The following is a 113,444-nucleotide window of genomic DNA, read 5'->3' as shown; positions in this document are numbered from 1 at the left end:
GAGGCGTGCATCGTCGTCGGGCATGGCGGCCAAGTCTAAGCAGACCGAGCCGAGCGGTCCATGGACGACCGCACGACTGGACGACCGGTGCGACGCGGCGCTACGCGGTGCTTAGGCTGGTGGCGTGTCTTCCGTCACCCTCACCCTGCTCACGCGACCGGGGTGCCACCTGTGCGACACGGCGCGCGAGATCGTCACGCTCGTCGTCGACGGTGTGGCGGAGCGCGACCCCGACCGCGACATCCGCGTCGTCGAGAAGTCGATCGACGGCGACGCAGACCTCACCGCGGCCTACAGTGACCAGGTGCCCGTGATCCTCATCGACGACCGCGTGCACACCTACTGGCGGGTCGATTCCGCCCGCTTGACGACCGCCCTCTTGGAGGCCTGAATGATCCGCCACATCATCTGCTGGAAGCTCGCCGCCACCGATCCCGCCCAGCGGGCCGAAGACGCCTCGGTCATCTCGTCGGAGCTCAACGGCCTCGTATCGCTCATCCCCGAGATCTCAAGCCTCACCGTGTCGACGAACGCCATCGACATCGACGGCAACTGGGACCTCGTGCTCGTCATCGACTTCGCCGACGAGGCCGCGTTGCGCGTCTACGGACCGCACCCCGAGCACCAGCGGGTCGTCGAGATCGTCAAGCCGCGCGTGTCGGAGCGGTCGGCGATCGACATCCTCGTCTGATCGTCCGGGTGCCGATGCGCTGCTGAGTGCGCCGCCCGGCGCGTCAGTCTCCCGAGTGCCTGCGGGCTGCGGCTTCAGCCTCGGCGCGCGAGCCGTAGACGGGCTCGTCGAGCACGAACTGCAGCGACTCGTCGGGGTCGACGAGCAGCAGGTCGGTCGACTCGTCGGCATCGGAGAAGTCGTCGGATGTGAGCGGCTCACGATTGAGGTGCACCGTGATGAGGCCGCTCCCGGTCTCGAGCGACGCGACCTCGAGGGCGGGGATCGGCTTGCCCCCCGCCCGCTCGAGGAGCGCGTGCACGGCGCCGCCGAGACCGGTGCCCGCCGCGAGGAACGCCTTCTCGTCGACGACCGTGTAGTCGTAGCGCGTGCGCACGGTGAAGGTCAGGTCGTCGGGCTCGTCGTCGTCGGGCTCGTCGTCGTCATCGTCATCGCCGTAGAGAACGTCGAGTGCATCGCCGTAGGCCGCGACGGCGTCCCAGAGTGCGCTGTCGGTCTCCTCCGAGACCTCTCCGGCGTCGGAGCCGCCCGCGACCTCGTCGATGTGGGTGCGGAGTCTCGCGAGGAGGTCTTCGCCGGCATCGACGGCGGCGGAGCGGGCGAGGGAGGCGGCATCCGTGTTCATGGTCGTCACGGTACCAGCCGCAAGGGGGGCGCGACCGGCGCGGCCCCCGGTGTACGGTCCAGGGGACCGCACGACCATCCGAGGAGACATCAATGACCGGAATCGTCCATTTCGCCATCGCCACCGAAGCAGAGAAGAGCGCCGATTTCCGACGCGTGCTGTGGACGGGCGAGTACACCCAGCTCGTCATCATGACCATCCCCGTCGACGGCGAGATCGGTGCCGAGACGCACCCCGACACCGACCAGATCCTCACGATCGTGAGCGGCGTCGGCGAATCGACCGTCTCGGGCAACACGCGCAAGATCCAGGCGGGCGACCTCGTCGTCGTGCCCGCGGGCCTGCACCACAACTTCGTCAACACGGGGCCGAACCCGCTCGTGCTCTACACGGTCTACGGTCCGCCTGAGCACGCCGAGGGTGCGATCCACGCGACCAAGGAAGAAGCCGACGACCTCGAGGAGTCGGGCAAGGACGAGCCGCCGGCCTGATCAGCCGCATTGACGACAGCAGCGCCCGGGCCGAGCCCGGGCGCTGCTGTCGTGTGTGCTGCGTGCTGTGCCGTCTAGGGCAGGAGCCGCGTCGGTCCGCGGAACAGATAGGTGGCCTCGCGCAGGTTGGGCAGGCCGAGCAGCAGCATGAGCGCGCGCGAGAGGCCCATGCCGAACCCCCCGTGCGGCGGAACGCCGTAGCGGAAGAAGTCCAGGTAGAAGTCGAGCTCCTCCGGGTCCATCCCCTTGTCGCGGGCCTGTTGCTCGAGAACCTCGATGCGGTGCTCGCGCTGCGCCCCGGTCGAGATCTCGACGCCGTTGAAGATGAGGTCGTAGCTGTTCGTGAGCCCCGCGTCATCCGCGTGACGCATGTGGTAGAACGGCCGGATGCTCGAGGCGTAGTCGGTCAGGAAGACGAACTCGTGGCCGAACACCTCCTTCACGTAGGCCGAGATCTGGCGCTCGCCCTCCGGGTCCATGTCGTCGTCGGCGCGCGGCACCTCGTAGCCGCGCTCGGCGACGATGCGCTTCGCCTCGGCGAGCGGGATGCGGGGGAACGGCGTGCTCGGCACGACGACGTCGATACCGAACTGCTCGAGTATCGCGTCGCCGTGCTTCTCCTTGATCGCGGTGAGACCCGCGACGAGAAGCGACTCGTGCATGCGCATGACGTCTTCGTGGCTGTCGATCCAACTGATCTCGGCGTCGACGCTCGTGAACTCGGTCGCGTGGCGGCTCGTGAAGCTCGGGTCGGCACGGAACGCCGGGCCGATCTCGAAGATGCGGCCGAGTCCGGCCGATTGCGCCATCTGCTTGAAGAACTGGGGGCTCTGCGCGAGGTAGGCCTTGGTCTCGAAGTAGCCGACCTCGAAGAGCTCCGCTTTCGACTCGCTCGCGCTCGCCATGAGCTTGGGGGTGTGCAGCTCGACGAAGTCGTTGTCGATCCACCACGTGCGCATCGCGTGCTCGAACGTCGTCTGCACCTTGAAGATGAGGGAGTTGCGGGGCACGCGCAAGTCGAGGAAGCGCCAGTCCATGCGCTTGTCGATTCCCGAGTCGTCGGCGATGGGCGTCTCGGCGATCGCGTGAGCGGCGATCGTGAGGGAGTCGGTCGGCGCGAGCTTGATCTCGACGCCGCCGAGCTTCACGCGCTCGTCGTGCTTGAGCTCGCCCGCGGCCGTGAGGAACGTGCCCTGGCTGAGACCCGAGATGACGTCGCACAGCTCGGTGTTGTCGTCGGTGCGCGGGTTGACGAGTTGCACCGCGCCCGACTCGTCGCGCAGAACGACGAACTGCACCTTCTTCTGATCACGCACGGTTTCGACCCATCCGGACACCGAGATGGGTCCGTCGTCGGCAGCGGCAAGGTCTCTGATCAGGGTGCGTGTAGTCACGGGGTACGAGTTTAGCGCTCCGCCCTCGCGCACCCGGCTCTCGGCAAACCGGCAGGGGGGTCGACCGTAGACTGGGGGCCGTGGCAGCCTCCTTCATCCACCTCGTCCGGCACGGCGAAGTGCACAACCCCGAGGGTGTGCTCTATGGCCGTCTTCCGGGCTATCACCTGTCGGAACGGGGCACGCGCATGGCCGCGGCCGCGGCCGCGCATCTCGCCGGTCGGCCCGTCACGGCGCTCTACGCGAGCCCCCTGCACCGGGCCCAGGAGTCTGCGGCACCGTGGGTCGACGCGTTCGGCATCGGCGTCACGACCGACCATCGTCTCATCGAGCCGCACAACAAGTTCGAGGGCGAGAAGTTCGAGTTCGGCCCCGCCATCCTCACGAAGCCCCGATCGTGGCCGTGGGTCGTCAACCCGTTCCGTCCGAGCTGGGGTGAGCCCTTCACGAGCGTCGCGAGTCGGATGATCGCGGCGATCGACTCGGCCTGGCGCGCGGCCCCCTCAGGCGACGTCGTCATGGTGAGCCACCAGATGCCCATCGTCATGGTTCAGCGGGCGGTGGCCGGGGTGCACCTCTGGCACGACCCGCGCCAGCGCCGGTGCTCCCTCTCGAGCGTCACGACCCTCGAGAGGGTCGAGTCGCCCGTCGACGGCGCCCCGCGCTACCGCGAGGTCGCCTACGCGGAGCCCGCGGCAGACCTGCTCGACGGCGCCATCGACACGGGAGCGGTGTAGTGGCGATGCGGCCGCGTCGTCACGCGGCGATCGCGCTCGCCCTCGTGGGTGCGGCGATCCTCGCGGGGTGCTCGAGCGATCCCCTCGCCGAGGACTACCTCGACGGGGGCAACTCGGGCTACATCGCGGGCGACGGCATCCTCGAGGTCGCGCCGGACGACCGCGGTGAGCCCATCGACTTCGCGGGCACGACCGACACGGGCGAGGAGCTCGCCGTGAGCGACCTCGACGGCGACGTCGTCGTCGTCAACTTCTGGTACGCCGCGTGCGCGCCGTGCCGTGCCGAGGCGCCCGATCTCGAAGCCCTCTCGCAGCAGTACGACGGCGAGGGCGCCTCGTTCGTCGGCGTCAACATCTACGACGGCGCCGAGCGGTCTCTCGCCTTCGCCCGCAACTACGACATCACCTACCCCTCGCTCCTCGACGCCTCCGACGGCACCGTGCGGCTCGCCTTCGCGGGCGACATCTCGCCGCAAGCCGTGCCGACGACGTTCGTTCTCGACAGCGAGAGGCGCATCGCCGCTCGCATCCTCGGCCAGCTCCAGGAGCGGTCGATCCTCGACACGATCATCCGCGACGTGCTCGCCGAGGATGCTGCGTGATCGACTCGATCGGCGAGATCGTCGGTGGCGGCACCCTCCTCCTTGCACTTCCCATCGCCCTGCTCGCGGGCCTCGTGTCGTTCGCGTCACCGTGCGTTCTGCCCCTCGTGCCCGGGTATCTCGGGTACGTCGGGGGCTTCGCGGGGTCGGACGAGCGCGGCAGCCGGAGGCGTCTCCTGCTCGGCGTCGCACTCTTCGTGCTCGGATTCAGTGTCGTCTTCGTCGGATTCAATCTCGCGTTCTCGATCGCGGGGCTGCTCCTTCTGCAGTGGGTCGACCTCATCACGCGCATCGCGGGCGTCATCGTGATCGTCATGGGCCTCGTCTTCATCGGGCAGTTCACCTTCCTGCAGCGCACGATCAAGCCCTCGTTCACGGTCGCGACAGGGCTCGGCGGGGCGCCCCTGCTCGGCATCGTGTTCGGTCTCGGGTGGGCGCCGTGCATCGGCCCGACCTTGGCCGTGATCCTCAACCTCAGTCTCACGAGCGGGTCGGCCGGTCGCGGCGTTCTGCTCGGCATCGCCTACAGCCTCGGCCTCGGCATCCCGTTCCTGCTCGTCGCGCTCGGGTTCGGATGGGTCACGGGCTCGGTCGCCTGGCTCAAGCGCAACATCCGCACGGTCAACATCGTCGGGGGATCGATGCTCATCCTCCTCGGCATTCTCATGGTCTCGGGCGTCTGGCAGTGGATCATGTCGAACCTCACGGGGGTGATCCTCGGGTTTGAGCCGGCCATCTGATCACTACGACTCCCCGACCCCGCCCCCCGCGAGTGGCAAGGGTGACGGCGTCACGCAACCGCAGCTCGGTTTCGCGGGATACGTGCGCTTCTTCTGGCGCCAGCTCACGAGCATGCGCACGGCGCTCTTCCTCCTCCTGCTCCTCGCCATCGCGGCCGTGCCGGGGTCGCTCGTGCCGCAGCGGTCGTCGAACCCCAACGGCGTGCTGCAGTACTTTCGCGACAACCCCGACCTCGCCCCCGTGCTCGACAGCTTTCAGGCGTTCGACGTCTACAGCTCGGCGTGGTTCTCGGCCATCTACCTCCTCCTCTTCATCTCGCTCATCGGGTGTGTCATCCCGCGCACGCTCCACCACCTCAAGGCCCTCCGCACGCCGCCGCCGCGCACTCCCGCGCGACTCGAACGGCTCGAGGGGTTCACGACCTCAGAGGTCGCGGCGGGCGAGACGACCGCGGCCGAGGCCGTCGAGTCGGCTCGCGGCATCCTCAAGCGCAGCGGATACCGCGTGCGCCTGTTCGACAACGGGCGCGGGCAGCTCTCGGCGAGTGCCGAGCGCGGCTACATGCGCGAGACGGGCAACCTCGTGTTCCACAGCGCTCTTGTGGGAGTGCTCATCTCGGTCGGCATCGGGGGTGGGTTCGGATACAGCGGTCAGAAGGTCATCGTCGAGGGCGACTCGTTCGCCAACGTGCTGCTGTCGTACGAGTCGTTCCTGCCCGGTCGGTTCTTCGACGACGGCGTGCTCGAGCCCTACCGGCTCACCCTCGACGAGTTCGACGCGGTCTACGAGCAAGAGGACCTCGGCGCCTACGGCATGCCCATCGACTACACCGCGAGTGTCACGGCGCACCTGCCCTCCGACGACGGAACCGAGACCGAGGTGCCAGCCGAGATCAAGGTCAACGACCCTCTGCGCATCGGCGGAAACGACATCTTCCTGCTCGGCAACGGCTACGCCCCCATCATCACCGTGCGCGACGGCGACGGCGAGGTCGCGTTCAGCGACGCGGTGCCGTTCCTCCCGCAAGACTCCAACCTCACCTCGCTCGGGGTCATCAAGGTTCCCGATGCCGTGCCCGAACAGCTCGGCATGATCGGGTTCCTCTACCCCACGCAGACCACCCTCGACACGGGCGCCCTCACCTCGAACTACCCCGACCTGCTCAACCCCGTGATCAGCCTGCAGGTGTTCACGGGAGACCTCGGGCTCGACGCGGGGGTGCCGCGATCGGTCTACGAGCTCAACACCGACAACCTCACCGAGGTCGCGGGGCGCAACGCCGACACCGAGTCCATTCAGCTCCGGCCCGGTGAGACCGTCGACCTCCCCGATGACCTCGGCTCGGTGACGTTCGAGAACGCCGCCCCGGATGCCGCCGCCGGCGACTTGAGCGACTCGGTTCCGCGGTTCGCGAGCCTCGACATCCATCGCGACCCGAGCCAGGGCTTCGTGCTCGTGTTCGCGATCCTCGTGGTCGCAGGTCTGCTCACCTCGCTCTTCATCCCTCGCCGCCGCGTGTGGGTCAAGGCGATGGAGCGCGACGACGGTGGGGTCACCCTCGAATACGCTGGCCTCGCTCGCGGCGACGACCCGGGCCTCGAGCGTGCCGTGCACGACATCGCCGAGCGTCACGGCCAGCAGGTGAGCCCCAGCAAACCGGGCATAAACTGACCGCGTGACCGATCAGCTCGTCTCCCTCTCCCTCGTCGCCGTCTATTCGGCGATGGGCGTCTACACGATCGCCTTCATCATGTTCACGCTCGACTTCGCGAAGCGGTCGGCGAAGGCGCAAGCGCCCGTGGCGGTCGAGGCCGAGGCGGGGTCGGCGAGTGCCGCTCGCGGCGGCACCGCGGTTCTCGATCGGGTCGAGGTCGATGCGCCCCGATCGGCGGTGTCGTACCGATTCGAACGCATCGCGTTCGCCCTCACGATCCTCGGCTGGCTCATCCACGTCGCTGCGACGGTCATGCGCGGCATCGCCCAGGGCTACGTGCCGTGGTCGAACATGTTCGAGTTCTCCCTCACCGCGACAGCCATCATCGTGGGTGTCTTCATCGGCATCCAGCTGTGGCAGAACCTGCGTTTTCTCGGGGCGTACATCACCGGCTTCGTCGTCATCGCGATGGGTATCGGGGCCGTCAACTTCTACGTCGACGTCAAGCCTCTGCCCCCGGCCCTGCAGTCGGCGTGGCTCGTCATCCACGTGTTCGTCGCCGTGCTCGGCACCTCGTTCTTCGCGCTCGGAGCCGGTCTCTCGATCGCTCAGCTGCTTCAAGCGCGCCGTGCCGCCGCGGCGGGTGCGGGACTCCGCCTCCTGCGCACACTCCCCGGTGCCGCGACGCTCGAGAACCTCGCCTACCGCGTCAACGTCGTGGGCTTCGTGTTCTGGACCTTCACCCTCATCGCGGGAGCGATCTGGGCAGAGCGGGCCTGGGGTCGCTACTGGGGATGGGACACCAAGGAGGTCTGGACTTTCATCATCTGGACGATCTTCGCGGGATACATCCACGCGCGCGCGACTCGCGGTTGGCGCGGTTCGCGTTCGGCGTGGCTCGCGATCATCGGCTTCGGTGCCGTGATCTTCAACTTCACGATCGTCAACCTCTTCTTCGAGGGCCTGCACTCCTACAGCGGGCTCACACCGCAGTAGGCCTCACGCCTGCGCTCACGCGTGGCTCATCATGATCTCGAGCTGAGCGTGGCACCTCTCCACTCGGTCGAGCCACCACGCGGTGCGCTCGGCGTCGGCGGAGAACTCGTCGAGGAGTGCGGCGTCGGGTTCGACCCGCCTCACCTCGATGTGCCCGTCGACCGCGAGGAGAGGCTCGCTCGTGACATCCGCGGCGAGGAGGGCGGCCGTGCCGAGCCCGCAGTCGAAATCGAGTTCGGGCAGGGCGGCCGCCAGGTGGGCGCCCATCGAGAGACCGATCGACGTGTCGAGTGCGCTCGAGACGACGACGGGGAGCCCGGTGTTCGCCGCGATCGCGAGGGCCGCTCGCACGCCGCCGAGAGGTTGCGCCTTGACGATGAGGATGTCTACGGCACCCAGTCGCGCGACCTCCAACGGGTCGCTCGCCTTGCGCACGCTCTCGTCGGCCGCGATGGGGATGCCCATGTAGCGCACGCGTTCCCGGATCTCGCCGAGCTCGTCGACCGTCGCACACGGTTGCTCGACGTATTCGATGTCGAACCCCGCGAGGGCGTGGATCGCGTGCTCGGCCTCGTCGACGTTCCACAGACCGTTCGCGTCGATGCGGATGCGACCCTCGACGCCGAGGTGGTCGCGCACGGCGCGGACGCGGGCGACATCGTCGGCGAGGGTCTGCCCCCGTTCGGCGACCTTGACCTTGGCCGTGCGGCACCCCGCGAACGTGTCGAGCACGCCGGCCACCGCCTCGGGGGCCACCGCGGGCACCGTCGCGTTGACCCGCACGGTCGATCGCGTGAGCGCGGGGTCGGCTGCCCACGCGAAGTCGATCGCGGCGGAGAGCCACGACGCGGCCTCGACGTCGTCGTACTCGACGAACGGTGAGAACTCGGTCCACCCGCGCGGCCCCTCGAAGACGAGAGCCTCGCGGAAGGTCAGCCCGCGAAAGCGCTGGCGCAGCGGCAGGTCGACGACGCGCGCGGTGGCGACGATGTCGCTCAGGGAGGGGAGCATGACCCCAGTCTGCCGCTCGGTGGGGCGACGCGCCCGTGTTCGCGGTGACTCGCGCGATAAACTCGCGAGCGTGGCTGCGACCGAGTCTGTGCCTTCGCCCCGCTCCGAGGAGCCGGTCGGAGGTGTGCCGGTCGGTGATGCGCCCGCGACCGCGCCGCCGACCACGCCGACCCCCATCGCCTCGCCTCCTCGCCCCGCCTGGCGTGGGTGGCTCGGGTTCGCGTCGCTCGCAACCGCTGTGCTCGCGTTCGTCGGCCAGGCCGTCGCGATCTCGATCGCCTCGTCGGGTGGATACCTCGCCGGAACGATCCTCGCGATCATCCTCATCGCCGTGACCGCGGCGTCGTTCGTCGCCGGCGTCGTCGCGGCGATCACCGGCCGCGGCCGCGCCCTCGGGGTCACGGGGGCGATCGCGAGTCTCGCGGCGAACCCGCTCGTCTCGGTCGCCGTGCTCGGCGCGCTCTCGGGCTGACGCCGCACGCGCGCATCCTGGGCTCTCGTCGCCCCTCATACACTGGGCACATGAGCACGGTTTCCGAGATTTTCGACGCGGATGTCTGGAGACCCGTCGACGGGTTCGACTCCCTCACCGACATCACCTACCACCACGACGTCGCCGGCCGGGTCGCGCGCGTCGCCTTCAACAGGCCCGAGGTGCGCAACGCGTTCCGCCCGCAGACGGTCGACGAGCTCTATCGCGCGCTCGAGCACGCGCGCCAGAACCCGCGCATCGGTGTCGTGCTCCTCACGGGCAACGGGCCGAGCCCCAAAGACGGCGGCTGGGCGTTCTGTTCGGGCGGCGATCAGCGCATCCGCGGGCGCGACGGCTACCAGTACGCCGACGGCTCGAGCTCGACCGGCAGACTTCACATCCTCGAGGTGCAGCGGCTCATCCGGTTCATGCCCAAAGTCGTCATCGCGGTCGTTCCCGGCTGGGCTGCCGGCGGCGGGCACTCGCTGCACGTCGTGTGCGACCTCACGATCGCGAGCGACGAACACGCGCGCTTCAAGCAGACGGATGCCGACGTCGGTTCGTTCGACGCCGGCTACGGCAGCGCGTACTTCGCGCGCCAGGTCGGGCAGAAGTTCGCGCGCGAGGTCTTCTTTCTCGCTCGGGAGTACAGCGCCCAGCGCGCCCTCGAGGCGGGAGCAGTCAACGCGGTCGTGCCGCACGCCGAGCTCGAGGCCACGGCCTACGACTGGGCGAGAGAGATCATGACGAAGTCGCCCACGGCCATCCGCATGCTCAAGTTCGCGTTCAACGCGGTCGACGACGGGCTCGTGGGCCAGCAGGTGTTCGCGGGGGAGGCCACGCGACTCGCCTACGGCACCGACGAAGCCGTCGAGGGTCGCGACGCGTTCCTCGAGAAGCGCGAGCCCGACTGGGCGCCGTACCCGTGGCAGTTCTGACGCTCGACCCTCTCGACGAGACGCGCCGGTGACCCGCGAGCTCGCGCGCTTCGACGCCTCCCGACCGCTCGAAGTTCTCGAGGCGCTCCGCCGCGCCCTCACGGCCGACGGGCCCGCGGTGTTCGTGCGGACGCCTCGGGGTGGGGCGGCGGCGAGCGGTTCGAGTGCGGCATCCGTCGTCGCTCTTCCCGAGGCCGTGCACCAGCGCATCGCCCTCGTCGTCGAGACGAGCGGGTCGAGCGGTGCACCCAAGCGAGTCGCCCTCACGGCTGACGCCCTGCTCGCGAGCGCGGCCGCCTCGGAGGCCGCACTCGGCGGTGCCGGTCGCTGGATTCTCGCGGTGCCCGTGCACTACATCGCGGGGCTCAACGTGCTCGTGCGCTCGATCACGGCCGGGTTCGATCCGATCGTCACGTCGGGACCGTTCGACGCCGACACGTTCGTCGACGCCGTCGATCGCGCTGTCGCCCTCGGTGGGGCCGAGCGTCTGTTCACCTCGCTCGTTCCCGTGCAGCTCGCGCGCCTCGTCGACGCGGCGCGCGCCGACGGTTCGGGCCGGCTCGCAGAGACCCTCCGTCGTCTCGATCGCATCCTCGTCGGCGGACAGTCCACCCCTCCCGCGTTGCTCGACGACGCCGCCGCGCTCGGCCTCGCCGTGACGCGCACCTACGGCGCGAGCGAGACCTCGGGAGGGTGCGTCTACGACGGGGAGCCCATCGGCGCGACCGACCTCCGCATCGTCGACGGCGAGGTGCGCGTCGCCGGGCCGACGCTCGCGGAGGGCTACCTCGACGACCCCGACCGCACCGGCGCGGCCTTCGTCGTCGACGGGGGCACGCGCTGGTATCGCACGGGCGATGCCGGAACTCTCGAGGGCGACATCCTCACCGTCACCGGTCGCCTCGACCGCGTGATCGTGTCTGGCGGGGTGAAGGTGTCGCTCGACGCCGTCGAGAGGGTCGCGCGCGGCATCCGCGGAATAGCGGATGCGGTCGCGGTGCCCATCGCGAGCGAGGAGTGGGGAGACGCGTTCGTGCTCGTCGTCGAGGCGGAGCCCGGTGGAGTGGCGGAGCCCGGCGGTGGGGTCGAGGCCGGTGGTTCGTCAGGCCTCGAGGTCGTGGGTGGTGCGGTCGAGCACGCGCTCGGCCGCCCGGCCCGCCCGGTCGCCGTCGTGGTCGCAGACATCCCGCGGCTGTCGAGCGGCAAGCCCGACCTCGTCGCGGTGGCCGCCGCCGTCCACGCGTCTCCCGGGCCTCCGCAACCCTCCGAATAGCAGGAGTGCGCGGGGTCGACCCCGCAGAACCTCCCGCGAGAGGTGCTCGCGACGCAGATCCTCCTGCGACGGCGACGGCGACGGCGACGGCGACGGCGCGGGGTGGGGTCGCGGCGGGCGAGTGTCTGCGCGCGGAGCGGGGGCAGAGATCGGCGCAAGTAAGATCGGCGCGTGGCCACGCGAAACAAGCCGACCCAGCGTCGGATCGACCCCAAGAAGACCGCCGCCGCGGCGAAATCCCGCAGCGGGAAGCCGGGGGGTCGCCCCCCGAAGGCACCGCCCATCCCGCAGGCGACAGCACGCGACTGGATCGGGGGAGCGCGGTTGCGCACCCTCCCGCTCGCCATCGCGCCCGTCGCGCTCGGCACGGGTGCGGCCTACCTCTACGACAACGACGAGGGCTGGCACTGGGTCAGGGCGCTCCTGTGTCTCGTCGTCGCCGTCGCGCTGCAGATCGGCGTCAACTACGCCAACGACTACTCCGACGGGATCCGCGGCACCGACGCCCACCGTGTGGGGCCCTCGCGTCTCACCGGGTCGGGTGCCGCGAAGCCGCGCACCGTGTTGACCGTCGCGCTCGTGTTCTTCGCGATCGCCGGGGTCGCGGGCATCCTCGTGAGTGTTCTGAGCGGGCACCCGTGGCTCATCGCGGTCGGGGCGGTGTGCATCGTCGCGGCGTACTTCTACACGGGCGGCAAGCATCCGTACGGCTATTACGGTCTCGGCGAGGTCTTCGTCTTCGTGTTCTTCGGCCTCGTCGCGACCGCGGGCACGATGTTCGTGCAGGTCGGAACGGTGTCGTTCGAAGCCTGGCTCGCCGCCGTCGCGATCGGACTCCTCGCGTGCGCGGTGCTCATGGTCAACAACATCCGCGACGCCCGCCAAGACGTGCTCGCGTCGAAGCGCACCCTCGCGGTGCTGCTCGGCGACATGCCGTCGCGCATCACGTTCGCCGTGCTCACCCTCGCGCCGTTCGGCATCCTCGCCTACTTCGCGGTGTTCCTCCCACTCGCGCTCTACGTGTTCTTCGCGCTGCTCGCGGCGGTGCCCGCGGTGATCATCACCCTCACGGCCAAGACGGCGCCCGAGTTCATCCTCGCCCTCAAACTAACGAGCCTGACGGCGCTCCTCTTCGGTGTCGGACTCGGAGCGGCCTTCGCCTTCTGACGCGGACGTGTCTGTGGCAGCTGCGGGGCTCGAGGCGGGGTCCGCGGCGGCGTCCGGCGCAGTCGCGCTCGTGACGACGACATCCTCGTCGTGCTCCACGAGCTCGTCTTCGACGTCGGCGTCGGCGTCGCGAGGCCCGGCCGTGCGGTACTCGTAGAACGACGTCACGACCTGCTCCCGCTGGCGCGAGAAGAAGATGTAGGTCACGCACAGCCCGACGACGGCCGCAGCGATAGCCGACACCCACGGTTCGAGCCCGATGAGGAGGAGTGCGGTGAGCACGACAGCGAAGATGCCGAGCCTGATCACGGTGTAGAGGATCCAGGGGCGCGTCGATTTCACGCCACCCAGTTTAGGCGAGCGGCGCTGAACGCCCACCGGGCGCACGCGCGGGCGGTGTGCCGGGGGCGCGGGCAGCTTTCACACAGTCGGCGCGCCTAGAATCGACGCATGCCTAGGGTCTACATCGTCGTGGGACTCATCATCGTGGCGCTGTCTGTTTACGCGACAATCGACACGATCATGACCGACAAATCACGAACCAGGGGTCTCCCCAAGATCCTCTGGGTGCTCGTGATCCTCCTCCTCCCGGTCATCGGTGCAGCCCTGTGGTTCACCCTCGGAAAAGACCGCGGCAAGCGCGGCGGTCGGGGTCGAGCGGTTCCCCGCACGACGGCGCCCGACGACGACCCCGACTTCTTGCGGCGCATCAACACCGAGAAGGAACAAGAGGAGCGCATCCGTCGTCTCGAGCAAGAGCTCGCCGACCTCGATGACGACCCCAAGCCGAACGACGGATGACCGGGGCGCCCGCGTCGAGCGAGTTCTCCCTCGCCCTCCTCGCGAGCCTCACCACGCACGGGGTCACCGATGTCGTCGTGAGCCCGGGGTCGCGGTCGCAGGCCCTCGCGCTCGCGGCCGCCGCACTCTCTGACGCGGGCGCGCTGCGACTGCACGTGCGCATCGACGAGAGGTCGGCGGGGTTTCTCGCCCTCGGCCTCGCCGTCGAGTCGGGTGTGCCCGCGGTCGTCATCACGACCTCGGGCACCGCGGTGGCGAACCTGCACCCCGCGGTCCTCGAGGCGCACCACTCGGGGGTGCCCCTGCTCGTCGTGAGCGCAGACCGCCCTCCGGAGCTGCGCGGCATCGGCAGCAACCAGACGACCGTGCAGCCCGGGATGTTCGGCGCGATCCCCCGGTGGAGTGCCGACGTCGACGCCCCCTCGGGTGATGCGCCCGCCGAGCGCACCCGCGCGGCGGAGCTCGCCGCGCGCGCCGTGGCCGCCACCTCGGGGGTGACTCCCGGGCCGGTCCACCTCAACATCGCGTTTCGCGAGCCCCTGTCTGGAGCGATCGACAGCGACGAGCTCGATCAGGCGATGCGCGCCGCGGCGTCGGGACCGGCGGGTTCCGTCGAGGGTGAGCCCGGGCCCGCTGTCGATCCGGAGCTCGACCTCGAGCCGCGCGACGGCACCGTTGTGATCGCCGGTCACGGCGCCGGGGCGCACGCCGAGTCCTTGGCCCGTGCCCTCGGCGCTCCCCTCCTCGCCGAGGTGAGCAGCGGCGCCCGCTTCGGGCCGAACCTCGTCGTCGCCTATCGCGAGCTGCTCGACGACGCCGACTTCGGCGGCGCCGTCACGCGAGCGGTCGTGTTCGGGCATCCGACACTGTCGCGCCAGGTGCCCCGCCTGCTGCAGAGCGACGCCGTCGAAGTGATCGTCGTGCGGGGGCACGCGGGCGAGGCGTACGACCCCGGCCGCCGAGCTCGTCGTATCGTGCGCGAGGTGCGCTACGCGGGTGAGCCGGCACCGCGGTCGTGGGCGGGGTCGTGGGTGCACGCGAGCAGAGCGATTGTCGACGGCGGGCACTTGAGCGGTGCGGCATCCGCCGCCGTCCCCCTGCCGAGCGGGGACAAGGAGCCCTCGCTCGCGCGCGAGCAGCTCGCGGTGTTCCGCCAGGCGATCACCCGGCGTTCCCTCGTCGACGCGGTGTGGCACGCGACCTGGCCGCACGATCGACTCGTCTTCGGTGCCTCCCGGCTCATCCGCGACGCCGACCGCGCCGTCTCGGGCAAGAACATCACGGTGCACGCCAACCGCGGTCTCGCCGGAATCGACGGAACCGTCGCGACCGCGACCGGCATCGCCCTCGCGAGCGAGGCGGCCGGCTCGACGGGCGTCACGCGCGTCGTGGTCGGCGACGTGACGATGCTCCACGACGTCGGATCCCTTCTTCTCGCGCCGGGTGAACCGCGCCCCCGACTGCAGGTCGTCGTCGGCAACGACGGCGGGGGCACCATTTTCGACTCGCTCGAGGTCGCGGGCGACTCCGACCCCGACGCGTTCGACCGCGTGATGTACACCCCGCACGCCGTCGATCTGCGCGCGCTCGCCGCGGCCTACGGGTGGGAGTACCGCCGCGCCGACAACCGCGGGGAGCTCGACGAGGCGCTCGCGGCATCCGGTTCCGTCGTTCTCGTCGAGGTGCCGCTGCCGCGCCACTGAGGTGGGTGCGTAGGTGCGGGCGTGGTGCGCGTGCACGATGCACCGCACACCGCACACCGCACACCGCACCCGGACGGTCGTCCGCCGCCGGTTTCGGCGTTCGCCCCCCACATTTGACGCGCGAATGCGGATGTGGGCGGCGGACGTGGTCGCGGCGGTGGAGGTGCAGCCGCGAATCGGGCGCCGACGTCGTGACGGGAGGCGGAGCATCCGGGCTGGGGCGTGCTCGCGACCGCGAACCCGCCGCGCGCCATCCGCCTGCCTCCTGCAGTGCGCCACACACCATCAATCGCGCATCGCGCACCGCGCCCGGAGGGCCGTCCGCCGCCCATTTCGGCGTTCGCCGCCGACATTTGACGTGCGGATGCCGAAACGGGCAGCGGATGTCGCGGCGGCTGGGCGAAGGGCGCGGCCGCCCGCGCCCGGCTTCAGCCGAACGCGTCGACGATGGGACGGAACTTGAGGCGGGTCTCGACGAGTTCGCGCTCGGGAACCGAGTCGGCGACGATCCCGGCTCCCGCGTAGGCCGTGACGGTTCCGTCGGCGGCGATCTGCGCCGAGCGGAGGGCGACGGCCCACTCTCCGTCGCCGTCCGCGCCGATCCAGCCGACCGGCCCCGCGTAGCGCCCGCGGTCGAAGGGTTCGAGGGTGTCGATGAGGTCGAGGGCGACGCGCGTCGGTGTTCCCGCGACGGCTGCGGTCGGGTGGAGTGCCTCGACGAGGTCGAGCGACGTCGACCCGTCGGTGAGGATGCCGTCGATGTCGCTCGCGAGGTGCCACAGGTTGGGCAGCTTGAGGGTGAACGGCGCTTCGCTCGCGGTGACCGTCGGGCTGTGCCGGCGGAGCGACGCGAGAACGTTCTGCACCGCGAACTGGTGCTCGTCGAGGTCTTTCGTCGAAGTCGCGAGGGCGGCGGCCGAGTCGGAGTCCGAGACGGCATCGGTGCCGCGCGCCGCGCTGCCCGCGAGAACCCGCGCGGTGACCGTGCCGTCGGCCACCGACACGAGGGTCTCGGGACTCGCGCCCACGAAACCGTCGATCGCGAACGTCCAGCAGTCGGGGTAGCCGAGCGCGAGGTCGCGCACGATCGTGCGCACATCGCTCCCGGGGGTGAGGTCGCCGACGAGGTCGCGTGCGAGCACGACCTTGCTCACCTCGTGGTTGCGGATGCTCCGCACGGCGCTTGCGACAGCGTCGCGGTAGTGCTCGCGCGACATCGTTCCCGGATGCAGCGGCACCGAGACATCCGCTCCGTACGGTCGCGCTGGCGGGCGTCCGGTCTCGGCCGGCGGTGTCGCAGACGGCGGTGTCGCTGCCGGCGGTGTCACAGCCGGCGGTGTCGCGCGCAACGCGGCGTCGGTGCGCGTGACGCGCGTGATCCACGAGCGCGACGCCGAGCGCCCGACGATGATCTCGGGCACGATGAGCACGCTCGTGAGCGCCGAGGTCTCGGAGAACGCGAACGTGCCGAGGGCGACGAGGCCCGTGCCGGGGAGCCCGACGGCGTCGGTCACGGTCGTGGCGGCGGCGAGTCGTCGCCACGCGGCGGCGGCATCGCGGATGCGGTCGGGGCCCGTGAACTCGAGTCGCACCGCTTCGCCGATCCCGGCGAGCCCGAGCCCGCGACGCATCCAGAGCAGCGGGGATCGCTCGTCGAGGAGGGGGATGAGCGGGCCGAGGTCGGCGCACTCGGAGGTGTCGACCGTGAGTGCGGTGATGCGGTCGTCGACGTTTCGCACGGGTCGAGCTTATCGGCGCCACGTGCGCGGTTTCCGAGCGTTCGCCCGGCTCGCGGGGCGTGCGCCGCGACGCAACTAGACTCGACGAGTGGCCAGGGCGGATATGAGCAAGCAATCGAGCGAGGTCTCGTCGATGTTCGACCAGGTCGCTCGCGGTTACGACCGCACCAACGCGATGCTCTCCCTCGGCAACGACGCCCTGTGGCGCGTGGCGACGGTGCGCGCTGTCGCCCCCAAGCGCGGTGAACTCGTCCTCGATCTCGCGGCGGGAACGGGCACGAGTTCGGTGGCCCTCGCCAAGACCGGGGCGATCGTGACGGCCGCCGATTTCTCGCCCGGCATGATCCAGGTCGGTCGCACGCGGCACCCCGAGATCGAGTTCGTCGAGGCGGATGCCACGGCTCTCCCGTTCGCCGACGCGAGCTTCGACGTCGTGACGATTTCGTTCGGGCTGCGCAACGTCGACCAGCCGAAGACGGCTCTCGCCGAGATGTTCCGCGTTCTCAAGCCGGGTGGTCGGCTGGTGATCTGCGAGTTCAGCACCCCCAAGCGCGCCGTCGTGCGCGCCGGCTACTCGATCTACATGCGGTTCGTCATGCCGAACGTCGTCAAGCTCGCGAGCTCGAACTCGGCCGCATACGACTACCTCGCCGAGTCGATCCGCGAGTGGCCCGACCAGGACACCCTGAGCCAGTGGCTGAGGGGCGCGGGTTTCACGCGCGTCGCCCACCGCGACCTCACGGCCGGGGTCGTCGCGTTGCACCGGGGGCGCAAGCCGTCGGGTCTGCCCCGCGGTCGCCGTGCTCGACCGGCCATGCCGCAGTCCGTCGACCCGGGTACTCCGAAGCCCTGAGGGCTTCGACCGTAGATTTCGAGAGGTGCACACAGTGAACGCGAGCCGTCCCGGTGGCCGCAGAACCCGCAGTCTGAGCGCGACCCTGGGTTTCGGCGACAAGCTCTTCGCCTCGTCTGACGAGCGTCGCTTCGCGGCGGCCGTCGAGGAGGGCCTCGAGGTCGTGGAGCAGGGGCTGTCGCGCGAGATGTCGTTCGCCGACAACCTCGCGGATGTCACGAGCCGCTACCTGCTCGACGCCGGCGGCAAGCGCGTGCGCCCCACTCTCGCGCTGCTCACCGCCCAGCTCGGTGACGGCAACACCTCTGCGGTCATCGCGGCGGCCGAGGCTATCGAGATCACCCACCTCGCGTCGCTCTACCACGACGACGTCATGGACGAGGCGCAAATGCGTCGGGGCGTGCCGAGCGCGCAATCGGTGTGGGGCAACTCGGTCGCGATCCTCACGGGCGACCTGCTGTTCGCGCGCGCAAGCAAGCTCGTGGCCGGTCTCGGGGAGCGCGCCATACGCCTGCAGGCCGACACGTTCGAGCGGCTGTGCCTCGGCCAGCTGCACGAGACGATCGGCCCCTCCGACGACGAAGACCCCATCGAGCACTACCTGAGCGTTCTCGCCGACAAGACCGGATCTCTCATCGCCGCTGCGGCCCAGATCGGCGTGCTGCTCTCGAACGCGCCCGACGAGTACTGCGAGCCCGTGACCGTGTTCGGGGAGAAGGTCGGCATCGCGTTCCAGCTCGTCGACGACGTCATCGACCTCGCGCCGCCCGTCGAGGCGACCGGCAAGACCCCCGGAACCGATCTGCGATCCGGTGTCTCGACACTGCCGCTGCTCTACTTGCGCCGCCTCGCCGAGACGGATGCCGACGCCGACGCGCTGCTCACCCGTATCGAGCGAGACGTCAACATCGCTCACTACGGCGACTCCGACGACGACGACCTGACGGCCGCGATCGCCGAGTTGCGCGAGCACGATGTGACGCGCCAGACCGTGGCCGAGGCCCAGCGCTGGGCTCGCGAAGCCGTCGAAGCGATCGCCCCCCTCCCCGACGGGCCCGTCAAGAAGGCCCTGACCCGTTTCGCCGATTCGATCGTCGAACGCAGCAACTAAGCACCTAAAGGAACCGCAGTGACCAAGCTCAGACTGGCCATCGTCGGCGCCGGCCCCGCCGGCATCTACGCCGCAGACATCCTGCTCAAGGCAGAGCGACGCTTCGATGTGTCGATCGACCTCTTCGAGCACCTCCCCGCGCCGTACGGTCTCGTGCGCTACGGGGTCGCCCCCGATCACCCGCGCATCAAGGGCATCATCACGGCACTGCGCGACGTGCTCGACACGGGTCGCATCCGCCTGTTCGGCAACGTGCTCTACGGTCGCGACATCACGCTCTCCGACCTCAAGCAGCACTACAACGCCGTCATCTTCGCGACGGGCGCCGTTCGCGACGCCGACCTCGACATCCCCGGAATCGACCTCGACGGGAGCTACGGTGCCGCCGACTTCGTGAGCTGGTACGACGGCCACCCCGATTTCCCGCGCGACTGGCCGCTCGAGCACCGCGAGGTCGCCGTCATCGGCAACGGCAACGTCGCTCTCGACGTCGCGCGCATCCTCGCGAAGCCGGCTGACGATCTGCTCGTCACCGAGATCCCCTCCAACGTCTACGCCGGTCTCACTCGGTCACCCGTGACCGACGTGCACGTGTTCGGTCGCCGCGGGCCCGCGCAAGTGAAGTTCACCCCCCTCGAGCTGCGCGAGCTCGGCGAGATGAACGACGTCGACATGATCGTGCACGACGAGGACTTCGAGCTCGACGAGGCGTCGAAGGTCGCGATCGAGACGAACAAGCAGATCTTCGTGCTCAACAAGGTGCTCAACTCGTGGCGCGGGCGCGAGCAGACGGGCGCATCGCGTCGACTGCACCTGCACTTCTGGGCGAACCCCGTCGAGATCGTCGGCGACGGCGGAAAGGTCGCGGCGTTCCGTTACGAGCGCACGCGGCCCGACGGCGAGGGTGGTGTCACCGGCACGGGCGAGATCCGCGAGATCCCCGTGCAGTCGGTCTACCGCGCGGTCGGCTACTTCGGCTCGCCCCTCGACGAGATCCCCTTCGACGACCGCCGCGGGGTCATCCCCAACCGCGAGGGTCAGGTTCTCGACGACAACGACGATCTCGTGCACGGTGTCTACGCGACGGGGTGGATCAAGCGCGGCCCCGTCGGTCTCATCGGGCACACGAAGAGCGACGCCATGGAGACCATCAAGCACGTCATCAACGACCAGGCCAACTGGTGGATTCCCGCGTCGCCCGACGAGGAGTCGGTCCTCACACTCCTCGACGAGCGCGGGGTCGAATACACCGACCTCACCGGCTGGCACAACCTCGACGAGCACGAGCAGGCCCTCGGGCGCCCGCACGGGCGGGCCCGGGTCAAGGTCGTTCCTCGCGACGACATGGTCGCGATCTCGCGCAGCACGCCCCTCGAGGTCGACTCAGCCCACTGACATGGGGCACGCGTAGCGTCGCCCTTCGCTCGACCGCTCGAGCGACGACCTGAAGGAGTGCGGATGTCTCGAGGAATCGCTGTTGTCACCGGAGGGTCGGCCGGGCTCGGGCGGGCGATCGTGCGCGAGCTCGCCGATCAGGGGTGGGATGTCGCGGTCCTCGCTCGCGGGGCCGACGGTGTCGCCGCAGCAGTGAGCGACGTCGAGCAACGGGGTCGACGGGCCCTCGGAGTGCCGACCGATGTGGCCGACCGCGAAGCCGTCGAGAGCGCCGCGAGCCGCGTCGAGGCCGAACTCGGCCCGATCGACCTGTGGGTCAACGACGCGATGGTCGGGGTGTTCGGCGAGTTCCTGTCGACGTCGCCGGAGGACTTCGAGCGGGCCACGGCCGTGAACTACTTCGGGTTCGTCAACGGAACGAGAGCGGCTCTGTCTCGCATGGTCCCTCGGGGCAGCGGACACGTCATCCAGGTCGGGTCGGCTCTCGCGCACCGCGGAATCCCTCTGCAAGCGGCCTATTGCGCGGCGAAGCACGCCGTGCAGGGGTTCACCGAGTCGGTGACGACCGAGCTCATCCACCAGAAGAGCCCCGTGCGCATCTCGACGGTCGACATGCCCGCGCTCAACACCATCCAATTCAACTGGGTCAAGACCGAGCTGCCCCATCACCCGCAGCCCGTGCCGCCGATCTTCCAGCCCGAGGTCGGTGCGCGAGCCATCGCCGCGGTCGCTCTCAAGCCCCGCCGCCGCACGTGGGTGGGCGAGCCGACGGTCATGACCGTGCTGGGCAATCGTTTCGTCGCGGGGTTCATGGACTGGTACCTCGCCAAGACGGGCTACGACGGCCAGCAGGCTCCCGACAAGTCCGAGGCCATGTGGGAGGACAACCTCTACGCGCCCACCCCGGGGGACCACGGAGCGCACGGCATCTTCGACGACCGAGCGCGGACCTCGAGCCCGCAGGTCTGGTATGTCGCGAACCGCGGTCTCGCGCGGGGCCTCCTCGCAGCAGCCGCGGGTCTCGGTGCGTCGATCGCTCTCGTGTCGCGTCGCCGCTGACGGGGTGTCGCGAGCCGCATCCTCACTGCACCGCTGAGGTGAGCCTCGCGAGGTTGTCCAGCACGCGCGAGCGGGCCGGGCGGGTGAGCCACTCGTCGAGCGTGAGTTCGCGGCTCGTCGAGCGGTAGTCCTCTTCGATCTCGCGGAGAGCGTCGACGAAGCGGTGGCTTCGGATCATGACCGAGATCTCGAGGTTGAGGCTGAAAGAGCGCATGTCCATGTTGCTCGAGCCGATCACGGCGACCTCGTCGTCGATCGTGAAGTGCTTCGCGTGCAGCACCGTCGGCGCGGCGTAGAGCCAGATGCGCACGCCCGCGCGCAGCAACTCCTCGTAGTAGCTGCGCTGCGCGTGGTAGACGAGCGGCTGGTCGGCGACCTCCGAGCAGAACAGTTGCACGTCGAGTCCGCGCTGAGCCGCCGTCGTGATGGCGTAGAGCATCGACTCGTCGGGAACGAAGTAGGGGCTCGTGATGATCACGCGCTCACCGGCGTTATAGAGGAGCGCGTTGAAGAGCCGCAGGTTGTTCTCGCCTTCGAACCCCGGTCCGCTCGGAACCACTTGCGCGTCGAGAGCGTTCGGCTTCGGGTCTTCGAGAGGTGGCTGGGTCTCGCGCAAGAGCAACTCGTCGGTCTCGCTGTACCAGTCGGTCACGAAGAGAGCGTTGATCCCCGCGACGATCGGCCCCTCGAAACGCACCATGAGGTCTTTCCACACGAGACCACGACGGACGTTGCCACGCTTGTTGTAGCTCGAGTCCACGAGGTTCTGCGACCCGGTGAACGCGATCTCCCCGTCGACGACCACGATCTTGCGATGGTTGCGCAGGTCGGGCCGCTGGTAGCGGCCACGCCAGGGCTGCACGGGGAGCATGAGCCGCCAGTCGACCCCGATGCGGCGCAGGGTGCGGATGGTGCGCAGATAGCGGGGCGACCGCACACTCGCGATGTGGTCGAGCAGCACGCGCACCGTCACGCCGCGTGCGACCGCCGCCTCGAGGGCGTCGAAGAACGGCTTCGTCGTCGAGTCGAACGAGACGATGTAGAACTCCACGTGCACGTAGCGCGTGGAGTTCTCGACGGCTTCGGTCATCGCCGCGAGCGACTCGTCGTATGCCGTGAAGATGGTCGCGTCGTTGCCGCCGACGAGCGGCATCGCGCCGAGGGTGCGATTGAGTTCGACGACGGGCTGCAGCCACTCGGGCCAGGGGTTCTCGCGAACGACCCGATCCATTCCGTGGGTGGTCTCGATGATGTACCTGTTGATCTCGACCTGCTTGTCGCGCCGCCCCTTCGGCAGCTTCGCGCTCCCGAGCAGTACGAAGAGGATGAATCCCACGTAGGGGATCAGGAAGATCGCGAGCAGCCACGCCGTCGCCGTCTGAGGTCGCCGGTTGATGGGCACCACGATGAGGGCGAAGACCCGGATCGCGATGTCGATCACGAGGGCGATCACCGCAACGACGGTCGTGGACCACACGGCATCCATCACGGCGATCGTCGAGACGTCAGGGGTTCTTGCGACTACCGGAAGTTGACGAACTGCAGGGCGACGTCGAGGTCTTTTCCTTTGAGCAGGGCCATCGTCGCCTGCAGGTCGTCCCGGCTCTTCGACGACACCCGGAGTTCGTCGCCCTGGATCTGGCTCTTGACGCTCTTGGGCCCCTCGTCACGGATGATCTTCGAGACCTTCTTGGCATCGTCCGACGAGATGCCGTTCTTGAGACCGACCTCGATGCGGTACTCCTTGCCCGACGCGTACGGCTCGCCCGCGTCGAGGCTTCGCAGGCTGATGCCGCGCTTGATGAACTTGGCCTCGAGAACCTCGAGCACCGCCTTCACGCGCTCCTCCGCGCTCGCCTTGAGGAGGAGCTTCTCGCCGCTCCACTCGACCGAGGCACCGACCCCCTTGAAGTCGTATCGCTGGGCGATCTCCTTCTGCGCCTGATTGACGGCGTTGTCGGCCTCCATCTGGTCGACCTTGCTGACGATGTCGAAAGTTGAATCTGCCATGCACGCAGTTTAACGACCGGCGTCCGGCGCGGTGCGCGCGGCGCCGGTTCTCGGGTGCTGCGCAGCCGAGAACGACGGGCTGGGGCGGGGCGGCACGGGTGGTTCGCGGCGGCGCCCGCGGACTGTATTCTGTATCCGCGCCTTCGGTTGGTGATCACATTCGGTCGAGTGCGCATCCGGCAAGTTACCCAAGCGGCCAAAGGGATCTGACTGTAAATCAGACGGCTCAGCCTTCACAGGTTCGAATCCTGTACTTGCCACACGAGAGGGCCCGGCATCCGCCGGGCCCTTCGTCGTATCGCCCGCGTTCGTCCCGTCCGTTCGAATCAGAGGAGAAGCCGTGACCGCACCCCACCTGCTCACGATCGCTCGAGACATCGCGCTCGCCGCGGCCGATCTCGCCGACCGGCGGCGGCGCGAGGGCGTCGAGGTCGCGGCGAGCAAATCGTCGCCCGAGGACGTCGTGACGCACGCCGACCGGGAGACGGAGCAGCTCATCCGCTCGATGATCGCGGATGCCCGGCCCGACGACGGCTTCTACGGCGAGGAGAGCGGCGCCGAGACCGGGACCAGCGGTCTCACCTGGATCGTCGACCCGATCGACGGCACCGTCAACTACCTCTACGACATCCCGCACTGGGCCGTGAGCGTCGCCGTCGTCGAGGGCGAACCCGACCCCCTCACGTGGACCGCGCTCGCCGGTGCCGTCGTGAATCCTCGAGCGGGTGAGGTGTACTCCGCCGCCCTCGGTGCCGGGTCGTACCTCGGCGAGCGGCGTCTCGCCGTGGCGGAGACCGAACTCCCGCTCGCCCTCGTGGGAACGGGGTTCTCCTACTCCGCCTCGCGGCGGGTCGAGCAAGCGCGGGACCTCGTGGGCCTCGTGGAGAGGGTGCGAGACATCCGTCGGATGGGAACCGCCTCTCTCGACCTGTGTGCCGTCGCCGCGGGTCGACTCAACGCGTATTTCGAGGAGGGGCTGAAGCCGTGGGACCACGCGGCGGGTGCCCTCATCGCCGCGGAAGCCGGGGCGACGGTCACCGGGCGCGACGGCGCGACGGCGGGCGGAGAGTTCCTTCTCGCCGCGCCGCCGCAGCTCGCCCTGCACCTCGAAGAGGCGCTCAGCGCTATTCACCGGTGATAGCGCGGGTGGCGCGACTCGCCCTTCTTCGATAGTGTTTATCCGTTCGTTACCTAATCGGGGTCAGTCCCCGGTCAGTCCATCGTTTTGCAGTCGGACCAGCCGCTCATCGAGCTGGTCGAGAGTTGAGACCACGAAACGCCCATCGAGGTGTGCGCGCGTGTTCCCAAACCCCCGGCTCGATCAACCCGAGGTTCGATAGTTAGTGCAGAAATCTAAGCGGAGAATTGCCCGTCGCGGCAGGGTCCAGTCATCAGCCGGCGTGAGCGCACCGTCGCCCTCCGAGGCGAACGCCCCGACCGCCACTGCACCCTCTTTCTCCGCAGCAACGCCTGACTCGACGAACTCCGCCGCTCAGCCACTCACTCGCCGCGAAGCCCGCGAGCGCGAAGCCCGCGCCGCTCAGGCGTCGGCTCCCGCCGGGCGCGCGCCCCGCCGCCAGCTCTACGACGCCGCTCCCGCACGAGCACGCACCTCGCGCGCATCGACCGGTCCGCGCACTCGGCGCTCAACGGCGACGGGCCCCACCGTTCCCGCGACGACATCCATTGCGACGATCAAGCCGAAAGCGGCCGCGGTCAAGCGCCGACTGCTCTCCCAGTTCGCGACCTACGGCGCCATGGTCGGAATCGGCCTCATCTTCATCTCGACGACTGTTCCCGCCAACGCGTTCGTCCGCCCCGATGCCGCCACCGAGTCGTCGGTCGTCACGGCCACGGGCGAGCCGAAGACTCAAGAGCTCGAAGTGTCGGCCGCTTCAGTGCCCGCCGTCACCCGCGACAACTACTCGGTCGTCTCGGTCGTGCGCCAGATCCAAGCCGACTACAGCGGTCGCGTTCTCGACTTCACGAACAACCCCAGCGGAACCGTGCAGTGGCCGTTCAGCTCGGCCGTGCCGATCACGAGCGGGTTCGGAGCCCGCCAGGTCGCCGGTTGCGGGTTCTGCTCGACCAACCACCAGGGAGTCGACTTCACTCCCGGTGCCGGAGCCCCCATCCAGTCCATCGCCGATGGTGTCGTCAGCAAGGTCGAGGTCTCGGCGGGTGGACTCGGCAACAGCGTCGTCATCGACCACGTCATCAACGGCCAGAAGGTGCAGAGCGTCTACGGCCACATGCAGTACGGATCCATCGCCGTCGCGACCGGTCAAGAGGTCGAGGTCGGACAGCTCGTCGGGCTCGTCGGCAGCACGGGTGCATCCACGGGCGCACACCTGCACCTCGAGATCCACCTCGACGGCATCCCCGTCGACCCGTTCGCGTGGCTGCAGGCCAACGCGAACTGATCGCACCGCACTCACGCCTGAGGCGCAGGCCCCTAGGGGACCTGCGCCTCACGCGTTAAGCGGAGCCCCGTCGTGCGCGACGGGGCTCCGCGCTCAACTCGTGAGCCACACGGTCGTGTCGGCGGGGAGCGAGCGGCTGTCGAGCGGGCCCGACGCGAGCGCGACGGTGCCGGCGGGCAGGTCGACGGCATCCTCTCCCGTGTTGGCGACGACGGTCAACCCGCGATTGCGGAACGCGACGACGTGCTCGCCGAACCCGTCGAGCCACTCGACCGAACCGAGGCCGAGATCGTGCGCCTTGCGGGCGGCGAGAGCGGCGCGATAGAGCTCGAGGGTCGAGCCGTCGACACCCGCTTGCGAGTCACGGGCGTATGACGCCCAGTCGTCGGGTTGCGGAAGCCAGCTCGTCCCTGTCGCGTTGAACCCGTAGGCGGGGGCGTCTGCCTCCCACGGAATCGGCACGCGGCATCCGTCGCGACCGTATCGCTCGCCGTTGGTGCGGAACCAGGTCGGGTCGAGCCTCGACGCGTCGGGAAGGTCGATGACCTCGGGGAGGCCGAGCTCTTCGCCCTGATAGAGATAGGCGCTGCCCGGGAGCGCGAGCATGAGCGCCGTCGCGGCGCGCGCGCGGGCGAGACCGAGTTCCCGCACCGGTTGCCCGGGTGAGTCGGGGCCGATGCCGTGGCCCTGGGGGTTCTCGGCCGTGAGGGCGAGCCGGCTCGCGTGGCGCACGACATCGTGGTTCGAGAGCACCCACGTGCTCGGCGCGTCGACGCCGCCGAAAGCGGCGATCGACGTGTCGATCACGGCACGCAGTTCAGGGCCCGACCACGGGGTCGCGAGGTAGGCGAAGTTGAACGCCTGGTGCATCTCGTCGGGCCGCACCCAGCGCGCGAGCTTCGCGGGCGGGTCGACCCACGCCTCCGCGACGAGGATGCGCTCGTCGTATTCGTCGAGAACGAGCCTCCAGTCACGGTAGATCTCGTGCACACCGTCTTGTGCCCAGAACGGCGGGGTCGGGTCGTCTGCACCGGACTCGATGTCTGGCTCGAGGCCGACGGCCCCTCCGCCCATGCTTCCGCCGTTCGCCGGCGGGGTGTAGTCGGGCAAGCCCTCGACCTTGATCATGCCGTGGGCGACATCCACTCGGAAACCGTCGACGCCCCGGTCGAGCCAGAACCTCAGGATGTCGCGGAACTGCTCGCGCACCCACGGATTGCGCCAGTCGAAGTCGGGCTGCGACGAGTCGAAGAGGTGCAGATACCACTGGCCGGGCGTGCCGTCCGGCTCGGTGACACGAGTCCAGGCGGGTCCGCCGAACACGGACTGCCAGTTGTTGGGTGGCAGCTCGCCGTCGGGGCCGGAGCCGTCACGGAACAGGTAGCGTGCGCGCTCGGGGCTCCCGGGCGCGGAGGCGAGCGCCTCGCGGAACCACACGTGCTCGCTCGAACTGTGGTTCGGCACGAGGTCGACGATGACCTTGAGGCCGAGGTCGTGGGCGACGTTCTCGAGAGCCGCGAAGTCGTCGAGGGTGCCGAACGCCGGATCGACGTCGCAGTAGTCGGCGACGTCGTAGCCGCCGTCGTTCTGGGGCGAGACGTAGAAGGGCGAGAGCCACACCGCGTCGACGCCGAGCTCGGCGAGGGAGGGCAGCCGCGCGGTGATGCCGCGGAGGTCGCCCACGCCGTCGCCGGTCGCGTCGGCGAACGAGCGCGGGTACACCTGGTAGATGACCGCGTGGCGCCACCAGTCGCTCGCGCCTTCGGGTGTCGCGCGTGAGGGGTCGGGGATGTCGGATGTCATCCAAGAACGCTAAACCATCGGGTCGACGGGGAGGCGAGGGGTGTGCGCGCAGGTGCTAGTCTCGTACGGTGCTGATGCGGCGCGCCCACGCGGGCGGCCGCCTACACGCCCCCTTAGCTCATTGGTAGAGCACTTCCTTGGTAAGGAAGAGGTAGTGGGTCCGATTCCCACAGGGGGCTCACGCCTCCCTTTCGGTAGGTGGCCCGGCGGGGTAGCTCAGGTGGTTAGAGCACACGGCTCATAATCGTGGTGTCGCGGGTTCGAGTCCCGCCCTCGCTACGACGAATGGCGCCCCAGTTTTTCCGGGGCGCCATTCGTCGTTAACGACGGCGGATCGAGAAGACGCTCTCGCGTGGGCCCCCGCTGAGCAGTCCGGCGGGCCGCGAAGCGGTCTGGCGGCGGCTCAATAGGGGAGTCGAGTCCCGCCCTCGCTACGACGAATGGTGCCCCAGTTTTTCCGGGGCGCCATTCGTCGTTAACGACGGCGGATCGAGAAGACGCTCTCGCGACCGCGGCTCTCGCTCAACATCGGGTGGAGAACGATCGTCGCGACGCGGAGGGCAGACGCCCGCGACGTAAGCCGAGCGCTCGGTGCTACTTGCTGCTGTCGTCGTTGGCGCGTGAGCCCGATTTCGCGAGTCCGCGGCTCACGAGGTAACCGACGGTGACGAAGGCGACGTACATCCAGGCGTGGTCTGCGCCGAATCCCTGGCCGTCGTCGCCGTTGTCGGTGACGGCGGCGGCGATGAGGATTCCCGCGGAGACGAGGAGCCAGATGTAGAACTCGGTGGTCTTGAACGAGGGCTTCGTCTCCGTCGTGCGACGGGTCGCGACGATCGGCTGGTTGGGGGTCTGGTTGGGGGAGTGTGCAGCGTTAGACATGGGTGTGCTTTCTGTGTTGAGGGTGCGGGCGTAGCCCGGGCGGAGACGGGGCGCTGCACCCACCGGGAACAGGGGTGGCGCTGCGAGACATCCGCGGTGGCGACGTTACGTTCTCGAGAGGATGTCTGCGCGGGGGTTGCATATCGCCGCAGAATCTGTCGGGTTCGGGCTAGCGCGGTGCCGGTTCGGGGTGGTCGTGAAAGCGCCGATAGCTGTAGACGATCATCCCGAGGGCGAGAGCTCCCGAGGCGATGAGGGTGACGCCTGTTCCCCACCCGCCCGCGAGCCACCACCCGTCGTCGAGCGGCCACCACTCCGGCACCGCGATCCCCACGCCCCACACGATGCCGACCGCGACGAGCGCGAGTGCACCCGCGACGCTCGATGCGATCCGCGGCCACGATTGCACCCCCTCCGACGCGAGGAGGAATGCCTTGGCGCGCACGGGATGGAGCAGCCTCTCGGCCCAGCTATAGCGGAGGGACAGCACCGCGAGGCCGGCCACGAGGCACAGGAGCCCCGGCCCCGGCAGCACGAGGGCGGCGAGACCGGCGACGATCAGAATCCACCCCGCCACCTCGATGGCGCGGCGTTCGACCCACCGGGGGATGATCCGCCTCGGTCCGTTCTGTGCGCGCACTGTGTCCCGTCCGTTTCGGCACAGTGTGCGGGTGAAGGCTGACCGCGCGCTGCCAGGCGCACGCATCGTGGCCAGAACTGCGGGTGGGCGTGCGCGGAACGGCGAGACGGCTCGGCGGCGACAGTCGACCCTGTCATCATGGGGTCATGACGATCAACGAGCAGAACCACCCCATCGAAGACGGTTCGGAAAGCGCGTCGCACGAGGAGCGCCTCGACGGGATCGTGGAGCAGGTGACGCAGGACGTGCGGCTCGGCCACACCGACGATGCCGCCGCCGAGCTGCGTCAGAGGCTGGGTGACAGCGGTATCGAACTCGCCGACAGCGACTTCGATCGCCTCGTCGAACGCATCGACAGCGCTCGCTGACCCGGGTCGCCGTGGTGACGCGCGCCGTGTCGACGGGCGCTCGACCTCACGGAGGTCACGGCGACGGCCGCGAGCCACACCGGGGTCCACGCGGCGAGGGTCATCACCGTCATGATGAGGTGGAAGCCGTGGTTGGTCAGATCGACGGGAGAATCGGATGTTCCCGTGAGCTCTCTCGACCCGCCCGAATCGTTCGATGCCGCCGGGGTGGCCGCCGGAAGTGATTCGGCGACGACAGGGAGCACGGGAGCGTAGTAGTCGGTCCACGAGCGACCGTCGAACCAGCGCCTCATGCCGTGAGACACCTCGTACCAGCCCGCGGGGGCGGTGGCGATGATGAACAGGTCGCACAACGACGCGGTGGGGTCGAGGTCGTCGGCACCGGTCATCCGCTCGCTCCCCTTCCGTGTGACTTCAGGGTACGTCGACGCGACGCGCCCGAGACAGTCCCCTAAACGCGGGTCGAAAACAGCAGATTCTCGGTCGTGCGCGCCGCAAACACGGGGCGCACGCTCGAATCGGCGAGAAATTCGCAAAACACTAGATGTAGTGGAATGACACAGCTGTCATTACCGTTATATAGTGAAGGACCGCGAGGACGAGATGGCGACATCTCCCGGCGAAACGGAACCGCACGGCGGACACGTCGGCCGGATCTCGCGGGGAATCACTCACAGACCACTAGGAGGCACACATGGACAACGACAGCAACGTAGGCGGCTACGACGTACCGGTCGACCCCATGGATCTTCTGCAGTGTGACAGCTGCCAGTAGGCAGTCACGCTCGACAGGCATCCGTGCCACTTCGACAGAATCGAAGCGGAACCGGTAGCCCGTAACTACTCTTCCGGGAGCCCGCGCACAGCAGTGCGCGGGCTTTCGACGTTTGCGGGGGCGCCCCGCCTGAATCGCTAGTCTTGGTCGGTGCCAGTCAACCCAGACCTCCCGGGCCGTCGGTTCGATCCCGTACCGCCCTACCTCGTCGGCCGTGAGAAAGTGCGCGAGTTCGCTCGTGCCGTGCAGTCGACCAACCCCCTCCACCACGACGTGGGCGCCGCGGTCGCGGCCGGATTCTCGGATGTCGTCGCACCCCCGACCTTCGCGGTCGTCGTGCAGGAGGCGACCCTCGCCCAACTGCTCGCCGAACCCGATGCGGGAATCGACTTCAGCATGGTCGTGCACGGGGAACAGCGCTTCCGTTACTCGCGGCCCATCGTCGCGGGAGACGAGCTGACCGCGACCCTCACGGTCGCGAGCGTCAAGACTCTCGGTGGCAACGCCATGGTCACCGCCGAATCATCCGTCGTCGACGCGGCGGGCGACCACGTCGTCACCGCGACATCCACTCTCGTCGTGCGGGGTGACTCGTGAGCCCCGCACTCGACCTCGCGACCCTCGAGGTCGGTGAGGTCGTCGCCGAGCGGACCGTGGAGCTCACGCGCGACTCGCTCGTTCGCTACGCGGGGGCGTCGGGTGATTTCAACCCCATCCACTATCGCGACGACGTCGCGGCCGAGGTCGGCTTGCCCGGCGTGCTCGCGCACGGGATGCTCACGATGGGCATCGCAGTGCAGCCCGTCGTGGACTGGCTCGGTACCGCGGGGTTCGTGAGCGAATACGGGGTGCGGTTCACGCGACCCGTCGTCGTCGATCCCGGCGAGGGGGCGACGCTCACGATCGTGGCCACCGTCGGAGCCGTGGACGCCGACACCGGGGAAGCGCGCATCGATCTCACGGTGAGATCCGCCGACGCGACGGTTCTCGGCAAAGCCCAGGTGCGCGTGCGGGCGCTTCCGTGACGGAGAGCGCGAACGTCCTCCGCGCGCGCACGACCCTCGAGGTCGGAGGTGAAGCGCGTGAGCTCGTGGTCGCGTCGACTCGCGAGGAGCTTCTCGCGGCGGCGAGCGACCTGACCGTCGATCGCGACGACTGGGTCGTGCTCGGGGGCGGGTCGAACGTCGTCATCTCCGATGACGGCGTCGACGGCACCGTGCTCGTCGTGTCGACGCGCGGCATCATTCGCGTCGCCGATGCCGATGCCGGGAGCGAGGACGCCGGCGAGACGGTTCTCCTCCGGGTCGAAGCGGGTGAGCCGTGGGACGACCTCGTCGCTCACACGGTCGGGCTCGGCCTCGCCGGTCTCGAAGCGCTCTCGGGAATCCCCGGGTCGACGGGGGCGTCGCCCATCCAGAACATCGGGGCGTACGGCGCCGAACTCGCCGACACCCTCGAGTCGGTCGAGTTCGTCGACGCCGAGACGGGTGAGCTCGCACGGATCCCGGCAGACGAGCTCGGGTTCGGATATCGCACATCGATCTTCAAGGAGGGTCGCCGCGGGGTGATCGTCTCCGTCGACTTCCGCTTGGATGTCGCGGTCGACGGTCTCTCGCGCCCCATCGCCTACCCGCAGCTCGCGTCCGCTCTCGGGGTCGACCTCGGAGCGCGAGTGCCGATCGGTGACGTCCGGTCGGCGGTGCTCGCCCTGCGGGCATCGAAAGGTATGGTGCTCGACGCGGGAGATCGCGACACCTACAGCGCGGGGTCGTTCTTCACCAACCCGATCGTGAGCGAGTCGGCTGCGCGGTCGATGCCCGACGACGCTCCGCGGTGGCCGGCAGACGAGGGGCGCGTCAAGCTCTCCGCGGCGTGGCTCATCGAGCGCGCGGGCATCCGTCGTGGGTTCGCTCTGCCCGGCTCCCGCGCGGGAGTGTCGACCAAACACACTCTCGCGATCACCAACCGCGGCGGCGCGACCGCGAGCGACATCACCGAACTCGCGCGTTTCATCGCCGAGCGCGTGCGCAACGAGTTCGGTGTCGAGCTTCGACCCGAGCCGAACTACATCGGGTTCGACTGAAGACTGTTGGCGTGTTGGCCTGTTGGCTAGCTGCGCTACCGGGCTGCCCCGCGGTGGCGGGGCCGCTGGTGGTGCGGGGCCGCGTGCCTAGGTGACGTCGCGCTTCCAGCTCACGAAGTAGCCGCCGATGGCCGTGACTGCGGCATAGGCGACGAGCACGAGCCCGCCCTGCCACCACTCGAGCGAGTCGGCGTTGCCGCCCGCGATCGTGAAGAAGCTCGCGCCGACGAGGGCGTCGGATGCCGCGCCCGGGAGGTACTGCCCGACGGTCGCCGTCCAGTCGGCGAACGATGCCGCGAGCCTGAGGACCGGTTCGATGAACTGCGTGAACGCGAGCACGATGACGATCGACGCGACCTGGCTCGGCACGAGCGCTCCGAGACCGACGCCGATGACCGCCCAGAGGCCCATCGCGAGGAGGGATCGGGCGATGAGAGCCCACGTGTCGGGGTCGTCGAAGGCGGTGTCGATTCCCGCGAGAGACAGCACGCCGCCGCCGATGCCGACCGAGGCGACGAGCGCGACGGCGCCGAGGAGGAGGCCGATGACGAAGAGCGCGATGACCTTCGCCGCGAGCACGTCTCCGCGTCGCGGATTCGTGAGAAAAGTGGGGGTGAGTGTCTGGTGCCGGAACTCGCCCGTCGCGGCGAGGGCGCCGAGAAGCACCGGGAAGACGTAGCCGACCGACGAGGCGAAGCTGTAGATGAGTGGCGCGAGGCCCGTTCCGCCTTCCACACCTCCCGTGCCGAAGGCGTCGGATGCCCCGTCGACGCTGCCGATGAGACCACCGAGTCCGGCGGCGAGGGCGGCGATGTAGAGGAAGAGCACGATCGCGAGAATCCACCATCCGCGCGTGCTGAAGATCTTGGCGAATTCCGCGGCGATGGCGCGGGCGAACGAGGTCACAGCGATCCCCCCTCTCCGACGAGTGACAGGAACGAATCTTCGAGCCCCGACTTCTGGCGGTGCAGAACGCTAAGTTCGACACCGGCCGTGAAAGCGAGGTGGCCGATCGCGGCGGGATCGGCCGAGGCGACGAGGAGCCCCGTTCGGCCCGGGGCGAAGGTGAGGCCGTTCGCCGTGAGGGCGGCGCCGAGCGCCTCGCGGTCGGGCGAGTCGACGACCACTTGCGGTGCGACATCCGTGTCGAGGCTCGCGAGGGTTCCGCGATGCACGAGGGTGCCTTTCGCGATGATCACCACCTCGTCGACGCTCTGCTGCACCTCTGAGAGCAAGTGCGAGCTCACGAGCACGGTGCGACCCTCGGCGGCGAGGCTGCTGAGGAACCCGCGAATCCATTTGATGCCCTCGGGGTCGAGACCGTTGATCGGTTCGTCGAGGATGAGAACGCCGGGGTCGCCGAGCAGCGCGAACGCGAGGCCGAGCCGCTGGCGCATGCCGAGGGAGTAGCCCCCGACGCGGCGGTCCGCGTAGTCGAGCAAGCCGACCTTCTCGAGCACGATGCCGACGCGCTCGCGCGGGATGCCCGTGGCGGTCGCGTAGACACCGAGGTGGTTGCGGGCGCTGCGGCCGGGGTGGAAACTCGCGGCCTCGAGGGCGGAACCGACCTTCTCGAGCGGGCGGGAGAGTTCGCGATAGCGCGTTCCGCCGATCGTCGCGGTGCCGCTCGTGGCTGCCACGAGACCGAGCGCGATGCGCAGGGTCGTGGTCTTGCCCGCACCGTTCGGCCCGAGGAACCCGGTGACACGACCCGGTTCGACGGTGAACGAGAGGTCATTGACGGCGTTGACCGACCCGAAGGTCTTGGTCACGTTGGCGAACTCGATCACCGAGCCTTCCGGCATGTGCGGCCCCTTTCGGCTTTCTCCCAGCGTATCGGCATGACACGGATCCTCGCGGGAGGTGCGAGGGCCCGCCCTGTTGAGCCCTGTCCCGGGCGCCTCGCCCGAGCGCGACGGTTCAGCGCGCGGTGCTGATCCCCGCCGCACGCTGAGCGGCGGCGTACTGCTCGCGGATGATCGGTTGCTCGGGCGAGGTCTCGACGTCGGGGTCGCCGACGGTCCACTCGGGATACACCCCCGTCAGCGCCCATGCGGCCCCGCGCGCGGCGCCGTCGGCCACGTATTCGCTCTCGGGGGGTGTCGTGACATCCACTCCGAAGACCTGGGGAGCGATCGCTCGCACCGCGGCGTTCTTGGCTCCGCCCCCGATGAGCAGCACGCGCCGCACCTCGACGCCCTGGTCGGTGATCGCGGCGAGGCCGTCGGCGAGGCCGCACAGCAGACCCTCGATCATGGCGCGCGCGATGTTCTCCGGGAGGGAGTTCGCGAGGGTGAGACCCACGAGCGACCCTGTGGCGTCCGGGAGGTTCGGGGTGCGCTCGCCCTCGAGATAGGGCAGATGCACGATGCCCGCGCTCCCGGCGGGAGCGGCGAGCGCGAGCCGCGACAGTCCGTCGTTGTCGACCCCGAGGATGCGGGTGGCCGCCGTCATGACGCGCGCGGCGTTGAGCGTCGCGACGAGCGGCAGGAAGCGCCCGGTCGCGTCGGCGAAGCCCGCAACGGTGCCGCTCGCGTCGGACACGGGGTCGTCGGTCACGGCGAAGACCGTGCCCGATGTGCCGATCGAGACGACCACGTCGCCCGCGCCGGCACCCAGCCCGAGGGCCGCGCCCGCGTTGTCGCCCGCACCCGCGCCGACGACGATCCCCGCGGGGATGCCCTCGACCGACCCGTCGGTGATGCCCGCGGCGTCGGCGGGGCCGAGCACCCGGGGAAGGGCCACGGTCTTTCCGAGGGCGTGCTCGAGGAGGTCGGTGCGGTAGTCGTCACTCGCGGGCGACCAGTACGACGTGCCGCTCGCATCCGACCGGTCCGTCGTGAGGGCGCCGAGGTCGGCGCGACCGGGGCCGTAGCCGAGCAGTCGCCACGTGAGGTAGTCGTGGGGGAGGGCGACCGCGGCCGTCGCGGCGACCGTCTCGGGCTCGTTGTCGCGCACCCAGCGGAGCTTCGTCGCGGTGAACGACGCGACGGGAACCGCGCCCGTCGCCTCGGCCCAGGTCGACGCCCCGAGCTCGGCGACGAGGTCGGCGGCTGAGGAGGCGGATCGCGTGTCGTTCCACAGGAGCGCGTCGCGCACGACGGTGCCGTCGTCGGCGAGGCACACGAGACCGTGCTGCTGGCCGGCGATCGAGACGGCGGCGACATCGTCGAACCCGCCGGCGTCGGCGATGGCGGCGAACATCGCCGTGACCCACACCTGCGGGTCGATCTCGGTTCCGTCGAGGTGGCTCGCGCGCCCCTCGCGCACGAGAGCGCCGGTCTCCGAGTCGCGGATCACGACCTTGCAGCTCTGGGTGGACGAGTCGATTCCTGCGACCAATGACATACCGTCTCCTTCGTCGAGTGTCGGCACCATCATATGGTGCCGACCGCAACAAATTGGCTCCCGGGCGTGGAACCGCGCTGCTCAGGAGTCTCGGCGGATCCAGCGGAACGTCACCCTCGCGAGGATGAGACCGATGACGAGCCACAGCGCCGTCGCGATCGCCACACCGGGCAGGTTCCAGCTCTCCCCCTGCTCGAGCACCTCGAGCGTGTCGGGCAGGAACACCGCGCGCATGCCCTGCGCGAGCCACTTGAGTGGAAACACGCTCGCCGTGTTCTGCAACCACTCGGGCAACTGATCGAACGCCAGGTAGACCCCGGAGATGAACTGCAGAACGAGGGTGATCGGGATGATGACGGCCGTCGCACTCTTGCCCGATCGCGGAAAACTGCTCAGCGCGATGCCGAGAATGGCGCACGTGCTGACCCCGAGAAGGAACACCCACGCGAACGTGACCCACCTCTCCGGCTCGGTCGGAAGCTCGACGCCGAACACCGTCGCGGCGACGACGAGCAGGAGGACGGCTTGAGCGAGGCCCGTCACGAGCACCTGCCCGATCTTGCCCATGAAATAGCTCACGACGGGGAGCGGCGAACCCGCGAGGCGCTTGAGGGTGCCGTCGCTCTTCTCCACCGCGATGTCGACAGCGAGATTCTGCAGGCCGCTCAAGAGCACTCCCGCCGCGAGCATCGCGGGCAGATAGAACTCCGCCGCGCCGATCTCACCGCCCGACCCGTCGGGGCCGAACGAGGTCTCGCTGAACGCGACCGAGAAGATCGTGAGGAACACGAGCGGAAAGAGAAAGGTGAAGAACACCGAGTCGCCCTGGCGGAAATACGCGCGCACCTCGTATGACACGCGGCTGAGCCCGAGACGCACGGTGCGGCCCCGAGCGAGTCGGGCGCCCGGTGCCGTCGCGGTGCTCACTCGGCACCCACGAGCCGCAGATAGACGTCTTCGAGACTCGGACGGATGATCTCGATCCCGCGCGGCTCGACCCCGCCCGCCTCGGCGACGAGACGCGCGACCTCGAGAGCAGGCTCGGCGGTGCGGATCTCGTGCACGCGAGAGCCGTCACGCCATCGGACGATCGGGATGCGGGCATCCGCCCCACCCACCTCGTCGACCGTTCCGATGTCGATGAGGGTGCCGCGCGCGATGATCCCGACGCGGTCGCTCAACTGCTCCGCCTCGTCGAGATAGTGGGTGGTGAGCAGGATCGTCGTGCCCTCGCGCTTGAGGGAGTGGATGAGCTCCCAGAAACTCCGCCTCGCCTCGGGGTCGAACCCCGTCGTCGGTTCGTCGAGGAAGAGCAACCGGGGGCGACCGACGATGCCGAGCGCGACATCCACCCGGCGGCGTTGACCGCCCGAGAGGGTGCGGATGAGTCGACCCGCGTGCTCCTCGAGACCGACGCTGTGCAGCACCTCGTCGACGTCTCGCGGGTGGGGGTAGAACGAGGCGAAGTGGCTGAGCTGCTCGCGCACTGTGACCGCACCGCTCTCGCCCGTGCTCTGCAGCACGATTCCGAGTTCGGCCTTCCAGGCCACCCCGCCGTTCTGGGGGTCGACGCCGAGAACCTCGACCTCGCCGCCCGAACGGGAGCGGTATCCCTCGAGGATCTCGATCGTCGTCGATTTTCCGGCACCGTTGGGGCCGAGGAGAGCGAAGGCCTCGCCCGACTCGATGTCGAAACTCACGCCGTCGAGCGCCGTGGACGTGCCGTAGGTCTTGCGGAGGTCTCGCACGCGCACGACGGGGTCACTCGGGGTCATGGCTCCATGCTGACACCAACCGCGCGTGAGTGGCTCGTGCAATCTGGCTGGACGCCGCCGACGCGATCAGGCGAAGAGGCGCTGCAGCCGCTGCACACCCTCGAGGAGGGCGTCGTCGCCGAGTGCGTAGGAGAGGCGCAGGTATCCGCTCGGGCCGAACGCCTCACCGGGAACGACGGCGACCTCCGCGCGCTCGAGGATGAGGTCGGCGAGCTCGAGCGACGTCGTGGGCGTGACACCGCCCCACTCGCGACCGAGCAGCCCCGAGACATCCGGGTACACGTAGAAGGCCCCCTCGGGCATCGGGCACACGACGCCCTCGATCGCGTTGAGTTCGCGTACGATCGTGCGGCGCCGGCGGTCGAAGGCCCGACGCATCTCGTCGACCGCGTCGTGCGGCCCGGTGAGGGCGGCGATCGCGGCGCGCTGCGAGATGTTGGAGACGTTGGACGAGAGGTGCGACTGCAGGTTCGCGGCCGCCTTCGCGGCGTCGACGGGAGCGACCATCCAGCCGAGCCGCCATCCGGTCATCGCGTAGGTCTTCGCGACGCCGTTGACGAGGATGGTCGTGTCGGCGAGGGCGGGAACGGCTTCGACGATCGAGATCGCGCGCGGGGCCTCCGAGCCCGGCTCGGCATCGATCGAGGGGTAGACGAGGTTCTGGTAGATCTCGTCGGCGACGACCCAGACGCCGTGCTCGAGCGCCCACTCGCCGATCGCGCGGGTCTGCTCGGGGGAGTAGACCGCGCCCGTCGGGTTGGAGGGCGAGACGAACAAGAGCACCTTCGTGTTCTCGGTGCGCGCGGCCTCGAGCTGGTCGACCGTGACGAGGTAACCCTGGTCGGCCCCCGCGAAGACCTCGACGGGCACGCCGCCCGCGAGCCGGATCGCCTCGGGGTAGGTGGTCCAATACGGCGCGGGCACGATGACCTCGTCGCCGGGGTCGACGATCGTCGCGAACGCCTGATAGACCGCTTGCTTGCCCCCGTTGGTCACGACGACCTGGCCGGGGTCGACGGCCCAGCCGCTGTCGCGAGCGGTCTTCTCGGCGATGGCCGAGCGCAGGTCGGGGAGTCCGGCGGCGGGCGTGTAGCGGTGGTTCTTGGGGTCGATGACGGCGGCCGACGCGGCCTCCACGATGTGCGCGGGGGTCGCGAAGTCCGGCTCGCCCGCGGCGAAACTGATCACAGGACGCCCCGCGGCCTGCAGGGTCTTCGCCTTGGAGTCGACCTTGAGAGTCGCGGACTCGGCGATGGAGGAAATGCGGCGGGAGATGCGCGGAAGCTCAGTAGTCACCGTGCAAGAGTATCGAAGCGGCATCCGCCCCTCGTGAAGCGCGGCGTCGCTCAGCTTTGCACCCCCGCGAACGGTGACCTACACTGGGGCCGGTAGTAGAAATCTGCCATGCTTTTGTGTGCCCTTTTGTGGCCGACATCCGTCGCTCGAATCGCTCAGAACGCGTGGTTATTTCTCTGCGAAGGGCGGTGGCTCAATTGGTAGAGCAGCGGTCTCCAAAACCGCAGGTTGCAGGTTCGAGTCCTGTCCGCCCTGCAGCTCGATTCGCACAGTCCCTGTGCGAAGCAGCACGAGCCGACGGCCCCCCGGGCACGTCGGCCGGTATCGGAAGGTAGAACAGTGGCGAGAAACGTGACCGACGAGCCCAGCGAGGACATCGTCGAAAACGCGAAGAAAGACCGTGCCGGTCGGCGCAGTCCCTTCGCCCGTATCGCGCTGTTCATCCGACAGGTCATCAACGAGCTCAAGAAGGTCGTCACCCCGACCCGCAAGGAGCTCTTCAGCTACACCGGAGTGGTCCTCGCCTTCGTCGTCATCATGATGGCGATCGTGTCGGGTCTCGACTTCGTGTTCGGCCTCGGTGTCGGCTACGTCTTCGGTGACCCCGAGTAATTCGCCGACCGGCTCTCGCAGCCGTACGTCACCGGGCTCGGCTGTGAGCTGATCGCCCCGAACGTGACCGGAACCCTCGCCGCGAGGTGAGCGCCGGAGCAATCTAAGAAACGGAAATGGAATCCAGTGTCTGACACACAACGCGACGATATCGACCTCTCGACTGCCGCCGAGCAGTCCTCGGAGGTGGAAGAGGTTCAGGAGGGCAACACGCTCGACGAGGCCACCTCGTCGGTGGAGCCCGCCGAGCACGCGGCCGTTCACGTCGAGTCCGACGGCGACGTCGAGGCAGACCTGACCGCAGCGCTCGACGCCCTCGAGGTCGCATCCGACCCCGAAGCCGACGAGATCGTCGAAGACGCCCTCGACATCGACTCGCCCGATGAGGCGGATGCCTCGGTCGCCGCGACCGACGACGAAGCAGACATCGAGGCCGAGGTCGAATCCGAGGAGGAGCCCGAGGTCGCTCCCTACGACGGCCCCGAACTCGGTGCCGACAACGAGGCTGACGCTGACGCTCCCGCAGACATCGACGAGGCGCTCGACGCCGAGGCGGCCGACGAGGTCGAGGTCGACCCCTACGACGCGTTCCGCTCGGAGCTGCGCGCCAAGCCGGGCAAGTGGTACGTCATCCACTCCTACGCCGGCTTCGAGAAGCGCGTGAAGCAGAACATCGAGAACCGCAAGGTGTCGATGTCGATGGAGGACTACGTCTACCAGGTCGAGGTGCCGATGGAAGACGTCGTCGAGATCAAGAACGGCCAGCGCAAGCTCGTCAACCGCGTGCGCATCCCCGGATACGTGCTCGTGCGCATGGACCTCAACGAAGACAGCTGGTCTGTCGTGCGCCACACCCCCGGCGTGACCGGGTTCGTCGGCAACTCGCACAACCCGACGCCGCTGCGTTTCGAGGAGGCCTTCTCGATGCTCAAGAGCCTCGTGCAGATCGTCGAAGCCCCGGTCAAGGCCGGCGCCAAGGGCAGCAAGACGACCGCCCGCTCGATTCCGCAAGAGGTCGACTTCGAGGTCGGCGAGACCATCACCATCAAGGAGGGTTCGTTCGCGGGCCTTCCCGGTTCGATCAGCGAGATCAAGCCCGAGAGCGGCAAGCTCACCGTGCTCGTCTCCCTCTTCGAGCGCGAGACCCCCGTCGAGCTCAGCTTCGACCAGGTCACCAAGCTCTAGGTTCCACCATGCGAGAGGGCCCCGTCGGCATCGTCCGGCGGGGCCCTTCGTGCGATCGCCACTCGCCAACGCGCACAATGTGGCGTAAAGTAGGGAAGTTGCTCGCGGCAGTTCTCTGCTGCAATCACCGCATCCGGGCCCTGTTCGCCGAACAGTCCCCGTCCGGATGACGGGAGCGTTCTCTCGAGAACACGACAGAAAAGGAAGAAACATGGCACCGAAGAAGAAGGTGACGGGTCTGATCAAGCTTCAGATCCAAGCCGGCGCCGCCAACCCCGCACCGCCCATCGGGCCGGCGCTCGGACAGCACGGCGTCAACATCATGGAGTTCTGCAAGGCGTACAACGCGGCCACCGAGGCTCAGCGCGGCAACGTCATCCCCGTGGAGATCACCGTCTACGAGGACCGCTCGTTCACGTTCGTGCTCAAGACCCCGCCCGCCGCAGAGCTCATCAAGAAGGCCGCCGGCGTCGCGAAGGGTTCGGGAACCCCCCACACCGTCAAGGTCGCGAAGCTCACGCAAGAGCAGGTGCGCCAGATCGCCGAGACCAAGATGAGCGACCTCAACGCGAACGACATCGAGGCCGCATCCAAGATCATCGCGGGCACCGCTCGCTCCATGGGAATCACGGTGGACGCATAATGGCTACGAAATCCAAGGCATACCGCGAAGCGGCCGAGAAGCTCGAAGAGGGTCGTTTCTACACTCCCTCCGAGGCTGTCGCCGTCGCGCGCGAGACTGGCTCCAAGAAGTTCAACTCGACCGTCGAGGTCGCGCTCAAGCTCGGTGTCGACCCCCGCAAGGCAGACCAGATGGTGCGTGGCACCGTCAACCTGCCCCACGGAACCGGTAAGACCGCCCGTGTCATCGTCTTCGCCACGGGACCGGCTGCCGAAGCCGCTCTCGCCGCGGGCGCCGACGAGGTCGGTGGAGACGAGCTCATCGAGAAGGTCGCCGGCGGTTACACGTCGTTCGACTCCGCCGTCTCGACCCCCGAGCTCATGGGCAAGGTCGGTCGTCTCGGAAAGGTCCTCGGACCCCGCGGCCTCATGCCGAACCCGAAGACCGGCACCGTGACCCCCGACCCGGCCAAGGCCGTGACGGAGATCAAGGGCGGAAAGATCGAGTTCCGCGTCGACAAGCACAGCAACGTGCACTTCATCGTCGGCAAGTCCGGTTTCGACCAGACCCAGCTCGAAGAGAACATCAAGGCCGCGCTCGACGAGATCTCGCGGGCCAAGCCCTCGAGCTCGAAGGGTCGCTACATCCAGAAGGGCACGGTGTCGACCACGTTCGGCCCCGGCATCCCGCTCGATGTGAACGGTCTGTAAGCAGCAGCAGCAGCAGCACCAGCACCAGCACCACCAGCAGCAAGGGAGAGGCCCGCTTCGGCGGGCCTCTCCTGTTTTGCGAAACCGAGAGGAGCACCGTGATCGAGATCCGAGAGGCGACGATGGCGGATGCCGCGGTCTTGCACGAACTCGCCGCCGCGACCTTTCCGCTCGCGTGCCCGCCCGAGTCGACCCCCGAAGACATCGCCGCGTTCATCCGCGACACCCTCTCGGAGGAGCGGATGCGCGACTACGTCGCCGACCTCGCGCGAACCGTGCTCCTCGCGATCGACGGGCCCCGGGCGGTCGGCTGGGCGATGACGGTCGAGGGGGAGCCGACCGACGCCGACGTGCGGCGCGCGGTCGTGCCGCGGCCCGCGGTCGAGCTCAGTAAGCTCTATGTGCGCCCCGACCTCCACGGCGCGGGACTCGCGCGCAGACTCGTGGACGCCTCACTCGACGACGCGCGGTCGCGGGGGGCCGCCGTCGTGTGGCTCGGCGTGAACCAGCAGAACGGCAGAGCCAACGCGTTCTACGCGAAGAGCCAGTTCGAGAGGGTCGGCACGAAGCACTTCGTCGTCGGCGCACGACTCGAAGACGACTACGTGCGGGCGCGGGTTCTCGAGGCCCCCGGGGAATAGCGGGGCACCGAGCGAGGTTCGGGGCAGGGATGACTTCTTCCACTGCAGCCCAGCCCGCACAGCCTGCCCAGCCGACACCGTCCGCCCAGCCGACCGCGGCCTCGCCCGTGCCGTCGCGCACCGCGCTCGTCGTGGGGGCGAGCGGCATCAGCGGTTCTGCGCTCACCGACCAGCTCCTCGCCGACGGATGGAGCGTGCTCGCGCTCTCCCGCCGACCCGGCGTCGCCCGGCACGGCGTGCGATGGATCTCCGCCGACCTTCAGTCGCCCGCCGACCTCGAGCGAGCCCTCGAGGGCGAGCGGCCGACACACGTGTTCTTCACGGCGTGGCAGCGGCGCGCGACCGAGCAGGAGAACATCGACGTCAACAGCGCGATGGTGCGCAACCTCCTCGGTGTGCTCACAACGGCTCCGCTCGAGCACGTCGCGCTCGTCACCGGACTCAAGCACTACCTCGGCCCGTTCGAGTCGTACGGCGAAGGGGACATGCCCGACACCCCGTTCCGTGAAGACGCCCCGCGGCTCGACGTGCCCAACTTCTACTACGCGCAAGAAGACGAGATCTACGCGGCGGCGAAGACCCAGGGCTTCACGTGGTCGATCCACCGATCGCACACCGTGCTCGGTCACGCCGTCGGCAACCTCATGAACATGGGGCTGACCCTCTCGGTCTACGCCTCACTGTGCCGCGCCCTCGACGCGCCGTTCGTCTTCCCCGGGAGCGAAGCGCAGTGGAACGGCCTCACCGATGTCACCGACTCCACGATCCTCGCCGACCAGATGGTGTGGGCCGCGACGCACGAGAACGGTGCGAACGAGGCGTTCAACGTCGTCAACGGCGACATCTTCCGGTGGCGCACCATGTGGCCGACACTCGCCGCACACTTCGGTGTGGAGCCGGTCGGGCCGAACGCCACGCCGCAACCCCTCGAGGAGCAGATGGCGGGGGTCGATGCCGCGTGGGAGCGACTCGCGATCGAGCACGACCTCGTCGAGCGTGACGTGACGAAACTCGCCTCGTGGTGGCACACCGACGCGGATCTCGGGCGCACGATGGAGGTCGTGACCGACATCTCCAAGAGCAGGCTCGCGGGGTTCACGACTCACCATCGCACGGCCGATTCGTTCGCCGGGCTCATCCAGCGGTACCGCGACGAGAGGCTCATCCCGGGCTACGCGCCCCCGGCTTAGAGCCGGGCGCGTCAGCTCTCGCTGACCCTCAGCACGATCTTGCCCCGGGTGTGGCCCTCGTCGATCGCGGTGTGCGCCTTCGCGGCGTCGCACAGGTCGAATACCGAGTCGACGGTCACGCGCACGTCGCCCGAATCGATGAGTCGCGCGATCACGCTGAGGGTCGAGGCATCGGGAGCGACCTTGTATGTCGTGGCGCGCACCCCCGCGGCCGCGGCATCCTCGGCGAACGTCGGCCAGCTGCCGGTCGGACCGTTGACGATGAGGCCGTCTGGTCGAAGTACGCCGAGCGAGCGGGTTCCGGTGTCGTCGTGCACGTTGCCGATGAGATCGATGACGGCGTCCATCGTGCCGACGACATCTTCGAACCTCACGGCGGAGTAGTCGACCGCCTCGGCGGCACCGAGTGAGCGCAGAAAGTCGAGGCTCGACGCCGAGCCCGTCGCGGTCACCCTCGCGCCGAAGTAGCTCGCGAGCTGCACCGCGAAGTGCCCGACGCCACCGGCACCGGCGTGCACGAGCATCCGCTGGCCCTCGTGGGCTTTCGCCACGTCGACGACGAGGCCCCACGCGGTGAGTGCCGCGAGCGGGATGCCCGCGGCCTCGACGTGCGAGATCGTGCGCGGTTTGCGCGCGACGCTGAGGGTCGACACGGCCACGAACTCGGCGTAGCTCCCACCCGACCGCGGCACCGACGTCATGCCGAACACCTCGGTGCCGGGTTGGAGGGGGTGAGCCTCGTACGGGGCTTCGACCACGACCCCGCTGAAGTCGTAGCCGAGCACGGCGGGCCACGCGGTGATGGCGCTCGACACCCCGCGCCCCGACCGCGTCTTCGAGTCGATCGGGTTGACCCCCGCAGCGACGACCCTCACGAGAACCTCGGAGTTGACGCGCACGGGGCGCTCGAGTTCGGTCTCGACGAGCACGTCGGGTGCGCCCGTGGTGTCGATCGTCATGGCTCGCATCGTCGTCATGGCTGTGGCCTCCCCGCCCCTGTGCAGACAGTCAATCCCGCGCATGAGTCGACGGTGTTTCGAGGGTGTCTCTCTGAGGAAAAAGGTCTAGGCCCGACGCATGAGCTCGAGCACACGGTCGGCGAGACCGATGAGCACGTGGATCTCGTTGTCGTCGCGGTCGACCCAGCGGCACTGCGGTTCGGCGTGCAGGGGAACGAAGTCGGCGTGCTGCTCCCACACCACGAGCGTGCGCTCGGCGCCGAGCACGTACTGCTGCCACCAGACCTGCCGGAGATACGACCGCGGGATGCTGCGCCACACCGACATCGTGGTCTTGATCTCGCACAGCTCGAGCGCCGTTCCCTTCGACCGGATCCCGTCGGGGGTCGCGAGGTGGGTGCGGTTGCCCTCGGCGTGGAAGAGGGCCGTGCTCGGTTCCATGCCGTAGACCCCGCGAGCCCAGCGCGCGATCTCGGGCTCGCGAACCCGACCGTGATCGGTGTAGGCGTTGCCGCCGAACCGCGACCCGACGATCTTCTCGAGGGCGACGGCATCCGCGGCCTTCGTGCTCGACAGGCGGGCGACATCTGTGGCGGTCACGCCCATCGCGCGCGCTTTGAGCCACGCGAACCTGTTGGTGGAGTCGGCGACGATGCGGTCGAGGTGCCTGCGCGGGGTCGGCTCAGGCTCATCCCACAGGGAGAGCATGGGCTGCACGAAGGTCACGACACCATTGTCGTCGATAGCGCCGTCAAACCGCCCGGGCGCGCGCGAGCGAGCCGAGCCCGCGCGCGTCGGTCGGCGAACGGCGTTCGAGCCGCACACGGCTGGTTCATCGGCGCCACAGGGCGGATCCATAGAAAACTGGCGAGAATCGGAGCATGGCCAATCCTTCGAGCGCGTCGCAGCCCACCATCGCCCACGCCGACGGGAGCCCCGTGCGCGCCCTCGTGGTCGACGACGAGGCGGCCCTCGGCGACCTCCTGCAGATGGCGCTGCGCTACGAGGGGTGGGAGGTGGAGACGGCGGACAACGGGCACACCGCCCTCACGATCGCCCGCAGCTTCGAACCCGACGTCGTCGTGCTCGACATCATGATGCCCGGAATCGACGGGCTCGAAGTGCTCAAGCGATTGCGCGCTGGCGGGCGCGACGTTCCCGTGCTCTTCCTCACCGCGAAAGACTCCGTCGACGACAGGGTCGTCGGGCTCACGGCGGGCGGAGACGACTACGTGACCAAACCGTTCAGTCTCGAGGAGGTCGTGGCGCGGTTGCGCGGGCTCATCCGGCGCAGTTCGACGGTGCTGCAGGCATCCGTCGATCCCGTGCTGCGCGTGGGCGACCTGAGCCTCGACGAGGAGAGCTACGAGGTGCACCGGGCGGGAACCCGCATCGAGCTCACCGCGACCGAGTTCGAGCTGCTGCGCTACCTCATGCGCAACCCGCGCAGGGTCCTCAGCCGGGCTCAGATTCTCGACCGGGTCTGGAGCTACGACTTCGGCGGCAAATCGAGCATCGTCGAGCTCTACATCTCCTACCTGCGCAAGAAGATCGACAGCGTCGGAGAACCGCTCATCCACACGGTGCGAGGGTTCGGATACACGATCAAGCCCGCGTCGTGAGTGCCGGGGGGCGCCGCCCGTGGTCGCTGCAGGTGCGGCTCGTCGCGGGCATCGTCGCGTTGCTCGCACTCGTCGCGGTGATCATCGGGAGCGTGAGCACCGCGGCCCTCGGTCGTGCGCTCACCGCGAGACTCGACGAACAGGTCGTCGCGGCCTTCACCTCGATCGCCGGCCCCAACACGCCCGGCTATCCGACGAGCGGATACCGTCCGTCACCCGACGACGCGTTGCGTCAGGGTGCCCTCGTCGTGTTCGTGAGCGGCGGCGACGTGACGACCGCGGCCTACCTCTCGGCCGAGGGAGCAGTGGCGCTCGACGCCGACCAGCAGAAGCGTGTGCTCGGCCTCGAGGTCGACGAGCGCCCGACGGATGTCGCGGTCGGCGGCGAACTCGGCGACTACCGCGTCGTCGCGCAGACCCGCGGCGACGACAGGCTCCTCGTGGGACTGCCCCTCGCCGAAGTGCACGCGACGACCAACCAGTTGCTCGTGATCATCGCGATCGTCACGGCCGTCGCCCTCGTCGCGACCGCGGGGGTCGGCACCCTCGTTGTGCGACTCGCACTGCGACCGCTCGGCCGCGTCGTCTCGACGGCGACGCGCGTCTCCGAGCTCCCCCTCGATCGTGGCGAAGTGACCCTCGCCGACCGGGTTCCCGAAGTCGACACCGACGAGCGCACCGAAGTCGGCAAGGTGGGGGCCGCCCTCAACAGGCTGCTCGGCCACGTCGCGTCGGCGCTCACGGCTCGCGAATCGAGCGAGCGGAAGGTGCGTCAGTTCGTCGCCGATGCGAGCCACGAACTGCGCACGCCGCTCGCATCCATCCGGGGCTACGCCGAACTCACGCGTCGCAGCGGACACGACCTGCCCGACGACGTCGTGCGCTCGATGGCGCGAGTCGAGTCCGAGGCGAAACGTATGACGAGCCTCGTCGAAGACCTGCTGCTGCTCGCTCGACTCGACGAGGGTACGGAGCTCGACCGTCGAGCCGTCGACCTCTCGCCCATCGTCGTCGACAGTGCGAGCGACGCGCACGCCGCCGCCCCCGACCACCGGTTCCAGGTCGACGTCCCCGAAGAACCCGTCGAAGTGCACGGCGACGATTCGCGATTGCGGCAAGTCGTCGGCAACATCCTCGCCAATGCGAGAGTGCACACACCGCCGGGCACTCTCGTGACCCTCGAGCTCTCCGAGAGCGACGGCGAGGCGATCCTCGCGATCACCGACGACGGCCCGGGCATCCCCGCCGAGGTCGCGCCCGTGCTCTTCGAGCGATTCGCCCGCGGGGATGTCTCGCGGTCTCGGGTGGCCGGCAGCACGGGTCTCGGGCTCGCGATCGTCTCGGCGATCGTCGCGGGCCACGAGGGCGAGGTCGGCGTCGAGAGCGCACCGGGCGCGACGAGGTTCGTCGTGCGCCTTCCCCTCGCGCGACCGGTCGCCGCCACGGCACCCGGCTCGGCCGCCGAAGTGTGAGACTGGACTCTCTCGAACAAGGACGTGACATGAGAATTGCTGTGACCGGAGCGAGCGGAAAGCTCGGAAGTGTTGTGACCGCCCGATTGCGCGACGACGGCCACTCCGTCATCGCCCTCGACACGACGGGCGAACGCGGCGCGGGCTTCACGCGCATCGACCTCACCGACTACGGCCAGGTTGTCGACGCCTTCTCGAGCATCGACGACAGACACGACGGTCTCGACGCCGTGGTGCACCTCGCCGCCTCGCCCGCGGGCGGGATCATGCCCGACTCCGCGACCTTCCATCACAACATCGCCGCGACCTTCAACGTCTTCCAAGCCGCCCGCCGCTCAGGGATCTCCACGATCGTCTACGCCTCGAGCGAGACCGTGCTCGGCATCCCCTTCGAGACGCCACCGCCATACATCCCTCTCGACGAGGAGTACGACACGCGCCCCGAGAGCATGTACTCCGTCGTCAAGCACCTCGAGGAGGAGCTCGCGAAGAAGCTCGTGCGCTGGGATCCGGAGCTCAGTGTCAGTGCGCTGCGGTTCTCGAACGTCATGCACGTGAGCGACTACGCGGCGTTCCCCTCCTACGACGCCGACCCCGCATCCCGCCGCTGGAACCTCTGGGGGTACATCGACGCGCGAGACGGCGCCCAGGCGGTCGCCCGAGCGCTCGAGGCACGCATCCCCGGATTCGAGGCCTACGTCATCGCGAACGCCGACACGGTCATGAGCCGGTCGAGCGCGTCTCTCGTCGACGCGGTGTTTCCCGGGGTCGAGGTGCGTCGCGAACTGGGCGAGCACGAGACACTCCTGTCGATCGACAAGGCCAGGCGGATGCTCGGCTACGAACCCGAGCACAGCTGGCGCGACCACGCCCGCCCCAGCCCCGAGTGAACGCAGTTTCCGCGAGGGGATGCCTGATCCGGCATTCCCTCGCGGAAATTGCGTACTTTGGGGTGGGTTTGCAGGGGGCCGTGCCGTGCCGTAGTCTTGCGGAAGCCAAAGACCGCCGGTTACCGGCACGCCATCGCGAGATGAGGTGCCAGTCGAAGGTTCACGAGAGTGAAGACCAGCGCAGGTGTGTGAAGTAGTCCCTCTCTGGGTTCGCTCCGTGCGCTTGCGCCGGAGCTTTTTTCATTCGCGAACCAGGGGCTACCGGCACAACGATCATCAAGGAGTGCCATGGCGAACAAGGAAGCGTCAGTCGCCGAGCTCACGGAGAAATTCCAGAGCTCGAACGCTGTCATGCTCACCGAGTATCGCGGACTCACCGTCGCCCAGCTCAAGCAGCTGCGGACGTCGATCAGTGAGCACGCAACATACGCCGTGGTGAAGAACACGCTCACCAAGATTGCGGCCAACAACGCGGGGATCACGTCGTTCGACGACGAACTCGCTGGTCCCTCCGCAATCGCTTTCGTTCACGGTGACACTGTCGCCGTCGCGAAAGCTCTGCGTGACTTCGCCAAGGCGAACCCTCTGCTCGTGATCAAGGGAGGTTACTTCGACGGTAACCCCCTCACTGCAGCAGAGGTGGGCAAGCTCGCCGATCTCGAAAGCCGGGAGGTGCTGCTGGCCAAGCTCGCCGGTGCCTTCAAGCAGTCGCTGTTCGGCGCGGCATATCTCTTCAACGCACCGCTGTCGAAAGCCGTTCGCACGGTCGACGCGTTGCGCGAGAAGCAGGAGTCCGCGAGCTGACAACCCGACAGGGTCCAGACGCGCGGTTAATCGATTACAGGAACACAAGGAGAAAACACCATGGCAAAGCTCACCACTGACGAACTGCTCGACGCCTTCAAGGAGCTCACGCTCATCGAGCTCAGCGACTTCGTCAAGAAGTTCGAGGAGACCTTCGAGGTCACCGCCGCTGCCCCCGTCGCCGTCGCCGCTGCTGGCGGAGCTGCTGCTCCCGCCGAAGAGGTCGAGGAGAAGGACTCGTTCGACGTCGTCCTCGAGGCCGCCGGAGACAAGAAGATCCAGGTCATCAAGGAGGTCCGCACGCTCACGAGCCTCGGACTCGGCGAGGCCAAGGCAGTCGTCGACGGCGCGCCCAGCACCGTTCTCGAGGGCGCCAACAAGGAGACGGCCGAGAAGGCCAAGGCTCAGCTCGAGGCTGCCGGCGCGACCGTCACCCTCAAGTAGTCTGCGCCCCCACGGGGCACAGTAGCGTCACCAACAAAGCCCCCGGCCTCATGGTCGGGGGCTTTGTCGTGCGCTGCTTTGGCTAGGTGTCGCAGCGCTTGCCGGCCCTCACCCGGCGACGCTTCGGGCGGCTGTGCGGATGTGTGGGGCCGGGGGTGGCGCGGGGGGTGACGTAACCACTCGTCACACCCCGCGCCTGTATCGCCTCGACCGGGAGGGCTCGGGATCAGGGACGAGCATCTCGGTCGTTCTACGAGGTGGTCCGGCGACGGAAACCACCCCGGGTCGGGGGGAAGGTGTTGCGTCGACGGATGCGGGGGCATGCCGCCGACGCTGTGCTCGGCCGCGGCTGCGCTCGGGTAAACGCGTGCTGCCGGGTGGGCACGGTGTGACTGATCCTGTCGAGGATTCCGGTCGGCCTGGTGGCCGCTCGCGGGGATGAACCCTCGCTGTCAGTACAGCACTGTCGTGCCGAGTGCGTAAAGGCCGGGCCGGGGTTAGTCGGGGGTGATCTTGCGTACCTCGAGCGCGGGGTGGTCGCGTGTGACCTCGTCGACCGGGAGCTCGGTGCGCGGCGGATCCTCGCGTGCAGGCTCGTCGGTGCCTTTCGCGAGCCCGAGTTCGCGCACTCTCCGCACGGCCTCCTTGCGATTGGATGCCGCGAGCTTGCGGTAGATGCTCCGCACGTGGGTCTTGACGGTGTTCGTCGAGATGAACAGAGCCCCCGCGATCTGGCTCACCGTCTTGTCGTGGAGCAACTGGGCGGCGATATCGAGCTCGCGGTCACTCAGGGGCTCGAGCGCACCGTGAGGTGTGGTGCCGGCATCCGCGCTCACGGCGTCGAGGACCGCGTGGACCCTCACGGGCTGATTGCGATCGGCCGCCCGCGAGAGCAGTCGACCGAGGGTCGCGGTCGACACGAGGAGGAACCCGGTGCGGATGCTCGTTCCCGCGGCGGAGAGGAGAGCGCGGTCGAACGCGAGGTCGCTCGCGACCGTGTCGCCGAGGTCGAGGTGTGCGGCGGCGGCGAGCACGTGCACGTCGACGACCGTCGTCGCCGAGTGGGCGTCGCCGAGGTCGAGGCACGCGGCGAGGGCGGCGAGGCACCCCTCGTAGTCCCCCGCTTTGTAGCGGATGCCCGCGACGAACCGCGCGGGGCACACCGCGTGGAGGGCGCTCGGGGTCACCGTGTCGAGGGTCGCGAGCGCGGCCCGGAATTCGCCGAGCCTCATGAGTAGCTCGCCGCGGAGCACGCGGGCGTGCGTGGCGAGGAAGGGTGCGCCCGCCCACGAGGAGAGGGCCTCGAGGGTGCGACGCACCTGGTCGAGCCCCTCGAGGTGCCCGCCCCCGATCACGGCGAGACACGCCGACGCGTAGTGCGCGAGGGGGTTCCAGTCGGTGTCGAAGGCGGCGTCGAGTGCGCGCGGAGCGAGTTCGCGGGCGACAGCGAACTCGTTGCGCTCGACGGCGACGAGAGTCTCGACGGCGAGCGCGCCCGCGCCGAACTGGCTGTCGAGCAGTCCGGAGCCCTCCGCCGTCGACCGCGCGCGATCGACGTAGGTCGATGCGGCGTCGAGGTCGCCCGCGAAGAACGCCGCGACGCTCAAGCCCGACAGGCATTCGACGACTTCCGACCGCGTGAGTGCCGTGTCGGCGAGACCGAGGGCGAGCCGCAAGACCTCGACGGCGTCGGCCCAGCGCCCCTCGTGCACGCGCGCGAGCCCGATCTGCACGGCCGCCGAGGCGTGCGCACGGATGCGGCGCGGGGGCACGCCGTCGTCACCCTCGAGGATGTCGAGGGCGGATTGGGCGGTGCGCGCGGCGGCGTCCACCCGGCCGAGGGAACGCAACGCCGCCGCGTGGTGCGTGAGGATGTCAGCGGTGTCGACCGAGGGCGCCCCGCGCTCGCGCGCCTTCGCTTCGGCCGCGCGGAACCAGGGGAGGGCGGCCGACCGGCTCGGTGAGCCCACGGAGCGATAGCTCGCCCCCATGGCCGCGAGCATCCGCGGGTCGTCTGCCCACAGCGACTCGGGGAGCTCGCTGATGATCGAGCGCACCCGCGCGCCCTGCGTGGTCGACACCGAGGTCCACCGCGACGCGATGAGTTCGGCGGCGGTGGCGACTTCGCCCGCGCGCACGAGCTGTTCAGGCGACCTCTCGAAAGGGTCGGGTTCGGGGTAGGGGGAGCGATGCACGGCAGGCCTGACTGCCGTATCGGGTTGCTCCCGGCACCGGGGGATGTCGGGAATACGGCTTTCGCGAACTTCCGCCTCGATCGCTCCGGGGGTGAGCTCGAGTGGACATCTGCAGGCGGGGATCGCGAATATCAGAGTATTGCGTCGCGGGCGACGAGTCCACCATAATGAGGACACCCCCCACCTCGAACCCCTGTTCTCCGTACCGCGGCCCCGACTGCGTGTACCCCTGTAGTGCGCGTCTAGACAGCCTTACCCTCTGGCTAGCCGGAGAGAACCGCACCGGATCGGGTTGCTTGACCGGCGGACGCACTCTCTGGTGACGGACCGCCGGTCAGGGGCCTCACTGTCGGGGAGACATCCGCGCCGCTGCCCGTCTCGATCGGCGGCGCCGTGGTCGACCCGCGCATCGCGAGGGTCGCGGGCATGACTCTGCGGGCCGTGTCGCCCGGTTCACCGCCCGCGAGCCGGTCGAGCACGTGCTCGACGGCGAGGAGACCGTGCGCCGCGGGCTTCTGCTCGAGGGTCGTGAGGGCGAACATCTCGGCGAGGGGATGCCCGTCGATGCCCACGACCGAGAGTCTCGACGGCACGCTGATGCCGAGTTCGCGCGCGGCGACGATGACGCCGATCGCGATCTCGTCGCACGCCGCGACAATCGCGGTCGGACGCGTTGCGGGGTCGGCGAGAGCGGTGAGGGCGCCGCGGTACCCGCCCTCGATCGAGAAGGGGACGAAAGCGACCGAGGCGTGGGGTCCGAGCCCGGCGCTGGCCATCGCGGAGCGGAACCCGGCGAGGCGCTGCTCGTGCACGCGAACATCCATCTGCTCGATGTGCTCCCCGCCCAGGTGCAGGATGCGCGAGTGCCCGAGCCCGATGAGATGATCGGTGACGAAGCGGGATGCCGCGACGTCGTCGATGCTCAGCGTCGCGACGCCGGGGATGTCACCGCCGATGCCCACGAGCGGTTTGCGCAGCAGCCTGAGCATGCGCACCTCGTCGCTCGAGAGCTCGATGCCGATCGCGATGACGGCATCGACCCGTTTGCGCACGAGGAAGTAGTCGAAGATGCGTCGACGCTGCTCGTCGTCGCTCGTGAGGCGGTAGAGCGTGAGGTCGTAGCCCGCGCCGATGAGGGCCGCTTCGATGCCTTCGAGAACGTCGCCGAAGAACCAGCGGTTGACGTAGGGCACGACGACACCGACGTTGCGCGTGCGGCCGGTGACGAGGCTCGCGGCGTTCGAGGAGACGACATAGCCGATTTGCGAAGCCGCCGACTCGACGCGCGAACGGGTTTCTGGCGACACCGCACCGCGCCCGCTGAGTGCGCGGGATGCCGTCGACTTCGAGACTCCAGCGAGTCTGGCGACGTCGGCGATAGCGCTCACAGGGTCTCGACCTCCATTGGTTCGTGTCCTGAACCGTCAGCCTAGGCCGTGACCGAAGCGGATGGAACCGATCCCATAAGGATCGGGCGACGTGACGCAAACGTTAGGCGCCGACGCCCCGAGAGTGCTTGCCGACCGATCGGCCGTGCCGTAGCTTGAGCGGTGGAACCGGTTCCAGCGTCGAGTGCTCGACGCCGGCGGACCGCGACCGATCGACCACCCGGACCCGTGACGGGTCACAAACCTCAATGAGGAGGAGCAATGCGTTCACCCCTGCACCGCCGTTTCACAGCCCCACTGGCCATCGCCGTCGTCGGAGGGCTCGCGCTCGCCGGTTGTTCGAGCGAAGGCGGTGGCGCGTCATCCGGCCCCGGAGACTTCGGAGACGCCGACGGTGTCGTCACCGTCTACGGCACCATCATCGACACCGAGGCCGAACTGCTCGAGGAGTCGTGGGCCGACTGGGAGGCCGAGAACGACATCGAGATCCAGTACGAGGGAAGCCAGGAGTTCGAAGCTCAGATCGGCATCCGCACCCAGGGCGGCAACCCGCCCGACCTCGCGATCTTCCCCCAGCCCGGGCTCCTCGGCGACCTCGCGAGCCGCGACCTCGTTCAGCCCGCGCCCGAAGGTGTGGCGGCGAACGTCGACGAGTTCTGGTCCGAAGACTGGGCGAGCTACGGCACCGTCGGCGACACCCTCTACGGAGCGCCGCTCATGGCGAGCATCAAAGGCTTCATCTGGTACTCCCCCTCGCAGTTCGAAGAGAACGGCTGGGAGGTGCCGACGACCCTCGACGGACTCCTCGAACTCACCGAGCAAGCGGAGTCCGACCTCGGCGCCCCGCCGTGGTGTGCAGGGTTCGGTTCCGACGCCGCGACCGGATGGCCGGGAACCGACTGGGTCGAAGACATGGTCCTGCGTCAGGCGGGCCCGGATGTCTACGACGACTGGGTGAGCCACGACGTCGAGTTCAGCGACCCGCAGATCAAGGAAGCACTCGACACGGTCGGCGAGATCCTCCTCAACCCGGATTACGTGAACGCGGGCCTCGGCGACGTGCGCTCCATCAACACGACCCCGTTCGGTGACGCCGCCCGCGTGCTCGGCACCGGCGAGTGCGCTCTCCACCACCAGGCGTCGTTCTTCGACGGCTTCATCCAGGACCCCGACAACGGCAACGCGACCGTCGGACCCGACGAAGACATCTGGGCCTTCATCACCCCGGCCGTCGAAGAGGGCAGCAACGCGGTGACCGGTGGCGGCGAGATCGTCGCGGCGTTCTCGAACGACGAAGACACCATCGCCGTGCAGGAGTACCTGTCGAGCCCCGAGTGGGCCAACAGCCGCGTCTCGCTCGGCGGAGTGATCAGCGCCAACACGGGACTCGACCCGGAGAGCGCGTCGAGCCCCATCCTCCAGGAGGCCATCGGCATCCTGCAGGACCCCGAGACGACCTTCCGTTTCGATGCATCGGACCTCATGCCCGGTGCTGTCGGTTCGGCCGCGTTCTTCACGGGAATGGTCGACTGGATCAACGGTGCGTCGAGCGACGAGGTGCTCTCGGCCATCGACGCCGCGTGGCCCTCGGGCGAGTAGCGAGAGCAGTCGCCTAACCGAGTGATCCGGGGCCGGGGGAACGCGAGTTCCCCCGGCTCCCGACTCTCGAACCGGAGTGGTGCCACCATCGGAGGTGGGCGACCACCCCACCATCAGAGTCCAGCGTCGTGCTCGAAAGGCTTTTCATGTCAGATTTCCTCCAGTGGGTGACCGGGCTCCCGTCACTCGCCCAGATCCCCGTCGTGGTGATCGCGTTCCTCGCGGTCATCTCACTCCTCGTCTTCCTCATCGACATCGCGCCGCGGTCCGGGAAGCTCTACACGGGCATCCGCCTCGCGGTGTGCGTGCTCGCCCCCGCCGTGCTGTTTCTCGTGCTCGGGTCGATCGTGCTCGCTGCCGCCGTCGCCGCGGTGCTCGGAGCCGTGTTCTTCTGGCTCGACTACCGGTCGAAGAAGGGGTCGGGTTACCTCTTCCAGCTTGTCGGCTTCCTCGCCCCCGCCATCCTGCTGCTCGCGATCGGGCTCATCTACCCCACCGTCAAGACGACGATCGACTCGTTCTTCTCGAGTCGCGGCAACTTCGTCGGCCTCGACAACTTCATCTGGATCTTCACGCAGCCGTCGGGCATCCGCACCGTGCTCAACACGATCGTGTGGGTTCTCGTCGCGCCGCTCGCGTCGACGATCTTCGGCCTCGCGTACGCCGTCTTCATCGACAAGTCGCGCGGCGAGAAATACTTCAAGATCCTCGTCTTCATGCCCATGGCGATCTCGTTCGTCGGGGCGTCGATCATCTGGCGTTTCGTCTACACCGCGAGGCCGGAGGGTCAAGAGCAGATCGGTCTGCTCAACCAGATCGTCGTGCTCTTCGGTGGCCAGCCCATCGCGTTCCTCTCCGAAGCTCCGTGGAACACGTTCTTCCTCATCGTCGTGCTCATCTGGGTGCAGACCGGGTTCGCGATGGTCATCCTCTCGGCGGCGATCAAGGGCGTGCCGGTCGAGCAGCTCGAAGCGGCCGAGCTCGACGGCACGAACGCGTGGCAGCGCTTCCGCAACGTGACGGTGCCCGGCATCCGATCGTCTCTCGTGGTCGTTCTCACGACGATCTCGATCGCCTCGCTCAAAGTCTTCGACATCGTGCGCACGATGACCGCGGGTGCCAACGACACGAGCGTGATCGCCAACGAGATGTACACCCAATTCACGACCTTCGAATACGGCAGGGCATCGGCGTTCGCCGTGGTGCTGTTCCTGCTCGTGCTGCCGATCGTCGTCTACAACGCACGTCAACTGAAGCTGCAGAGGGAGATCCGATGAGCGCCGCGACACCCGTCACCATTCCCGTCGACGCGCAGACCAAGCGTCGGCTCGAGCGCGGTGTCAAGGCCGACACCGCCACCGCGAGCGGGCGCACCAAGAAGCGGCTCACGAGCCGGGGCGCCACGATCGCCGCGCTCATCATCGCGCTGCTCTGGACGCTCCCGACGTTCGGTCTGTTCGTCTCCTCGTTCCGTCCCGCCGGTCTCGTGAACTCGACGGGGTGGTGGACGATCTTCCAGAACCCCGGGTTCACGTTCGACAACTACACGGCGGTTCTCGCGGCGGGCAACAGCCAGCTCAACCTCGCGGGGGCGTTCATCAACTCGCTCGCGATCACCATCCCGGCGACGATCTTTCCGCTCATCATCGCGACGCTCGCGGCCTACGCATTCGCGTGGATCGACTTCAAAGGCAAGAACTGGATTTTCATCGGGGTCTTCGCTCTGCAGATCGTGCCGCTGCAGATGGCGCTCATCCCGTTGCTGAGCCTGTTCTCGCGGGGCTTGAGCGTCGGCGACTTCCAGATCTTCGCGGGGCTCGGGGCGAGCGGCGGATACGCGCAAGTGTGGATCGCCCACACGATCTTCGCGCTCCCCCTCGCGATCTTCCTGCTCCACAACTTCGTCTCGGAGATCCCGGGCGAGGTCATCGAGGCGGCGAGGGTCGACGGCGCGAGCCACGGACAGATCTTCTTCCGTATCGTGCTCCCGCTGAGCATGCCCGCTATCGCGTCGTTCGCGATCTTCCAGTTCCTGTGGGTGTGGAACGACTTGCTCGTGGCGCTCATCTTCGCTGACGGCGCGGTCGCTCCGATGACCAAACTGCTCGCCGAGATCACGGGAAGCCGGGGTCAGGACTGGAACCTCCTCACCGCGGGAGCATTCATCTCGATCCTCGTGCCGCTCATCGTGTTCTTCGCGCTGCAGCGGTACTTCGTGCGCGGACTCCTCGCGGGGTCGACGAAGGGCTGATCGCGGGGCGGCGCCGCGCGGTCGCCGCGCGCATCCGCTGGTCATTTCGGCACCCGCCGCGCAAATGTGGGCGGCGGGTGCGGATAGGGGCGGCGGATGTCGGGCGGGGCTCGTAACGCGACGGGCGGGTTGTCCGGCGTGGACGGATGCGGCGCGGGTGGTCGCTCGGCGGGTAGCCGGCGCATGCGCTCGTTGTTTCGGCACCCGCTGCCGAAATGTGGGCGGCGGGTGCCGATAAGGGCGGCGGATGTCGGGCGGGGCGCGCAAGGCGACGGGCGGGCGGTTCGGCGTGGACGGATGCGGCGCGGGTGGTCGCTCGGGGGGTAGCTGCGCGCATCCGCTGGTCGTTTTGGCATTCGCTGCCTCAATGTGGGCGGCGGGTGCCGATGGGGGCGGCGGATGTGGGTGGGGCGCGCAGCACGACGGGGGCGGGCGCGCAACGCGACGAGCGGGGCGCGCTCTCGGTGAGCGTGCGGCGCCGCCCGCATAGGGTGACGGAGTGAGTGGAATGCGAGGCGGTAGCCGCGGGGGTCGGGTGAGCGGCGGGGATGCCGCGGCGCAGCGTGAAGAGAACGCGAGTGCGCCCCGCATCCCACACCTGCTGCGCCGCATCGGGACCCTCTTCGCGCCGCACAAGCGGGCGCTCGCCCTCACGATCACCCTCGTGATCGTCGGTGCGGGACTCACGGTGCTACCCCCGCTGCTCACGCAGCGCGCCTTCGACGAGGGGCTGTTTCCGGCCGGCGGGCCCGACGTGCCGCTGCTCGCCGAACTCGTCGGGCTCATGATCGCGATCTACATCGCGAGCGCCGCCCTCGGTGTGTGGCAGACCTGGCTCACGGCGACCGTCGGCAACGCCGTGATGGGGTCGCTCAGGGTCAAACTGTTCAGCCACCTGCAGCGCATGGAACTCGCGTTCTTCACCAAGACGAAGACGGGCGTCATCCAGTCCCGACTGCAGAACGACGTCGGCGGTGTCGCGGGCGTGCTCACCAACACCGTCTCGAGCGTGCTCGGCAACACCGTGACCGTGATCGCGGCGTTCATCTCGATGCTCGTGCTCTCGTGGCAGCTCACGCTCGTGGCCGTCGTGCTCATGCCCGTGCTCGTGATCGCGCAGCGTCGCGTCGGTCAGGTGCGCGCTCGCATCGCGACGAAGACGCAAGAGTCGCTCAGCGACATGACCGCGATCACCCAGGAGACGCTCTCGGTCTCCGGCATCCTGCTCGCCAAGAGCTTCACGCAGCAGCGCGCCGAGATCGCGCGCTACAGCGGCGAGAACGACACCCAGGTGGGCCTGCAGGTGCGGCTGCAGATGAGCGGCCAGTGGTTCTTCGCCCTCGTGCAGATCTTCCTCGCCGTGATCCCGGCGATCGTCTACCTCGTCTCGGCGTTCCTGCTCCTCGGCGACGTGCCCATCACGGCGGGCACGATCGTCGCGTTCACGACGGTGCAAGCGAGACTCATGTGGCCGCTTCTCGGCCTCATGCGCGTGGCGCTCGACCTGCAGACGTCGTCGGCTCTCTTCGCGCGCATCTTTGAGTACCTCGACTTGCGGCCCGCGATCGTCGACCGGCCCGGTGCGCGCGACGTCGACGAGTCGCAGCTCGGCCGCGTGGTCTTCGACGACGTCGTCTTCACCTACCCCGACTCGGGCGACGACACGCCGCCGACGCTCAAAGGTCTGAGCTTCGACATCGAGCCCGGACAGTACGCGGCGTTCGTCGGGCCGTCGGGCGCGGGCAAGACGACGGTCTCCTACCTCATCCCCCGACTGCACGAGGTGTCGGGCGGTCGCATCCTCTATGCGGGCGACGACGTGCGCGACCTCACACAGAATTCCCTCGTGTCGACCATCGGGATCGTGAGTCAGGAGACCTACCTGTTCCACGCGTCGATCGGCGAGAACCTGCGATACGCGAAGCCGGATGCGACCGACGCCGAGCTCGAGGCCGCCACGCGGGCCGCGAACATCCACTCGACCATCGCGTCGTTTCCCGAAGGCTACGACACGGTCGTGGGCGAGCGCGGCTACCGGCTGTCTGGCGGGGAGAAGCAGCGCATCGCGATCGCGCGCGTGCTGCTCAAAGACCCCGCCGTGCTCATCCTCGACGAGGCGACGAGCGCCCTCGACTCCAACTCGGAGCGCATCGTGCAGCAGGCTCTCGACACTGCGGCGCGGGGGCGCACGACGATCGCGATCGCCCACAGGCTCTCGACGATCGTCGAGGCCGACGTGATCTTCGTCGTCGACGGCGGCCGCATCGTCGAGCGCGGAACCCACGACGAACTCGTGAGGCTCGGCGGCGTCTACGCGGGGTTGTACCGCCAGCAGGTGCCGAGCGCGCCGAGCGCGCCGAGCGCGTCGAAAGGCTGAGGTGAGGAGCGAGACCGTCGAGCTGCGATCGCCGGGCTTGCCAGCGGGTGACGAGGGCTCGTCGGCTCAGTCGGCGGTGTCGCCCGGGTTCCGCTCGAGAAGCTCGGTCATGTAGTCGAGCTCGCCCTGCTGCACGAACACGATGCCGCGGGCGAGGGGCAGCACGACGGGGTTGGTCGAGCGATCGAGCACGGCGTTGGCCATCTCGATGCCGCCCTCGTGGTGCGCGATCATGAGCTCGAGAAAGAGGGTGTCCGCCTCGTCTCCCTCGGCTTCGGAGAGCTCGACGATCTGGTCTCGCGTCGCGAGCCCCGGCATCGGTTCGCCCGGCACGTGCTCGGCGTCGTCGGCGCCGTGATCGTGGGCGTCGCCGTCGAGGGCGGGTCGCGTCATCCAGGTCATCGACGGTTCGGGGGATGCCTGCGGCAGATCCCACGACGCCAACCAGCCGAACATCTGCCCCGCCTGCTGCGCTTGCGAGGTGGCGATGTCGTAGGAGAGAGAGAGCACCGCGGGGTCGTCGCTCTCCTCGCGGATGATCATGGCCATCTCGACGGCCTGCTGGTGGTGGGTCTGCATGTCGCGTGCGAAGCCGGCTTCGGCACTCGTCGTCGTGGGGGTCGCGGCGCCACCCGCGGTCAACCGACCGATCGCGAGACCGCCCGCGAGCAGGAGAGAGCCGGCGATGACGGCGGCGAGAACGCGGCGACCGCGGCCCGACGACGCGGCCGGGCGGGTGTCGTCGGCGGGGCCGGGGTCGACCGCGACGGGAGCTGTCGGGTCGGTCACGCGATCCGACCGGGCGCGTCGACGCCCTGGACACACGCCGCACCGGGCTCGGGAGCGTCGGGCGACTGCCAGAACTCATCGATGAAGTCGTCCATGCGCGGGTCGTCGACACCGTCGAGCTCGAGCTGCGCGCCCCACGCCGAGATGACCACGGGGGAGGGGAGGTCGTCGAACGGCGAGAGCACGGAGTAGGTCTCGGGGACCGCCTCGCGGAGGGCATCGATGTCACCCGTCGTGAGGGCATCCGCATCGTAGGTGACCCACACGGCACCGTGCTCGAGGGAGTGCACAGCGTTCTCGTTCGGAACCGGCTGCTCGTAGATGCCGCAGTTGAGCCACGCGGCGTTGTGGTCGCCGCCGGCCGGAGGCGTCTGGTCGTAGTCGACCGTGCCGTCGACGTGGGTGGCGGTGAGATCGTCGAACGTCTGCACGCCCGCGATCGGTTCGTCGGGACGCCCGCTCGTGACGACGGAGGTGATCACGAGGCCGAGGACGGCGACAGCCGCGACGGCACCGACCGTGATGCCGATCGTGCGGTTGCGCTTCTCTTTGGCCTGCTGCTTCTTGAGCACGGCGACCTTCTCGGCCCGCCGTGCTTCGCGTTGCTGCTTGACGGTGAGGTCTTTGCGGGCAGACGGCGGGACGGGCGTTGAATCGTTATCGCGAGAAGCCACGGAGAGAGGTCCTGTTCGAAAGACGGAAAGAATTCGGTTGCCATACTGCCCTATTCGGCTGAGGCCGTTCTGAGCGGTCACCCCGCGGGAGCGACGGCGGACTCCCTCGGCCCGCCCCCGCCCCGTAACACTCGGGGGCCGCTCGGTAGACTCGGCAGCCGGGTCACCGACCCGACATCCCCGCTCCTGAGTCCGACCGAGGTCCCCTGTGAAATACGCCGAATCCGTCGTCGACCTGATCGGCAACACGCCCCTCGTCAAGCTCACGAAGGTGACCGAGGGCATCAGCGCGACCGTGCTCGCGAAAGTGGAGTACCTCAACCCCGGCGGGTCGGCGAAAGACCGCATCGCGACGCGCATCATCGACGCCGCCGAACGCGACGGGTTGCTCGGGCCCGGCGGCACCATCGTCGAACCCACCTCCGGCAACACGGGTGTGGGGCTCGCGCTCGTCGCCCAGCAGCGCGGATACCGCTGCGTCTTCGTGCTGCCCGACAAGGTCGGCGAAGACAAGCGCAACGTGCTCACGGCCTACGGCGCCGAGATCGTCGTGACGCCGACCGCGGTCGCGCCCGACAGCCCCGAGTCGTACTACTCGGTCTCCGACCGCCTCGCGCGCGAGATCCCCGGCGCGTTCAAGCCCGACCAGTACTCCAACCCCAACGGACCACTGAGCCACTACGAGACCACGGGCCCCGAGATCTGGCGGGACACCGAGGGCAGAGTGACCCATTTCGTCGCGGGCGTGGGCACGGGCGGCACGATCAGCGGTGTCGGGCGCTACCTCAAAGAGGTGTCCGACGGCGCCGTGCAGATCGTCGGTGCCGACCCCGAAGGCTCGGTGTACTCCGGAGGAACGGGGCGGCCGTACCTCGTCGAAGGGGTCGGCGAAGACTTCTGGCCGAGCGCCTACGACCCGAGTGTCGTCGATCGCGTGATCGCGGCATCCGACGCCACCTCGTTCGCGTTGACCCGCAGGCTCGCTCGCGAAGAGGGCCTGCTCGTGGGCGGATCGTGCGGGCTCGCCGTCGCGGCGGCCCTCGAGGTCGCGCGCGAACTCGGCCCCGACGATGTCGTCGTCGTGCTGCTGCCCGACGGCGGCCGCGGCTACCTCGGCAAGATCTTCAACGACACCTGGATGCGCTCCTACGGCTTCTCGACGGCGCCAGACGGGGCGACCGTCGCGTCGATCGTCGGCGGCAAGACCGGAGCCCTGCCCGACCTCGTGCACGTGCACCCGTCGGACACGGTGCGCGACGCCATCCAGATCATGACCGAATACGGCATCTCGCAATTGCCCGTGCTCACCGCCGAACCGCCCGTCGTGATGGGCGAGATCATCGGTGCCGTCGACGAGCGCGGGCTCCTCGAGCTCGTCTTCAGTGGCGAGGCACAGATGACGGATGCCGTCGGGGCTTTCATTCAGCCGCCCCTCGGCCTCATCGGGGCCGGCGAATCCGTCGCGGCCGCCCGCACCGCCCTCGGCACGGCCGACGCCCTACTCGTGACCGACGAGGGAAAGCCCGCCGCGGTGCTCACGCGCCACGATCTGCTGAGCTACCTCTCGGCGTGAGCCGGCCACTCCCCACCCCTGCGAACGCTTGCTGAAAGACGACATGACCTCCGACTCTGCTTCTCGCGACTCCGCTGCTCGTGACTTCGCGACGCGCGCCATCCACTCCGGCCAGACCCCCGACCCCACCACGGGCGCCGTCATCCCGCCGATCTACCAGACCTCCACCTTCGTGCAAGACGGCATCGGGGGTTTCCGCAACGGTTACGAGTACGCCCGCGGCGGCAACCCCACGCGCACCTCGCTCGAAACCCTCCTCGCCGACCTCGAGGGGGCGAAGCACGGACTGTCGTTCTCGTCGGGCCTCGCCGGTGAAGACGCACTCCTCCGCGCGCGCCTCGCGCCGGGATCGCGCATCGTCATGGGCAACGACGTCTACGGCGGAACCCACCGCCTCGTCAACAGGCTCTTCGTGCCGTGGGGCGTCGAACTGCAGACCGTCGAGATGACCGACCTCGACGCCGTGCGCGCTGCCGTGACGCCCGGAACGACGGTGCTCTGGGTCGAGACCCCGAGCAACCCGCTCATGAAGGTGAGCGACATCGCGGCGCTCGCCGACATCGGCCACGCGGTCGGCGCGACCGTGGTCGTCGACAACACGTTCGCCTCGCCCTACCTCCAGAACCCGCTCGCGTTCGGTGCCGACGTCGTGGTGCACTCGACCACCAAATACCTCGGCGGTCACTCCGACGTGCTCGGCGGCGCCGTCGTCACCAACGACGACGAGCTCGCCGAGAAGGTGCAGTTCGTGCAGTTCGCCGCGGGCGCCGTGGGCGGACCGATGGATGCGTGGCTCACCACGCGCGGCATCAAGACCCTCGCGGTGCGCGTCGAGAAGCACTCCGCGAACGCGCTCGCGCTCGCCGAAGCGCTCGTCGGGCATCCCCGGATCGAGCGCGTGTACTACCCGGGACTCGCCGACCACCCCGGACACGAGATCGCGGCACGGCAGATGCGCGCCTTCGGTGGCATGCTCTCGCTCAAGGTCGTGGGCGGGGCATCCGCTGCCCGGCGCCTCGTCGAATCGACGGAGGTCTTCCTGCTCGCCGAATCGCTCGGCGGGGTCGAGTCGCTCATCAGTTACCCGTCGGAGATGACCCACGCGTCGGTGCGCGGAACGGCGCTCGAGGTGCCCGACGACATCGTGCGCCTCTCGGTCGGTATCGAGGGCGTCGACGACCTCGTCGGGGACATCCTGCAGGCACTCGAGCGGTAGCGGCTGTCAGGGCGGGGTCAGAACCTCGACGCCGGCTTTCTCGAGCGCTCGCGCCAGTTCGGCGGGCGGAGGGACATCCGTGATCAAGTAGTCGGCCTCCGCGAGTTCGGTGATCTGCGCGAACAAGCGCCGATCGAGCTTCGACGAATCGGCGAGGATCGCGACCTTCGCCGCGCGGTGCATCATCCCCCGGAGCATTTGAGCTTCGGCCAGGTTGCTCGTCCAGTAACCCCCGTGTGCGGAGACCGCTCCGACTCCGATCAACGCGAGATCGCTCTGGATGTCGGCCTCGCTGCCGTCGCCGAGGTGCGAACCGACGATGGGGATTCCGACGGGCCCGACTGTCGCCTGCGCCGTGAACCTCACTGACCCGCCGAACACATAGAGGTCACGAATGGCCTCGGGGGCGATTTCGTCAGGCAATCGCAAGCTGTTGGTGGCGATCGTCAATTCCCGGCGATCTCGGAGATTGCGGGCCACAGCCAAGGCTGTGCTGCCGGCGTTGATCATGAGAACCATTCCGTCGCGCACCAGGCCGGCGCCGATGATGCCGATCGCCTCTTTCGCCGCCGGTTGCATCCGGATCCGCACGTCGAGTCCGAACTCGGGGCGCGGCACGGCCGACAGGCTCACCGCGCCACCGTGCGTGCGGATGACATGGCCGTCAGCGTCGAGTTGGTCGAGGTCCCGCCGGATGGTGTCGACCGACACCTCGAATCGCTCCGCGAGTCTGGCCACCGTCACCTCTCCGGACTCGGCCACGAAGGAAGCGAGCTCCGCTTTTCTGCCCGCGGGGAGGCGCCTGCCCGAATCTTCTGTAGTCACCCTTCGATTATTAGCCATTTCGGGCCACAAGATGCACGGACATATTGACGAGATGCCGTTTTCTCCTTATCGTGACAGAAAGAAACCGCAGATAAACGCAAATAACTGCGAACGCGGAGAAGATCTCAATGAGGAGAGACATGAGCAACGTTGCTCGGCGGCGGATCCTGTTGATCGGGGCCACAGTATCCATCGCTGGAATGACCATGACCGGTTGCAGTTCAGGTGGTGCATCGAGCGGGGACGGTGGTGACGTCACCATCGAGTTCTCGCAGTGGTGGGCGCCCGAACTTCCGGAGGGTGCACTGCAAGAACTCATCGACGGGTTCGAAGACGAGAACCCGGGCGTGACCGTCGAGATGTTGAGCGGTCCATACGCGTCTGTGCAGGACCAGACCTTCACCGCCGCGGCGTCGAACACCATGGCGGATGTCGTCGGACTCGACGGCGCCTGGGTCAACGACCTGCAGAAGCAGGGCGCGCTTGCGAACATGACCGATCTGATGGCTGACGCGGACTACGACGACAGCCAACTCGCGAGTCAGGTGCAGGTGGACGGTGGCACCTACATGATTCCGGTCGTCAACTTCATCTACCCGATGTTCACGAACGACGACCTGCTCGCTGAGGCCGGCGTCTCGTCGATCCCGCAGACCCGCAGTGAGTTCGCGGCCGCCGCCGCCGCGATCAGCGACATCGATTCCACGACCAAGGGATGGGTCATCCCGCTCTCGACCGAGAATCCGAACGGCATTCAGAACGACCTCATGTCGTGGGTCTGGGCGTCCGGTGGAAGCATGCTCGACGACGACGGGCAGCCGGACCTCACGAACGCGGCGGTGACGAGCGCGACCACCTTCGTCAAGGACCTCTACGAGGCCGACGATGTCACCCCGGGTGCTCTCACGCTGCAGGAGCCCGACAAGGTGACCGAGTTCATCAACGGGCGGGTGGGAATGATGATCGACTCGCTGTCGCGGATCGACACGATCAAGGAGGCATCGCCCGATCTCAACTTCAGCATCTCCGCCATCCCCGCCGAAGACGGCTACGAGGGCGAACGTGGCATCCCTTACGCCTCGTGGGGTCTCGGTGTCTCAGCGCAGTCGGAGAACCCCGAGGAGTCGTGGGCGCTCGTGTCGTACCTCATGAGCGAGAGCGTCAACTCCGAGCTCTCGACGCTGGCGAACGCGTTCCCGGGCAACACCGCCTCGACCCCCGACTTCTCGGACGCCGACCCGCTATACGAGGACGCCTTCGAGATCTACCAGAGCGGGTACCCGGCGAATGAATTCGTCGGACTGCCCACTGCCGACTCCCTGATGCGGACGTTCGATGAGCAGTTCCAGCGAGTGTTGACCGGCGACCAGAGTGTCGAGGAAGCGCTCGAGACTTCCCAAACGGAGTGGCTCAGCGAGTTCTGATCCATCGCAGCACGGGTGGTGCACCACGGCTCCGGCTGTGGTGCACCACCCCGACAAAGGAGTCACCGAATGGTAGTCATCACACCGAGTACGCTTCGTGCGCGTCCACCAACGCCCACAAGCCCTCGCCCGCGAGTCAAGCGCGGAAGCGCCGCCCCCTACTGGTTCATCACCCCGACGGTGATCCTCCTGCTCGTCCTCATGATCGTTCCGGTCGTGATCGTGATCGCGAACTCGGTGCTCTCGGATGTCATAACGCGACCCGGGTCCGAGTTCGTCGGACTCGACAACTACGTCGCCGTCCTCGCTGAGCCGAACTTCTGGCCGGCGACCCTGAACACGGCGATCTTCTCGGGGTCGAGCGTCGCAGCCCACCTGGTGATCGGTCTCGCTTTCGCGCTGCTTCTCAACAGTCCGGTGCTCGGCAGATTCTCGAAAGGGGTCTTCCGCACCATCCTGATTCTCCCGTGGCTGTTCACGGCGGCCGTCATCGCCGTGCTCTGGCGACTCATCCTCGCCCCGAACGGCGTCATCAACTTCTTCCTCATCACCGGCGGAATCCTCGAGGAGGGTCAGGAATGGTTCGGTGACCCGGCGACCGCCCTCTTCGCCGTCACGGTGATGAACATCTGGGCGGGCTACCCGTTCTTCATGATCAGCTTGCTCGCCGGTCTGCAGGGCATCCCCGGAGAACTCAGTGAAGCGGCCACCGTGGACGGCGCGAACGCGGTGCAGCGTTTCTTCTGGGTGACTCTCCCGCAACTGATGCCGATCGTCGTCAGCATGGCGATCCTCGACCTCCTCTGGACGACCCAGCAGTTCGCGCTCATCTGGCTGACGACCGGGGGCGGACCGCTGAACGTCACCGAGATGCTCAGTACGTTCACCTACAAACTCGCCTTCGGCGACTTCGAACTGAGTCAGGCGTCAGCCAGCGCCGTGCTCGTGTTGTTGTTCTCTCTCGTCGTGGCGATCTTCTACGTGCGCCAGCAGCGGAAGGCGGCAGATCGATGACGATGACGCGTCAGACCCGACTCAGGGTGACGAGAACCGGCACGATCGCGGCATTGCTCGGAGCAGCGGTGCTCGCGGGCTTCCCGATCTTCTGGATGGTGGTCAGCTCGTTCAAAACCAACTCCGAGGTTTTCGAGTCTCCCCCGACCCTCATAACCGAGAACTTCTCGCTGGATGCGTACACGGCCGTGTTCACCGACCCCACGAAGTTGAGATTCTTCGTGAACAGCTACGTCGTGGCGATCGCGGTGACGCTGCTGACTCTTCTCGTCGCCATCCTCGCCGCATACGCCTTCAGTCGATACGACTTCAAGATGAAGGGGCTACTGAGCATCATCATCATCGGTGTCCAGGCCGTCCCGCCGATCACTCTGCTCATCCCGTACTTCACTCTCATCGTCGCGCTGCGTCTCTACGACAGCTACGCAGGGCTCATCCTCACCTACATGGTGTTCACCGTCCCCTATGCGGTGATCATGATGACGGGCTACTTCAACACCATTCCGCGCGAGCTCGACGAGGCAGTCAAGGTCGACGGAGCGGGGCCCCTCACGGCACTGTTCCGTGTGATCGTGCCTGTCGCCATGCCGGGCATCGTGTCGGTGGGGGTGTACACGTTCATGATCGCGTGGAACGAGTACCTCTTCGCCCTCACCCTCACGCGCACAGAAGAGATGCGCACTCTGCCGATCGGCATCCAGCTCCTCCTTGGCCAGGCCAATCAGGAGTGGGCCCAGCTCATGTCGATGAGCCTGCTCGGGATGCTCCCGGTTCTGATCCTCTTTCTGTTCTTTCAGCGTCACTTCATCGGGGGGCTGACCTCCGGTGCGGTGAAGAGCTGACCCGCACGACACCGCACCACCTACGAAAAAGGAGAACCATCACCCATGCTGCTTTCGGGAAAAGACCTGCTCGACGTCGCGAATGAGAACAACTTCGCGATCCCCGCCTTCAACATCAGTGACTGGGCCATGCTCAACGGTGTGATCGCCGTGAGCGAGGAGAAGAAGTCCCCGGTGATCCTCGCGATCCACCCCGATGAGCTCAGCCACATCGGCGTCGACATGATGCCTGGTGTCGTCGCCCGCGCCCGCAATGCGAGCATCCCGGTCACGATCCACCTCGACCACGGCGCGACCTATCAGCAAGTGCTCACGGCGATCCAGCACGGATTCACCTCGGTGATGATCGACGGTTCGATGCTGCCGTTCGACGACAACGCCACACTGACAGCGAAGATCGTCGAAGCGGCGCACTCGGTCGGACTGTCGGTCGAGGGGGAACTCGGAACCATCGGCAAGACCGATGACGAGGCCGAGGCCGGCACCGCCGACATCATCTACACCGAGCCCGCGGAGGCGGTCCGCTTCGTCGAACTCACCGGCGTCGACAGTCTCGCGATAGCCATCGGGACCCGCCACGGGATCTACCCGTCGCACCTCAAGGCCGAGCTGAGACTCGACCTGCTCAAGGAGATCAAGGCCGCCGTGTCGATCCCCCTGGTTCTTCACGGCGGATCAGACAACCCGGACGACGAGATCGGCCAGGCGGTCAAGCTCGGTGTCAACAAGATCAACATCTCGAGTGACATCAAGGTGGCCTACCACCGAAAGGTGCGCGAGATCCTGGCGGATGCGACCGTGCGGGAGCCGAACACGATCCAACCTCCCGCCATCGCGGCGATGAAGGTCACCGCAGCGCAGAAGATCGACCTCTTCGATGCGGCTGGTCGTGCACGCCACTACTAGGTCCGACTCCTGTGCCGCCGAGGTCGTTCTCGGACTCGGCGGCACGGTCGACCTCGAAGTGGGATGGGATGCAGACACGCTGTCGATGCTCGCCGCCGAGTACTGTCTCACCCCCGCAGATCTGGTCGCGCCCCGTGCACTGAAGACGGAGCGCGACGTTCTCTGTGCTGTTCTCTCGCACGTGCCCGAGGGGACCGGCGGCGAGTACTTCGTCGACGAACCCGACGCGCTCGGCTCGTTCACCGATCGATTCGCGAGTGTCCGGACCTTGGGCGGCACACCGGTGCGCGCCGCCATAGCTATGGACCGCATCGGAATGCCCTCCACGGTGCATCTCGTGAGCGTCGACGACACGGTGCGGCGCCTGATGCCGCCGACGGTCGAGATCATCTCCAGTGCCGATCACGATTCGTTCGACCCTCACGTGATCGTGCAGTTCCCTGCCGGAGCCACAGTCCGCGTCGGCTCTCACGACTTCGTCACCCCTCATCCGAACCGGGTGATCCTCTCGAACGATCTGCCGAACCAGCTGATGGTCATCAGTGAAGAGCTGGGAGACGCCGTCGAAAAAGCCCGCGTCATCATGGTGTCGGGATTCAATTCGATGCGAAACGTCGAGCTTCTCGAGAGGCGTCTCTCGGACGTCACTCGACATCTCGCCCGCCGCAACCCCTCGGCGATCGCATGGTACGAGCACAGCGGATTCCACGTGTCCGGCTTCTCGGATCGGGTCCGGATGGCACTGGGCCAGACGGTCGACATCTGGAGCTGCAACGAGGATGAGCTCGCGGTGCACCTCGGGCATCGGATCGACCTGCTCGACCCGAAAGCGGTGGTCGAGGCCGTTCGTCGACTGCACGCCGATGTCGGATCGACGACGGTCGTCGTGCACTCCCGGCACTGGGCACTGGCTGTCGGCGGGGATTCCGCTGTGCAGCTCGCGGCCCTCGACGGCGGGATCACAAGCGCGAGCGCGCGCTACGCCTTCGGCGACCACGTCGACCGTTCCCGTCTCGACGCTCTCGCTCAGTGGCCCCGGCAGCCTGACGCTGTCCGATTCGTCGAGGAGCTGGCCTCGATCGCGGGACCCCACATCTCGGCCAGGCCGGCTTTCCTCATCCCGGTCGATTCACCGACCACGATCGGCCTCGGCGACACCTTCGTCGGCGGGGCTCTCGCGGCCCTGCGGGAACTGAGGTCGGGAGAAGCGTGAATCGGTGAGCGGGCGTTGGAAACGCCACCGAGCCCGCTCAGACGCGGCGGCTGGCGCTCACGCTCGATGCGCCATACTGGACCGGTTCACGAAATGTGAACGTACACATCGTCAATGAAGCCGGGTTCGACATCATCATGGAACCACCGAAGGGCAGAGCTCCCAACATCCGGGACGTCGCTCGCCTCGCCGGAGTGTCGTACCAGACGGTGTCTCGAGTGCTCAACAACTCCGAGAACATCAAGCCGAGCACCAAAGAGCGCGTTCTCGAGATCATCGGTGAGATCGGGTACCGCCCCAATCAGGCCGCGCGGGCCCTCGTCACGAGCAAGTCGAGGACTCTCGGGGTGCTCACCGCACAGACCGCGCACTACGGCCCGAACACGAGCCTGCGCGCCATCGAGGATGCCGCGCGTGAGGCCGGATACCTCGTGAGCACGATGAGTCTCGCGACGAGCGACTACGCCTCGATCACCGGCGGCCTCGAGCACCTCATGGCGCAAGCCATCGAGGGGCTCGTCGTCATCGCCCCGCAGGTGCGGGTGTTCGACGCGTTCAAAGCACTCGAGCTCACGATCCCGCTCGTCACCCTCGACTCGACGGGGCGCGACGCCCCGCGCAGCCTCTCCGTCGACCAGATCGCGGGCGCACGTCTCGTCACGCGGCACCTCATCGATCTCGGGCACGCCGACATCCTGCACCTCGCCGGACCCCAGGACTGGATCGAGGCCGAAGCGCGGATGCGCGGCTTCCTCGACGAGATCGACCGTGCCGATTTGCGGCTCTTCCCTCCCATCCTCGGCGACTGGACAGCCGACTTCGGATATCACGTGGGGGAGGAGGTCGTGCAGTTCCGTGACTTCACGGCCGTGTTCGCCGCGAACGATCAGATGGCTCTCGGTCTCATGCACGCGTTCCGTGATGCGGGGCTCGACGTGCCGGGAGATGTGAGCGTGGTCGGCTTCGACGACATCCCCGAGGCGCGGCACTTCTGGCCGACCCTCACGACGGTCCGACAGGATTTCGCCGAGCTGGGTCGCCGCTCCGTCGCCCTCCTCGTCGGCGAGATCGAGGGGGAGACCGGGCTCAACCACGATCAGATCCTGCCCGAGCTCGTGGTGCGGGAGTCGTCGGCCGCACCTCCGCCCCGCATCGACAAGTGGGCGCCCCGGCGGTAGGCTCGGGGCAAATGTGAGCGCTCACATTCCGAAGCGCCGCACCACTGAACCCCACCAGTGAACCCCATCCCCAGACGAAGGAGTCGCCCGTGAGCACTGCGCCACCGGTCCATTCGCCCGACGATCAGTTCGTGATCGGCATCGACTACGGCACCCTCTCGGGCCGCGCGCTCGTCGTGCGGGTATCCGACGGTGCCGAGCTCGGTTCGGCCACCCACGAGTACAGCCACGCGGTCATGGACACGACCCTCGCGGCGACGGGCGCACCGTTGCCGCCCGAGTGGGCTCTGCAGGTGCCGTCGGACTACGTCGACGTGCTCAAGACCGCGGTCCCCGCCGCGATCCGGGCGACGGGCATCGACCCCGCGAAAGTCATCGGCGTCGGCACCGACTTCACCGCGAGCACCCCGCTGCCCGTGCTGAGCGACGGAACACCCCTCAACGAGCTCCCCGAGTTCGCCGACCGCCCGCACGCCTACGTCAAACTGTGGAAGCACCACGCCGCCGGGGGCCAGGCCGACCGCATCAACGCCCTCGCCGCCGACCGCGACGAGTCGTGGCTGCCCCGCTACGGCGGGCTCATCTCGAGCGAGTGGGAGTTCGCGAAAGGGCTCCAGCTTCTCGAAGAAGACCCCGAGCTCTACGAGCGCATGGACCACTGGGTCGAAGCGGCCGACTGGATCGTCTGGCAGCTCACCGGCACCTACGTGCGCAACGCGTGCACCGCGGGCTACAAGGGCATCCTGCAAGACGGCGCCTACCCGAGCCGCGACTTCCTCGCGGCGCTCAACCCCGACTTCGCCGGGTTCGCCGACGACAAGGTCGCGCACGAGATCGGTCGTCTCGGGGATGCCGCTGGCACCCTCTCCGCGCAGGCCGCCGAGTGGACCGGCCTCCCCGAGGGCATCGCCGTCGCGGTCGGCAACGTCGACGCTCACGTGACGGCCCCGGCCGCGGGGGCCGTCGAGCCCGGCCAGATGCTCGCGATCATGGGCACCTCGACGTGCCACGTCATGAACTCCGACCAGCTGCGCGACGTCCCCGGAATGTGCGGCGTGGTCGACGGCGGAATCGTCGACGGGCTCTACGGCTACGAGGCGGGCCAGTCGGGTGTCGGCGACATCTTCGCGTGGTTCGTCAAGAACCAGGTGCCCGAGCGCTACACCGCGGCCGCGGCCGAAGCGGGCCTGAGCATCCACGAGCACCTCACCGAACTCGTGCGCGACCAGCCCGTCGGCGGCCACGGACTCGTCGCACTCGACTGGCACAGCGGCAACCGCTCCGTTCTCGTCGACCACCAGTTGAGCGGCACCGTCGTGGGCATGACGCTCACGACGCGCCCCGAAGAGGTCTACCGAGCGCTCTTCGAGGCGACGGCCTTCGGCACGAGGGTCATCGTCGAGGCATTCGCCGAGAGTGGTGTCCCCGTGACCGAGTTCATCGTCGCGGGCGGGCTGCTGCGCAACAGCTTCCTCATGCAGACCTACAGCGACATTCTGCGCATGCCGATCTCGATCATCGCGAGCGACCAGGGACCCGCGCTCGGGTCGGCGATCCACGCGGCCGTCGCCGCCGGGGCCTACCCCGACGTGCGTGCCGCTGGCGAGGTCATGGGCAAGGTCGACCGAGCCGTCTACACGCCCGACGAGGCGAGAGCGGATGCCTACGACCTCCTGTTCGACGAGTACGCCCTGCTCCACGACTACTTCGGTCGCGGCAGCAACGACGTCATGCACAGGCTCAAGGCCATGAAGCGGGATGCCTACGGCACCCCGAAAGACGAGAGCGGTGTCAGCGACGCCGCCGAAAGGGAGGCAGACGTATGACATTCAGCCCAGACATCCAGATCGCCATCCAGAAGGTCCGCGACGACGTCTCGAAACTGCACGAGCAGCTCACGCGCTACAACCTCGTGATCTGGACGGGTGGCAACATCTCCGGGCGCGTGCCCGGCGCCGACCTCTTCGTGATCAAGCCGAGCGGTGTGGAGTACGACGACCTCGCGCCGTCGAACATGATCCTCTGCCACCTCGACGGCACCGTCGTCGAGGGCTCGGAGGGAAGCGAGCGCAGCCCCTCGAGCGACACGGCGGCTCACGCCTACGTCTACCGCAACATGCCCGAGGTCGGGGGAGTCGTGCACACGCACTCGACCTATGCCACGGCGTGGGCGGCGCGCGGTGAAGCCGTGCCGTGTGTGATCACGGGCCAGGCCGACGAGTTCGGCGGCGAGATCCCGGTCGGGCCGTTCGCGATCATCGGCGACGAATCGATCGGCGAAGGCATCGTCGAGACCCTCACGGGCCACCGCTCGAGGGCCGTGCTCATGCAGAACCACGGTGTGTTCACGATCGGCTCGAACCCGCGCGACGCCGTCAAGGCCGCCGTGATGGCGGAGGATGTCGCGCGCACCGTGCACATCGCCAAGCAGCTCGGCGACACCATCCCCATCCCGCAGGACAAGATCGATTCCCTCTTCGATCGCTATCAGAACGTCTATGGACAGAAGGCGACATCATGACCCGCAGCATCATCCCCGAGCTCTCCGACTACGAGGTCTGGTTCGTCACCGGCAGCCAGAACCTCTACGGAGACGAGACGCTCAAGCAAGTGGCCGAGCAGTCGCAGGAGATCGCGACTGCCCTCCAGAACGCGACGGGCATCCCGGTCACGGTCACGTGGAAGCCCGTGCTCAAGGACTCCGACTCGATCAAGAGGCTCGCTCTCGACGCCAACGCCGACGACCGGGTCATCGGTGTGATCGCGTGGATGCACACGTTCAGCCCAGCCAAGATGTGGATCACGGGTCTCGACCTGCTGCGCAAGCCGCTGTTGCACCTCCACACCCAGGCGAACGTCGAACTCCCCTGGTCGGAGATCGACATGGACTTCATGAACCTCAACCAGGCCGCCCACGGCGACCGGGAGTTCGGATACATCCAGACCCGCCTCGGTGTCGCCCGCAAGACCGTCGTCGGTCACGTGTCGAACCCCGCCGTGGTCGCGCAGGTCGGCACCTGGAGCCGCGCCGCCGCAGGGTGGGCCGCGACCCACGAGCTCAAGCTCGCGCGCTTCGGCGACAACATGCGCTTCGTCGCCGTGACCGAGGGTGACAAGACCGAGGCCGAACTGCAGTTCGGCGTGCAGGTCAACACCTGGGGTGTCAACGATCTCGTCGCGGCGGTCGACGCGGCGAGCGAGACGGATGTCGACGCTCTCGTCGCCGAATACGAGGAGCTCTACGACGTCGTTCCCGAGCTGCGCTCCGGAGGCGACCGCCACGAGTCGCTGCGCTACGGCGCACGCATCGAGCTCGGCCTGCGCTCGTTCCTCGAGGCCGGCGGGTTCAGCGCGTTCACGACGAGTTTCGAAGACCTCGGTGGGCTCCGCCAGCTTCCCGGGCTCGCCGTTCAGCGCCTCATGGCCGACGGCTACGGCTTCGGCGCGGAGGGCGACTGGAAGACGGCCGTGCTCGTGCGTGCCGCGAAGGTCATGGGCTCGGGTCTCGCCGGTGGCGCCTCGCTCATGGAGGACTACACCTACGACATGACTGCGGGCGAGGAGCTCATCCTCGGTGCCCACATGCTCGAGGTCTGCCCGTCGCTCACCACCTCGAAGCCCCGCCTCGAGATCCACCCGCTCGGCATCGGCGGGCGCGAAGACCCCGTTCGCCTCGTCTTCGACACGGATGCCGGCCCCGCCGTCGTCGTGGCCCTCTCCGACATGCGCGACAGGTTCCGTCTCGTCGCGAACGTCGTCGAGGTCGTCGACCTCCCGCACCCGCTGCCCAAGCTCCCGGTCGCCCGGGCGCTGTGGAAGCCCGAGCCCGACTTCGCGACGAGCGCGGCAGCCTGGCTCACCGCGGGGGCCGCGCACCACACCGTCATGAGCACGGCCGTGGGCATCGAGGTCTTCGAGGACTTCGCCGAGATCGCGCGCAACGAACTCGTCGTCATCGACTCGTCGACGACGCTGCGCTCGTTCGCGCGCGAGCTCAAGTGGAACCAGGCGTACTACCGCCTCGCCCGGGGGCTCTAGAGCGCGCGTGGCGGCCACGATCACGGACGTCGCGAAGCTCGCGGGGGTGTCGCACCAGACGGTCTCTCGCGTGCTCAACGACGGAGTGAACGTGCGGCCGGCCACGCGCGAGCGCGTCGAGCGCGCCATCAGCGAGCTGCGCTATCGCCCGAGCGCGGCGGCGCGCGCACTCGCGACACGCAAGACCCGCACGATCGGCCTCATCATGACGGGCGGGCCTCTCTTCGGACCGAGCAGCACCATGCTCGCGTTCGACGAGAGTGCCCGCCTCGCCGGCTACCACGTGTCGATCGCGACGATGTCGACGATCGACAGGCAGTCGATGATCGACGCCGTCGACTTCCTGCTCGCGCAAGAGGTCGAGGCGCTCGTTCTCGTCGTCGCCGACGAGGTCGTCTTCGACGCGATCGCGGGGCTCGACATCTCGGTGCCGCTCGTGACGGCCGAGAGCAGCCATCGGTCGGGCTTCCACAGCGTCGCGATCGACCAGTACTCGGGCGCGAGAGCGGCGACCGCCCATCTGCTCGACCTCGGCCACGACCGCGTCGTGCACGTGGCGGGCCCCCGGTGGTCCGTCGACGCCGCGGAGCGGGAACGCGGATGGCGCGACGAGATGGTCTCCCGCGCACTGCCGACGCGCTCACCCATCGTCGGGGACTGGAGCCCCGCGAGCGGGTTCGCGATCGGGCAGGAGCTCGTGGCGACAGACGCCCTCGCCGCCGGGGGCAGGCCCTCGGCGATCTTCTGTGCCAACGACCAGATGACGGTCGGGCTCATCAGGGCGCTCTCGGACGCGGGGGTGCAGATACCCCGGGATGTGAGCATCGTCGGGTTCGACGACATCCCCGAGTCGAGATTCCTGCGCCCCGCCCTCACGACGGTTCGGCAGGACTTCACCGACCTCGGGTCGCGTCTCATGGCCGCGGTCCTCGCCGCGCTCGAGGGGGATCAGGCGCCGCCCCCGAGCGATTCTGCAACGCGACTCATCGTGCGCGGGTCGACGGCCGCCCCTCGCCGGGCCGATGCGCGAACCCCGTTATCGAACCGTGAATCACGGAGTTGACAGGCGCGATCGTTTTAGGGCTAGCATGAGGTCGTCCATGTGACCGTTCACATTGGCTCGCAGCACCCGCACCAGCACCCCGCACCTGTACCGCATGACGAAGAGGTCAAGCATGAACACCCATTCCCTCGGCCCCGTGTCGCGCGACATCGTCGCGTCGGGCGGAGCTCTCCCCCTCCGGTCCTCCTCCGTGCGCCCGGCCCGAGCCGCGCACTCTGCGCTCGCGCTCACTCCGAGCGCCCGCTGACACCTCCCCCACCACTCCGGTCGGCCGCACTCGGTGCCGTCGATCGGTCCCCTCTCTCTTGAGACCACGAGAAACAACGAAAGGAACACAGTGAAGAAGAAGCAACTCCTCACCGGCATCGCCGCCGCGGGAATTCTCACCATGACGCTCGCCGGATGCAGCGGCGACCGCACCGGAGGCGGGGGTGGCGAGGGCGCAAGCGCCGAAGACATCACCGTCGGAGTCGCCATGCCGACGCAGCAGTCGGAGCGGTGGATCGCCGACGGCGACAACGTCGAGGCCGCACTCGAAGAGCTCGGCTACTCGGTCGACCTCCAGTTCGCCAACGACGACATCCCCACCCAGGTCTCTCAGATCGAGAACATGATCTCGACCGGCGTCGGAGCACTCATCGTCGCCTCGATCGACGGCACGACCCTCACGAGCGTTCTCCAGCAGGCGGCAGACCAGGGCATCCCGGTCATCGCCTACGACCGTCTCATCAACGGAACCGAGAACGTCGACTACTACACGACCTTCGACAACTACGAGGTCGGCGTGCAGCAGGCCACGTCGCTCCTCACGGGTCTCGGTGTTCTCGACGAGAACGGCGAAGAGACCGGTGAAGAGGGTCCCTTCAACGTCGAGCTGTTCGCCGGTAGCCCCGACGACAACAACGCCAACTTCTTCTGGGATGGCGCTATCGACACCCTCCAGCCCTACCTCGACTCCGAGGTGCTCAACGTGCCCAGTGGCCAGTTGAACTTCGAGCAGGCCGCGATCCTCCGCTGGTTGCCCGAGACCGCGCAGGAGCGCATGGAGAACATCCTCACGATCATCGGTGACGAGCAGATCGACGGAGTGTTGTCGCCTTACGACGGCCTCTCGATCGGCATCATCTCCGCTCTCACGAGCGGTGGATACTCGGCGAGCGACCTGCCCATCATCACGGGTCAAGACGCCGAGGTCGGCTCGGTCCGCTCCATCATCGCGGGCGAGCAGTACTCGACGATCTTCAAGGACACGCGTCTGCTCGGTGAGCAGGCCGTCGCCATGGTCGACGCCGTGCTCAACGACGAAGAGCCCGAGGTCAACGACACCGAGACGTACGACAACGGTGAGAAGGTCGTTCCGTCCTTCCTCCTCGAGTCGGAGATCGTGACCGTCGACAACTACGAAGAGGTTCTCATCGGCGCGGACTACTACACCGCCGAAGACCTGGAGTAATCGAGGTCGAGGCCCGACGCGCACACCGCGCGTCGGGCCTCTTCCCCGTCGTCACCCCACCACCCGAACGACCCGACAAGGCAAAGCGAGTAACGAATGACCGAGAGCATTCTCGAGATGCGCGACATCACCAAGACGTTTCCCGGCGTCAAGGCGCTGCAGAACGTCACCCTCGAGGTGGCGGCGGGTGAGGTGCACGCGATCTGCGGCGAGAACGGCGCAGGCAAGTCCACCCTCATGAAGGTGCTCTCGGGCGTCTACCCCTACGGCAGCTACGAGGGCGAGATCGTCTTCGAGGGCAAGACCGTGGAGTTCAAGGACATCCGCGACAGCGAAGACAGTGGCGTCGTCATCATCCACCAGGAGCTCGCACTGAGCCCGTTCCTCTCGATCGCCGAGAACATCTTCCTCGGCAACGAGCAGAGCAAGAACGGGTTCATCGACTGGACCAAGACGAATGCCGAGGCGGCCAAGCTGCTCGCGCGCGTCGGTCTCAAAGACAACCCCGTCACCCCCGTGAGCGAGATCGGTGTCGGAAAGCAGCAGCTCGTCGAGATCGCGAAAGCGCTCTCGAAGAAGGTCAAGCTCCTCATCCTCGACGAGCCGACCGCCGCGCTCAACGACGAAGACTCCGCCCACCTCCTCGGACTGATCGCCGGCCTCAAAGACGAGGGCATCACGTCGATCATCATCAGCCACAAGCTCAACGAGATCAAGGCGATCGCCGACAAGGTCACCATCATCCGTGACGGTCGCACGATCGAGACCCTCGACCTCGCGAAAGACGAGATCTCGGAGAACCGCATCATCAAGGGCATGGTCGGTCGTGACCTCGAGCACCGCTACCCCGACCGCACCCCGAGTGTCGGCGACGAGGTCATGCGCATCGAGGACTGGACCGTGCACCACCCGACCGAGTCCAATCGTGTCGTCATCCACGGCGCCAACCTCACGGTGCGCGCCGGCGAGGTCGTCGGCATCGCGGGACTCATGGGCGCCGGGCGCACCGAGCTCGCGATGAGCGTCTTCGGGCGCTCCTACGGCACGGGAGTGAGCGGACGCCTCTTCATGCACGGCAAAGAGGTGCAGGCGCGCACGGTCTCCGAAGCGATCAAGAACGGCATCGCCTACGCGACCGAGGATCGCAAGAAGTACGGTCTCAACCTCATCGACGACATCAAGCGCAACGTCTCGGGCGCAGCTCTCGACAAGTTGGCCAAGTACGGCTGGGTCGACGGCGACCGCGAATACACGATCGCCGAGGACTACCGCAAGAGCATGAACATCAAGGCGCCCTCGGTCGTCTCGGTCACGGGCAAGCTGTCCGGCGGCAACCAGCAGAAGGTCGTTCTGTCGAAGTGGATGTTCTCTGACCCCGACGTTCTCATCCTCGACGAGCCGACGCGCGGCATCGACGTCGGTGCCAAGTACGAGATCTACACGATCATCAACCAGCTCGCCGCAGCGGGCAAGGCGATCATCGTCATCTCCTCCGAGCTACCCGAACTCCTCGGCATCTGCGACCGCATCTACGCGCTCTCGGAAGGCCACATCACCGGTGAGGTTCCCATCGAGAACGCCACCCCCGAACTCCTCATGCAATTCATGACTCAAGAAAAGGAAAGCTGACTATGGCGGTCATCAAAGACTCGATCGACTTCCTGGCCTCTCGGCTGCGACAGATCGGAATCTTCCTCGCGCTCATCGCGATCGTGGTGCTGTTCCAGATCCTCACCAACGGTGCCCTGCTCACCGCGGGCAACGTCTCGAACATCATCGTTCAGAACAGCTACATCCTGATCCTCGCGATCGGCATGGTCATGGTCATCATCGCGGGCCACATCGACCTCTCGGTCGGATCGGTCGCGGCGTTCGTCGGTGCCATGTCTGGCGTCATGATCACCTCGTGGGGGTTCGAGTGGTGGATCGCGATCATCGCGTCGCTCCTCATCGGCGCGATCGTCGGCGCGTGGCAGGGCTTCTGGGTCGCCTTCGTCGGCATCCCCGCCTTCATCGTGACCCTCGCGGGCATGCTCATCTTCCGCGGTCTCACGCAGATCGTGCTCGGTAACCGGCAGATCACGCCGTTCCCGAACGAGTACCGTCAGCTCGGCGGAGGCTTCGTGTTCCCCGGCCTGTTCCCGGCCGCGACGTCGCCGGCGGAGTGGATCACGGTCGGACTGGGTGCGCTCGCCCTGGTGTTCTTCCTCGTCCAGCAGTTCCGTGGTCGCCTCACGCGCGTCAAGGCGGGACTCGAGACCGAGCCCAACGCGTGGTTCATCACCAAGCTCGTCTTCATCTCGGCGCTCATCATCGGCATCACGTACCTCCTGGGTGTGGCCCCCGGTTCACGCGGAACGCCGATCGTGCTCGTCGTGCTCGCCGTGCTCATCCTCGTCTACACGACGGTCATGAACCGCAGCGTCTTCGGTCGCCACGTCTACGCCCGTGGAGGAAACCTCCACGCCGCGCAGCTCTCGGGCATCAAGACGAAGTGGGTCGACTTCTACCTCTTCGTCAACATGGGCACCCTCGCCGCTCTCGCCGGTCTCGTGTTCACGGGTCGACTGAACTCCGCGGGACCCGGCGCCGGAAACCTCTTCGAGCTCGACGCGATCGCGGCATCCTTCATCGGTGGAGCCGCCGTCACCGGCGGAATCGGAACGGTCATCGGCGCCATCACCGGTGGTCTCATTATGGGTGTGCTCAACAACGGCATGTCGCTCCTCGGTGTCAACACCGACTACCAGCAGTTCATCAAGGGTCTCGTGCTCCTGCTCGCGGTCGCATTCGACGTCTTCAACAAGCGTCGCGCCGCGAACTCGCGCAAATAGCCCCTCCCCAGTACGTCGTTTCCGCGAGGGTGTGCCGGTTCCGGCGCACCCTCGCGGATTTTGCGTACAGTGGGCGTGCCTGTCACGCCGCATCGCGTGGCCGTCGCCCGTCGTCGTCTGGAGAGCACCGTGGCCCTGTTCGATCTGCCCCTCGCCGAGCTGCGGGACTACCGCCCCGTCATCGCGGAGCCGGAGAACCTCGACGCCTTCTGGGCCGACACCCTCGCTGAGGCTCGCGGTTTCGACCTCGACGCGGTCTTCGAGAGGGTCGAGAGCGGCGTCACCCTCGTCGACACGTACGACGTGACCTTCTCGGGGTTCGGGGGCCACAGGATCAAGGGCTGGTTGCACGTGCCCGCGGGAACCGTCGGTCCGTTGCCGGTCGTCGTCGAATTCCTCGGATACAGCGGTGGCCGCGGGCTCGCCCACGAGCGCATGTCGTTCGCCCTCTCCGGCTATGCCCACCTCGTCATGGACACCCGCGGTCAGGGCTGGGGGTGGACGACGGGTCACACCCCCGACCCGACCGCCGACGCCGGGCTGGGCGGCATCCCCGGGGTGATGACGCGCGGCATCCTCGACGAGAGCACCTACTACTACCGCAGGCTCTACACCGATGCCGTGCGGGCGATCGACGCCGCTCGGGCGTCGTCGCTCGTCGACCCGTCGCGCGTCGTCGTCGCGGGCACGAGTCAGGGTGGCGGTCTCGCCATCGCGGCGGCGGCCCTCGGTGACGACGTCGCGGGTGCCCTCGTGGATGTCCCGTTCCTCTGCCATTTCGAACGAGCGGTGACCCTCACCGACTCGAACCCCTACAACGAGGTCGTGCAGTATCTGCGGCGCCATCGCGATCACGTGGAACGCGTCTACCGCACCCTCAGTTATGTCGACGGGGCCGCTCTCGCCTCGCGGGCGACCGCCCCCACACTCTTCTCGGTCGCTCTCATGGACCAGACCTGCGCGCCCTCGACGGTCTTCGCGGCCTACAACCGCTGGGCCGGGGCGAAGAGCATCGACGTCTATCCCTTCAACGACCACGAGGGCGGGCAGGAGTTCCACCACCTCGCCAAGACGAGATGGTTGGCGGCGCTCTTCTCGCGCACCGAATGACGTCGACCGCGAAGGCCCTCGAGGTCGTCGTCGCACCCGACTCGTTCAAGGGCACCGCGACGGCGGCCGAGGCCGCAAGCGCGTTCGCGTCGGGGTGGCGGTCGGCGCGGCCGCACGACTCCCTCGTGCTCGCGCCCATGGCCGACGGGGGTGAGGGCACCATCGACACCCTCGCCGCGGCGGTGCCGAGGGGGCGGATGCACGCGGTCACGGTCGACGGACCGGTCGACGGTCCCGTAGACCCCGCACCCGGCCGCCCCCTCGAGGCGCGGTGGCTCGAACTCCCCGGAGACACACACGAGGGTGGCGGCGGTGCCGGCTCGATCGCGGTCGTCGAACTCGCCGAGTCGAGCGGCATCACCCTGCTCCCCGAGCTCGCCCCCCTCGACGCGCACACGCGCGGGTTCGGGCAGGTCATCCGCGCGGCACTCGACTCGGGTGCGCATCGCGTGCTTCTCGCGATCGGCGGCAGCGCGAGCACCGACGGGGGTGCGGGGATGCTCTCCGCCCTCGGTGCTCGATTGACGCGAGACGACGGGCTGCCGATCGCGCCGGGTGGTCGCGGTCTGGCGGATCTCGCGAGCGTCGACATCCGCGATCTCGTGCCCCCGCCAGCCGGGGGCGCGGCCATCCTCGGGGATGTGACCAACCCTCTCCTCGGTGTCCACGGCGCCGCCGCGGTGTTCGGGCCGCAGAAGGGGGCGGATGCGCGCGACATCGCGCACCTCGACGCGGGCCTCGCTCGGCTCGCGGGCCATCTCGGTTTTGCCGACCCGTCGACTCCGGGGGCGGGCGCCGCGGGCGGCACGGGGTTCGGCTTGATCGCGTGGGGAGCGACGATGACTCCCGGTGCGCGGGCGGTCGCCGACGCGATCGGGCTCGCGGGCGCCATCCGATCGGCCGACGTCGTCGTTACGGGGGAGGGGCGCTTCGATGGCCAGAGCGCCGACGGCAAGGTGCCGTCTCTCGTCGCCGAGCTCGCCCGTGCGGAGGGGGCGCGCATCCTCCTCGTCGCGGGGAGCATCGACGCCGACGCGTCGGGGTTCGACGGTGCCGTGTCGCTCGCCGAGCTCGCCGGGTCGGGGCCCGCGGCGATGGGTCACACCCTCGAGTGGATCCGCGCCGCGGGTCGAACGCTCGCCCTCCGCAGCGCCCTCGCCTAGGTGCTCTTCGGTTTCCGACTCGCGAAGCGCTGCTGCAGGAGCACGGCGACGACGATGATGAGACCTCTCGCGATCGCTTGGACCGAGGTGTCGAGGTTGTTCTGGGTGAAGATGTTGGTGAGGATCGAGAAGATCAGCACCCCGAGCACGGTTCCGACGATCGTGCCGCGCCCTCCCGCGAGCAGCGTCCCGCCGACGACGACCGCAGCGATCGCATCGAGCTCGTAGAGCGTTCCGTGCGTCGAGGTTCCCGACATCGTGCGCCCGAGCATCATGACGGCGGCGATGCCCGCGGTCGTCCCGGCGAGCATGTAGAGGTACACGGTGTGGCGCTCGACCTTGATGCCCGCGAGGCGAGCCGCTTCGCGGTTGCCCCCGATGGCGACGGTGCGGCGACCGAAGGTCGTGCGGTTCAGCAGAAACCACCCGCCCGCCGCGACGACGGCGAAGAGCCAGATGAGCACGGGGATGCCGAGGAGGTCGCCGCGCGTGAAGGCGAGGAAGTCGGTGTTGTTCACGATGAGGGTCCGGCGGTCGGAGACGAGTTCTGCGAGACCGCGGGCACCCACGAGCATCGCGAGAGTCGCGATGAACGCGACGACTTTGCCGTAGGCGATCACGATTCCGTTGATGAACCCCGCCGAGGCCCCGACACCGAGGGCGACGACGACCATGAGCAGCCACGTCGACTGGGTCGCCGCGAGTTGCACGGCCGCGAGGGTCGTCACGACGCTCGCGAGTCCCATGACCGAGCCGACCGAGAGGTCGATTCCGCCCGCCGTGATCACGAAGGTCATCCCCACGCTGATGACGCCGATGATCGAGGCGTAGCGCACGACCGTGAGCATGTTGTCGACGGAGAGGAAGCGGTCGCCCGCGGTCACCGTTCCGACGACCACGAGGAGCGCGAGGGCGATGACGAGCCCGAGGTTGCGCCCCACCGAACCCGACAGGAGTTTCTTGGCTGCGCCCGGGTTCTCGCTTCGCGGCGACGCCGGGGTCGGGTCGGACGGGGTCGTGGCTGTCGTGCGCTGTTCGCTCACGCTGCGGTTCCTCTCATGATGGTGTCGAGCACGCCGTGCTCGTCGATGTCTGTCGTCGCCGTCGTGGCCAACACGTCACCCTCGGCGATGATGAGCACGCGGTCGGCGAGGCCGAGCACCTCTTCGATCTCGCTCGAGACCACGACGATGGCGGTGCCCGCGTCGGCGAGGCGGCGGATGAGGGCGTAGATCTCCGCGCGTGCGCCGACGTCAACTCCGCGCGTCGGTTCGTCGAGCAGGAGCACCTTGGTTCCGTGCACGAGCCAGCGGGCGAGCAGGATCTTCTGCTGGTTTCCGCCGGAGAGTGTGCGGGCGGGGCGGTCGGGGTCGGCGGGGCGCAGTTCGAGGGCCTCGAGCTTCTCGCGCGCCGCCGCGCGCTCCGCGTTCTCGTCGAGTGTGCCCGCGCGAGCGAAGCGTGAGAACGTCGAGAGGGTCACGTTGCGGTAGACGGGCTCGTCGAGGATGAGTCCCTGACTCTTGCGCTCCTCGGGAGACAGCCCGATGCCCGCGGCGACCGCTCGGGGCACCGAGCCGGCCGAGACGACGGATCCGTCGACCGTCACGGTGCCGCTGCTGGCTTTGCGCGCGCCGTAGATCGTCTCGAGGATCTCCGACCTCCCCGACCCGACGAGCCCGGCGAGGCCCACGACCTCGCCCGCGCGCACGTGGAAACTGACGTCCGAGAACAGACCGTCGACCGCGAGGGAGTCGACGTCGAGAAGCACGGGGGCGGATGCCGCGACCGGCGTGCCCGCAGGGAACACGTTGCTGACCTCCCGCCCGGTCATGAGCTTGATGAGGTCGGGGGTGGGGGTCTGCGACGCGCTCAGGCCCGTCGCCATGCTGCGACCGTCTTTGATGACCGTGATGCGGTCGCCGATGCGTCGGATCTCTTCGAGGCGGTGCGAGATGTAGACCACGGCGACCCCTTGCGACGTGAGCTCGTCGATGACCCTGAAGAGGTTGCCGACCTCGGCCGAGTCGAGCACGGCACTCGGTTCGTCCATGATGATGAGTTTCGCGTCGCGGGAGAGGGCCCTCGCCATGCTCACGATCTGCTTGTTGGCCGCCGAGAGGGTGCCGACTTCGGTCGACGGCGAGATGCCGCCGTGGCCGAGCCGGTCCATGAGTGCTCTCGCCAGACGATTGGCGTGACCGACCCTCAAGACCCCCGCGGTCGAGTGCTCGTGGCCGAGGAAGATGTTCTCGGCGACGGAGAGTCCGTCGACGACGTCCAACTCCTGGTACATCGTCGCGATGCCGAGGTCGAGGGCCGCGTCGGGGTCGGTTATGGAGACCGCGCCACCCTGCCACGAGATCTCGCCGGCATCGGGCTGGTGCACCCCTGAGAGTGTCTTGATGAGGGTGGATTTTCCCGCACCGTTCTGGCCGAGAACGCAGTGCACTTCGCCCGCCCGCACGCTCAGGTCGACGCCGTCGAGAGCCTGAACTCCCGCGAATGCCTTTCGGATGCCGCGCACGTCGAGTAATGACTTCTCATGGTCGCCTTCGATCATGGCGGAAACATAACACACCGCAACCCGCGCCCGACAGGGCCTCGAGCGGATGTGATCCGCGCCCGATGGCGTCGCGTGTGCGTGGGAATGCTGGCGCTGCCGGGCGTCACGAGTGATTCGGGCTTATGACGAATGACAAACAGAAGCTGTTCACAAGCTGTGTCATTCTGCTACGGTGAGCCTCGTCAGCGTTGACAAGAAAGAGGCTCCATTCGGCACGGCTCACCGTGTTCTTCTCCTCGCTGGCGTGAAAGTCCGATCACGTTACCTAGGGAGAAATCACATGCTCGCTGTCCACACGATGAGGCGCAGACTCCTGGTCGCCGCCGGCGCATCGCTCGCCGTCGTCGGTCTCGTCGCCGGCTGCACGCCCGGAGACACCACGGGAGACGACGCTCAACCCGACAACGCGACGGTCGAGGGCAACGAGGAGTCGGGCGACACCGTCGTCATCGGGTTCTCCGGCCCTGCCGCCGACCACGGCTGGCTCGGTGCCATCAACTCCGCCGCGCTCGCCGAAGCGGAGAAGTACGACGACATCGACTTGAGGGTCGCCGAGGGCACCAACGACGCCAACCTCCAGATCAGCCAGGTCGAGGGGTTCATCAACGACGGGGTCGACGCGATCGTGTTGCTGCCGACGGACGGTGCCGCGCTCACGGGTGTCGCGACCCAGGCCATGGAGGCGGGCATCCCCGTCATCAACGTCGACCGCGAGTTCTCGAGCACTTTCGCCGCGCGCACGACGATCCTCGGCGACAACTACGGCATGGGAGTGAGTGCCGGTACGTACATCTGCGAGGAGCTCGGCGACGACTCGGATGCCGTCATCGCCGAGATCGCGGGCATCGATTCGCTACCGCTCACGCAAGACCGCAGTCAGGGCTTCGAGGACGCCCTGGGGGACTGCGGCCTCGAGGTCAGCAACCGTGTCGCAGCGGACTTCACCGTGCAGGGGGGAGAAGCGGCGACATCGCAGCTGCTCTCGGCGGCTCCCGAGATCGACGCCATCTGGAACCATGACGACGACCAGGGCATCGGAGTGCTCGCGGCGATCGACGCCGCGGGTCGCGACGAGTTCTTCATGGTCGGCGGCGCGGGTTCGGCCAACGCCATGCGCGAGATCGAGTCGGGCGACAGCGTGCTGCAGGCGACGGTCATCTACCCGTCCACGCAAGCGGCCGACGGAATCAGGCTCGCGCGCCTCATCGCGCAAGACAAGGCGATGAGTGACCTCGTCGAGATCGAGGTTCCGAGCCGCATCGTGCTCAACGCCCCGGTCGTCACGGGCGACAACGTCGACGAATATCTGCCGACCGCGTTCGAGTCCTGACCCGCGTGAGAGAGGGTGCGTCGCGCACGGGAGCGACGCACCCTCTCCCTCGCCTGCCCGCGCCATCCCCGACACCCGCGACGACTCCTGCACCTGCGACGAGAGAGTGAAACGACGATGACTGCACGCCCCCTCCGCATCGCGATGATCGGACACGGATTCATGGGGGCCGCCCACTCGCAGGGCTGGCGCACCGCTCCCCGGTTCTTCGACCTCCCCGCCGTGTGCGACATGGCGCTCGTCGTCGGCAGGGACGGCGAGTCGGCGGCGCGAGCAGCAGAGGGTCTCGGGTGGGCGCGGAGTTCGACCGACTGGAGGGCCGCGGTCGAGCGTGACGACATCGATGTCGTCGACATCGTGACCCCGGGCTCGTCGCACGCCGAGATCGCGATCGCGGCCCTCGACGCCGGCAAACACGTGCTGTGTGAGAAGCCTCTCGCCAACACCGTGGACGAGGCGCGCGCGATGGCGGATGCCGCGCACCGCGCGGCCAAGCGCGGCATATTCGCGATGGTGGGTTTCACCTACCGCCGCGTGCCCGCCGCGGCGTTCGCGCGCGACCTCGTGGCCGCGGGGGCGGTCGGCACGGTTCGCCAGGTGCGCGCGTCGTACCTCCAGGACTGGCTCGTCGACGAGTCATCGCCGATGACGTGGAGGCTCGCGAAGGACTCCGCGGGGTCGGGGGCGCTCGGCGACATCGGTGCGCACGCCGTCGACCTCGCCGAGTTCATCACGGGTGACCGAATCGCGAGTGTGAGCGGAACCCTCGAGACCTTCGTGTCTCGTCGCCCGCTCGCGACCGCGTCTCGCGGGCTCACGGCCGAGGCCTCCGCGACCGAATACGGCGAGGTGACCGTCGACGACCTCGCCCTCTTCAGCGGGAGGTTCGAGAGCGGAGCCGTGGGGTCGTTCGAGGCGACGCGCTTCAGCACGGGGCGCAAGAACGCCTTGCGAGTCGAGGTCGCGGGAACCGCGGGCGCGCTCTCCTTCGACCTCGAAGACCTCAACTCCCTCGGATTCTTCGACGCGACCGCCCCGCCCGAGCGGCAGGGGTTCACGAAGATCCTCGTGACCGAACCCGAGCATCCGTACGTCTCCGCGTGGTGGCCCGCCGGCCACATGCTCGGCTACGAGCACGGCTTCTCGCACCAGGTCAAGGACTTCGTCGAGGCCATCGTCTCGGGCACCCAGCCGACGCCGTCGTTCGCCGACGGACTGCACGTGCAAGAGGTGCTCGCGGCCGTCGAGGCGAGTGCGCTCGCCGAGAGCGTGTGGACCCCCGCGGAACGTCGCGACTGAGGGTCGGAGCCGAGGGTGGCGACGTGCGGCGACAGCTAGACCGCCGTCGCCCTCTCTCCGAGAGCCGCGACCATCGCTTCGACGCGCTCGGGGGAGAGCGCGAAGTGGATGGCGAGGATGCTCGCGCCGAGCACCGCCGCGTTCTCCGCCGCCTTCGACTGCACGATCTGCAGGTGCTGCGTCGCGAGAGGCATCGAGCGCGTGTAGACGATCTCGCGCACCCCCGCGATGAGGTGCTCGCCGGCCGCGGCCATCGCACCCCCGATCACGATGACCGACGGGTTGATGAGGCTCACGCACGCCGAGAGCACTTCGCCCATGTCGCGCCCCGCCTGACGCACCGCTTGGATGGCGTCGATGTTGCCGCGCTTCACGAGCTGCACGACGTCGAGACTGCTCGAGGCCGCGAGCCCCCGCTCGCGCAGCGCCGTGGCGATCGCCGGCCCCGACGCGAGGGCTTCCAGGCAACCGCGGTTGCCGCAGTGGCATGCGACATCGGAGCCCCTCGGCACGTGCACGTGTCCGATGTCACCCGCGATTCCCTGGGCCCCGCGCTGGAGATACCCGTCGGAGATCACCCCCGAGCCGATGCCCGTGGCGACCTTGACGAAGATGAGGTGGTCGGCGTCGGGCCACGCGAGGTCGCGCTCGCCGAGAGCCATGATGTTGACGTCGTTGTCGACGAGCACGGGGATGCCGAGGGCGGCGCGCATGCGGCCGGGCACGTCGAAGCGATCCCAGCCCGGCATGATCGGGGGATTGATGGGGCGGCCGCTGCTGTGTTCGACGGGGCCGGGGAGCCCGATGCCGATGGCGAGCACATCCGACATCGACCTGCCCGCCGTGTCGACGAGGGATCGGCTCGAGGAGATGATCGCGTCGATCACGGGTTCGGGGCCCTCGGCGATGTCGATCGTCATCGCGTGCTCGGCGATAGGGGAGCCCAGAAGGTCGCTCACGGCGATGTGCACGTGGGACGCGCCGACGTCGACCGCGAGCACCGTCTTGCCTGTGGCGTTGAGGGTGAACTGCGAGGAGGGGCGTCCCCCCGTGGATGTCGCATCCGACGTCGGGGCGACGAGCCCGAGCCGCATGAGGGCGTCGATGCGGATGGCCACGGTCGACCTCGCGAGGCCGGTGATCGAGGCGAGTTCGGTGCGCGTGCGCGGTCTGCCGTCGCGGAGGATCTGGAACAGGTCGCTCACGGCCGAAGTTCCGAGTGCCGGCGCGCGACTTATGTCGATCATCAAACAATTCAATCACACCTATCGCCTCAAGGGGTCGAGCCCGTGACCGAGCGGCACCGGCCCTGTGGTGCGAGAGGTCAGCGCGCTCCGAGGAGGTGCTCGGTGGCGAGCTGCTGCAGACGCACGAAGCCGAAGCCCTTGCCACCGAAGTAGGCGTCGGAGTCGAAGTCCTCGTAGGCGCTGCGGTCGGCGATCAGGTCGTCGTAGCTCTCGCCGCTCGACAGCGTCGGCTGCGCGAGCTCGAGCACGCGGGCTGCGGCGAGCGCCTCCTGCACCTCGGGGTCGGCGCGGAACGCCGCGGCGCGCTCCTTGAGCAGCAGGTAGGTCTGCATGTTGGCCGACGCCGAGTCCCACACGCCCGTGATGTCTTCGGTGCGCGAGGGCTTGTAGTCGAAGTGGCGCGGGCCGTCGTACGAAGGGCCGCCGTCGGGGCCGCCGTTCTCGAGGAGGTCGACGAGCGCGAAGGCGTTGTGGAGGTCACCGTGACCGAAGACGAGGTCCTGGTCGTACTTGATGCCCCGCTGGCCGTTGAGATCGATGTGGTAGAGCTTGCCCTGGTAGAGCGCCTGGGCGATTCCGGCCGCGAAGTTGAGGCCCGCCATCTGCTCGTGACCGGTCTCGGGGTTGACGCCGACGAGCTCGGGGCGCTCGAGCGTCTCGATGAACGCGAGGGCGTGACCGAGGGTCGGGAGGAGGATGTCTCCGCGGGGCTCGTTGGGCTTGGGCTCGATCGCGAAGCGGATGTCGTAGCCCTTGTCGGTGACGTAGTCGCCGAGCAGGTTGACCGCTTCGCGGTAGCGCTCGAGTGCCTGGCGGATGTCTTTCGCGGAGTCGTATTCCGCACCCTCGCGGCCGCCCCACATCACGAAGGTCTTGGCGCCGAGCTCGGCGGCGAGGTCGATGTTGCGCAGCACCTTGCGGAGGGCGAAGCGACGCACCGCGCGGTCGTTCGACGTGAATCCGCCGTCTTTGAAGACGGGTGCCGAGAACAGGTTGGTCGTGACCATGGGGACGATGAGTCCCGTGTCGGACAGCGCGCCCTTGAGGCGGTCGATCTCGGTCTGGCGGGCGGCGTCGTCGGAGCCGAACGCGAAGAGGTCGTCGTCGTGGAAGGTCAGGCCGTAGGCGCCGAGCTCGGCGAGGCGCGTGACGGCCTCGACGACATCGAGGGCGGGGCGGGTGGGGCCGCCGAACGGGTCTGCCCCGTTGTATCCGACGGTCCAGAGGCCGAACGAGAACTTGTCGTCGCGTGTGGGAGTGAGGGTCATGACTGCACTGTCTTTCTCATCGTGGATTTGTTGCTGATGCAAACATATTAGCGCGCGATCTCGGGAGCGCAATGAGCGACCCGGATGTCGCGACCGCGGCCGACTGCGGAGCCGACTGCGCAGCCGACCGCGGATCGGTGGCGACGCGCGGTCGAACGTGACAGAGTGAAGAGAATGTTGCCCTCGCGAACATAAGCGGTCGCGGCAGCGTGAAAGCCGATCGATGGAGACCCGGACATGAACGACGCCACCCCGACCCTCAACGTCGCGATGATCGGCGGTGGCTTCATGGGAGCCGCGCACTCGCACGCGTGGCGCACCGCCCCGCGCTTCTTCGACCTCTCGGCCGCCCCGCGGATGGCCGTGCTCGTCGGGCGAGACGATGACCGCGCCGCGGCGGCGGCGGAGAAGTTCGGTTGGGCCGAGAGCGCGACCGAGTGGCGCTCGGTCGTCGAGCGCGACGACATCGACATCGTCGACATCTGCACCCCCGGCGACACCCACGCCGAGATCGCGCTCGCCGCGCTCGCCGCCGGAAAGCACGTGCTGTGCGAGAAGCCCCTCGCGAACTCGGTCGGCGAAGCCGAGCAGATGGCCGCCGCCGCCCGGCAGGCGAGCGCTCGAGGCGTCTTCTCGATGGTGGGCTTCAGCTACCGCCGCACACCCGCCCTCTCGCTCGCGCGCGACATCGTCGCCTCGGGGAGGCTCGGCGACATCCGCCAGGTGCGCGCGCAGTACCTGCAGGACTGGTTGTCCGACCCCGAGGGCCCGATGACGTGGCGGCTCGACAAGGCCAAGGCCGGGTCGGGGTCGCTCGGCGACATCGGCGCCCACGCGATCGACGCCGTCGAGTTCATCACGGGGGCGACCCTCGCGAGCGTGAGCGGCACGATGGAGACGTTCGTGACCGAGCGTCCGCTGCTCGGAGAGTCGATCGGACTGAGCGGAACGGCGAGCTCCGAGCGTGGACGCGTCACGGTCGACGACGCGGCGCTCTTCACGGCGCGGCTCTCGAACGGTGCGCTCGGGGCCTTCGAGGCGACGCGATTCGCCACGGGCCGCAAGAACGCCTTCCGCATCGAGATCAGCGGCTCGACCGGCGCCCTCGCCTTCGACTTCGAGCGCATGAACGAGCTCGAGTTCTACGACGCGACGGATGCCGCGGGCGAGCAGGGTTTTCGCACAATCCAGGTCACTCAGCCCGAGCATCCCTACATGTCGGCCTGGTGGCCCGCCGGACACGGGATCGGCTACGAGCACGGATTCACGCACCAGGCGCGCGACTTCGTCGAGGCGATCGCTTCGCGCACCGAGCCGAGCCCCTCGTTCGACGACGGGCTGCACGTGCAGCGCGTGCTCGCGGCCGTCGAGGCGAGCGCGACAAACGGCAGCGCCTGGACGCGCACCGAAGACCAAGGCTGACGACACACACCACACCACGACACCTGGAGGAAGCAATGGCGCGACCGATCACCCTCTTCACCGGCCAGTGGGCCGACCTGCCCTTCGAGGAGGTCGCGAGGCTCGCGGGCGAGTGGGGCTACGACGGCCTCGAGATCGCGTGCTGGGGTGATCACCTCGACCCCGACCGCGGTGCGACGGACGACGACTACATCGCCGATCGTCTCGCGATCCTCGAGAAGAACAACCTGAGGGTGTTCGCGATCTCCAACCACCTCAAGGGCCAGGCCGTGTGCGACGACCCGATCGACGAGAGGCACCGCGACATCCTGCCCGACTCGGTGTGGGGCGACGGCGACCCCGAGGGCGTGCGGCAGCGCGCGGCCGAGGAGCTCAAGAACACCGCGCGCACGGCCGCGAGACTCGGCGCGAAGACCGTGACGGGGTTCACGGGCTCGTCGATCTGGAAGTACGTCGCGATGTTCCCGCCCGTGCGGACCGAACTCGTCGATGCCGGCTACCAGGATTTCGCCGACCGGTGGAACCCGATCCTCGACGTCTTCGAGGAGGTGGGGGTGAGGTTCGCCCTCGAACCGCACCCGAGTGAGATCGCCTACGACTTCTGGACCACGAAGCGCGCGCTCGAAGCGATCGGGCACCGACCGTCGTTCGGTCTCAACTGGGATCCGAGCCACATGGTCTGGCAGGACATCGACGCCGTCGGGTTCCTCCTCGAGTTCCAGGAGCACATCTTCCACGTGCACTGCAAAGACACGAAGAAGCGACTCAACGGTCGCAACGGGCGCCTCGGTTCGCACCTCGAGTGGGCGGACCCCCGCCGAGGGTGGGACTTCATCTCGACGGGCCACGGCGACGTGCCGTGGGAGGACGCCTTCCGTATGCTCAACGCGATCGGATACGACGGTCCGCTGTCGGTCGAGTGGGAGGATGCCGGGATGGATCGTCTCATCGGTGCTCCCGAAGCCCTCGGTTTCGTGAGGTCGCTCGCGTTCGATCCCCCCGCCGCGGCCTTCGACGCGGCATTCAGCCAGACCCGGTGAGTCTGCGCTCGCCCGACCCTGTCGGGCGAGCGGGACTCCCCTCGACGAACGGACACGACCATGACCTCAGGCAGCCCCGACTACCGCGACTCCGCGACCTTCTCCGACGACTTCCTCTTCGGGTCGGCGACGGCGTCGTACCAGATCGAGGGGGCCGCGAGGGAGGACGGCCGGGGGGTCTCCATCTGGGACACCTTCAGTGCGACGCCGGGTCGCGTCGTGCACGGCCACACGGGAGACGTCGCCGACGATCACTACCACCGGGTGGACTCCGACCTCGACCTCATGTCGCGCCTCGAACTCGAGGCGTACCGGTTCTCGATCGCGTGGCCGCGCATCCAGCCGACCGGGTCCGGCCAGGTCAACGAGCGCGGCGTGGGCTTCTACTCGCGCCTCGTCGACGGGCTCCTCGAGCGCGGCATCAAGCCCATCGCGACGCTCTACCACTGGGACCTCCCTCAGCAACTCGAGGACCGCGGCGGGTGGACCGACCGCGACACCGCCTACCGCTTCGCCGAGTACGCCGCGATCATGGGCGAGGCCCTCGGTGACCGCATCGACACGTGGACGACCCTCAACGAGCCCTGGTGCTCGGCCTACCTCGGCTATGGGTCGGGCGCGCACGCCCCCGGCATCCAGAGCGGTCGTGCGGCGCTCACGGCCGTGCACCACCTCAACCTCGCGCACGGGCTCGGCACCACCGAGTTGCGCCACGTCGTCGGCGACGCGGCGAAGTACTCGGTGACCCTCAACTTCCACGTGCTCCGCGGGGGCGGCTACGGCGACGACGACGCGATGCGCCGCATCGACGCTCTCGCCAACCGCGCGTTCACCGGTCCGATGCTGCGCGGCGAGTACCCCGCCGACCTTCTCGAAGACACCGCGCCCGTCACCGACTGGGCGTTCGTGAAGCCGGGCGACCTCGAGCTCATCCACCAGCCGATCGACGTCCTCGGCGTCAACTACTACTCGACCGCGACGGTGCGCCTGTGGGACGGCGCGTCACCGCGGCAGACGGCCGACGGGCACAAGAACTCGGGCGGGTCGCCGTGGCCGGGAAGCGAGCATGTCGAGTTCATCGAGCAGGAGGGCCCGTACACCGCGATGGGCTGGAACATCGCGCCCGACGGCCTCGAAGAGCTCCTCGTGTCGCTCTCCGAGCAGTTCCCGGAGCTCCCCCTCATGATCACCGAGAACGGGGCGGCGTTCGACGACGAGGTCGTCGACGGTCGGGTCGCGGATGCCGAGAGGGTCGACTACCTGCGCAGGCACTTCGTCGCGGCATCCCGCGCGATCGATCGCGGGGTCGACCTGCGCGGCTACCTCGTGTGGTCGCTCCTCGACAACTTCGAGTGGGCGTACGGCTACACGAAGCGGTTCGGCATCGTGCACGTCGACTACGAGACCCAGGAGCGCACGGTCAAAGACAGCGGGGAGTGGTTCGCCGAGGTCATCCGCACCCGCCGGATCGCGGAGTGACGACGGAGGGCCAGCGCAGCGGTCGCAACAACGACAGTGTGCGTCGCGACAACCTCGCCACGGTGCTCGGCCTCGTGCACCGGGAACGGTCGCTGTCTCGATCGCAATTGACCCTGCGCACGGGGCTCAACAGGTCGACGGTCGCAGCCCTCGTCTCCGAACTCGTCGAGCGACGGCTCGTCGTGGAGGCCGAACCGACGGTCACTCGTCAGGTCGGGCGGCCGAGCCCGGTCGTGAGCCCCGACCCCCGCACCGTGGCCGTCGCGGTCAACCCCGAGATCGACGCGATCGTCGTCGCGCTCGTCGGGCTCGGCGGTGCTGTGGAGCGGCGTGTGCGCGTGGAGCAGAGCACCGTGCCTACCGTCGAGACGACCGTCGACACGGTCGCCCGTGTGGTCGCCGATTTCGTCGCCGACGGCGCGGCCCCGGTCGGTGTCGGGGTCGCGATGCCGGGTCTCGTGCGGGCATCCGACGGTCTCGTGAGGCTCGCCCCGCACCTCGGGTGGACGGATGCGCCGATCGCCGAACTCATCGCCGCCGCGACGGGCCTCGAGGCTTCCGCAGCCAACGACGCGGGTCTCGGCGCGAAAGCGGAGCACCTCTTCGGCGCGGGACGCGGGATGACCGATCTCGTCTATCTCAACGGTGGCGCGAGCGGTATCGGGGGCGGCATCATCGCGGGCGGTGTGCCCGTGCGCGGTGTCGGGGGGTTCGCTGGCGAGTTCGGGCACACCCTCGCGACCGATCGGCGCGACCGCGACCGCACGGGCGCTCCCGGCAGCCTCGAGCTCGAGGTGCGTCGCTCAGCCCTCCTCGACGTGCTCGGGCTCCCCGCCGTCGAGCCCGACGTGCTCGAGCACGCGCTCGTCTCGTCGACGTCCGCCGAGGTCGCCGCCGAGATCGACCGTCAGCTGGGGTACCTGAGCCTCGTGCTGCGCAACGCCGTCGACATCCTCAACCCTCAGCTCATCGTGCTCGGCGGGTTTCTCGCCTCCCTCGATGCCGCCGCGCCCGGGCGACTGCACCAGCTCGTGCGCGAACAGTCGCTCGCGGCATCGTTCGAGGAGGTGCGCATCGCTCGGGCCGAGCTCGGCTCCGATCTGCTGCTCATCGGTGCGGCCGAGCTCGCGTTCGCGCGCGTTCTCGCCGACCCCGCGCGCGTCGACGTGTCGACCTCTTCGCCCCGAACGGGAATAGTCGAGCCGTCGTCGAGTTGATCCCAGAGGCTGTGCTGCGCTCGAGGGCCCTCACGCCCCCTCCATCCCCACCCGCTAGGACTCTCCTTGACCACTGTCATGCACCCCGGTGATGCGCTCAGCCGCCGGCAACGCCTCGTCTACATCGTGGTGCTCGGAGCCCTCGTCGCTCTCGGGCCGTTCACGATCGACCTCTACCTCCCCGCCTTCCCCGTGCTCGAGACCGACCTCGGGGTCTCGCAAGCGGCGGTGCAGTTGACGCTCACCGCGACGACGGTCGGGTTCGGCCTCGGCCAGCTCATCGTCGGGCCGTGGAGCGACCGTGTCGGTCGCCGCATCCCCCTCGTCATCGCGACGGTCGTGCACGTCGGTGCGAGCATCGGCGTCGCCCTCGCCCCCGACATCGTGTGGGTCGGTGTGTTCCGCGTGCTGCAGGGCATCGGCGCCGCCGGCGGTGCCGTCGTCGCGATGGCGACGGTGCGCGACCTCTTCGGCGGCCAGCCGCTCGTGCGCATGCTCTCGCGCCTCGCGCTCGTCACGGGTGCCGCGCCCATCCTCGCTCCGCTCATCGGGTCGCAGCTCCTGCTCGTGCTCGACTGGCGCGGCGTGTTCTACTTCCTCGCCGCCTACGGCGTCATCATCGTGCTCGCCGCCGTGTTCTTCATCGTCGAGACCCTGCCCCCCGAGAAGCGCAGGCAGCAGGGGCACTCGACCGCGCGCGACCGCTACCGCGCCATCTTCACCGACCGCATCTTCGTCGGCGTCGCGCTCATCGGAGGGATGTCGTTCGCGGGCCTCTTCGCCTACCTGAGCTCGTCGCCGTTCCTGTTCCAGGACGTCTACGGGCTCGACGCTCAGCAGTACGGCGTGCTCTTCGCGGTCAACTCGCTCGGAATCGTCATCGGAACCCAGACGGCGGCGCGGCTCGCGAGGCGATACGGCCCGCAATACATCCTCGGGGCGTCGACGGCGGTGATGTTGCTCTCGGCGATCGCGATCGTCGCGCTCGACGCGGCCGGCGCCGGGCTCGTCGGCATACTCGTTCCGCTGTTCTTCTTCATCACCGCGGTCGGCTTCGGTTTCCCGATGGTCCAAGTGCTCGCGCTCGCGGGCCACGGCGACGAGGCAGGCACCGCGGCATCCGTGCTCGGGGCTCTCAACTTCGGTCTCGCGGGAGTGATCTCGCCAATCGTCGGTCTCTTCGGCATCACCGACGCCATCCCCATGGGAGCCGTCATGGCGTGCACCTCGGCTGTCGCCGTGGCATCGCTCTGGCTCATCGTCAAGCCCCGCTCGGTTCCGAGCCTCACCGACTGACCCACATCCCGCCCGCGCTAGCGTGAACGGATGTCTCAGACCCGACCCCGCACGAAGGCCGCCGCCGACGCCGAGCGACGGTCCGCCGCGGCGAGCCGTCGCTGGCCACTCATCGCGGCGCTCGTCGGTGTCGGGCTCGTCGCCGTTCTGGGTGCCGCGATCGCGTATCGCGGAAGCAACCTGCCTCTCGCGTTCGACACCGAGTGGATGAACGAGATCCTCGACAGCAGGCACCCCGCGCTCGAGGTGCCCGCGCAGATCATGGACGCCGTCGGCGGGCACCTCATCGGCATCGTGCTCGTGCCCGTCGCCATCATCGTCGTGCTGTGCTTTCTCAGGCGGTTCTGGGCCGCCCTCTACTTCACCGTCGCGACCGTGCTGAGCGCGGGGCTCGTGCAGTTGCTCAAGGGCATCTTCGACCGGCCTCGCCCCGAAGACATCCTCGTGGTCGCCGACATCGGATCGTTCCCTTCCGGACACGTCGCGAACGCTGCGACCATGGCCGTCGTCATCGGTTTCATCGCCGAGAGAACGTGGGTCTGGGCGGCGGGTGTCGCCTACACGCTGCTCATGATGCTCAGTCGCACCTTTCTCGGAGCGCACTGGGTGAGCGACACGGTCGGGGGACTCGTGCTCGGCGCCGCGGTCGCGGTGATCGTCTGGGCTCCGTTCGCGCACCGCATGCACCGCGAGCACGAGAGCCGTCGTGCGATCGCCGCGAGCGAGCGGGTGCGCCGCAACAGTGCCGCGAGGGAACACGCGACCTGAGCGCGGGGTCGGCACTACTGTCGACGCATGAGAATCCTCCTCGTCGGTGCCGGCGGAGTCGGCGACGCCATCGCGAAGATCGCCGCGCGGCGCCGGTTCTTCGACCTCATGGTCGTGAGCGACTACGACCTCTCTCGGGCCGAACGCACGATCGCGTGGATCACCGCGCGGCACGGTGACCAGAACGGGCGATTCGTGGCCGCGCGCATCGACGCGTCGAACCCCGACGATGTGACGGCAGTCGCGCGCACCTACGGAGTGACCCACGTCATGAACGCGGTCGAGCCCACGTTCGTTCCGACCGTGTTCGCGGGCGCGCTCGCCGCCGATGCCGACTACCTCGACATGGCGATGAGCTTGAGTGAGCCGCATCCGACCGACCCCCACCGCGAAACCGGGGTCAAGCTCGGCGACGATCAGTTCGCCGTCGCGCCCGACTGGGAGAAAGCGGGTCGCATGGCTCTCGTGGGCATGGGGGTCGAACCGGGGCTGAGCGACGTGTTCGCGCGCTACGCGGTCGACCACCTCTTCAGCGAGGTCGACGAGCTCGGCACGCGCGACGGCGCGAACCTCGTGGTGCGCGACGCGAGCGGGGTCGAGATGTTCGCCCCCTCGTTCAGCATCTGGACGACGATCGAGGAGTGCCTCAATCCTCCCGTCATCTGGGAGCGGGAGCGCGGCTGGTTCACGACGGCACCGTTCTCGGAGCCCGAGACCTTCACCTTTCCCGAGGGCATCGGCGAGGTCGAGTGCGTCAACGTCGAGCACGAGGAGGTGTTGCTCATGCCGCGCTGGCTCGATGCCAAGCGCGTGACCTTCAAGTACGGGCTCGGCGACGAGTTCATCGGCATCCTCAAGACCCTCAACCGGCTCGGTCTCGACAGCGTCACCCCCGTGACCGTGCGCTCGGAGCAGGGGCCCGTCGCTGTCGCGCCGCGGGATGTCGTCGCCGCAGGCCTCCCCGACCCCGCGACGCTCGGTCCGCTCATGACCGGGAAGACGTGCGCGGGGGTGTGGGTCACAGGGACGGGAACGGATGGGCGGCCGCGCGAGGTGTATCTCTATCACGTGGCCGACAACGAGTGGACGATGGCCGAATACGAGGCGCAGTGCGTCGTGTGGCAGACCGCGCTCAACCCCGTGATCGCGCTCGAACTGCTCGCGAGCGGTGTCTGGTCGGGGTTGGGGGTGCTCGGTCCCGAGGCGTTCGACGCGGTGCCGTTCCTCGACCTCATGAAACGGTCGGAGTCCGCCGGGGGCTACGGCCAGGACTGGGGCTTCGAGGATCGCCTCGCATGAGGCTCGACGCTGTCGAGGTTCACCTCGTGGGCATGCCCCTCGTGCGACCGTTCGAGACCTCGTTCGGCGTGCAGACCGAGCGAGCGGTTCTGCTCGTCCGCGTTCTGACGGACGAGGGCGAGGGGTGGGGGGAGTGCGTCGCGGGCACCGACCCCGTGTACTCCTCGGAGTACGTCGGGGCGGTCGCCGGTGTCATCCGCGACTATCTCGCTCCGACGCTCCTCGGGCTCGAGTCGATCACCGCGGCGGGCGTCGACGCTGCACTGCGTTACGTCGTCGGGCACCGCATGGCCAAGGCCGCGCTCGAGGCCGCCGTCCTCGACGCCGAGTCGCGCGCCGCGGGGGTGAGCTTCGGTGCCGTCTTCGGAGCCACGCGCACGTCGGTCGAGTGCGGTGTCTCGGTCGGCATCGCGCCGAGCATCGACGCGCTCCTCGACGAGGTGCGCGGCTACGTCGACGCGGGCTACCGGCGCATCAAGCTCAAGATCAAGCCGGGGTGGGACCTCGAACCCGTTGCGGCGGTGCGCGCTCTCCTCGGGGTGGACGCCCTGCTGCAGGTCGACGCGAATACGGCGTACACACTCGCCGACGTCGACCACCTGCGGAGGCTCGACGACTTCGGTCTCGTGCTCATCGAACAACCGTTCGTCGAAGAGGATGTCGCGGCGCACGCCGTGCTCGCTCGCGCGATCTCCACCCCCGTGTGCCTCGACGAATCCATCGTCAGCACGGCGGTCGCCGTCGACGCGATCGATCGCGGTGCCACGAGCATCGTCAACATCAAGGCGGGTCGGGTGGGAGGCTACCTCGAGGCCGTGCGCATCCACGACGCGTGCGTCGAGCGCGGCGTGCCGGTGTGGTGCGGGGGCATGCTCGAGACGGGAATCGGGCGCGCGGCGAACGTCGCGCTCGCCGCGCTCCCCGGGTTCACCCTCCCCGGAGACACCTCGGCGTCGGATCGCTACTACGCCGACGACCTCACCGAACCGTTCGTGCTGCGCGACGGACACCTCGACGTGCCCACGACTCCCGGCTTCGGCCTCGAGGTGCGCACCGACCTCGTGCGCGCGTGGGCGCTCCGGGAGCCCGACACCCTGGTGCACCGACGCCACTGAGCGTGGCCCCGGGGTGTGTTCAGGGTCGACAGACGTACGCTGGAGATCGGGCGCGAATCGGCGTCCATGATCCGCGGAGGTAAGACATGGCTATCGACGACGACGACATCACGACAACAGGTTCGACCGGCGAAGAGGGTACCGCCGACGGCGGCGCGAACCCCGGTGGTCACGACGGTGGAGCCGACGGTTCCGCTGCGGCAGGCGAGGGCACCGCTGACGGCGGCGCCAACGCCGACGGTCACGACGGCGGAGCCGATGGCTCGGCCGACGCGGGAGAAGGCACCGCCGACGGCGGCGCCAACGCCGACGGTCACGACGGCGGAGCCGACGGCTCGGCTTGAGCGACTCCCCAACGAGTGACGGCGTGAGCGAGCGCGGGTCGGCAGACCGACCCGCGCTCGCTCGCCTCGTCTCCCTCGACACCACCGCGTTCGCGAGCGAACACTGGGGCTCCCGCCCTCTCCTGTCTCGCGCATCCGCTCTCCCCGGAGACTTCGCCGACCTCTTCTCGGCCGACGCGGTCGACGAGCTCGTCGCCCACCGCGGCATCCGCACTCCCTTCGCCCGCATGGCCAAAGAGGGGTCGGTGCTGTCGCCCTCGCGCTACACCGCCTCGGGCGGGTTCGGCGCCGAGATCGGTGATCAGCTGTCATCGGAGCGCGTGCTCGCCGAATTCGCCGACGGCGCGAGCCTCGTTCTGCAGGGACTGCACCGCACGTGGCGACCCCTCACCGACTTCACGCGGGAACTCGTCGGCGACCTCGGGCACCGGTGCCAGGTGAACGCCTACATCACGCCCGAGTCGTCGCGCGGATTCGACCCGCACTACGACGTGCACGACGTCTTCGTCATCCAGATCTCGGGCACGAAGCACTGGACGATCCACGAGCCCGCCCACGTCGACCCGCTCGCCTCCCAACCGTGGTCGAGCCGGCGCGCGGATGTCGAGGCGCGCGCCGCGGGCGAGCCCGCGATCGACGCGGTGCTCGAACCCGGCGACGTGCTCTATCTGCCGCGCGGATGGATCCACTCGGCCACGGCACTCGGAGGCACCTCGGTGCACCTCACGATCGGCGTCTCGGCCTACACGCGCGACGACATCCTCGAGTCGATCATCGCGCGGGCCCGCGACGACGTGCGGTTGCGCGCATCACTGCCGCTCGGTATCGACCTCACCGACCCCGATGCGCTCCGTCCACTCGTCGACGAGATCGTGAGCGACCTCGCCGACGCCCTCGCGACGGCGGCGACGTCGCCGGAGCTCGCAGATGCGGCATCCGCGAGCCTCACGCGGCGATTCGCCGGCGCTGTGAGAGCGGAACCCCTCGCTCCTCTCGCGACGATCGAGGCTCTCGGAGCCCTCGGCCCCGACACCGTCGTGTCATGGCGACGCGGGGCGACCGCGTCGACGCGCCGAGACGGTGAGGTCATGACGATCCGCCGGGGCGACTCGACTGTCTCGCTGCCGGTCGAAGCGGCCGATGCCGTCGAGGCTCTCGCAACCGGTGCCGACCACACCGTCGGGAGCCTCCCCGGCCTCGACGAGGCGTCCGCCCTCGTCGTCGTGCGACGACTCGTGCGCGAAGGCATCCTGGTCGTGCGATGACCGAGCCGAGCGACACGGGCTGGATGCCGTGCAGCGACCGGTCGCTCGAGCGTCGTGACCCCCTCGAGGGAACAGCGGGCTACGGCGAGAGATGGTTTCTCGTCGAGATCGACGGTGCGTGGGGGCACCATGCGATCCTGCAGTCACGCCTGCCCCCCGAGATCGCGTCGACCCTCGTGCGACGCGTCGAACGAGCCGGGATGAGACCCCTCGCCATCCGCCGCACCGGTCGACGCGCCGACGAGCGTCGCGCGCAGCGGGAGTGGTCGTGGGCCGTGGTCGACTGCCGACCCGGTCGGGAGTCGATCATGCGCGGAAGCGTCACTGACCCCGCGCTGCTTCTCGAGGTGCCTCTCGACGGATCGACGGGAACCCCGTCCGACGAGCCCATCGTCGCCGTGTGCACGCACGCGCGCCACGACCAGTGCTGCGCGGTGCGCGGGCGCCCCGTGGTCACGACGCTCGCTCACAATCATCCGGAGATCACGTGGGAGTGTTCCCACCTCGGCGGTGACCGATTCGCGGCGACCCTCGTGGTGTTCCCCCACGGCCTCTTCTTCGGCCGGGTTCCCGCGGCCGAGGCGCCCGCCGTCATCGCGGGGGTGCGGGAGGGGGTCATCGACCTGCGCTACTTCCGCGGGCGCAGCTCGAGCCCCAACGCCGTGCAAGCGGCGGAGGCCTTCGTGCGCGAGCGCTCCGGCGACACCGCGATCGACGCGTTCGGCGACGCGACGGCCACGCGTGATGACTCCGGAAGCTGGACGGTCGCTCTCGACCATCGCGGCGAGACCCGCACGGTTCGTCTCGCGGAGCAGATGTCGGCCCCGCTGTTGAGCACGTGCTCCGCCACGCGAGCGGCGCCCGTGCGCGAGTTCGAGCTCGAGTCGATCGACCCGCCCCCCGCCGCGGTAGCCTCCGCGGGGCGCTGAGCCGGCCTCAGGCGAGCTGGGTCATGGCGCGGCCCGCGTCACACCGGGCTCAGGGCATCCACGCGAGCGAGACATCCGTCACGGCCATGAGGCCCACCATGATCGCGAGCGAGGCGACGACGATCGTCGAGATCGCCGCGACACCGAGAACCGGCTTGGCCTCGAACCAGTACGAACTCCCCGGATAGGTGCGGAACAGGTCGCGACCCGTCATGGGCCCTGGGTTGGGTTGCATCCCCACACCGATGAGCGACGTGAGCTCGCGCATGCTCGACTCGCCCCAGAACGCGCCGTGCAGACGCAGGAGCCGCGTGCCCGCGACGTCGCGCACGAGCAATCGGGGTGTCGTGTCGCTCGCGTTCCAGCGATAGGTCGCCACGATCACGACGGTCGCGATGTCGGCGCGATCGATGATCGTGCGGCGACCGGTGAGACTGCGTGCGGTCACGGTCGATCGGTTCACGGTCACGTGCGCGGAGCGGTAGAGGAAGAAGCACACGAGAGCCACGATCGTGACGACGACCTGGCCCGTGACGACGATGTCGGCGGTGCCGATCGGCACCGTCAGGAGGTAGAGCGACCCGAAGAGCGTCACCGACCCGAGCAGAAGGGTGAGAAGCCCGTTGCGCAGCAGGTCCCGGCGGGGCCGGATGCGCCGTGTCGCGGGCGTCGGGGCAGAACGATCGGCAACGTGGTCAAGCCCAGTCATCGCCGATCCCCCCGGATGATCCGCAGCCCACAGCGGAGATCGATTCGGGCGATCACCGCGTGAGCGACGGAGAACAGTGACTGCCCTCATCGGCAGTCTCGGCGGAGGATGGGGGATTCGAACCCCCGAGGGCTTTCACCCAACACGCTTTCCAAGCGTGCGCCATAGGCCACTAGGCGAATCCTCCAATGGATCCTTCACGGCGAACCGTGGACCGAAAGCATTCTACCGTCATGCCCGCCGTGCTCGGCGACACACTCCCAGAACCGCCTCGGAAGGCACGCCTAGGCTGGTCGCGTGTCGACTCGAATCTTCATCACGTCAGCCGAAGGCCACACCGGCAAGTCGTCGATCGCGCTCGGCGTGGTCGAGACCCTGAGCCACCAGGTCGAGCGGGTGGGGGTGTTCCGACCGATCGCGAGGTCGACGACCGAACGCGACTACGTGCTCGAGATGCTGCTCGGTCACGCGAGCGTCGACCTCGACTACGACGAGGTCGTCGGCGTCGACTACGAGCTCGTGCACACGCACCCCGATCAAGCGCTCAGCACGATCGTCTCGCGCTTCGCCGCCGTCGAGCGGCAGTGCGACGCGATCGTCATCCTCGGCTCCGACTACACGGATGTCGGCAGCCCCACCGAGCTCGGATTCAACGCGCGCATCGCCGCGAACCTGGGCGCACCCGTGCTGCTCGTTCTCGGCGGGCGACGCAGCGACGGCGCGGGGGAGCGCACGCCCGACGACATGCGCCAGATCGCCGAGCTCACGACCGCCGAGCTCCGTCACGCGCACGCCGGTCTTCTCGCGATCATCGCGAACCGCTCCGAACCGTCGGCGCTGCGCGAGATCGAGGAGTCGATCACGTCGGCGTTCGACGACGCCGACTCCGCCGTTCCCGTGTGGGCGATCCCCGAAGACCCGTTCCTCGTCGCCCCGTCGGTCGCCGCGCTCCTCGAGGCGACGGACGCGACCCTCATCGCGGGCGACGAGGCGCTCCTCGAGAGGGAGGCCGTCGGGGTCGTCGTCGCGGCGATGTCGATGGAGAACGTGCTCCCGAGGCTCACCGAGGGCGCGATCGTCATCATCCCCGGCGACCGGTCGGATGTCTTGCTCGCCGTGCTGCTCGCACACGCGTCCGCGACGTTCCCCTCCGTCTCGGGCGTCATCCTCAACGGCGGTTTCGCGCTCTCGCCCCAGGTCGAGTTGCTCATCGACGGGCTCCACTCGACCCTGCCGATCGCGCGCAACGACCTCGGCACCTACGACACGGCGCTGAAAGTGACTCAGACACGGGGTCGCCTCGCCGCGGAGTCGCAGCGCAAGTACGACACGGCGCTCTCGCTCTTCGAGAAGCACGTCGACGGCGAGAGACTCCTCTCGCTCCTCGAGGTGAGCCCCGCGGATGTCGTGACGCCGCTCATGTTCGAATACGGAATCCTCGAGCGCGCCCGCGGGCAGCGCAAGCACATCGTCCTCCCCGAGGGGAGCGACGATCGCATCCTCAGGGCCGCGGCCACCCTCCTGCAGCGCGAGGTGGCGCAGATCTCGATCCTCGGTGACGAGAAGGCGGTGCGATCTCGCGCGACCGAGCTCGGTCTCGACCTCTCGGACGCCGCCGTCATCGACCCCTTCGACGAGGAGCTGCGCTCGCGTTTCGCGGAGGAGTACGCGCGCGTGCGAGCACACAAGGGCATCACCGTGCAGCAGGCGAGCGACACCGTGACCGACGTCTCGTACTTCGGCACGATGATGGTGCACCTCGGTCTCGCCGACGGAATGGTCTCCGGGGCGCAGCACACGACGGCCCACACCATCCGCCCGGCATTCGAGATCATCAAGACCAAGCCCGACGTCTCGGTGGTCTCGAGCGTCTTCCTCATGGCGCTCGCCGACCGCGTGCTCGTCTACGGCGATTGCGCCGTCATCCCCGACCCGACCGCCGAGCAGCTCGCCGACATTGCGATCTCGTCGGCCGGCACCGCGCAGCAATTCGGCATCGAGCCGCGCATCGCGATGCTGAGCTACTCGACGGGCGAATCGGGCTCGGGCGCCGACGTCGAGAAGGTGCGTGCGGCCACGGCGCTCGTGCGCGAGCGGCGCCCCGACCTGCTCGTCGAGGGTCCGATCCAATATGACGCCGCCGCCGACCCCACCGTCGCGGCCACGAAGATGCCGGGCTCCGAGGTCGCCGGTCGCGCCACCGTCTTCATCTTCCCCGACCTCAACACGGGCAACAACACCTACAAGGCGGTGCAGAGGTCGGCGGGAGCCGTCGCCGTCGGCCCCGTGCTCCAGGGGCTCAACAAACCCATCAACGACCTCTCGCGCGGCGCTCTCGTCGGCGACATCGTCAACACCGTCGCGATCACCGCGATCCAAGCAGCACCCTCGGAAGGCGCCACACCGTGACCCAGATCTTCGTCGTCAACTCGGGATCGTCGTCGATCAAGTACCAGCTCATCGACCTCGACACCGAAGCCGTTCTCCTGAGCGGACTCGTCGAGCGCATCGGAGAACCCGGCTCCGACGTGCCCGATCACGAGGCCGGTGTGCGCGGTGTTCTCGAGCAGCTCGGGTCCGGTCGCGAGATCGTCGCGGTCGGCCATCGCGTGGTGCACGGCGGCGCGCTCTTCACCGAACCGACCGTCATCGACGACAGCGTCGAGGCCGGCATCGACGAGCTCTCCGCGCTCGCACCACTGCACAACCCCGCGAACCTCGAGGGCATCCGCGCCGCGCGAGTGGCCCTCCCCGACGTGCCCCACGTCGCGGTGTTCGACACGGCGTTCCACCACACGCTCCCGCCCGCGGCCTACACCTACGCGATCGACGCGGCTCTCGCCGCCGAGCACGGCGTGCGACGCTACGGATTCCACGGCACCTCGCACAAGTTCGTGTCGGAGCGCGCCGCCGAGTTCCTCGACCGCCCGCTCGAGTCGCTCAAGACCATCGTGTTGCACCTCGGCAACGGGGCATCCGTCGCCGCGATCGACGGGGGCAGGTCGATCGAGACGAGCATGGGGATGACCCCGCTCGAAGGACTCGTGATGGGCACACGGTCGGGAGACATCGACGCGGCGGTGCTCGTGCATCTGCACAGGCAGGCGGGTCTGAGCATCGACGAACTCGACACGATGCTCAACCGCAAGAGCGGACTGCTCGGGCTCACGGGTAACGGCGACATGCGCGACGTGCAAGCGGCGGCATCCGACGGCGACGACATCGCCGAGGCGGCGCTCGCGGTCTACCGCCATCGCATCCGGCGCTACGTCGGCGCGTATATCGCGCACCTCGGGGGGCTCGACGCCATCGTCTTCACGGCCGGCGTGGGCGAGAACAACAGCCTCTTGCGTCGTCGTGTGCTCGCGGGGCTCGAGTTCCTCGGCATCGAGGTCGACCACGATCGCAACGAGGTCGCGTCGAAGACGGCCCGCTACATCTCGCCGGACGGGGCCGCGGTCGCCGTGCTCGTCATTCCGACCAACGAAGAGCTCGAGATCGCGCGGCAGACCGCGTCTGCCGCGCTCTAGAGCCGCGCAGCCCGGGAGCCGCGCGGCTACCGCTGTCTAGAAGGCGTCGGCGACGGCGGTGCTGCCCGAGACGACCTCGAACTGGCGCCGCACCGCAGCGCCCGAGGTGAGGACGTGGGCGATGACCGCGGCGACGTCGGCCCGCGGAATGGTGCCGCGCTCGACCGTTTCGCCGACCTCGACGCGGCCGGTGCCGTCGTCGTCGGTGAGCCCGCCGGGACGCACGATCGTCCAGTCGAGGTCGAGCGCGCGCACTGCGGCATCCGCCTCGCTCTTGGCCCGGAGGTAGACCTGCATGACGTCGTCGGAGTCGGCATCGAAGTCGTCGGTCCCGATGGCCGAGACGACGACGTAGCGGCGCACATCGGCGGCGACGGCGGCGGCTCCGAGCAGGATGGCGCCGTCACGGTCGACCGTGAGCTTGCGCTCGGCTCCGCTGTTGGCGCCCGCTCCCGCGGCGAAGACCACGGCGTCGGCACCCGCGAGAGCGGTCGAGACCGAGTCGACGTCGCTCGACTCGAGGTCGAGCACCACGGGCTCGGCGCCGGTCGCGCGCACCTCGGCGGCGTGAGCGGCATTGCGGATGAGGCCGACCGGGTGGTGACCGTCGGTGGCGAGGATGCTCGAGAGGAGGAGGGCGATCTTTCCGTGGCCGCCGGCGATGACTATGCGCATCACCCCACGATAAGCCAGGTAAACTGAACACCGGCTCCTCGCGTGGCGCCATCCAGGCCAACTCCCCCAGGACGGAAACGTAGCAAGGGTAACCGGGCTCTGGCGGGTGCGCGAGGGGTCTTTTCTGTGCCCGCGTACTTCTGCGTGCGGGGTTCGCTCGAGTCGTTGCTCAGACCGTGGCGCGGGCGCGCAGCTGCGCTCGAGAGGGTGCGCCGAGTTTGACCCTCGCGTGGTAGATGTGCGACTCGACGGTGCGCACGGAGAGAAAGAGCGCTTCGGCGATCTGCTTGTTCGATTTTCCCGCGATCACGAGGTCGACGATCTCCTGCTCGCGGCCCGTCAATGCCTCACCCTCGGAGTCGGATTCGGAACCGGCGCCCGCGGAGTGCACCGAGCGGGCGAATGCGCGGGTCGATGCCGCGGCGACCCGCATGCCCCGACGGGCGAACATCGTCGCGGTGCGCTCGGAGGCCCGACTCGCGAGGAGGTGGAAGCCCACCGCGCCGAGTCGTTGGGCGCTGTCGCACGCGGCGGCCGCATCGTCGTCGGCGACCGCGATCACGAAGTCGGCCATGGCGACATACGCGGGGAGGTCTGTCTCGGCACGGAAGGCGCGTGCCTTCTCGGCGACAGACGCCGCGACGGGCCCTTCATCCACGTCGGCGAGCACAGAGAAGAGGAGCTGGTAGATCGCTCCCGCGGTGTCGAGAGTCATCCCGGGAATCATCTCGGAAGACTCCTCGCCGCTCGTGGCGCCGCCCAGAGGTTGCCTCGCCCAGTCGGTATGGCTGTGACGCCACCGGGTGTCGCACCACGGCCAATTGCTGAGACCCTCGATGACCGCGTCGGCGTCGCGCGCGCGCCCGCGATGACGGAGTACGCGCGCGAGAAGGGCCTGGGTCCAGACCTGCCAGCGCGCGTCGGGCAACACGGTCTGCCTCGCCGCCGCGGCTGTGAGCTCGGATTCGCTCGACTCGAGGTCGCCTCGACACATCTCGATGTAGCCGACGAGGAACCCCGCGATCGCGACGCGAGCGGAATCACCGCGCCGCACCGCGCGATCGACGAACTCGGCGAGACGGTCGCGCACCCCGATGATGTCGTCGGCCGCGATCGTGCGCGCGAAGCACGCCGAGGCGCGATAGTCGTCGATGTCCCGTCGGGCGACGAGGTATGCGTCACTTCCTATGGGAAGACGAGCGAGTCGCACGAGCTCCTCGCCACGGGCGATCGTCGCAGCGAGTTCGGCGCCGCGGCCCAGGAGGGCCGAGGCGATGCTCGCGATGCCGTTCGCGGCGAGCCGCGACGAGACGTCCGCGGTCGGCTCGTCGAGAACCGCGTGCGCGTGGGCCCTCGAGGTGCGCCACTCCATCGCGAGCATGGCTTGCATGGCGAGGTCGAGTTCGCGGATCACGGTCGTGTCGGCCGCGGTGAGCGCCGCCGCGAGCGACTCGAGAGCGTCGGGAACCCGTCGCTGCGGCGCGAGCCACGTGTCGAGCTGCACGCGCCACCGCATGACGGCGAGGGCTTCCTCGCGACTCGGCTCGAGAACGGCCGTCGTATCGAGGAGCTCCGACGCGCCCGCGAAGTTGCCGATGGCACCGAGCGCGCGAGACTCCTCCACGATCGCCGCGACGCTCGGGCTCGACTCGAAGGAATCCCGCGCGAAACGCGCGGCATCGTCGGGAGCGCCGCTACTGAGCGATTTCGCCGCGGCGACGAGACACAGGCGGGCCCACTCCTCGGCCGTCGCACCCGCGCGGTCGACCTCGGGTGACGTGTCGCGGTCGAGATCGGGCCCCCCGGCGTGGGTGGCACCCACCGCGAAGAGGTGCTCGAATGGGTCGAGAGCGACCCCCCTGCGGAAGGCCGAGACGATCTCCCGTCTCACATGCTGTGTGAGTCTCCGGGCCCGCGCTCCGTCGGTCGTCGTGCTCAAGACCGTCGTCTCGATGCGGTGGGTGTGCGTGACCGTGTTGATCCCGGGCCCCGACCGGATGAAGCCCGAGTCGAAGAGACGAGAGAGGGTGTCGTTGCCGACGTAGCGCGCCGCCCGATCGACGGGGATGCCGTCGAGGCGACCGAGCACGAGCAGGGCGACACGTTCGTCTGCGGTCAGGGGCCGCATCCTCGACAATACGATGTGGTTGATGCGTCTCGTCGTGCGTGCCCCGACAGCAGCGAGCGGGCCGCCACCCGCCGCGACGCGAGAACCCGCGACGGCGGCGTTGGCGAGCTCGGTCACGAGCAGCGGCAACCCTCCGCTGTCGTGGTGGATAGCCGCCCGGGTGGCGACGTCGATGATTCTCTCTCCGAGAATCGAGCGGATGAGATCGTCGGTCTCGGCGCGTGAGAGCGGCTCGAGGTCGAGGCGGTCGGCGTCGCCGTCGAGCCAGAGTTCGAGGAAGACGTCGAGCAGCGGATGCGCGATGTCGGTGTCGTCTGCCAGGGTCGCGAGCACCGTGAACCGGTGTTCGCGCGCGGCCGACGTCAACCAGCGCACATCCTCCGGGTCGATCTCGTGGGCGTCGTCGACGATGACGATCGCGTCGTCGATCGTGTCGAGGTAGGAGGCGAGAGTGTCGCGGCTGACCTGGACGAACGGAGCGGACACGCGTCGTCCGTCCCCGATCTCGGGGGAGCCCTGCTTCGGGGGCGCGGATGCCTGCCGCCACAGTAGGTCGCCGGAGTCTCGCGCCGCCGTGATGCGCACGACAGTCGACCCCGAGGCCTCGAGCGCGCGAGCGATCTCGGTGGAGACGTGCGACTTGCCCATGCCCGTCGCCCCGAACAGCAAGACACTGCGGCGCCCGCGCAGGGTGTGCACGGCCGACGAGACCACGTGATCGCGCGGCCACGGCTGCTGTGTTCTCACTACCGTTGCCATGTCACCCACATCGCGCCGTCACGCACGCGTCCACTCCGCCCAGCACAGACGGTCGAGCCCCCCTCGACCTGATCCCACTGTAGATCGTGAGAGCGCTCCCGTCGCGGTTCTCGAGTACTGGGCATTGCGCGTCCGACTACTGAGAGCCCGTGGCCACGGCGCGGATACGGCGAAACCTCGCACCTGTGCCCGCGAGCATCCGGCACGGGAACTTGTCCCGATGCTCCCTGGTTGTCGCCCCGGGACGACCGATCGTGGCAGGCAGCGACATACCTTTCCCCAGCGACCGCGCTACGAGCGCGGTCTGCGAAAGAAACGGCACCGGGGTGGATGCCGTGCACCACGACACGGGGGAATCATGGGCGCGACGAAGAAAACGACGAATCGGGCGTCGCAGCGTGGCCGGAGCGCGATGGGGATCGCACTAGCTTCGGCCACCATTCTCGCGTCGGTGGGCTTCGGTCAGGCAGCCGTCGCCGCAGAGGGCGACGGCTCGACAGCCGCCGGGCGCGTGCTTTCGGGCAGCCTCCTGTCAAGTCTCGATGCCGACGTCCTCCTCGCACTCGAGGGGGCGTCGGCATCGAGCGACGGCGTGACCGGCGACGCCGACAGCGGCGACCTCGACGCGACCGCGCTCAGCACGCTCGGTCTCACCGTCACCGACGGGGTGCAGATTCCCCTGTCCATCGCGGATCTCGGTGTACTGAGCGAATACGCCGAAGCGAACACCGACGGAAGCGCCATCGGCGCGAGCGGCGCCGTCGCCGACGACGGAACGATCGGAACCGGCCCCGTGACCCCGGGAGCTCCGTCGGCCTACACGTTCGACCTCTCCGACCTCCTCACCGCGAGCATCACGGATGCCATCGCGGGAGCCGACCTCTCCCTCGGCGCCGTGAGCGCGCGAGCCAGCACAGACGGCACTCTCGCGCCGACCGGCACCTACGACATCGCCGCCCTCGAGCTCAACCTCGACAGCCCCGTCGTCGGCGGACTCGCCGGTTCGCTCGAAACCGTCGTCGCCGACGCGATCGCGCCGACCCTCGCCGCGCTCTCGGGTGCGGACAGCCCCCTCATCTCGGCGATCGTCGACGACACGGGCCTCGGGCTCGGCGCCGGAGCCACGGCATCGGTGACGGCAGACATCCCCGCGGCACTCGCGCCCCTCATCGGAGCGGATGCTCCTGCACTCGGCGCCGGGGGACCCATCGAGATCGACCTCGGCGACGGAACGATCGTCGTCGACATCCGAGCGCTCCTCGCGGCGAACGGACAGGATCTCAACTCGCTCGCCCCGGGCACCGAGATCCTCTCGGCCGAGGTGCTCGCGCTCATCACCGCGGGCGTCGCGAACCTCGTCGACACCCTCGTCGACGACGTGATCGACGCGGCCGAGACCGCGCTGCGCTCGGCCACGGTCACCGTCTCGACGAGCCTCACGGCGACCCTCCTCCTGACCCCCGTCGCCGTTCTCAGCGTGGGCGTCGACGGCACCGTCGCCGATCTGCTCGCCGGCACGGTCGTCCCCACGGTCACCCTCCTCAACGCCGGTGTGTGCTCAGTGCCGATCGTGGGGGGCATCGTCTGTGACAGCGGGCTCGTGTCCACCCTCGCCGGATCGCTCAGCGGAGTGATCGTCGACGAGTTGCTCGATCCCGCCGCGGGCGGTCTGCTCGACACCGTCGCCGCCCTCGTTCAGTCGACCGTCGTCGTGCCCGCGCTCACCCTCCTCGACCCGGCGCTCTCGTCGGTCGTGACCGGACTCGTGTCGCTCACCGCCAACGTGCAGGAGCCGTCGCCGGGAGTCGTGGGGGAGACGTTCACCGAGACGGCTCTGCGCCTCACGGTGCTCGGGTTCACCGGACCGGAGGGAGCGCTGTCGCTCGACATCGCGCAGGGATCGGTCGGACCGCGCGCGCTCACTCCGCCGATCGCGACCGACATCGAACCGGAGCGCGGCCCGGTCACCGGAGACACGGCCGTGACGATCACCGGCTCCGGCTTCGCCGACGCGACCGGAGTGACCTTCGGGGGCGTCGGGGGAACGGACTTCGAGGTCGTCTCCGACACCGAGATCACCGTGACGTCGCCCGCGAACCCCGCGGGACCGGTCGACGTCGTGATCACCTCTCCCGACGGCCCGTCCGCACCGCTCGAATTCACCTACTTCGCGGTCACGACGATCGACAGCGTCGCCCCGGACTCCGGCCCCGAGGGGGAGGAGACGACCGTGACCATCATCGGCTCGTGCTTCCTGGGGGCGACCGACGTTCTCTTCGGTGAGGATTCGGCCGTGACCTTCGACGTCATCTCCGACACGGAGATCACCGCGGTCACCCCGCCCGGAGCGGGCACCGTCGACGTGACCGTCGTCGGTCTGGGTGAGTGCGGCGAGGCCGTGCTCGAGGACGGCTTCGTCTTCGTCGCTCCCGGCGCAGCACTCGTCGACGCGATCGATCCGGTTCGTGGGCCGATGACCGGCGGCACCGAGGTGACGATCACGGGCACCGATTTCACGGGTGCGACCGGTGTCACCTTCGACGGTGTCGAGGGCACGGAGTTCGAGGTCGTGTCTGACACGGAGATCGTCGTGACGTCGCCGGCGAATCCGGTGGGTGTCGTGGATGTGG

The 113,444-nt window shown here is 68.4% G+C and carries 105 protein-coding genes, 5 tRNA genes and 1 other RNA gene (1 of these 111 running past the window's edge); 78 read left to right on the top strand and 33 right to left on the bottom strand.

What is annotated here, in order from left to right; translation table 11 throughout:
* Positions 1 to 24, bottom strand: the beginning of a protein-coding gene (locus tag ACLHIH_RS08960; protein ID WP_411316449.1) for an HAD family hydrolase. It extends 756 nt beyond the left edge of the window; the window shows 24 of its 780 coding nt (coding positions 1-24); it begins with the start codon at positions 22 to 24; its stop codon lies off the left edge, out of view.
* A 100-nt stretch (positions 25 to 124) separates the two neighbouring features.
* Here ACLHIH_RS08960 and ACLHIH_RS08955 point away from each other — a divergent pair, with 100 nt between their 5' ends.
* Complete coding sequence (locus tag ACLHIH_RS08955; RefSeq protein WP_411316448.1) at positions 125 to 391, top strand: glutaredoxin family protein; 267 nt, start codon at positions 125 to 127, stop codon at positions 389 to 391.
* On the top strand, positions 392 to 691 hold the full coding sequence (locus tag ACLHIH_RS08950; protein ID WP_411316447.1) for a Dabb family protein: 300 nt from the start codon (positions 392 to 394) through the stop codon (positions 689 to 691).
* Positions 692 to 734: 43 nt separating this feature from the next.
* Here ACLHIH_RS08950 and ACLHIH_RS08945 read toward each other — a convergent pair whose 3' ends face one another.
* The gene (locus tag ACLHIH_RS08945; RefSeq protein ID WP_411316446.1) at positions 735 to 1,325 is read right to left on the bottom strand and encodes a hypothetical protein; all 591 of its coding nucleotides are present in this window, start codon (positions 1,323 to 1,325) and stop codon (positions 735 to 737) included.
* An 83-nt stretch (positions 1,326 to 1,408) separates the two neighbouring features.
* Between ACLHIH_RS08945 and ACLHIH_RS08940 the strand changes: the two genes are divergently transcribed.
* Positions 1,409 to 1,807: a cupin domain-containing protein gene (locus tag ACLHIH_RS08940; RefSeq protein WP_411316445.1), complete on the top strand. Its 399-nt coding sequence runs from the start codon at positions 1,409 to 1,411 to the stop codon at positions 1,805 to 1,807.
* A 74-nt stretch (positions 1,808 to 1,881) separates the two neighbouring features.
* Here the strand turns inward: ACLHIH_RS08940 and aspS are convergent, their stop codons facing one another.
* On the bottom strand, positions 1,882 to 3,201 hold the full coding sequence (gene aspS, locus ACLHIH_RS08935) for an aspartate--tRNA(Asn) ligase (protein ID WP_411316444.1): 1,320 nt from the start codon (positions 3,199 to 3,201) through the stop codon (positions 1,882 to 1,884).
* Positions 3,202 to 3,281: 80 nt separating this feature from the next.
* Between aspS and ACLHIH_RS08930 the strand changes: the two genes are divergently transcribed.
* Genes ACLHIH_RS08930 through ccsB form a run of 5 tightly spaced genes read left to right on the top strand, consistent with a single transcriptional unit; the run spans position 3,282 to position 7,931 of the window.
* Positions 3,282 to 3,938, top strand: a complete 657-nt coding sequence (locus ACLHIH_RS08930) for a histidine phosphatase family protein (RefSeq protein WP_411316443.1) — start codon at positions 3,282 to 3,284, stop codon at positions 3,936 to 3,938.
* A gap of 5 nt (positions 3,939 to 3,943) precedes the next feature.
* Entirely contained in the window at positions 3,944 to 4,540 is a 597-nt protein-coding gene (locus ACLHIH_RS08925; protein WP_411317269.1) for a TlpA family protein disulfide reductase, read from the top strand.
* Entirely contained in the window at positions 4,540 to 5,280 is a 741-nt protein-coding gene (locus ACLHIH_RS08920; protein WP_411317268.1) for a cytochrome c biogenesis CcdA family protein, read from the top strand. Before ACLHIH_RS08925 ends, ACLHIH_RS08920 begins: the two co-directional genes overlap by 1 nt.
* Complete coding sequence (locus tag ACLHIH_RS08915) at positions 5,264 to 6,952, top strand: cytochrome c biogenesis protein ResB (protein WP_411316442.1); 1,689 nt, start codon at positions 5,264 to 5,266, stop codon at positions 6,950 to 6,952. Before ACLHIH_RS08920 ends, ACLHIH_RS08915 begins: the two co-directional genes overlap by 17 nt.
* Positions 6,953 to 6,956: 4 nt before the next feature.
* On the top strand, positions 6,957 to 7,931 hold the full coding sequence (gene ccsB / locus ACLHIH_RS08910) for a c-type cytochrome biogenesis protein CcsB (RefSeq protein ID WP_411316441.1): 975 nt from the start codon (positions 6,957 to 6,959) through the stop codon (positions 7,929 to 7,931).
* Positions 7,932 to 7,946: 15 nt separating this feature from the next.
* Here ccsB and ACLHIH_RS08905 read toward each other — a convergent pair whose 3' ends face one another.
* Positions 7,947 to 8,942 carry an o-succinylbenzoate synthase gene (locus ACLHIH_RS08905; RefSeq protein ID WP_411316439.1) on the bottom strand — a complete coding sequence of 332 codons (996 nt, stop codon included), beginning with the start codon at positions 8,940 to 8,942 and terminating at the stop codon, positions 7,947 to 7,949.
* A 70-nt stretch (positions 8,943 to 9,012) separates the two neighbouring features.
* Between ACLHIH_RS08905 and ACLHIH_RS08900 the strand changes: the two genes are divergently transcribed.
* From ACLHIH_RS08900 to ACLHIH_RS08885, 4 genes are all read left to right on the top strand, one after another.
* Positions 9,013 to 9,414: a hypothetical protein gene (locus tag ACLHIH_RS08900; RefSeq protein ID WP_411316438.1), complete on the top strand. Its 402-nt coding sequence runs from the start codon at positions 9,013 to 9,015 to the stop codon at positions 9,412 to 9,414.
* Between the two features lie 50 nt (positions 9,415 to 9,464).
* Positions 9,465 to 10,352 carry a 1,4-dihydroxy-2-naphthoyl-CoA synthase gene (locus tag ACLHIH_RS08895; RefSeq protein WP_411316437.1) on the top strand — a complete coding sequence of 296 codons (888 nt, stop codon included), beginning with the start codon at positions 9,465 to 9,467 and terminating at the stop codon, positions 10,350 to 10,352.
* Between the two features lie 28 nt (positions 10,353 to 10,380).
* Positions 10,381 to 11,625 (top strand): AMP-binding protein, encoded by a 1,245-nt coding sequence (locus ACLHIH_RS08890; RefSeq protein ID WP_411316436.1) that lies wholly within the window; start codon positions 10,381 to 10,383, stop codon positions 11,623 to 11,625.
* 171 nt (positions 11,626 to 11,796) lie between these two features.
* Positions 11,797 to 12,792, top strand: a complete 996-nt coding sequence (locus ACLHIH_RS08885; RefSeq protein WP_411316435.1) for a 1,4-dihydroxy-2-naphthoate polyprenyltransferase — start codon at positions 11,797 to 11,799, stop codon at positions 12,790 to 12,792.
* Here the strand turns inward: ACLHIH_RS08885 and ACLHIH_RS08880 are convergent.
* Positions 12,733 to 13,134, bottom strand: coding sequence for a DUF4229 domain-containing protein (locus ACLHIH_RS08880; protein WP_411316434.1), 402 nt, complete (start codon positions 13,132 to 13,134; stop codon positions 12,733 to 12,735). The genes ACLHIH_RS08885 and ACLHIH_RS08880 overlap by 60 nt on opposite strands.
* A gap of 108 nt (positions 13,135 to 13,242) precedes the next feature.
* Between ACLHIH_RS08880 and ACLHIH_RS08875 the strand changes: the two genes are divergently transcribed.
* Entirely contained in the window at positions 13,243 to 13,593 is a 351-nt protein-coding gene (locus ACLHIH_RS08875) for a PLDc N-terminal domain-containing protein (protein WP_411316433.1), read from the top strand.
* Positions 13,590 to 15,296, top strand: coding sequence for a 2-succinyl-5-enolpyruvyl-6-hydroxy-3-cyclohexene-1-carboxylic-acid synthase (gene menD / locus ACLHIH_RS08870; RefSeq protein ID WP_411316432.1), 1,707 nt, complete (start codon positions 13,590 to 13,592; stop codon positions 15,294 to 15,296). Before ACLHIH_RS08875 ends, menD begins: the two co-directional genes overlap by 4 nt.
* A gap of 428 nt (positions 15,297 to 15,724) precedes the next feature.
* On the opposite strand, the gene ACLHIH_RS08865 is transcribed toward menD, so the two are convergent.
* A complete protein-coding gene (locus ACLHIH_RS08865; RefSeq protein ID WP_411316431.1) occupies positions 15,725 to 17,035 on the bottom strand; it encodes an isochorismate synthase MenF in 1,311 nt (436 codons plus the stop codon).
* An 88-nt stretch (positions 17,036 to 17,123) separates the two neighbouring features.
* Here ACLHIH_RS08865 and ubiE point away from each other — a divergent pair, with 88 nt between their 5' ends.
* The 4 genes from ubiE to ACLHIH_RS08845 all read left to right on the top strand — a co-directional run bounded on the left by ubiE (position 17,124) and on the right by ACLHIH_RS08845 (position 21,453).
* Positions 17,124 to 17,888 carry a bifunctional demethylmenaquinone methyltransferase/2-methoxy-6-polyprenyl-1,4-benzoquinol methylase UbiE gene (ubiE, locus tag ACLHIH_RS08860; RefSeq protein WP_411316430.1) on the top strand — a complete coding sequence of 255 codons (765 nt, stop codon included), beginning with the start codon at positions 17,124 to 17,126 and terminating at the stop codon, positions 17,886 to 17,888.
* 34 nt (positions 17,889 to 17,922) lie between these two features.
* Positions 17,923 to 18,999, top strand: coding sequence for a polyprenyl synthetase family protein (locus tag ACLHIH_RS08855; protein ID WP_411316429.1), 1,077 nt, complete (start codon positions 17,923 to 17,925; stop codon positions 18,997 to 18,999).
* An 18-nt stretch (positions 19,000 to 19,017) separates the two neighbouring features.
* Positions 19,018 to 20,394, top strand: a complete 1,377-nt coding sequence (locus ACLHIH_RS08850) for an FAD-dependent oxidoreductase (RefSeq protein WP_411316428.1) — start codon at positions 19,018 to 19,020, stop codon at positions 20,392 to 20,394.
* Positions 20,395 to 20,457: 63 nt separating this feature from the next.
* Complete coding sequence (locus ACLHIH_RS08845; RefSeq protein WP_411316427.1) at positions 20,458 to 21,453, top strand: SDR family oxidoreductase; 996 nt, start codon at positions 20,458 to 20,460, stop codon at positions 21,451 to 21,453.
* Between the two features lie 22 nt (positions 21,454 to 21,475).
* On the opposite strand, the gene cls is transcribed toward ACLHIH_RS08845, so the two are convergent.
* Positions 21,476 to 22,939 carry a cardiolipin synthase gene (cls, locus tag ACLHIH_RS08840; protein WP_411316426.1) on the bottom strand — a complete coding sequence of 488 codons (1,464 nt, stop codon included), beginning with the start codon at positions 22,937 to 22,939 and terminating at the stop codon, positions 21,476 to 21,478.
* 35 nt (positions 22,940 to 22,974) lie between these two features.
* On the bottom strand, positions 22,975 to 23,463 hold the full coding sequence (locus tag ACLHIH_RS08835) for a YajQ family cyclic di-GMP-binding protein (protein WP_411316425.1): 489 nt from the start codon (positions 23,461 to 23,463) through the stop codon (positions 22,975 to 22,977).
* A gap of 178 nt (positions 23,464 to 23,641) precedes the next feature.
* Between ACLHIH_RS08835 and ACLHIH_RS08830 the strand changes: the two genes are divergently transcribed.
* The 3 genes from ACLHIH_RS08830 (at position 23,642) to ACLHIH_RS08820 (ending at position 25,886) form a co-directional block, all read left to right on the top strand.
* Positions 23,642 to 23,723 (top strand) — tRNA-Tyr (locus ACLHIH_RS08830).
* 80 nt (positions 23,724 to 23,803) lie between these two features.
* Complete coding sequence (locus ACLHIH_RS08825; RefSeq protein WP_411316424.1) at positions 23,804 to 24,601, top strand: inositol monophosphatase family protein; 798 nt, start codon at positions 23,804 to 23,806, stop codon at positions 24,599 to 24,601.
* A 262-nt stretch (positions 24,602 to 24,863) separates the two neighbouring features.
* Positions 24,864 to 25,886, top strand: a complete 1,023-nt coding sequence (locus tag ACLHIH_RS08820; RefSeq protein WP_411316423.1) for a M23 family metallopeptidase — start codon at positions 24,864 to 24,866, stop codon at positions 25,884 to 25,886.
* A gap of 93 nt (positions 25,887 to 25,979) precedes the next feature.
* Here the strand turns inward: ACLHIH_RS08820 and ACLHIH_RS08815 are convergent, their stop codons facing one another.
* The gene (locus tag ACLHIH_RS08815) at positions 25,980 to 27,689 is read right to left on the bottom strand and encodes a glycoside hydrolase family 13 protein (RefSeq protein WP_411316422.1); all 1,710 of its coding nucleotides are present in this window, start codon (positions 27,687 to 27,689) and stop codon (positions 25,980 to 25,982) included.
* Between the two features lie 107 nt (positions 27,690 to 27,796).
* On the opposite strand from ACLHIH_RS08815, the gene ACLHIH_RS08810 reads away from it, so the two are divergent.
* Positions 27,797 to 27,868: transfer RNA gene (locus tag ACLHIH_RS08810), tRNA-Thr, on the top strand.
* Between the two features lie 26 nt (positions 27,869 to 27,894).
* A tRNA-Met gene (locus ACLHIH_RS08805) sits at positions 27,895 to 27,968 on the top strand.
* Positions 27,969 to 28,283: 315 nt separating this feature from the next.
* Here ACLHIH_RS08805 and ACLHIH_RS08800 read toward each other — a convergent pair.
* Positions 28,284 to 28,571 carry a hypothetical protein gene (locus ACLHIH_RS08800; protein ID WP_411316421.1) on the bottom strand — a complete coding sequence of 96 codons (288 nt, stop codon included), beginning with the start codon at positions 28,569 to 28,571 and terminating at the stop codon, positions 28,284 to 28,286.
* Positions 28,572 to 28,740: 169 nt separating this feature from the next.
* A complete protein-coding gene (locus ACLHIH_RS08795; RefSeq protein WP_411316420.1) occupies positions 28,741 to 29,211 on the bottom strand; it encodes a PGPGW domain-containing protein in 471 nt (156 codons plus the stop codon).
* A 146-nt stretch (positions 29,212 to 29,357) separates the two neighbouring features.
* On the opposite strand from ACLHIH_RS08795, the gene ACLHIH_RS08790 reads away from it, so the two are divergent.
* A complete protein-coding gene (locus tag ACLHIH_RS08790; RefSeq protein ID WP_411316419.1) occupies positions 29,358 to 29,579 on the top strand; it encodes a hypothetical protein in 222 nt (73 codons plus the stop codon).
* On the opposite strand, the gene ACLHIH_RS08785 is transcribed toward ACLHIH_RS08790, so the two are convergent.
* Positions 29,498 to 29,968 carry a DUF2510 domain-containing protein gene (locus tag ACLHIH_RS08785; protein ID WP_411316418.1) on the bottom strand — a complete coding sequence of 157 codons (471 nt, stop codon included), beginning with the start codon at positions 29,966 to 29,968 and terminating at the stop codon, positions 29,498 to 29,500. The two genes, ACLHIH_RS08790 and ACLHIH_RS08785, sit on opposite strands and share 82 nt — an antisense overlap.
* A gap of 536 nt (positions 29,969 to 30,504) precedes the next feature.
* Between ACLHIH_RS08785 and ACLHIH_RS08780 the strand changes: the two genes are divergently transcribed.
* Genes ACLHIH_RS08780 through ACLHIH_RS08770 form a run of 3 tightly spaced genes read left to right on the top strand, consistent with a single transcriptional unit; the run spans position 30,505 to position 32,437 of the window.
* A complete protein-coding gene (locus ACLHIH_RS08780) occupies positions 30,505 to 30,951 on the top strand; it encodes a MaoC family dehydratase N-terminal domain-containing protein (protein WP_411316417.1) in 447 nt (148 codons plus the stop codon).
* Positions 30,948 to 31,379, top strand: coding sequence for a MaoC/PaaZ C-terminal domain-containing protein (locus ACLHIH_RS08775; protein WP_411316416.1), 432 nt, complete (start codon positions 30,948 to 30,950; stop codon positions 31,377 to 31,379). Before ACLHIH_RS08780 ends, ACLHIH_RS08775 begins: the two co-directional genes overlap by 4 nt.
* A complete protein-coding gene (locus ACLHIH_RS08770) occupies positions 31,376 to 32,437 on the top strand; it encodes a UDP-N-acetylmuramate dehydrogenase (RefSeq protein ID WP_411316414.1) in 1,062 nt (353 codons plus the stop codon). The genes ACLHIH_RS08775 and ACLHIH_RS08770 overlap by 4 nt, the downstream gene beginning before the upstream one ends.
* Positions 32,438 to 32,524: 87 nt before the next feature.
* On the opposite strand, the gene ACLHIH_RS08765 is transcribed toward ACLHIH_RS08770, so the two are convergent.
* The 6 genes from ACLHIH_RS08765 to ACLHIH_RS08740 form a co-directional block, all read right to left on the bottom strand.
* Positions 32,525 to 33,343 carry an ABC transporter permease gene (locus ACLHIH_RS08765; protein WP_411316413.1) on the bottom strand — a complete coding sequence of 273 codons (819 nt, stop codon included), beginning with the start codon at positions 33,341 to 33,343 and terminating at the stop codon, positions 32,525 to 32,527.
* The gene (locus ACLHIH_RS08760) at positions 33,340 to 34,242 is read right to left on the bottom strand and encodes an ABC transporter ATP-binding protein (RefSeq protein WP_411316412.1); all 903 of its coding nucleotides are present in this window, start codon (positions 34,240 to 34,242) and stop codon (positions 33,340 to 33,342) included. Before ACLHIH_RS08760 ends, ACLHIH_RS08765 begins: the two co-directional genes overlap by 4 nt.
* A gap of 115 nt (positions 34,243 to 34,357) precedes the next feature.
* Positions 34,358 to 35,785: a xylulokinase gene (xylB, locus tag ACLHIH_RS08755; protein ID WP_411316411.1), complete on the bottom strand. Its 1,428-nt coding sequence runs from the start codon at positions 35,783 to 35,785 to the stop codon at positions 34,358 to 34,360.
* 81 nt (positions 35,786 to 35,866) lie between these two features.
* Positions 35,867 to 36,712, bottom strand: a complete 846-nt coding sequence (locus ACLHIH_RS08750) for an ABC transporter permease (protein WP_411316410.1) — start codon at positions 36,710 to 36,712, stop codon at positions 35,867 to 35,869.
* Positions 36,709 to 37,560: an ABC transporter ATP-binding protein gene (locus ACLHIH_RS08745; RefSeq protein ID WP_411316409.1), complete on the bottom strand. Its 852-nt coding sequence runs from the start codon at positions 37,558 to 37,560 to the stop codon at positions 36,709 to 36,711. The genes ACLHIH_RS08750 and ACLHIH_RS08745 overlap by 4 nt, the downstream gene beginning before the upstream one ends.
* A 66-nt stretch (positions 37,561 to 37,626) precedes the next feature.
* A complete protein-coding gene (locus ACLHIH_RS08740; protein ID WP_411316408.1) occupies positions 37,627 to 38,856 on the bottom strand; it encodes a pyridoxal phosphate-dependent aminotransferase in 1,230 nt (409 codons plus the stop codon).
* 182 nt (positions 38,857 to 39,038) lie between these two features.
* Between ACLHIH_RS08740 and ACLHIH_RS08735 the strand changes: the two genes are divergently transcribed.
* The 7 genes from ACLHIH_RS08735 to ACLHIH_RS08705 all read left to right on the top strand — a co-directional run bounded on the left by ACLHIH_RS08735 (position 39,039) and on the right by ACLHIH_RS08705 (position 43,816).
* A tRNA-Trp gene (locus tag ACLHIH_RS08735) sits at positions 39,039 to 39,111 on the top strand.
* Positions 39,112 to 39,195: 84 nt separating this feature from the next.
* Positions 39,196 to 39,468, top strand: a complete 273-nt coding sequence (gene secE / locus ACLHIH_RS08730; protein WP_411316406.1) for a preprotein translocase subunit SecE — start codon at positions 39,196 to 39,198, stop codon at positions 39,466 to 39,468.
* A 126-nt stretch (positions 39,469 to 39,594) separates the two neighbouring features.
* Positions 39,595 to 40,653 (top strand): transcription termination/antitermination protein NusG, encoded by a 1,059-nt coding sequence (nusG, locus tag ACLHIH_RS08725; RefSeq protein ID WP_411316405.1) that lies wholly within the window; start codon positions 39,595 to 39,597, stop codon positions 40,651 to 40,653.
* Positions 40,654 to 40,864: 211 nt separating this feature from the next.
* The gene (rplK, locus tag ACLHIH_RS08720; RefSeq protein WP_411316404.1) at positions 40,865 to 41,296 is read left to right on the top strand and encodes a 50S ribosomal protein L11; all 432 of its coding nucleotides are present in this window, start codon (positions 40,865 to 40,867) and stop codon (positions 41,294 to 41,296) included.
* Positions 41,296 to 41,985, top strand: coding sequence for a 50S ribosomal protein L1 (gene rplA, locus ACLHIH_RS08715; RefSeq protein WP_411316403.1), 690 nt, complete (start codon positions 41,296 to 41,298; stop codon positions 41,983 to 41,985). The genes rplK and rplA overlap by 1 nt, the downstream gene beginning before the upstream one ends.
* Before the next feature lie 98 nt (positions 41,986 to 42,083).
* Positions 42,084 to 42,626 carry a GNAT family N-acetyltransferase gene (locus ACLHIH_RS08710; RefSeq protein WP_411316402.1) on the top strand — a complete coding sequence of 181 codons (543 nt, stop codon included), beginning with the start codon at positions 42,084 to 42,086 and terminating at the stop codon, positions 42,624 to 42,626.
* A 29-nt stretch (positions 42,627 to 42,655) separates the two neighbouring features.
* Complete coding sequence (locus ACLHIH_RS08705) at positions 42,656 to 43,816, top strand: SDR family oxidoreductase (RefSeq protein WP_411316401.1); 1,161 nt, start codon at positions 42,656 to 42,658, stop codon at positions 43,814 to 43,816.
* 11 nt (positions 43,817 to 43,827) lie between these two features.
* Here ACLHIH_RS08705 and ACLHIH_RS08700 read toward each other — a convergent pair whose 3' ends face one another.
* Both ACLHIH_RS08700 and ACLHIH_RS08695 read right to left on the bottom strand, forming a co-directional pair.
* Complete coding sequence (locus tag ACLHIH_RS08700) at positions 43,828 to 44,784, bottom strand: NADP-dependent oxidoreductase (protein ID WP_411317267.1); 957 nt, start codon at positions 44,782 to 44,784, stop codon at positions 43,828 to 43,830.
* Between the two features lie 96 nt (positions 44,785 to 44,880).
* Positions 44,881 to 45,501 (bottom strand): YqaJ viral recombinase family protein, encoded by a 621-nt coding sequence (locus tag ACLHIH_RS08695; protein WP_411316400.1) that lies wholly within the window; start codon positions 45,499 to 45,501, stop codon positions 44,881 to 44,883.
* Positions 45,502 to 45,656: 155 nt separating this feature from the next.
* Here ACLHIH_RS08695 and ACLHIH_RS08690 point away from each other — a divergent pair, with 155 nt between their 5' ends.
* From ACLHIH_RS08690 to rplL, 5 genes are all read left to right on the top strand, one after another.
* The gene (locus tag ACLHIH_RS08690) at positions 45,657 to 46,397 is read left to right on the top strand and encodes a response regulator transcription factor (protein ID WP_411316399.1); all 741 of its coding nucleotides are present in this window, start codon (positions 45,657 to 45,659) and stop codon (positions 46,395 to 46,397) included.
* Positions 46,394 to 47,869 (top strand): sensor histidine kinase, encoded by a 1,476-nt coding sequence (locus tag ACLHIH_RS08685; RefSeq protein ID WP_411316398.1) that lies wholly within the window; start codon positions 46,394 to 46,396, stop codon positions 47,867 to 47,869. Before ACLHIH_RS08690 ends, ACLHIH_RS08685 begins: the two co-directional genes overlap by 4 nt.
* 29 nt (positions 47,870 to 47,898) lie before the next feature.
* Positions 47,899 to 48,759, top strand: coding sequence for an NAD-dependent epimerase/dehydratase family protein (locus tag ACLHIH_RS08680; RefSeq protein ID WP_411316397.1), 861 nt, complete (start codon positions 47,899 to 47,901; stop codon positions 48,757 to 48,759).
* Positions 48,760 to 49,047: 288 nt separating this feature from the next.
* Positions 49,048 to 49,563, top strand: a complete 516-nt coding sequence (gene rplJ / locus ACLHIH_RS08675) for a 50S ribosomal protein L10 (RefSeq protein ID WP_411316396.1) — start codon at positions 49,048 to 49,050, stop codon at positions 49,561 to 49,563.
* A gap of 60 nt (positions 49,564 to 49,623) precedes the next feature.
* Complete coding sequence (gene rplL, locus ACLHIH_RS08670) at positions 49,624 to 50,007, top strand: 50S ribosomal protein L7/L12 (protein ID WP_411316395.1); 384 nt, start codon at positions 49,624 to 49,626, stop codon at positions 50,005 to 50,007.
* Between the two features lie 497 nt (positions 50,008 to 50,504).
* On the opposite strand, the gene ACLHIH_RS08665 is transcribed toward rplL, so the two are convergent.
* The gene (locus ACLHIH_RS08665) at positions 50,505 to 52,202 is read right to left on the bottom strand and encodes a LuxR C-terminal-related transcriptional regulator (protein ID WP_411316394.1); all 1,698 of its coding nucleotides are present in this window, start codon (positions 52,200 to 52,202) and stop codon (positions 50,505 to 50,507) included.
* A 263-nt stretch (positions 52,203 to 52,465) separates the two neighbouring features.
* Complete coding sequence (locus ACLHIH_RS08660; RefSeq protein ID WP_411316393.1) at positions 52,466 to 53,590, bottom strand: LacI family DNA-binding transcriptional regulator; 1,125 nt, start codon at positions 53,588 to 53,590, stop codon at positions 52,466 to 52,468.
* 261 nt (positions 53,591 to 53,851) lie between these two features.
* Between ACLHIH_RS08660 and ACLHIH_RS08655 the strand changes: the two genes are divergently transcribed.
* From ACLHIH_RS08655 to ACLHIH_RS08640, 4 genes are all read left to right on the top strand, one after another.
* Positions 53,852 to 55,189, top strand: coding sequence for an ABC transporter substrate-binding protein (locus tag ACLHIH_RS08655; RefSeq protein WP_411316392.1), 1,338 nt, complete (start codon positions 53,852 to 53,854; stop codon positions 55,187 to 55,189).
* A 146-nt stretch (positions 55,190 to 55,335) separates the two neighbouring features.
* Positions 55,336 to 56,466 (top strand): carbohydrate ABC transporter permease, encoded by a 1,131-nt coding sequence (locus ACLHIH_RS08650; protein ID WP_411316391.1) that lies wholly within the window; start codon positions 55,336 to 55,338, stop codon positions 56,464 to 56,466.
* A complete protein-coding gene (locus ACLHIH_RS08645) occupies positions 56,463 to 57,440 on the top strand; it encodes a carbohydrate ABC transporter permease (RefSeq protein WP_411316390.1) in 978 nt (325 codons plus the stop codon). Before ACLHIH_RS08650 ends, ACLHIH_RS08645 begins: the two co-directional genes overlap by 4 nt.
* Positions 57,441 to 57,948: 508 nt before the next feature.
* The gene (locus tag ACLHIH_RS08640) at positions 57,949 to 59,817 is read left to right on the top strand and encodes an ABC transporter ATP-binding protein (protein ID WP_411317266.1); all 1,869 of its coding nucleotides are present in this window, start codon (positions 57,949 to 57,951) and stop codon (positions 59,815 to 59,817) included.
* Between the two features lie 66 nt (positions 59,818 to 59,883).
* Here the strand turns inward: ACLHIH_RS08640 and ACLHIH_RS08635 are convergent, their stop codons facing one another.
* Together ACLHIH_RS08635 and ACLHIH_RS08630 are read right to left on the bottom strand one after the other, a co-directional pair.
* Complete coding sequence (locus ACLHIH_RS08635; RefSeq protein WP_411316389.1) at positions 59,884 to 60,606, bottom strand: DUF305 domain-containing protein; 723 nt, start codon at positions 60,604 to 60,606, stop codon at positions 59,884 to 59,886.
* Complete coding sequence (locus tag ACLHIH_RS08630; RefSeq protein WP_411316388.1) at positions 60,603 to 61,280, bottom strand: DUF3105 domain-containing protein; 678 nt, start codon at positions 61,278 to 61,280, stop codon at positions 60,603 to 60,605. The genes ACLHIH_RS08635 and ACLHIH_RS08630 overlap by 4 nt, the downstream gene beginning before the upstream one ends.
* Before the next feature lie 208 nt (positions 61,281 to 61,488).
* On the opposite strand from ACLHIH_RS08630, the gene ACLHIH_RS08625 reads away from it, so the two are divergent.
* Both ACLHIH_RS08625 and ACLHIH_RS08620 read left to right on the top strand, forming a co-directional pair.
* Complete coding sequence (locus ACLHIH_RS08625; protein ID WP_411316387.1) at positions 61,489 to 62,853, top strand: cystathionine beta-synthase; 1,365 nt, start codon at positions 61,489 to 61,491, stop codon at positions 62,851 to 62,853.
* A 43-nt stretch (positions 62,854 to 62,896) separates the two neighbouring features.
* Complete coding sequence (locus ACLHIH_RS08620; protein ID WP_411316386.1) at positions 62,897 to 64,069, top strand: cystathionine gamma-synthase; 1,173 nt, start codon at positions 62,897 to 62,899, stop codon at positions 64,067 to 64,069.
* Positions 64,070 to 64,075: 6 nt separating this feature from the next.
* Here the strand turns inward: ACLHIH_RS08620 and ACLHIH_RS08615 are convergent, their stop codons facing one another.
* Positions 64,076 to 64,894, bottom strand: a complete 819-nt coding sequence (locus tag ACLHIH_RS08615; protein WP_411316385.1) for a DeoR/GlpR family DNA-binding transcription regulator — start codon at positions 64,892 to 64,894, stop codon at positions 64,076 to 64,078.
* 200 nt (positions 64,895 to 65,094) lie between these two features.
* On the opposite strand from ACLHIH_RS08615, the gene ACLHIH_RS08610 reads away from it, so the two are divergent.
* The 16 genes from ACLHIH_RS08610 (at position 65,095) to ACLHIH_RS08535 (ending at position 83,132) form a co-directional block, all read left to right on the top strand.
* Positions 65,095 to 66,318, top strand: coding sequence for an ABC transporter substrate-binding protein (locus tag ACLHIH_RS08610; RefSeq protein WP_411316384.1), 1,224 nt, complete (start codon positions 65,095 to 65,097; stop codon positions 66,316 to 66,318).
* Positions 66,319 to 66,387: 69 nt separating this feature from the next.
* Positions 66,388 to 67,332, top strand: coding sequence for a carbohydrate ABC transporter permease (locus ACLHIH_RS08605; protein WP_411316383.1), 945 nt, complete (start codon positions 66,388 to 66,390; stop codon positions 67,330 to 67,332).
* The gene (locus ACLHIH_RS08600) at positions 67,329 to 68,174 is read left to right on the top strand and encodes a carbohydrate ABC transporter permease (RefSeq protein WP_411316382.1); all 846 of its coding nucleotides are present in this window, start codon (positions 67,329 to 67,331) and stop codon (positions 68,172 to 68,174) included. The genes ACLHIH_RS08605 and ACLHIH_RS08600 overlap by 4 nt, the downstream gene beginning before the upstream one ends.
* 45 nt (positions 68,175 to 68,219) lie before the next feature.
* A complete protein-coding gene (locus ACLHIH_RS08595; protein ID WP_411316381.1) occupies positions 68,220 to 69,080 on the top strand; it encodes a ketose-bisphosphate aldolase in 861 nt (286 codons plus the stop codon).
* Positions 69,052 to 70,293: an ADP-dependent glucokinase/phosphofructokinase gene (locus ACLHIH_RS08590; RefSeq protein WP_411316380.1), complete on the top strand. Its 1,242-nt coding sequence runs from the start codon at positions 69,052 to 69,054 to the stop codon at positions 70,291 to 70,293. Before ACLHIH_RS08595 ends, ACLHIH_RS08590 begins: the two co-directional genes overlap by 29 nt.
* A 137-nt stretch (positions 70,294 to 70,430) precedes the next feature.
* Positions 70,431 to 71,471 (top strand): LacI family DNA-binding transcriptional regulator, encoded by a 1,041-nt coding sequence (locus ACLHIH_RS08585; protein WP_411317265.1) that lies wholly within the window; start codon positions 70,431 to 70,433, stop codon positions 71,469 to 71,471.
* Between the two features lie 89 nt (positions 71,472 to 71,560).
* Entirely contained in the window at positions 71,561 to 73,297 is a 1,737-nt protein-coding gene (gene araB, locus ACLHIH_RS08580; RefSeq protein WP_411316378.1) for a ribulokinase, read from the top strand.
* Entirely contained in the window at positions 73,294 to 73,992 is a 699-nt protein-coding gene (locus ACLHIH_RS08575) for an L-ribulose-5-phosphate 4-epimerase (RefSeq protein WP_411316377.1), read from the top strand. Before araB ends, ACLHIH_RS08575 begins: the two co-directional genes overlap by 4 nt.
* The gene (gene araA / locus ACLHIH_RS08570) at positions 73,989 to 75,509 is read left to right on the top strand and encodes an L-arabinose isomerase (protein ID WP_411316376.1); all 1,521 of its coding nucleotides are present in this window, start codon (positions 73,989 to 73,991) and stop codon (positions 75,507 to 75,509) included. Before ACLHIH_RS08575 ends, araA begins: the two co-directional genes overlap by 4 nt.
* Positions 75,510 to 75,516: 7 nt before the next feature.
* Positions 75,517 to 76,572: a LacI family DNA-binding transcriptional regulator gene (locus ACLHIH_RS08565; RefSeq protein WP_411316375.1), complete on the top strand. Its 1,056-nt coding sequence runs from the start codon at positions 75,517 to 75,519 to the stop codon at positions 76,570 to 76,572.
* A 112-nt stretch (positions 76,573 to 76,684) separates the two neighbouring features.
* Positions 76,685 to 76,819: a hypothetical protein gene (locus ACLHIH_RS08560; RefSeq protein WP_411316374.1), complete on the top strand. Its 135-nt coding sequence runs from the start codon at positions 76,685 to 76,687 to the stop codon at positions 76,817 to 76,819.
* Between the two features lie 90 nt (positions 76,820 to 76,909).
* Positions 76,910 to 78,025, top strand: coding sequence for a multiple monosaccharide ABC transporter substrate-binding protein (chvE, locus tag ACLHIH_RS08555; RefSeq protein WP_411316373.1), 1,116 nt, complete (start codon positions 76,910 to 76,912; stop codon positions 78,023 to 78,025).
* A gap of 96 nt (positions 78,026 to 78,121) precedes the next feature.
* Entirely contained in the window at positions 78,122 to 79,654 is a 1,533-nt protein-coding gene (gene mmsA / locus ACLHIH_RS08550; protein ID WP_411316372.1) for a multiple monosaccharide ABC transporter ATP-binding protein, read from the top strand.
* Positions 79,655 to 79,656: 2 nt separating this feature from the next.
* Entirely contained in the window at positions 79,657 to 80,859 is a 1,203-nt protein-coding gene (mmsB, locus tag ACLHIH_RS08545) for a multiple monosaccharide ABC transporter permease (protein WP_411316371.1), read from the top strand.
* Between the two features lie 129 nt (positions 80,860 to 80,988).
* Complete coding sequence (locus tag ACLHIH_RS08540) at positions 80,989 to 81,969, top strand: acetylxylan esterase (RefSeq protein WP_411316370.1); 981 nt, start codon at positions 80,989 to 80,991, stop codon at positions 81,967 to 81,969.
* Positions 81,966 to 83,132 carry a glycerate kinase gene (locus ACLHIH_RS08535; RefSeq protein WP_411316369.1) on the top strand — a complete coding sequence of 389 codons (1,167 nt, stop codon included), beginning with the start codon at positions 81,966 to 81,968 and terminating at the stop codon, positions 83,130 to 83,132. Before ACLHIH_RS08540 ends, ACLHIH_RS08535 begins: the two co-directional genes overlap by 4 nt.
* On the opposite strand, the gene ACLHIH_RS08530 is transcribed toward ACLHIH_RS08535, so the two are convergent.
* Positions 83,129 to 84,175, bottom strand: coding sequence for an ABC transporter permease (locus ACLHIH_RS08530; protein WP_411316368.1), 1,047 nt, complete (start codon positions 84,173 to 84,175; stop codon positions 83,129 to 83,131). The two genes, ACLHIH_RS08535 and ACLHIH_RS08530, sit on opposite strands and share 4 nt — an antisense overlap.
* The gene (locus ACLHIH_RS08525; protein WP_411316367.1) at positions 84,172 to 85,692 is read right to left on the bottom strand and encodes a sugar ABC transporter ATP-binding protein; all 1,521 of its coding nucleotides are present in this window, start codon (positions 85,690 to 85,692) and stop codon (positions 84,172 to 84,174) included. The genes ACLHIH_RS08530 and ACLHIH_RS08525 overlap by 4 nt, the downstream gene beginning before the upstream one ends.
* A 283-nt stretch (positions 85,693 to 85,975) precedes the next feature.
* Here ACLHIH_RS08525 and ACLHIH_RS08520 point away from each other — a divergent pair, with 283 nt between their 5' ends.
* A complete protein-coding gene (locus tag ACLHIH_RS08520; protein WP_411316365.1) occupies positions 85,976 to 87,025 on the top strand; it encodes a substrate-binding domain-containing protein in 1,050 nt (349 codons plus the stop codon).
* Between the two features lie 117 nt (positions 87,026 to 87,142).
* Positions 87,143 to 88,324, top strand: a complete 1,182-nt coding sequence (locus ACLHIH_RS08515) for a Gfo/Idh/MocA family protein (protein WP_411316364.1) — start codon at positions 87,143 to 87,145, stop codon at positions 88,322 to 88,324.
* A gap of 35 nt (positions 88,325 to 88,359) precedes the next feature.
* On the opposite strand, the gene ACLHIH_RS08510 is transcribed toward ACLHIH_RS08515, so the two are convergent.
* Positions 88,360 to 89,571 carry an ROK family protein gene (locus tag ACLHIH_RS08510; protein WP_411316362.1) on the bottom strand — a complete coding sequence of 404 codons (1,212 nt, stop codon included), beginning with the start codon at positions 89,569 to 89,571 and terminating at the stop codon, positions 88,360 to 88,362.
* Between the two features lie 77 nt (positions 89,572 to 89,648).
* On the bottom strand, positions 89,649 to 90,839 hold the full coding sequence (xylA, locus tag ACLHIH_RS08505; protein ID WP_411316361.1) for a xylose isomerase: 1,191 nt from the start codon (positions 90,837 to 90,839) through the stop codon (positions 89,649 to 89,651).
* Positions 90,840 to 91,076: 237 nt separating this feature from the next.
* Here xylA and ACLHIH_RS08500 point away from each other — a divergent pair, with 237 nt between their 5' ends.
* From ACLHIH_RS08500 to ACLHIH_RS08450, 11 genes are all read left to right on the top strand, one after another.
* Complete coding sequence (locus ACLHIH_RS08500; protein WP_411316360.1) at positions 91,077 to 92,261, top strand: Gfo/Idh/MocA family protein; 1,185 nt, start codon at positions 91,077 to 91,079, stop codon at positions 92,259 to 92,261.
* Positions 92,262 to 92,296: 35 nt separating this feature from the next.
* A complete protein-coding gene (locus ACLHIH_RS08495; RefSeq protein WP_411316359.1) occupies positions 92,297 to 93,301 on the top strand; it encodes a sugar phosphate isomerase/epimerase family protein in 1,005 nt (334 codons plus the stop codon).
* 60 nt (positions 93,302 to 93,361) lie between these two features.
* Positions 93,362 to 94,780, top strand: a complete 1,419-nt coding sequence (locus tag ACLHIH_RS08490) for a GH1 family beta-glucosidase (RefSeq protein ID WP_411316358.1) — start codon at positions 93,362 to 93,364, stop codon at positions 94,778 to 94,780.
* Positions 94,777 to 95,997, top strand: coding sequence for an ROK family protein (locus ACLHIH_RS08485; protein ID WP_411316357.1), 1,221 nt, complete (start codon positions 94,777 to 94,779; stop codon positions 95,995 to 95,997). The genes ACLHIH_RS08490 and ACLHIH_RS08485 overlap by 4 nt, the downstream gene beginning before the upstream one ends.
* Before the next feature lie 78 nt (positions 95,998 to 96,075).
* Positions 96,076 to 97,293, top strand: a complete 1,218-nt coding sequence (locus ACLHIH_RS08480) for a multidrug effflux MFS transporter (protein WP_411317264.1) — start codon at positions 96,076 to 96,078, stop codon at positions 97,291 to 97,293.
* Positions 97,294 to 97,323: 30 nt separating this feature from the next.
* The gene (locus ACLHIH_RS08475) at positions 97,324 to 98,061 is read left to right on the top strand and encodes a phosphatase PAP2 family protein (protein ID WP_411316356.1); all 738 of its coding nucleotides are present in this window, start codon (positions 97,324 to 97,326) and stop codon (positions 98,059 to 98,061) included.
* A 27-nt stretch (positions 98,062 to 98,088) separates the two neighbouring features.
* Positions 98,089 to 99,360 carry a saccharopine dehydrogenase family protein gene (locus ACLHIH_RS08470; RefSeq protein WP_411316355.1) on the top strand — a complete coding sequence of 424 codons (1,272 nt, stop codon included), beginning with the start codon at positions 98,089 to 98,091 and terminating at the stop codon, positions 99,358 to 99,360.
* A complete protein-coding gene (menC, locus tag ACLHIH_RS08465; RefSeq protein ID WP_411316354.1) occupies positions 99,357 to 100,475 on the top strand; it encodes an o-succinylbenzoate synthase in 1,119 nt (372 codons plus the stop codon). Before ACLHIH_RS08470 ends, menC begins: the two co-directional genes overlap by 4 nt.
* Positions 100,476 to 100,561: 86 nt before the next feature.
* Positions 100,562 to 100,819, top strand: a complete 258-nt coding sequence (locus ACLHIH_RS08460) for a BatC protein (RefSeq protein ID WP_411316353.1) — start codon at positions 100,562 to 100,564, stop codon at positions 100,817 to 100,819.
* Positions 100,816 to 102,084: a cupin domain-containing protein gene (locus ACLHIH_RS08455; protein ID WP_411316352.1), complete on the top strand. Its 1,269-nt coding sequence runs from the start codon at positions 100,816 to 100,818 to the stop codon at positions 102,082 to 102,084. The genes ACLHIH_RS08460 and ACLHIH_RS08455 overlap by 4 nt, the downstream gene beginning before the upstream one ends.
* Entirely contained in the window at positions 102,081 to 103,013 is a 933-nt protein-coding gene (locus ACLHIH_RS08450) for a sucrase ferredoxin (protein WP_411316351.1), read from the top strand. The genes ACLHIH_RS08455 and ACLHIH_RS08450 overlap by 4 nt, the downstream gene beginning before the upstream one ends.
* A gap of 49 nt (positions 103,014 to 103,062) precedes the next feature.
* Here ACLHIH_RS08450 and ACLHIH_RS08445 read toward each other — a convergent pair whose 3' ends face one another.
* Positions 103,063 to 103,722 (bottom strand): hypothetical protein, encoded by a 660-nt coding sequence (locus ACLHIH_RS08445; RefSeq protein WP_411316350.1) that lies wholly within the window; start codon positions 103,720 to 103,722, stop codon positions 103,063 to 103,065.
* 102 nt (positions 103,723 to 103,824) lie between these two features.
* Positions 103,825 to 103,909, bottom strand: a tRNA-Ser gene (locus ACLHIH_RS08440).
* A 110-nt stretch (positions 103,910 to 104,019) separates the two neighbouring features.
* On the opposite strand from ACLHIH_RS08440, the gene pta reads away from it, so the two are divergent.
* Both pta and ACLHIH_RS08430 read left to right on the top strand, forming a co-directional pair.
* Positions 104,020 to 106,131, top strand: a complete 2,112-nt coding sequence (gene pta / locus ACLHIH_RS08435) for a phosphate acetyltransferase (RefSeq protein WP_411316349.1) — start codon at positions 104,020 to 104,022, stop codon at positions 106,129 to 106,131.
* A complete protein-coding gene (locus ACLHIH_RS08430; RefSeq protein WP_411316348.1) occupies positions 106,128 to 107,252 on the top strand; it encodes an acetate/propionate family kinase in 1,125 nt (374 codons plus the stop codon). Before pta ends, ACLHIH_RS08430 begins: the two co-directional genes overlap by 4 nt.
* A 36-nt stretch (positions 107,253 to 107,288) precedes the next feature.
* Here ACLHIH_RS08430 and ACLHIH_RS08425 read toward each other — a convergent pair whose 3' ends face one another.
* Complete coding sequence (locus ACLHIH_RS08425) at positions 107,289 to 107,927, bottom strand: NAD(P)H-binding protein (RefSeq protein WP_411316347.1); 639 nt, start codon at positions 107,925 to 107,927, stop codon at positions 107,289 to 107,291.
* Positions 107,928 to 107,956: 29 nt separating this feature from the next.
* Between ACLHIH_RS08425 and ffs the strand changes: the two genes are divergently transcribed.
* Positions 107,957 to 108,053: signal recognition particle sRNA small type (ffs, locus tag ACLHIH_RS08420), an RNA gene on the top strand.
* A gap of 43 nt (positions 108,054 to 108,096) precedes the next feature.
* On the opposite strand, the gene ACLHIH_RS08415 is transcribed toward ffs, so the two are convergent.
* Positions 108,097 to 110,814, bottom strand: a complete 2,718-nt coding sequence (locus ACLHIH_RS08415) for a LuxR C-terminal-related transcriptional regulator (RefSeq protein ID WP_411316346.1) — start codon at positions 110,812 to 110,814, stop codon at positions 108,097 to 108,099.
* A 358-nt stretch (positions 110,815 to 111,172) separates the two neighbouring features.
* Between ACLHIH_RS08415 and ACLHIH_RS08410 the strand changes: the two genes are divergently transcribed.
* Positions 111,173 to 113,444, top strand: a 2,272-nt coding sequence (locus ACLHIH_RS08410) for a choice-of-anchor G family protein (RefSeq protein ID WP_411316345.1), incomplete at its 3' end; no start/stop codon positions are given.

This window comes from Marisediminicola sp. LYQ134, assembly GCF_046599635.1.
GTDB lineage: Bacteria > Actinomycetota > Actinomycetes > Actinomycetales > Microbacteriaceae > Marisediminicola.
Note: the sequence above shows the minus strand (reverse complement) of the source record. Positions and strands in the feature narration are given on the sequence as shown.

What these genes read in the sequence shown, in the direction of transcription:
- ACLHIH_RS08950 (WP_411316447.1), top strand. Translation starts at nt 392, where the DNA reads ATGATCCGCCACATCATCTGCTGGAAGCTCGCCGCCACCGATCCCGCC.
- ACLHIH_RS08940 (WP_411316445.1), top strand. Translation starts at nt 1,409, where the DNA reads ATGACCGGAATCGTCCATTTCGCCATCGCCACCGAAGCAGAGAAGAGC.
- ACLHIH_RS08925 (WP_411317269.1), top strand. Translation starts at nt 3,944, where the DNA reads ATGCGGCCGCGTCGTCACGCGGCGATCGCGCTCGCCCTCGTGGGTGCG.
- ACLHIH_RS08905 (WP_411316439.1), bottom strand. Translation starts at nt 8,942, where the DNA reads ATGCTCCCCTCCCTGAGCGACATCGTCGCCACCGCGCGCGTCGTCGAC.
- ACLHIH_RS08895 (WP_411316437.1), top strand. Translation starts at nt 9,465, where the DNA reads ATGAGCACGGTTTCCGAGATTTTCGACGCGGATGTCTGGAGACCCGTC.
- ACLHIH_RS08875 (WP_411316433.1), top strand. Translation starts at nt 13,243, where the DNA reads ATGCCTAGGGTCTACATCGTCGTGGGACTCATCATCGTGGCGCTGTCT.
- menD (WP_411316432.1), top strand. Translation starts at nt 13,590, where the DNA reads ATGACCGGGGCGCCCGCGTCGAGCGAGTTCTCCCTCGCCCTCCTCGCG.
- ACLHIH_RS08845 (WP_411316427.1), top strand. Translation starts at nt 20,458, where the DNA reads ATGTCTCGAGGAATCGCTGTTGTCACCGGAGGGTCGGCCGGGCTCGGG.
- cls (WP_411316426.1), bottom strand. Translation starts at nt 22,939, where the DNA reads ATGGATGCCGTGTGGTCCACGACCGTCGTTGCGGTGATCGCCCTCGTG.
- ACLHIH_RS08835 (WP_411316425.1), bottom strand. Translation starts at nt 23,463, where the DNA reads ATGGCAGATTCAACTTTCGACATCGTCAGCAAGGTCGACCAGATGGAG.
- ACLHIH_RS08815 (WP_411316422.1), bottom strand. Translation starts at nt 27,689, where the DNA reads ATGACATCCGACATCCCCGACCCCTCACGCGCGACACCCGAAGGCGCG.
- ACLHIH_RS08800 (WP_411316421.1), bottom strand. Translation starts at nt 28,571, where the DNA reads ATGTCTAACGCTGCACACTCCCCCAACCAGACCCCCAACCAGCCGATC.
- ACLHIH_RS08790 (WP_411316419.1), top strand. Translation starts at nt 29,358, where the DNA reads ATGACGATCAACGAGCAGAACCACCCCATCGAAGACGGTTCGGAAAGC.
- ACLHIH_RS08785 (WP_411316418.1), bottom strand. Translation starts at nt 29,968, where the DNA reads ATGACCGGTGCCGACGACCTCGACCCCACCGCGTCGTTGTGCGACCTG.
- ACLHIH_RS08760 (WP_411316412.1), bottom strand. Translation starts at nt 34,242, where the DNA reads ATGCCGGAAGGCTCGGTGATCGAGTTCGCCAACGTGACCAAGACCTTC.
- xylB (WP_411316411.1), bottom strand. Translation starts at nt 35,785, where the DNA reads ATGTCATTGGTCGCAGGAATCGACTCGTCCACCCAGAGCTGCAAGGTC.
- ACLHIH_RS08745 (WP_411316409.1), bottom strand. Translation starts at nt 37,560, where the DNA reads ATGACCCCGAGTGACCCCGTCGTGCGCGTGCGAGACCTCCGCAAGACC.
- rplK (WP_411316404.1), top strand. Translation starts at nt 40,865, where the DNA reads ATGGCACCGAAGAAGAAGGTGACGGGTCTGATCAAGCTTCAGATCCAA.
- rplA (WP_411316403.1), top strand. Translation starts at nt 41,296, where the DNA reads ATGGCTACGAAATCCAAGGCATACCGCGAAGCGGCCGAGAAGCTCGAA.
- ACLHIH_RS08705 (WP_411316401.1), top strand. Translation starts at nt 42,656, where the DNA reads ATGACTTCTTCCACTGCAGCCCAGCCCGCACAGCCTGCCCAGCCGACA.
- ACLHIH_RS08700 (WP_411317267.1), bottom strand. Translation starts at nt 44,784, where the DNA reads ATGCGAGCCATGACGATCGACACCACGGGCGCACCCGACGTGCTCGTC.
- ACLHIH_RS08690 (WP_411316399.1), top strand. Translation starts at nt 45,657, where the DNA reads ATGGCCAATCCTTCGAGCGCGTCGCAGCCCACCATCGCCCACGCCGAC.
- ACLHIH_RS08680 (WP_411316397.1), top strand. Translation starts at nt 47,899, where the DNA reads ATGAGAATTGCTGTGACCGGAGCGAGCGGAAAGCTCGGAAGTGTTGTG.
- rplJ (WP_411316396.1), top strand. Translation starts at nt 49,048, where the DNA reads ATGGCGAACAAGGAAGCGTCAGTCGCCGAGCTCACGGAGAAATTCCAG.
- rplL (WP_411316395.1), top strand. Translation starts at nt 49,624, where the DNA reads ATGGCAAAGCTCACCACTGACGAACTGCTCGACGCCTTCAAGGAGCTC.
- ACLHIH_RS08655 (WP_411316392.1), top strand. Translation starts at nt 53,852, where the DNA reads ATGCGTTCACCCCTGCACCGCCGTTTCACAGCCCCACTGGCCATCGCC.
- ACLHIH_RS08650 (WP_411316391.1), top strand. Translation starts at nt 55,336, where the DNA reads ATGTCAGATTTCCTCCAGTGGGTGACCGGGCTCCCGTCACTCGCCCAG.
- ACLHIH_RS08645 (WP_411316390.1), top strand. Translation starts at nt 56,463, where the DNA reads ATGAGCGCCGCGACACCCGTCACCATTCCCGTCGACGCGCAGACCAAG.
- ACLHIH_RS08640 (WP_411317266.1), top strand. Translation starts at nt 57,949, where the DNA reads ATGCGAGGCGGTAGCCGCGGGGGTCGGGTGAGCGGCGGGGATGCCGCG.
- ACLHIH_RS08620 (WP_411316386.1), top strand. Translation starts at nt 62,897, where the DNA reads ATGACCTCCGACTCTGCTTCTCGCGACTCCGCTGCTCGTGACTTCGCG.
- ACLHIH_RS08610 (WP_411316384.1), top strand. Translation starts at nt 65,095, where the DNA reads ATGACCATGACCGGTTGCAGTTCAGGTGGTGCATCGAGCGGGGACGGT.
- ACLHIH_RS08605 (WP_411316383.1), top strand. Translation starts at nt 66,388, where the DNA reads ATGGTAGTCATCACACCGAGTACGCTTCGTGCGCGTCCACCAACGCCC.
- ACLHIH_RS08600 (WP_411316382.1), top strand. Translation starts at nt 67,329, where the DNA reads ATGACGATGACGCGTCAGACCCGACTCAGGGTGACGAGAACCGGCACG.
- ACLHIH_RS08595 (WP_411316381.1), top strand. Translation starts at nt 68,220, where the DNA reads ATGCTGCTTTCGGGAAAAGACCTGCTCGACGTCGCGAATGAGAACAAC.
- ACLHIH_RS08590 (WP_411316380.1), top strand. Translation starts at nt 69,052, where the DNA reads ATGCGGCTGGTCGTGCACGCCACTACTAGGTCCGACTCCTGTGCCGCC.
- ACLHIH_RS08585 (WP_411317265.1), top strand. Translation starts at nt 70,431, where the DNA reads ATGGAACCACCGAAGGGCAGAGCTCCCAACATCCGGGACGTCGCTCGC.
- ACLHIH_RS08575 (WP_411316377.1), top strand. Translation starts at nt 73,294, where the DNA reads ATGACATTCAGCCCAGACATCCAGATCGCCATCCAGAAGGTCCGCGAC.
- araA (WP_411316376.1), top strand. Translation starts at nt 73,989, where the DNA reads ATGACCCGCAGCATCATCCCCGAGCTCTCCGACTACGAGGTCTGGTTC.
- ACLHIH_RS08560 (WP_411316374.1), top strand. Translation starts at nt 76,685, where the DNA reads ATGAACACCCATTCCCTCGGCCCCGTGTCGCGCGACATCGTCGCGTCG.
- mmsA (WP_411316372.1), top strand. Translation starts at nt 78,122, where the DNA reads ATGACCGAGAGCATTCTCGAGATGCGCGACATCACCAAGACGTTTCCC.
- mmsB (WP_411316371.1), top strand. Translation starts at nt 79,657, where the DNA reads ATGGCGGTCATCAAAGACTCGATCGACTTCCTGGCCTCTCGGCTGCGA.
- ACLHIH_RS08535 (WP_411316369.1), top strand. Translation starts at nt 81,966, where the DNA reads ATGACGTCGACCGCGAAGGCCCTCGAGGTCGTCGTCGCACCCGACTCG.
- ACLHIH_RS08525 (WP_411316367.1), bottom strand. Translation starts at nt 85,692, where the DNA reads ATGATCGAAGGCGACCATGAGAAGTCATTACTCGACGTGCGCGGCATC.
- ACLHIH_RS08520 (WP_411316365.1), top strand. Translation starts at nt 85,976, where the DNA reads ATGCTCGCTGTCCACACGATGAGGCGCAGACTCCTGGTCGCCGCCGGC.
- ACLHIH_RS08515 (WP_411316364.1), top strand. Translation starts at nt 87,143, where the DNA reads ATGACTGCACGCCCCCTCCGCATCGCGATGATCGGACACGGATTCATG.
- ACLHIH_RS08510 (WP_411316362.1), bottom strand. Translation starts at nt 89,571, where the DNA reads ATGATCGACATAAGTCGCGCGCCGGCACTCGGAACTTCGGCCGTGAGC.
- xylA (WP_411316361.1), bottom strand. Translation starts at nt 90,839, where the DNA reads ATGACCCTCACTCCCACACGCGACGACAAGTTCTCGTTCGGCCTCTGG.
- ACLHIH_RS08500 (WP_411316360.1), top strand. Translation starts at nt 91,077, where the DNA reads ATGAACGACGCCACCCCGACCCTCAACGTCGCGATGATCGGCGGTGGC.
- ACLHIH_RS08495 (WP_411316359.1), top strand. Translation starts at nt 92,297, where the DNA reads ATGGCGCGACCGATCACCCTCTTCACCGGCCAGTGGGCCGACCTGCCC.
- ACLHIH_RS08490 (WP_411316358.1), top strand. Translation starts at nt 93,362, where the DNA reads ATGACCTCAGGCAGCCCCGACTACCGCGACTCCGCGACCTTCTCCGAC.
- ACLHIH_RS08480 (WP_411317264.1), top strand. Translation starts at nt 96,076, where the DNA reads ATGCACCCCGGTGATGCGCTCAGCCGCCGGCAACGCCTCGTCTACATC.
- ACLHIH_RS08475 (WP_411316356.1), top strand. Translation starts at nt 97,324, where the DNA reads ATGTCTCAGACCCGACCCCGCACGAAGGCCGCCGCCGACGCCGAGCGA.
- ACLHIH_RS08470 (WP_411316355.1), top strand. Translation starts at nt 98,089, where the DNA reads ATGAGAATCCTCCTCGTCGGTGCCGGCGGAGTCGGCGACGCCATCGCG.
- menC (WP_411316354.1), top strand. Translation starts at nt 99,357, where the DNA reads ATGAGGCTCGACGCTGTCGAGGTTCACCTCGTGGGCATGCCCCTCGTG.
- ACLHIH_RS08460 (WP_411316353.1), top strand. Translation starts at nt 100,562, where the DNA reads ATGGCTATCGACGACGACGACATCACGACAACAGGTTCGACCGGCGAA.
- ACLHIH_RS08450 (WP_411316351.1), top strand. Translation starts at nt 102,081, where the DNA reads ATGACCGAGCCGAGCGACACGGGCTGGATGCCGTGCAGCGACCGGTCG.
- ACLHIH_RS08445 (WP_411316350.1), bottom strand. Translation starts at nt 103,722, where the DNA reads ATGACTGGGCTTGACCACGTTGCCGATCGTTCTGCCCCGACGCCCGCG.
- ACLHIH_RS08425 (WP_411316347.1), bottom strand. Translation starts at nt 107,927, where the DNA reads ATGCGCATAGTCATCGCCGGCGGCCACGGAAAGATCGCCCTCCTCCTC.
- ACLHIH_RS08415 (WP_411316346.1), bottom strand. Translation starts at nt 110,814, where the DNA reads ATGGCAACGGTAGTGAGAACACAGCAGCCGTGGCCGCGCGATCACGTG.